Origin of the sequence: Vibrio sp. (assembly GCF_050299255.1) — a bacterium.
GTDB lineage: Bacteria > Pseudomonadota > Gammaproteobacteria > Enterobacterales > Vibrionaceae > Vibrio.
The window spans coordinates 1-115,343 of record NZ_JBNKVP010000002.1; the positions used below are offsets into that span (position 1 = coordinate 1).

The following is a 115,343-nucleotide window of genomic DNA, read 5'->3' on the forward strand; positions in this document are numbered from 1 at the left end:
GAAACAACCCGCGCTGTTACTTTTGACCAACAGCCACCGGCCGTGCCGGAATATTCCTGTGACGGGTTCTACCAGCCTTTTGATGACAACATTACCATCAAGAAAAAGTCCAAAGGCACCATTCCTGTAAAAATGGAACTGACAGACGAATATGGCTACCCCATGACAGATGCTGACATTTCAGCCCCGCCTGTCATCAACGTCACATTCAACAGCACGGTTTACGGTAATGGCACCACAGATGATGCGGCTCTGGAATCTGTCGGTAGCTCCAATGACGGCAACCAGTTCTCTTACAATACTGATGCAGGTCAATGGGAATACCGAGTAGGAACCAAGCAATTCAGTAGCTCTGGGACTTATCATGTGACCGTTACGTCTGGCGATAGCAATGAATACACTATCAACAGTGGTGTGCAATGTTCGCAAAGCTTTACTCGTCAGGAATAACACAATGCCACCTGCATGCTGTGTGGGTGGCTTTCCTTATATAGCTCGACATAACTTTTGTGATTCAGGGCTCGAATCTGAATATAACGATCGATACACGACGGAATAGGCGTGTTTAGGTTGAGATTCTGAGGTGGATTATTAGAGGAAGACTGTGCTGAGGGGAGAAATGGCACGCCCTACAGGATTCGAACCTGTGACCACATGCTTAGAAGGCACGTGCTCTATCCAACTGAGCTAAGGGCGCGCTATGGGGACAGGATTATACGGTCTGAATGAGTTTAATCAACGGCTTTGTCTATGTTTCTGATTTAAGTGTTTAAAAAAGCCCCACAGCCGGACTAACTGCATAAAAACAGAACTAAGCAAACGTTTGCTTGTGGATGTTCGTCAAATTATTTGCGACAATGCGCGCGAAAATTTGGTCACCTCACGTTAAGGAATGTCATGACGGCTCAAAATATCGACGGAACTCTAATCTCTCAAACCGTTCGTTCTGAAGTGGCGGCAAGGGTGAAAGCCCGAGTAGATGCTGGTTTACGTGCACCTGGCCTGGCGGTCGTGCTGGTTGGTGAAGATCCAGCCTCTCAAGTGTACGTAGGCAGCAAGCGCCGCGCCTGTGAAGAAGTCGGTTTTGTCTCTAAATCCTTTGATCTGCCCGCCAGTGCGACTGAAGAAGAGCTGCTGGCCCTGGTCGACGAACTGAATCAGGATCCTGAGATCGATGGCATTCTGGTGCAGTTGCCACTGCCGGCTGGTATCGACAGCACCCATGTGCTGGAACAGATCCACCCGAATAAAGATGTCGATGGCTTCCACCCTTACAACGTCGGTCGCCTGGCGCAGCGAATTCCAAAACTGCGTTCTTGTACGCCGAAAGGTATCATCACCCTGCTGGAGCGCTACAACATTGAACTGCGTGGTAAGCACGCGGTGATCGTCGGAGCATCCAACATTGTCGGCCGTCCTATGACGCTGGAACTGTTGCTGTCTGGCTGCACAACAACTACCTGCCACCGCTTTACCAAAGATCTGGAAAGCCATGTCCGTCAGGCTGATATCGTCGTTGTTGCGGTCGGCAAACCTAACTTTATCCCTGGCCACTGGATTAAAGAAGGTGCTGTAGTGGTCGATGTCGGTATCAACCGTCTTGAGAGCGGCAAACTGGCCGGTGACGTGGATTACGAAGGCGCCAAAGAGCGTGCGAGTTTTATCACCCCGGTACCGGGGGGCGTTGGCCCGATGACCGTCGCCAGTCTGATTGAAAACACCATGCTGGCCTGTGAGCAGTTCCACACCAAAAAGGCCAAATAACGGTCGGTTTTAACCAAAGTGAAAAGGCTCCCAATAGGAGCCTTTTTCATTTCACAAACTTAATCTATTAGTAGACGATTCTGTCTGCCAGATGGCTGACCGCCAGGGCGAAGTAGTAAGAGCGATTCCACTTCATCAGCACGTTATAGTTGTTATACACCAGGTAAACGCGGCCATTTTCATCGTCTGGCATGATCAGCCAGGCTTTAATGTCCTGTTTCAGCTTAGGCAGCGGTTTGCCGTCGTAACGGGTCACGCCCAGCTTGCTCCACTCCTGCAGCAGCTTACCCTGCCCATCCTCGCGCCCTTGCAACGTTTTGTCGAACCCTTTTGGCAGGTGTACCTGACGCCCCCAGGTGTAGCTGTCGTTCCAGCCAGACTGGCTGAGGTAATTCGCCGTCGAGGCAAACACATCCTGGCGAGAGTTCCAGATGTCTTTTTTGCCATCGCCGCTGCCATCGGTGGAATAAGCCAGAAACGAGCTCGGCATAAACTGACACTGGCCCATCGCCCCGGCCCAGGAGCCTTTCATCTCTGCTGGCGAAATATGGCCCTGCTCCAGTATTTGCAGTGCGGCCATCATTTCACCGCGGAAAAAAGCTTCCCGGCGGCCTTCATAAGCCATGGTTGCCAACGCATCCACTACCCGGTAACCACCGGTAAATTTGCCGAAATTACTCTCCACTCCCCACAGAGCAACGATAAATCTCGGCTGTACGCCGAACTGCTCACCGATGCGTTTCAGATCCTGGTAATGTTCTTTGTACAGCCGCCTGGCCTGATTGACTTTCCAGTCCGGTACCGCTCTTGGAATGTACTCATCCAGCGTCAGGCGTTTTTCCGGTTGATTGCGGTCGGCTTTGACCGCTCTCGGTTTGTACTCCACCTGGTCGAACGCCTGCTGAAGTATCGTCTCGGAAATCCCCTGCTCTCTGGCTTGCTGTTTGATTCCTTCAACGTATTCATTAAATTCGACTTCATTAGCCATGACACTGGTAGTCATGGCCAAGCCGATCACCACTGACATCAATTTTTTCACAGGCCCCCCTTGAGAGCGTTGGCTATTCGTTGTCACCCGTCTGGGTCTGCTGCTTTTTTCTTTCTTTGTACTGTTCCAGTAGATTTTCTGGTGGTGGTGGCAGCTGTAGGAAAAAGCCGTCACTCTCGAGTGAAGCTGTCACTTTTTCAATGTCGACCTGAGCCAGCTTACGGCCATCAAGCTTGATAACCATGACAAATTGCGGCTTGCCGAACATCTGCATCAGGCTATCGGGAACCTGAGAGAAATCGTCTTTTTTCGGCACGTAGAGATAGGTACCTTCCTTTTTCGAGCTTTTATAAATTGAACAAAGCATGAGTTGCCTTTTAATTGAATTTGTCTGACTAATACTGACTATTTCGTCCGCGATTGGTTGAAATGTTAGCGTTTTGCTAAAAATTGCAGCAGTTGCCTGTTCTGACGGCAAGTTTGCTTGCTGTGCATAGGGAGGAAATATAACATGACCTTCCAGGTTTTAGGCAATGCGTTAATTGGAGATACGGACTACCTATGTCGCAAGCACCTGACTTAAAAGGGAGTAGTTTTACCTTGTCAGTACTACACCTCTCCGACAATGACATTTCAGCCACCCAACAATTTCTGCAAAGCAAGGTTGATCAGGCGCCGGCATTTTTTGCTGCTGCACCTATCGTAATCAATATTGCCAATGTAGCACAGGATATTGACTTCGTTTCTTTGAAACAGAGTATTACTGACGCGGGCATGATTCCGGTTGGCATTACCGGCAGTCGCGATAAGCGGACTCAATCACTGGCGGCAGAGGCCGGATTTGCGGTGATGTCGGCCAGTAAATCCCCGGCCCAGGCGCCAGCTGAAATGGCGCCGACCAAAATTATTCATACCCCGATTCGCTCCGGGCAGCAGGTGTATGCCAAAAATGGCGATCTGGTGATTCTTAATCACGTCAGCGCCGGTGCAGAGGTAATAGCCGACGGGTCGATTCATATTCACGGTACATTGCGTGGCCGGGCCATAGCCGGTGCCAGTGGTCAGAAACAGGCTTCGATAATTTGTCATGACTTACAGGCTGAGTTGGTTTCAATCGCAGGCAGCTACTGGTTGAGTGACCAGATCCCGGCCGAATATTGGCAGCAAACAGTGCTGATCAACCAGCAGCAAGACTCTCTGCATTTAGAACGGCTTACCATTCAAGAAAAAAGGAAAAAATAATGGCGCGCATAATTGTAATAACGTCAGGTAAAGGCGGCGTGGGTAAAACCACTTCCAGTGCCGCCATCGCCTCAGGGCTGGCTTTAAAAGGCCACAAAACGGTAGTGATCGATTTTGATATTGGTTTGCGTAATCTGGATTTGATTATGGGTTGCGAACGCCGGGTAGTGTATGACTTCGTTAACGTGATCAACGGTGAGGCCAGCCTTAATCAGGCCCTGATCAAAGACAAACGAACCGATAATCTGTTTATCCTGCCGGCATCACAAACGCGCGACAAAGACGCCCTGACTACAGATGGCGTCAAACGTGTGCTGGACGATCTGGCCGAGATGGAGTTCGAATTCATTATTTGTGACTCTCCGGCAGGCATCGAACAAGGTGCCCTGATGGCGCTCTATTTTGCCGATGAAGCGATCGTTACTACTAACCCTGAAGTCTCGTCCGTACGTGACTCCGACCGTATTCTTGGCATCCTTGACTCCAAATCGCGCCGCGCTGAGTTGGGACTGGAGCCGGTTAAACAGCACCTGCTACTGACTCGCTACAATCCGACCCGGGTGAAAAACGGTGACATGCTCAGCGTCGAAGACGTGGAAGAGATCCTGCACATTTCGCTGCTCGGCGTTATTCCGGAAAGCCAGGCGGTTCTGAATGCCTCCAATCGCGGCGTACCAGTGATTTTCGATCAAGAATCCGACGCAGGCTTGGCCTATGATGATACCGTGTCACGTTTGTTGGGTAGCGAGTTAGATTTCCGTTTCCTTAGCGAGCAGAAAAAAGGCATTTTCAAACGACTATTCGGAGGCTAATGCAGGCATGTCACTATTAGAGTTTTTTCGACCGCAGAAGAAGTCGTCGGCCAATCTCGCCAAAGAGAGGCTGCAAATTATCGTCGCCGAGCGCCGCAGTCATGATGACCCGGCCCCAAGCTACTTACCGCAGTTAAAGGAAGATATCCTCAAAGTGATCGGTAAGTATGTTAATGTTGATCCGTCCATGGTCGATCTCAGCTTCGAGCATAAGGATGACGACATTTCAGTACTGGAACTGAACGTTAAGTTGCCGGACGAAGAGAAATAATCCGCGCAAATTCCATAGGCACCTCAGGGTGCCTTTTGTTTGGTTCGGCCAATCGAACATACCTGGCTCATCATCTGACATCGACATATATCGTCTACTCACACTCCTCGCGCCATTTCCTAGGCGGTCGCGATGATTTGTGTTAGTTATTTGGCTAACCATATTCCTCTTACACCCGGCAGTAAGGATGACAGGTAGTGATGTTAGCTAGTTCTCACGCTCGCCAAGTGCCGCACGGCTATTTCTTCAGCTCCCTGCTATCCGTAGCTAAACCTTTCAGGGCGTTGTCACCCTTATCTTTTCGCCGCCTGCGGCAGTTGCTGTTCCATCTCTTGCTACTGATGGTGGCTGGTAGCCCCTTGCCTGTTCATTCAGCCAGCGATGATCTGGTGCAGCGGGTTGGTGTGCTGGCATTCAGAGGCGAACAGAAAGCCATTGCCCGCTGGTTGCCCACCGTGGATTATCTGTCTGAAAAAATTGAAGGCCATCAATTCATCCTGCAGCCACTGAGTCTTGAACAGCTCAATCAGGCGGTGATTGATGGTGAGATAGATTTCATCATTACCAACCCAGGCCAGTTCGTCCGGCTCGGGTCAAAATACGGCATGAGCTGGCTGGCTACACTCAAATCCACCCAGCGCAATGGCAGGCAGCCGGTGATTGGCTCGGCCCTGATCGTGCGGTCAGACTCCACCTTTACAAGCTTATCCGATTTAACCAATGCCAAACTGGGAGCGGTCAGTTCACAGGCATTTGGCGGCTATCAGATTTATTGGGGGGAAATGGCGAGTCAGGGCATCAAACCAACACGGCACTTTTCCTCCATCGAATACTCCGGGTTCCCGGTCGACCAACTGCTTTACTGGGTAGAAAGCCGGCGTGTGGATGCGGCGGTTGCTCCTGCATGTTTGCTGGAAACCATGAATATTGAGGGGCAGATTGAACTTGAAGATTTTCGCGTTATCCAGCCCAAGATGATTGAAGGTTACGATTGCCAGACCAGTACTGACCTTTATCCAAACTGGTCATTCGCTAAACTGAGCCATACTTCTCTTGAGTTATCGGAACGAGTCGCACAAATGCTGCTCGCCCTGCCAGAATCCTCACTGCCTGCACAAGCAGCCAATTCACTCGGCTGGACGGTCCCGGTAAGCAGTTACGATATCCATAAGCTGTATGACAAGCTGGAAATTCACCCCTGGCAGCTACCCTGGTGGCAGTCACTGAAAAACTGGATGATTAATAACTGGCGATGGGGCCTCGGCATTATTCTGGTGATCGTATTAGGCGGTTTCCACCATATCTGGGTTCAGTACCTGGTCAAGAAACGAACCCAGCAGCTTCAGCAGAAAAAGGCTGAATTGCTCAGTCAGCAGCAGTTGCTGGAGCACGCTCAGCGTGTTGCTATCCTGGGTGAATTGTCGACCGAGCTGGCCCATGAACTCAACCAACCACTTACCGCGATTAACAGCTTTGCGGAAGGCGGACAAATTCGGTTCGGTGAATCCGCCAATCACGAAATAGGCCGATTGCTAAAACGCATCAGCGGCGAAGCACAGCGTGGCGCTAAGATCATTAATCGTGTGCGCCATTTTGCCCGGCAGCAGCCCCAGGTGCGCGACAACATCAATATTAATGATTTGATCAAAGAAACCTTAGCGCTGGTCGATTACGATCTGAATAAATACGGAATAACAGTTGAGTTTACCACTTCCGATTTGCCGGTATTCGCCAATATCGATCCGCTGGAAATTCAACAGTTGCTGATCAACCTGATTCGAAACGCCTTAGACGCCATGCGTGAACAGAGTGACTCACGCGTGCTGTCGATTAATGTGGCAAGCACTCAGGATAACGGCACTGTAAACTTAACCATCAAAGATACCGGTGTCGGCATGACAGCGGAGCAACTGGCAAAACTGTTTAAACCGTTTTATACCACCAAAACCGACGGGCTGGGGTTAGGGATGTCGATCTGTAAACGTATTATCGATAGCCATCAGGGCGAAATCACTATTTCCGCCAATGTGCCACAAGGAACCAAAATCGAATGCTTATTACCGGGAGAAATACATGACTGAGCCAGATCTGGTACCTGTGTTTATTGTCGATGACGACAACTCTGTTCGCGATGCTCTCAGCTATGTTCTGGAAGGTTATGGTTTGCCGGTAGAAAGTTTCGCCAGCGGAGAAGCATTTCTTGCGGGCACTGATGCCACCCTGCCCGCCTGTATCATCTTAGATAGCCGGATGCCTGGCCTGTCCGGTCAGGATGTGCATCAACAACTGCTTAGCGAAGCATCGTGTATGCAGGTGATTTTTCTCACCGGGCACGGTGATATGCCAATGGCAATCGAAGCATTTAGGAAAGGAGCGTGTGACTTCCACCAGAAACCGGTCAAAGTCGACGAGTTGCTGCCCTGTATTAAAAAAGCCCAACAACAGAGCTTACACTGCTATCGCAGGCAACAATGCCAGCGCCAGTATGATTCCCTGACGACCAGAGAGCGCGAGCTTTTTAGTCTGGTGGTGCAGGGATTCATCAACAAGCAGATTAGTGAACAATTGTGTATATCGGTAAGAACCGTGGAAGTACACCGAGCCAAGATGATGGAAAAACTTGCCCTGAATTCGATAACGGATTTAGTGAAGTTTTCAGAGATACTCACCTCAACTCATTAACATAATTGATAATAATGTGGTTAACCACAATATACTTAAGGGTTATTTTGGCGCAACAATCACTCTGTCTCAGCCCAATCAGGAGTCTTATCATGACGAGATTCAGTTTTGTTGCCCTACCCATATCACTGTTACTCATTGCCACTTCCAGCTACGCCTCTTCACCAGATCCGGAAGAATTCCAGCAGATCTATCAGGGGACCTGGATACAGCCCGCCGAATCGACAATCCCCAATAACCAGCAGGGGGATATGATTCGATACGGCAGAACTCTGCTGAACGAAACGTACAAATACCTGGGTGGCGGCAGTCAAACCCAGGTGAAATTTACCGGTAATAAACTCGCTTGTACCAATTGCCACATTGAAAATGGTACCAAGCCCAACTCGGGGCCTTGGGTCACCTCTTATCAAAAATACGCCGGAGCCGGTAAGTATAGTTCCAGAACCAACGAGTACCGTACACTGCCAATCCGTATTAACGGTTGTATGCAACGTTCAATGGCGGGCTCGCCGCTACCGGAAGACAGTTACGAAATGTTGTCTATCGTTGAGTACTTTAAGTGGTTAGATACCGGTATTCAGGTCGCAGACTGGCAAGATGTAAATGGTCAGGGTATGCCTGGGATCCCAGATTTAGCACGAGCAGCCGATCCGGTTAGAGGGGCTGAAATTTACCGGGACGAATGTCGCACGTGTCATGGAGACAATGGTCAGGGACGCTGGGAAGAAGATGAAGAAAAATTCCGTTATCCTGCGTTATGGGGCCCAAATAGTTATAACAATGGTGCCGGCATGTATCGCTTGCGCACCGCGGTAGGCTTTGTCAAAAACAACATGCCTTACGGGAAAGAGGATTTGACCGATCAAGAAGCGTGGGATGTCACCGCATTTATCAATTCGCAAGCTCGACCTGAATTTGCCAATCACCTCAATGATTGGACAGGCTACGGCCCAGATGGTATGCCGCTTTGGATGAAAAAACGCGTCGATGCCGCTTATCCTAACTACTGGCCCCGCAGTGACGGCAGTGACAATCTCAGTCTGCCAGCCATGTTTACTCCTGAACAACACAAATATGGCCCGTTCCAACCGCTGCTTGATATGCAGCAACAACTCCAATCTGAATGGCAAGCGTTAAATCAGTAACGCTCCAGCACTTTTCGTAACTGTCCTGGACTGGCGCCCCAATTGGGGCGCCGTTTTCATTCTAATCAGCCCAGAAGATTGGCTGATTAACTGCGCCGTACCTTTGCACCTGATGGCATTGTAAATAAAACAAAAATTAATCCAGATCAATTCATTACCCATAATGTGGTAGACCACAATAGCTGGATCCGTTGTCGCTGCGCACAATCGTAAGCAGATATCAACTAACCACAGGCAGTGATATATGGATTCCAGTAGAAGACGGCTACTCAGCCAAATCAGCACAATTACTGCTGGTGCCGCCTTAATTCCCACCATTCAGGCGGAGCCGGTACGAAACAATCAACAACCCGAACGTAAAGGGATATCTGGCAAGCGTTACGCCATGCTGATCGATTTGCGCAAGTGTATTGGCTGTCAGGCGTGCACTGTCGGATGCAATATTGAGAACCAGACGCCTATCGGCCAGTTCCGTACCACAGTCAAACAGTATCAGGTCACTCTGAGTGATGGTTCAACCCAAACCCAATCTGCGACGACATTTACCCTGCCAAGGCTGTGCAACCATTGTGACAATCCACCATGCGTTAGAGTCTGCCCGGTACAGGCCACTTTCCAGCGTGAAGACGGCATCGTGATGGTAGATAACAAACGTTGCGTGGGCTGTGCTTATTGTGTTCAAGCATGTCCTTACGATGCTCGATTCATTAATGAAGAAACGCTGACCGCGGACAAATGCACCTTCTGCGCTCATCGTCTTGAGCAGGGGCTGCTACCGGCGTGTGTCGAAACCTGTGTCGGCGGCGCACGCGTTATCGGCGATATCAATGACCCTAATAGTCAAATCAGCCAACTGATCGCCGAACATCAACAAGACATTCGGGTGCTCAAACCGGAACAGAACACCCAGCCACATGTGTTCTACATCGGCTTAGCCAACGAATTTACATCGCAAATCAGTGGTCAGACGATGGTATTTGCAGCCAAAGGAGCCTAGTTATGGATATTACCGAAATCTTAATCCAGCCACAGCAGGTTGCCTGGCTCCCCTGGGCGCCGCAGTACTTTTTCTATATCGGCGCTGCCTATGCGAGTTCAATACTGTTTGCCGCTTACCAGTATGCCGACAAATCCTCTGGCTACACATTGCGATCTGCACTGGCTCTGGTGATGGCCATCTCAGCCATGGTTGGCCCGATAGCCCTCACCGGTGACTTACACCAGCCCGGCCGCGCCTGGCTGTTCTATCAACACATCACCCCATGGTCGTGGATGTCGCGTGGTGCATTGATGTTGCCGCTTTTTTCTGCCCTGTCACTGCTGACGGCCTGGCTTCACTTCCGCGCGGAACTACAACAACTGGCACACAGCAGTTCGCCGCTGTTGAAAGCAATCAGCCGGCTATCACTGGGACAGTGGCAGACTTCCGGCAGTATGCTGCAAAAAGCCGCGCTGTTAACGGCATTATTCGGCATCGGCATCGCTATCTATACCGGGGCCGAAGTCGCAGTAATGCAGAGCCGTGCGCTATGGCATCAGGCGGCACTGCCATTGCTTTGGACCAGCAGTTCGTTCTCTGTGGCTGTCGGCCTAGCGGTGTTGTTACTGCGTCTGTTGCCTGCATCCGCGCATAGCGTAGCTGGCGGTCAGGGGTTGCTTGGCGTGTTGAAAATCAGCACCGTGATTAACCTGCTGTTACTGGCCTGGTGGTTACTGAGCCCTTCCGCACAGCAAATACTTGCCCAGCCAGACTGGATTACCGGTCTCAGCACCTTTGTGACCGGCTCACTGGTCATACTGGTGGCCTGTTTTACGCTGTCAGCACAAAAAATCCTCTCATGGCAAGGCCTGTTGCTGGCTGGTTTCATGCCGCTGGCTTGTGGTTGGTATTTGCGCTGGCTCACCATGATCAAAGTGCAAACCGTCGCCAAATTCGACGCAGCCAGCTTCCCCTACTCACTGCCCATGGGTTCGGACGGCCTGCTCAGTATCGTAGGCATGGCCGGACTGTGGTTGGCCATTGCGTTACTGGCCAGCCAGTTCTTGTGCCAAACCGAACCTTCTCATCAACCCACTCAAGAGGCCTGAATCATGGACAAATCTCGTCGTAATTTACTGAAGTCTGGACTGGCTGTGGGAGGCACCGTCGCTTTTGCCGCCGGCTACGCTAAACCGGCCAAACATATGGTTGATGGCTTAACTCAGGGGTCATCCGGCACAGAAACCAAACATTTCCATCACGGTAACTCTCTGCCGCCGGAATACCGGGTCGATTCGGGCGAACAACGGCTGATCGCCAACCCTGACCAACGGGTCTGCCCTTCGCAATGCTTTGGCTGCTGGACCCAGTGTGGCGTCCGAGTGCGGGTCGATAATAATAGCGATGAAATACTTCGCATCGCCGGTAACCCGTTCCACCCTCTGGCGACCGAGAGCCAGATCCCGTTCGACACGCCGGTAAAACAAGCGCTGTATAGCCTCACTGGAGATAACGGCCATAATCACCGCGCGACGGCATGTGCCCGCGGCAACGCGATGCTGGAAGTACGCAACAGCCCGTACAGAATTACTCAACCGCTCAAACGGGTGGGCAAACGTGGTGAAGGAAAGTGGCAGCCTATCAGCTACGAGCAGCTCTTACAGGAAGTCACTGAAGGCGGCGACTTGTTCGGTGAAGGACATGTCGATGGTTTGCGTGCGATTCGAGATGTGAAAACCCCGCTGGATGCCGACAATCCCGAATATGGTCCAAAATCTAACCAGCTATTGGTGACCAATGCCGGTAATGAGGGCCGCGATGACATTCTGAAACGGTTTGCCTTCAACAGCTTTGGCACCCGAAACTTTGGCCACCATGGTTCGTATTGCGGCTATGCGTTTCGTGCCGGATCCGGGGCTCTGATGAGTGACCTGAATAAATTTGCCCATGTGAAGCCTGATTTTGCCCATACACGGTTTGTGCTGTTTATCGGTACCGCGCCGGCCCAGGCCGGTAATCCTTTCCAGCGTCAGGCCCGTCAACTGGCAACGGCTCGCAGCGGCGGTGACTTCGAGTACGTGGTCGTTTCACCAGGCTTACCGATGACCAATAATCTGACGGTGAAAGAATCCAATCAGTGGCTGCCGATCAAGCCCGGTGCCGACTCCGCACTGGTAATGGGTATGATCCAGTGGATATTAGCCAACCAACGTTACAACGCTGAGTTTCTGGCTCAGCCAAGTGCAGCAGCGATGAAATCTGCCGGAACCGCCCACTGGTGTAACGCCAGTCATCTGATTATTTCTGACCAGGATCATCCACGCAACGGCGCCGCTCTGCGCGGTTCCGATATCGGTCTGCCGTTCAAAGGCAAGCCTTACTCAGACCAAGACCCTTACGTGGTAGTCGATGCCGGCAACCGCTCATTGCATTCACATACTCAATCAACTCCGGCAGAGTTGTTTGTGGACATGACGGTCACCACATCCCGCGGTGAGGTTAAAGTGAAAAGTGCTTTGCAGCGACTGAAAGAGGAAGCCGACCGATTTTCACTACAGCAATACAGTGAACACTGTGGCATTACCGCAGAAAGCATTGTGGCGCTGGCGAAAAAATTCACCAGCTATGGTACCCAGGCCGTGGTCGATACCCATGGCGGTAACATGCACACTAACGGCTTCTACAGCTCTTACGCCATTTTGATGCTGAATGCGCTGATCGGCAACATCAACCAGAAAGGCGGTGCGATGGCCAAAGCTGGCGGCTACCCGACTGCAGCCAAAGGACCTCGCTACAACTTTACCCAGTTCCCGGGTAAAGTGGGGCCGAAAGGTGTCTTTCTATCGCGCAGTAAATTTCCTTACCAGAAAACCAGCGAATATAAGCGGCGAGTGGCGGCGGGCGAATCCCCATACCCAACCAGAGCGCCCTGGTACCCGATCTCTGCTCCGTTACTGACTGAGCACCTGTCTGCGGCGATAGACGGCTACCCATACCGACTGAAAGCCTGGATCAACCATATGGCTAATCCCATGTATGGGGTGCCCGGTCTGCAAAAGTTACTGGGTGAAAAACTCAAAGATCCGCAGCAACTGCCGCTGATCATTGCAGTCGATGCTTTCATTAACGAAACCAGTACCTTGGCCGACTACATCGTTCCGGATACGGTCTCTTATGAGAGTTGGGGTATGAGCAGCCCATGGCATGGCGTCTCCACCAAAGCAGTGACCGCTCGCTGGCCTGTCGTCGAGCCTCGCACAGAGAAAACCGCCGATGGTCGGCCGATTAATTTCGAGAACTTCGTCATCGATCTGGCCAAGAAAATGGATCTGGGTGGATTTGGCGACCATGCGATTCAGGATGCAGCTGGCAACTGGCATGGTATCCACAGCGCGGATGATTACTACCTGCGCTCAGCCGCCAACCTGGCCTACGTTGCCGGTGGCGTTGGCGTCGCGTCAGAGGAAGATATCCAGTGGTCCGGGCTAACACGGCTGCTGCCCGCGATGAAACAGGCACTCTCTGCGGAAGAAGTTGGCCGGGTTGCGTTTGTGCTGAGCCGTGGCGGACGGTTTGAAGATGCCACGCAAGCGTACAAAAAGGATCAGATGAAGTATCAGTGGAAACAGCCACTGTCTATCTGGAACGAGAAAGTCGGCACCTCGCGTAATACCATGACAGGTGAGTTCTACTCTGGGTGCCCGACCTGGCATCCACAGAAATTGGCCGATGGCACACCGTTACGCCAGCAGTATCCGCTAGCAAGCTGGCCGTTCACCTTATTTAACTTTAAATCGAACATTCACAGTGCCGTGTCCAGCCTGTCTGAACGACTCCACGCACTGAAAGGCTTTAATCCGGTGTATATAAATCCTGAAGATGCCGAAAAAGTTCAGCTTAAAAACGGCGATACCTTTACCCTTAGTACACCGGAAAGCTCAGTCAACGCGGTTGCATTGGTCGTTAGTGGCGTGCTACCCGGCACACTGGGTGTGGAGCACGGTTTCGGCCACCGCGAGCTTGGGGAACGCTCACACTGGATAGGCGACAAACAACAGCCCGTACGTCAACGCTCGCTCCACTGCGTTAACATCAACGATGTCGGCCTGATTGACCCGACTCGGGACAGTAACGGCGTGTTGCTCGATTGGGTGGTGGGCTCTGCTGCCAGAAATGCCCTTCCGGCTCGGATCGACAAAGCCTAGCAGACCGCTAAACCATAAACCGCCCTCTCTGAGGGCGGTTTTTTATTGCTCAATCCACTATCTGCATCTATGGCTTTGATTCACAGATAAAGCCTGCTAACAAACACGATTGGCCAGCCACTCGATAAGCTTCGTTCAACTAACCTCAGTTTGCTGCCGAGCAATATCTGGCTATCCGCAATCTAAGCTCTGTTATCTGTTAGTAGCAGCTCGACGGCAATGCCCCTCTTCACTGAGTCACTGAGTCGATTTGTAAGCCGCGATAGCATGAAGGAAATCCTGTTCACAAACTTCTCCCTGGTGCCGCTATAAGCCAGGCGAGGCCGCCATACCCGGTGCATAAAAAAGGCCCCAGTCAAATGACTGGGGCCTGGTCTTTTCCCGAAAGTTAAGTTTCGTGCTAGCGAAAACTCAACATGCTTACTTATGCTTCCGCTTTTTCTTTTTTCGCTTTAGGCGCTTTAGCGGCTTCCTGGTCTGCTTTTTTCTTGATTACAGTCGTACCTTCGAAAGTTTCACCTTCAACGAAAGGTTTACCGTAGTAAGAAGCCAGCAGTACTTCTTTCAGCTCGCTGATCAGTGGGTAACGAGGGTTAGCACCAGTACATTGGTCATCGAACGCTTCTACCGCTAACTCGTCAAGCTTCGCCAGGAAGTCAGACTCTGCAACACCTGCAGATTGGATAGATGTTGGGATGTCCAGGTCTTGCTTAAGCTCTTCCATCCATGCCAGCAGACGTTCAATCTTCTGCGCAGTACGGTCACCCGCCTGGCTCAGACCCAGGTGGTCAGCAACTTCTGCATAACGACGACGTGCTTGAGGACGGTCGTATTGAGAGAACGCAGTCTGTTTAGTTGGGTTGTCGTTCGCGTTGTAACGTACCACGTTAGAAATCAGCAGTGCGTTCGCCAGGCCGTGTGGCAGGTGGAACTCAGCACCGATTTTGTGCGCCATTGAGTGACATACACCCAGGAATGCGTTCGCAAATGCGATACCAGCGATAGTCGCCGCGTTGTGAACTTTTTCACGTGCGATTGGGTCACCTGCGCCGTTAGCGTAGCTAGAAGGCAGGTACTCTTTCAGCATCTTCAGAGCTTGCAGAGCCTGGCCGTCAGAGTATTCGTTCGCCAGAACAGATACGTAAGCTTCCAGAGCGTGAGTTACCGCATCGTAACCACCGAAGGCAGTCAGCGATTTAGGCATGTTCATTACCAGGTTCGCGTCTACGATAGCCATTTGAGGAGTCAGCTCGTAGTCTGCCAGTGGGTATTTAGCGCCAGTTTTGTCGTCAGTTACAACGGCAAATGGAGTCACTTCAGAACCGGTACCTGAAGTGGTAGTGATACATACCAGCTCAGCTTTTTGACCCATTTTAGGGAACTTGTAAATACGTTTACGGATGTCCATAAAGCGCATTGCCAGTTCTTCAAAGTGAGTTTCTGGGTGCTCGTACATAACCCACATGATCTTAGCAGCGTCCATTGGAGAACCACCACCCAGAGCCAGGATTACGTCAGGCTGGAAGCTCTTCATCGCTTCAGCACCTTTCTCAACCACAGACAGAGTTGGATCCGCTTCTACGTCGAAGAAAGTCTGTACTTCCATGCCTTGCGCTTTCAGCAGTTGTACTACGTCATCTGCGTAACCGTTGTTGAATAAGAAACGGTCGGTTACCAGGAATGCGCGTTTTTTGCCTTCCAGGTCACTAAGTGCGATAGGCAGGCTGCCACGACGGAAGTAGATAGACTTAGGTAGTTTGTGCCACAACATGTTTTCAGCTCGCTTCGCAACAGTTTTCTTGTTGATTAAGTGCTTAGGACCAACGTTCTCAGAGATAGAGTTACCACCCCAAGAACCACAACCCAGAGTCAGTGATGGTGCAACGTTGAAGTTGTACAGGTCACCGATACCACCGTGAGTGGTTGGGATGTTGATCAGGATACGAGCTGTTTTCATCTTGTCACCGAAGTAACGGATGCGGTCAGCGTTAACGTCTTGGTTAGTGTACAGGCCAGAAGTGTGGCCGATACCGCCAATCTCAACCATGGTCACAGCCTGAGCGACTGCGTCTTCAAAGTTGTCCGCACGGAACATACCCAGAGTTGGAGACAGTTTCTCGTGAGCGAATGCGTCATCGTAAGAAACTTTGCTCAGACCCTCACCGATCAGAACTTTAGTGTCTGCAGGCACTTTTACACCTGCCATTTCAGCGATGGCTGTTGCTGGCTGACCAACGATTTTCGCGTTCAGGGCGCCGTCAATCAACAGTACTTTACGTACTTTATCTGCATCTGTTTTGCTCAGAACATGCGCTTTGTGAGTCGCGAAACGCTCTTTCACTTCTTCGTATACGTCATTTACAACGATAACTGCCTGCTCAGAAGCACACACTACACCGTTGTCGAATGTTTTAGACATCAGGACAGAAGCAACTGCACGTTTGATGTCAGCCGTTTCGTCGATAACAACAGGAACGTTACCCGCGCCAACACCGATAGCTGGTTTACCTGAAGAGTATGCTGCTTTAACCATGCCTGGACCACCAGTGGCAAGGATAAGAGCGATGTCTTCGTGCTTCATCAGAGCGTTAGATAGCTCAACTGAAGGCTGGTCGATCCAACCGATGATGTCTTTTGGTGCGCCCGCTGCTACTGCAGCATCCAGAACCAGTTTAGCTGCATCGTTCGTAGAGTTTTTAGCACGTGGGTGTGGTGAGAAGATAATGCCGTTACGAGTTTTCAAAGAAATCAGAGATTTGAAAATCGCAGTTGAAGTTGGGTTAGTGGTTGGGACAATACCGCAGATGATGCCAACAGGCTCAGCGATAGTCATAGTACCCAGGTTGTCATCTTCTTCCAGGATACCGCAGGTTTGTTCATCTTTATATTTGTTGTAGATAAATTCAGAAGCGAAATGGTTCTTGATAACTTTATCTTCAACAATACCCATACCTGATTCTTCTACCGCTTGCTGCGCCAGAGGAATACGAGCTTGGTTAGCGGCCAGAGAAGCAGCACGGAAAATTTTGTCAACTTGCTCCTGAGAGTAAGTGGCAAACTCTTCCTGCGCTTTCTTAACGCGAGCAACCATTGCATCTAATTCAGCCAAATTAGTAACAGGCATAGTGAATCTCCTAATTCAATAATATTAAAAACTTTTTAGTAAGGCTGCTGGCGGTTTACCGGCTTAATTGTCCGCTTGCTACGGGCAACAATCTTAGTAAATTGCTTTCAGGACTGATTATAATATTTCATTGCATGAAAAAAATTGACTCAGATCAGTTCCGAAAAATTAATTACCCCCGAAGGGGTAACAGCCTTGCCAACTAAATCGTATCTTTTTGTTTTTCTTAAGAAATACATCATATTTCAATTAAAATAAAATGGCCATCAAAAAAACGACAACCTAAAAAAGCTACATCATTATGTAAAAAACTTTCAATATTGAGCAAATATCTACCAATAGCCAGCAAATTTCGCGTGCTACACCTGAGTATATCTCACAGATAGGATCTGACTAGTCCGGCTGGTGCAGTTTGTTGCCGTTATAAAAAATATAAGACACCGCCACCAAGCAGAGTTCTGCTGAGCAAAATCACGCGCACCAAATCCAGCTTAGTCGGCAGGCCTAACTGGGGTTATCGGCCCCCAAACGCCCCACTCTTCAACCACAAAACTCAGTGCTTAATTTGTCTTACGGACAGGATGAAAAAGCGTACTTATCGTGGTGATATTTTTCTCGTCAATTGTGACCAAGTGCACTAAAATGCGCGCTCTTAAATCCTGTCCCTTTTGAGTAAACAAGATGTCTAATTTCGACATTGCTATTTTCCTGCAGTTTTTTCTCGGTATGGTTGCTGCGGTTAACCCGGTAGGAATCATGCCGGTGTTTGTCTCTCTGACCGGCCATATGAGCCCGGAAGAAAAGAACAAGACCGCGCTTACGGCCAATGTTGCCGTCGCGGTGATTTTGGTGGTCTCCCTGCTGGCAGGTCAGCTACTGCTGGATATGTTCAGCATTTCACTGGATTCGTTTCGTATCGCAGGTGGCTTATTGCTGCTGAGCATCGCCTTTTCGATGATGAGCGGTAAGTTGGGTGAGGATAAGCAGAACAAGCAGGAGAAATCGGAATATGTCAGCCGGGAGCAGATCGGTGTTGTGCCACTGGCGATGCCGCTGATGGCCGGTCCGGGTGCGATCAGCTCCACCATAGTCTACGGCTCGCGTTACCCGAGCATGATGGACACCGTTGGCATTGTGGTCACGGTCGGGCTGTTTTGTGCCTGCTCCTGGGTGCTGTTTCGCTCGGCACCTTTGATCGTTCGATTCCTGGGTCAAACCGGCATCAACGTCATTACCCGTATTATGGGCCTGATCCTTGCGGCACTGGGGGTGGAATTTATCGCCAATGGTCTGCGTAACTTGTTCCCCGGGTTAGCCTGATACCGAATATCTGCGTATGATAGAAAGACGGATTCTTAGGTCTTTCTATCATGTCACGCGAATCGATTAAAAATCATCTCTATGTGGTTATATTTGGTACCCACACCAAAGCTGGCCGCACCTTTGATATTGCGCTCATTATTGCCATTATTTCTTCACTGATCGTGCTGGTGCTGGATTCAACCCCCACCATTGGCACGGAATGGGCGACCGAGCTGCGCTACCTTGAGTACACCTTCACCGCTCTGTTCACCGTGGAATATCTGTTGAGGCTCTACTGTTCACCGAAACCCGCCGCGTACGCAAAAAGTTTTTATGGCATCGTTGACCTGCTGGCCATCATGCCGACCTATCTAACCATTTTCTTCCCTTCCGCCTCCTTTATGGGGGTGATCCGGGCGCTGCGGGTGATGCGAATATTTCGGGTCCTCAAGCTGGTACGCTACTTACAAGAGTCCAATATATTGCTTCGCTCACTGCTGATGGCACGGCGAAAAATATTGGTCTTTTTCAGTACCGTTGCCATTCTGGTCACCATTTTCGGTGCGCTGATTTACATAATCGAAGGCCCGGAACACGGCTTTACCAGTATACCCAAGAGTATCTACTGGGCTATCGTCACCATTACCACGGTCGGGTATGGTGACCTGGTACCGCAAACCGCGCTCGGCAAAGGGATCGCAGCCCTGACCATGCTACTGGGTTACTCAATTATTGCCGTACCGACTGGGATCATCACCGCAGAACTGAGCCAGGAGATGAATTCCCACAAATCGCTGGTGAAATGCCCCAACTGCTCCCGGGCCGGCCATGAATCTGATGCACTGTATTGTAAGCACTGTGGCGGAGAACTTGCCGACCCTGACAAACGAGTTGTGGCAGTTGAACGTAATAAAGAAGCACAAAAAAAGCGCCCTGACTAGGGCGCTTTTAGCGTTTAGAAACGGTTGATTACTGCTTTTCTGCCAGGATGATTCGCAGCGTACGGCGTAACGGCTCAGCCGCACCCCACAGTAGCTGGTCACCCACGGTGAACGCATTCAGGAAATCATCCCCCATAGACATCTTGCGCAGACGGCCTACCGGTACAGACAGAGTGCCGGTGACTGTCGCCGGAGTCAGTTCCTGAGCGGTAATGTCGCGCTCGTTTGGAATCACTTTCACCCAATCATTGTGGGTCGCGATCATCTCTTCGATTTCGTCCAGAGGAACGTTCTGCTTCAGCTTTATGGTCAGCGCCTGAGCGTGGCAACGCATTGCACCGATGCGAACACAAGTACCGTCAATTGGTACCGGCGCATCCTGCAGGCCCAGAATCTTGTTGGCTTCAACGCCCGCTTTCCACTCTTCTTTACTCTGACCGTTATCACGCTTCACATCGATCCAAGGGATCAGAGAGCCTGCCAGCGGAACACCGAACTGGTCAGTTGGGAATGAGTTTGAACGAATGGTATCGGCAACTTTCTTATCGATATCCAGAATAGAGCTAGCTGGGTTGGCCAGTTCAGAGCTGACAGAGTCGTTAATCACACCCATCTGTGAAATCAGTTCGCGCATGTTCTGTGCGCCGGCGCCTGAAGCTGCCTGGTAAGTCATGGCACTCATCCACTCCACCAGACCTTTTTCATACAGACCGCCCAGCGCCATCAGCATCAGACTGACTGTGCAGTTGCCGCCAACGAAAGTATTAGTACCGCCGTGAATGCCTTGTTGAATTTGCGCAAGGTTAACCGGATCTAGGGTAATGATGGCATCTTTATCCATACGCAGGGTTGAAGCGGCATCTATCCAGTAACCTTTCCAACCTGCCTGACGCAAAGCCGGGTACACCTTTTCGGTGTAGCTGCCACCCTGACAGGTGATAACCGCGTCCAGTTGCTTCAAGGCTTCGATGTCAAAAGCATCTTGTAGCAAACCGGCTTCTTTACCAAAATTTGGTGCCGCAATTCCGACCTGCGAAGTGCTGAAAAATACCGGTTCAATGAGGTCGAAGTCTTTTTCTTCTACCATACGTTGCATAAGGACTGAACCGACCATGCCACGCCAACCTACTAAACCTACTCTCATCATTAACTCTCCGTGTATCCGTTATAAACTTGGGAATCCCCCATACTTCATTGTTCATCACAAAATCTCAAGCGAAATTTGCGATTACGGCACACTTTTTCATTCTGTTAACGTAATAACCCTCCAACCGCCGCAAAAGTTATGCATCCTGGTTGATTTGCTGGCCGGTCAGGCGACTTGGCGATTGAGGTAATGGCGGGCATCTTCAATGGTGGCATTCAAATGATTGTCCAGCTGATCCAACCACTGACCAGATACGGAATGATGATTTCGGAGCATCTTTTCAATCTGCACCACGGTGTCTTTTAGCTGGCGGGCGTCAAGGTTGGCGGCCACCCCTTTTAAGCTGTGGACCACCCGCTGGGCCTGGTCACAGTCCCCCTGTTTAAGCAGCAGACGCAAATGGTCACCATCGCAGAGGTGATCATCGATAAACACACGTAACATGGTTTCCACTGCCTGCTGATCATGCCCCAGAGCATCGAGAATAAAAGGTACGTTTATGGTGCCGTTGTCGCCGTTACTGGCGGCGAAATAAGATCGCTGCCGGCTGTGTTGGCCTGATTCGTTATCCGGCTGAGGTTCGACAACGGCCAATTGCGTACCTCGGGCAGCACCAGTGAAGGCGGTTAGTGTGGTGGATAAGTACAAGCCGAACAGAGCAAACAGGCATAAGGCGCTGACCACGGCTACAAACGTCAGGTAATCGGACATCATTTTATCCTGGTCGGTTTCCAGCTGTTCCAACGCAGCATAAATGGCATGTTGCTGCAGTTGCCTCACCAGGTATTTCCCCTGGGCAGCGGCACCTAACACCTGTGACGTTTCCGCCAGCAAGCGTTGCAAGTCAGACGCTTGCTCGTCGGGCAGTTGTTCCGAATAGCTAAACAACAGATCCAGTGAACGGTACGTGGTGGCAGATGTATTCACATCACCAAACATGGCTTCAAACACATAAGCGCTTAACTGATACAGCCGCTGGTAGAGAGGTTCATCGTCCGCATATTTAATGCGGGTGCGTTTGATCTGTTCAACTAACGACTGCAGTTGCAGTTCAGTGGCCACAAATCGCTTGAACAGCTCAGTGTAACGCTCGGTACTGTATAGCAATTGGTTAGTATCCTGCACCATCAGTCTGAAGCTGTTTTCAGCCATCAGTTGCCGGCGAATCAGATCAATCTGTTGCAGGTAGACCGTCATGTCCGATGTGGATACCCGCCGGTAAGGTGCTTCAATGTCGAGGGTACTTTTCAGTGCGTTGACCCGTTCATCTAATACTCTTATCAGATGGACAGTATGTTGATTATTGAGGTGGCTAACGTAAACCAGGCCGATAGCCACTGTCCAAACCACAGCGATCAGCCAGGCGACAATCACGCCCCGACGTGTTTGATTATGGAGTTCTGCCATCGAACGCCCTCTCGGATTACGATTGGATCCAACAACTCTGAACAATATGCATCAGAGAGAATAAACAGGTGTGCAGGTTTAAGTGTAGCTAAATAAAAAAAGAGAGCCGTCTGGCTCTCGTTTTTCATTGATTTCTGGTCAGCTGGTCACGTAAATTAGGTGGGGTACCTTTAATGGTCAGCGTATCGGTTTCCGGATCATAGAATACGCGCTCTCCCAGTAACAGGCTGTCAAAGCTGAGGTTTAAGCCGCCACCGGCACCAACATACTTAGTCAGTTTTCTGACTGTGGCTCGGTCTGCCGGGAAGCTCTCTTCCAGCTCGTAACCGTGTTCACGGGTGTAATCGAGGAAACTGGCCCCTTCCTGGCTGGCGGGAAGTTCGCCCGACAACTCCTGAATTTGCACCTCTTCGCCGGCTTTTAGCTGGCCGTTACAGTAGTCAAAAACCTGCCGCTTGTATTCTGTCGACTCTTGCTTTTCCAGTTTGGCATCGGTGCAGTAGTCTTCTACTGCCTGCATCAGTACCAGATTCTGCTGCTTGGTATCCAGGCCAACTTCAGCCTGAAGAAAATCAAGGAAAAAGTCGGAAACTTTGCGTCCTACCCGCCCTTTGATGTACGCCAGATAACGGTTGGAATCCGCGTCGGTTTCAAAGCTGGAGAGATCGATTCTTGCCGCGATGTCCATTTTGGACAAATCCAGGTAATCAGTGGCACTGATTTCCAGCCCTTCAGTGACTTTTAAGCTCTGATTGGACGGGATAATGGCGATAAACAGGTAGTCAGTAGCCAGTGACTGATACTCGGCAAAAACCAGAATACCTTCGTCCGCAAACGGGTACTTGGCCAATTCGGCTTTAAGGCGGTTCGCGCTCTGTTGGGAGAAATCATAAAAGTTTCGTTCACCTTTACGCAATTCTTTGAGCCAGGTTTGAAATTCACTGTCATCCGAGAAGGAACCAAATCCTTTTCCGGCTTTCGAATTAAATACCCGGTGCAGCTCGGCGACCAGGTTTTCACTTGATGCATCCAGGGCAAGCGCTTCAGAGCGGAAGTTTACCGTCAGTTGTTCAGAATCGTCTTTACGCAGCTGATGCAAAATGACGTTAGAAAGATGGAGACTCATGGGATATTTATTGTCAGCTAGGTTTCAGTTGTCACGCATTGTAGGTTATCATAAGCCGCTTTACTATCATCGTTAGAGTCTTTATGCCGATTACATCTAAATACAGCGACGAAACCGTTGAACTTATCCTGGCAGAAATTGCAGCTGTGCTTGAAAAACATAACGCCAATCCAGAGCTATCTCTGATGATCGCGGGAAACATTGCAACGAATGTCTTAAATCAAAATGTTGCTGCATCACAACGTAAAGTTATTGCTGAAAAATTTGCACAGGCCCTGCTCTCTTCTGTAGAAGAAAGTAAACACCATTAATCGAACCGGATAAAAAAATAATAATGGTAGATAACGGAAACACATACGGGGAACGCGTCTCGCGCCTGGTTGGCTGGGGGCACTGGTTCGCCTTTTTCAACATCATTGCCGCCATGCTGATAGGCACGCGTTATATCACTCAATCGCCATGGCCAGAAACCCTGTTGGGCCAGTTCTATCTGGCACTGTCCTGGGTTGGACACTTTGGCTTTCTGGTGTTTGCGCTCTACCTGTTAATTCTGTTTCCGTTAACTTTTCTGATCCCATCACGGAAACTGTTCCGTTTAGTCAGCGTCTGCTTTGCTACGGCGGGCCTAACCGTACTGCTGATTGATACCCAGGCTTATCAGTCGATCAGTCTGCACCTGTCTCCCGTAGTATGGGAGGTGCTGTTTAACGATAACACCGATGCCATATCAAACGACCTTCAACACCTGTTTGTGGTATTGCCGCTGATCTTCCTGCTGCAACTGGGTTTGTCGGAATGGGTGTGGCGCAAACAGCGCAGGCTTTCCCATAAGCATATCGGCAGACCGATTGCCGCAATCTTTTTCATCAGTTTTATCGCCAGCCACGTGATTTATGTCTGGGCGGACGCTTACCTGTACAATCCGGTAATCTCGCAAAAATCGAACTTCCCGCTCTCTTACCCGATGACCGCCAAGTCATTTATGGAAGAACATGGCCTGTTTGACCGACAAGAATACCTGAAGCGACGCGCTGAGAATGAAAACAAGCAGAATCTGGTGGCCTACCCGCTGGAACCGCTGGAGTTCAAACGCCGCGCTAACAACCTCAATATTCTGGTGGTAAGCGTCAATAACCTGCGTGCGGATGTACTGAACAATAACACCATGCCGAGCCTGTACCAGTTTGCTCAGCAAAACCTGAACTTCACCAACCACTACAGCTCCAGCAATGATATGTTTGGCCTGTTTGGTCTGTTCTATGGATTACCCAGCAGCTACGCCAGCAGCATCACAGCTCAGGCATCCCTGCCTATTATGGTCTCGACTCTGCAGCAGCAGAAATATCAATTTGGTCTGTTCAGCGGTAATAACTTTGAAGATGATATCTATTCGGAAACCATTTTCCGTGGCTTCAATTTCACTGGCGTCGCGTTTGATAACGCCCAGACGGCAGACAGCCAGGCAATTGAGAGCTGGGCGAACTGGGTCAAGACTGTCGAAGGTAAACCTTTCTTCAGCTATCTGGAGCTGACCACAGTTGCTAATTTCAACCAGCACAGCCAAGGGTTGGATAACCTGCTGGAGAGTTATAACCAGTCGGTTACCAAGGCGGACAGCGAACTGTCACAGCTGTTTATGGTCCTGAACCAGCAAAACATTCTCAAAGATACCGTCGTGATCATTACTTCCAATCACGGCGTTGAGTTCAATGAAACCGGCACCAACAGCTGGGGAGCCAACTCCAACTACAGCCGCTATCAGTTGCAGGTACCTATGGTGATCCATTGGCCAGGCCGGGTTTCTGGCGTATACGATCACAGAACCAGTCACCTGGATTTCTCGGTAACGATTTTGCAGGACTTGCTGGGCGTCTCGTCTAATCCGACTGATTACAGTAGCGGCCGTAACCTGTTCAACGAACAGAAACGTCACTGGATTATCGCCGGTGATGCACGGGAACTGGCCCTGATTACCCCGAAATCGACCACAGTGATCGATAAATTTGGCAACTTCAAACTGTATGACGAGCAGTATCAGCGTCTGCAAGATGAAAACCCAACTTTGCCAGTATTAATGCAAGGTTTGACCGAATTGCAGCGTTTTTATTCAAACAGCAAGTAAATCAGCCCGTTAGTCTGTGATAGCTATTGACGTTAGCGCAGATTTCTATAACATTACCGCCATCGGACTGTAGCGCAGCTTGGTAGCGCACCGTCATGGGGTGTCGGGGGTCGGAGGTTCAAATCCTCTCAGTCCGACCATACACCGCAAAGGGTTGGCTTAGGCCAGCCCTTTTTCTTTATCTCGACCAACGTCCAGGTCAAGTCGCCAAACTTGCCACCGAGTTGAAATCCGGTTGGCCTAATCCCCACATCCCGTGATGTAATTCCCTTTGTTTTTGCATAGTTATTGCTTACTGACCTCCCATATTCACCGGATATTTATTGTTGCCACCTCTGTAGGTTTGAAGTTGCTTACCGCCGCTTATATATTGGTTCGAATTGGATATTTATCCCTTGCAATCTAACTTAAAGACAAGGATGCAACTTTGCTAATTGATATTGGCTTCATCTTTACCGCCGGAATCATGTACTTTGCGACTTTGCATCTGTTAGTGCAATCGTACTCAAACCCGCAATCCAGACAATTCATGATTGTGGCCTTGCTGGCGGCGGTGGGAGGTAGCTACCAGCTTTGTAACTACTTTTACTTCAATAGTACCAGTATCGAGCAGTCGGTCATCTCACTTAAGCTACAGACGTTCTCACTGGCTATTTTCTTTCCTGTCCTGTACACCTTTGTCGTTGAATTAACCAATGTCCGTCCACCAAAACTGTTGGGCTGGGTTGTATTTGTCTCGGCAGTCCTGATCGCGGTCTTGAACACTATCGAGCCTTACACCATTCGATTCCAAACCCCGGTTTCACTCGTTCAGTTTGAACTACTTGGTGAGCAAAAATCTATCCTAAGGGGATCGCAATCCTTATCCGGGATATTAATGCACCTTTTGGTCATAGTTATTCTGGTATGGAGCAGCGCGAAACTCTATCGGCAAATCAAAACCCGCCGGGCTAAGTTTGTCAGGACGGTGGGGGCATTTTTACTCGCCTGCGTAATAGCGAGTGGCTACGGATACCTGATTGATAGTGGCACTGTCACTGGAATTTATGCCATGGGCTTTGTGATTTGCTTGTTTGTGATGTCGACTAGCATCATGGTGCTGTCAGCAAGTCACCAGCAGGCTCAAGAACTGCTGACTTATCAATCTATCCTGGAACGTATTGCAAAGGGGGTCTCCAGTCAAAACGGCCAACCGTTTTATCAGCAGCTCATTTTACAGCTTGCCACAATTTTCAACGTGAAATATTGCTTTATCGGCATTATCAGCCCGGACGGCAAACGGATAGACACTAAAGCTATCTGTATCGACCAGACGATATCCGAGAACTTTTCTTACGACCTGGCCGGTAGCCCGTGTGCTGAAGTGACACAAAACTCGACCTGTTTTTACCCGGACCAGGTACAACATCTGTTTCCCAAAGATGCGCTGCTGCAGGAAATGGATATTGCCGGTTACATAGGCACACCGATTTTCGAACGCGATGACCATTTAGTGGGTGTGCTGGTAATGCTGGATACCCAGCCGCTGACCATCACCTCCTATACCCAGAGTATCTTAAACATATTTGCCGCCAGGGCCGGTGCCGAACTGAAAAGAGACGCCGCGGTGGCAGCAGTCCGAAAAATGGCATTTGAGGATTACCTGACCCAACTGCCCAACCGCGCTTTAGCCTACGAAAGGCTGCATGAGCTGCTCAAACAAACCGATGGCCGCGAAGTCGGTAACCTCTACCTTATCGATCTTGACCATTTTAAAGTCATCAATGATGCCCTTGGACACGACTTTGGTGATGATGCGCTACGCAGAATCGCCACCAAACTGACGCAGACCCTACCTGAGGATGTGTTTATCGCCCGTATCGGCGGTGATGAATTCCTGCTTATTGACGCTCAACACAGCAATACCCGCCTGTCAGATCGGTTACTGCACCTGTTCAGACAGCCCCTCGCCATCGGCGACCATCTTATCGAGGTTAACGCCAGTATTGGTGTCGCGAAGATCCCAACCGGGGCCGAGACCGTACTGGACATGGTTCGCCATGCCGAGCTGGCCCTCTACCAGGCCAAGAAAAAAGGCCGCAATCAGATCTACTGCTATCGGTCGGAGCTGGATGAACAGGCCCGGGAACGTATGGCACTGCAGAGCGCATTGAAAAAAGCGCTGGATCAGCAACAGCTGGAAATTCATTTGCAGCCCCAGTTAACGGCCAACGGCGAGCTGTATGGCGCAGAAGTGTTAGTGCGTTGGCAGGACGAACAGTTTGGCCAGGTTTCACCTGCCAAATTTATTCCGATTGCCGAGGAGTCTGGCTTAATTCACACCATTGGTGACTGGGTTCTGTCGGAATCGTTGCACTGTTTACTGGCGCTGTGTCAGCAAGACCATTTCAACGGTCATCTGTCGATAAACATTTCCGCATGGCAGTTTGTCCTGCCAGATTTTGTCGACCAGCTCAGCAAGCAGATTATGCTGTCCGGGGTGGATGCAGAAAAAGTGATGTTAGAGCTGACGGAAACGGCAGTACTTCAAGACGTGGACGATGCTGCCCACAAGCTGGAACAGATTCGAAAACTTGGCGTACGAATCGCCCTGGATGACTTTGGCACCGGCTACTCTTCCCTGGCTTACCTGCGGGATCTACCGATAGATGTTCTTAAAATAGACAAATGCTTCATAGATGAACTGGCTGAATCTCACAAGTCCCCTCTTACTGAGACCATGATTTCGATGGGCCGCAATATGAATATCGATGTGATTGCGGAAGGTGTCGAAACGTATCAGCAAGTGAAGGCGCTGAGAGAGCTGGGTTGCAATTTATATCAAGGTTACTATTTCGCCAAGCCTATGGCAGTAGGCGATTTTCAGGCCTGGTTACAGCAACAAAAACTGGCTTAACCGCTGTTAGTGCAAAAAAACTTGCCAATTATGTGGAATAAATAACCAAACGGCACTGAGCACTCTTTACAAAGTTTAATTGGGCTTTTATTATGCCTGCCAACAACGGAGAGATGGCTGAGTGGTTGAAAGCACCGGTCTTGAAAACCGGCATACGTTAATAGCGTATCTAGGGTTCAAATCCCTATCTCTCCGCCACTTTTAGAAAAAAGCCTCTGATTTCAGAGGCCTTTTTCGTTTCTGACATTCACGAGATTTCTTCATACCTTATGGGTATCCCCTGTCAATAAAACCTCTCGCGCAGCCTAGCTTTTCCAACAAGATGTTGATGCCAATCCAGTTCGCTTAAAAACTCACTAGCCTAAAGCGCCACAACCTTCGTATTAGAGATCAGACGCTGACCATGGATGTGATTGAATGGCTGACAAAATAAAAGGCTTTAAACAGCATCTTCCAGTCAAAGTCTGTCCGGTGTGCAAGCGACCTTTTACCTGGCGCAAGAAATGGGCAGCAAGCTGGGAGGAGGTAGTGTATTGCTCAGCGCGCTGCCGCAGAAACAGGTCAACCCGATGCTGACGCTACCAGGGCAGAATTTCCCCGTCATAGGCCCAGAATGCTCCGCTATCGTCCGGGGTCGACTTGTCTATCAGACTAATCAAATCGGCGGCAACCCGCTTTGGCGTAAACAGCTTGCCTTCAGGGACGTTCGACTGAAATGGGGCTGACAAACGGGTGTTGGTGGTCCCCGGGTGAAGTGCCAACACAACCCCATGTTTTACGGTGCGGCGCCACTCTATCGACATGGTTTTGAGAAACATGTTCAAAGCCGCTTTTGAAACCCGATAGCTGTACCAGCCGCCCAGCTGATTATCGCTAATACTGCCGACTTTGGCCGAGAGACTGGCAAATTTAGGGGCCGGGCTCCGTTTCAGTGTCGCTGTGAAGTACTTGGCCAGCAGCACTGTCGGCAGCGTGTTAACGGCGAGGTTATGTTGAAAAAAATCCGCGTCGAGCGCGTTCAGGCTCTTTTCCGGGCTGTGGTGTCGGCTATGCAGAATGCCCGCGCAGTTGATAACCCAGTCTATCGATTTCAGCTCAAGGCTCAGGGCCTCTACCTCATTCTCTCTAGAGGCGTCCAATCGATACCAGGTTACCCAAGGATGGCTCCAGTCTGGCTGATTGCGGTGATAGGTGGCATATATCCGTACATTGTCAAACTGCGTTATTGCCTGCTGCACCATTGCCAGGCCAATGCCCCCATTCGCACCAACAATCAGTATTTGCATTACAGCGTCTCCAGGTTGGCGATGTAGTGTTCTGCCGTCGCCAAGATTTCATTGCGTTGTGACGGCTCTATATTGTCCCAGGCGCGGAAGATCATTCCCGTGCGGGGGTTGGTTGCCAGGCGCGTTTGATGCTTAGTCATAAACCGCCAGTACAGGCTGTTAAACGGACAGGCGCCTTCGCCACTGCGGGATTTAGGGTCATAGTGGCACGCTTTGCAGTAGTCACTCATTTTGTTGATGTAAGACCCGCTCGCCGCGTAAGGTTTGGTGCCGACAATGCCGCCATCGGCAAACAGCGCCATACCACGCGTGTTGGGCATTTCCACCCACTCGATTGCATCGACATAGATACCGAGATACCACTGTTCGACCTGGTCCGGGTCGATTTCCGTCAGCAGACAGAAATTTCCCGTCACCATCAAACGCTGGATATGGTGCGCATAGGCGTAATCCAACGACTGCCTGATCGCATGGTGCATGCAGGCCATTTTGGTATTACCGCTCCAGAAAAAATCCGGCAGTTGGCACGAAGCGCCCAGCGCATTTTTGTTTGAGTATTGCGGCATGTTGGCCCAGTACACCGCGCGAATGTACTCACGCCAGCCTAATATTTGCCGGATAAAACCTTCTACCTGACAAATATCGATATCCGGATTGGACTGAAAAGCGCCAATCGCTGCCGCTAGCACCTCTTGGGGATGCAGTAGTTTGCTGTTCAGTGAGAAAGCCAACCGGCTGTGGTAGAGACTCCACTGCGCCGGATGCTGCCCGGTCATCGCATCTTGAAAACGGCCAAAGTGCGGCAGACAGACCCGGCAAAAATGCGCCAGCAAAGACAGGCTTTGTGCCCGGTTTACCGGCCAAATCAGCTCGCCGGACAAGGTACCTATGGTGCGAATGTTATGACGATGCAAACGCTCAATGATCGGTTGCACATTGAGGCTGAACACTAAAGGCTGTGGCAGTTGTTCTATGTCTTTTGGCTTGAGTTTATTGCGGTTGCTGGCGTCATAGTTCCACTGCCCGCCCACCGGCTTACCATCCTGCATCAGGACATTAAAGCGCTTTCGCATCCGACGGTAGAAGTGCTCCATGGTGACGTGCTTGCCCGGCGGAAACTGGGAGTCAATCTCTTCAAACGGCAGCAAAAAATGCTCGCTGTCGACACAGCGAGCCGCCACTCCGGTAAGCGTTAGGTTGGCTAATTGTTCAAGCAGGCGATATTCGTCCGGGCGCTGATATTCAAATTTTGTCGCCCCCACTTCTCTAACGTAATGCGAAATCAGCTGTTCGAGAGTAGCAAAACGCTCGGTATCGTCGAGGGTTAAGTGCAGTACCTGGTGTCCTTCACTCTGCAACTGCCTGGCAAACTGGTCCATCGCCGCAAAAAAAGCGCACACTTTCTGGATATGGTGGCTGACGTAGCTGGCCTCCTGCCTGAGTTCCGCAATCAAATACAGCACCGAATCATCGGCCTGTGAAAACCAGGAGTGGCCGCTATTAAGCTGGTCACCGAGTAGCAGCCGGACTGTTGCAAATTGCATTCAGTTTCCTCTTATCGCTAGTGAGCCGATAGCGTCCGGTTTTTTTGTCCAACAGACACTCCTTTGCATTTTAGCCATCAATAGTAAATGGTCATTTCTACGTGGCGCAGCTTATCGGGATCATTTGCCGCAGCAGTGCCAACAGCAACGGTCAAACAGCTCTGTATCAACCGATACCGCTCCACAAATGTAAATGAGAATAAATTGCAATAGCGTTTAATTTTCACTAAGCTGAGGCCGGTTAATTCTCAGTAGGATCCGTACGCCAAAATGAGTGATATCCCATTCTTTGATGAACTTTTTCAACGCTCCAGACAGATAACCCCTTATCTTCACGGCCAGCTCAAACCCTTCCCCCCCGAAGAGACCGATACCAACTGGGTACAGATCAACGGCACCAGTGGCGAGACCATTCGCGCGCTGTATGAAAACCTGAAAACAGAGCACCCTGAAGCGGGTAGCGCCTATTGGCTGACCCGGACCTGGACGCTACTTTGCTGGCAACCTATTTATGTGGCGTTTGTCGCCATCTATGCTTGCCGTGGCCTGCCGCTATTGTCGCAAATGGCGCAAAATGTACAGCCCACGTTTGTGAGCGGCTACCAGTTCAATTCAGACCGTTATATTGAGGGTTCGGAGCAGCAGTTGATCGAGCAGGCTGGAAATCAACTTGCCACCCTGTTCGAATATTTTCGCTCGGAAATGAGCTTATGGACCCGCATCCGGCCCGGTTTTACTGCTCATCTGTTTGCCGATGGCGTGTTGGCTTGCCTGGTGAAACTACACAAACAGCAACCGCGGCTATCAGGGGATTATCTGCTAGAGCAGGCAAGACTGTGGTTAAGCGCCTGCGGATTGCCGGCTAAACTTAGCAATACGTTGACTTATGATCCCACCAGCCACCAGCTCAGTTTGGTCCGAACTAGCTGCTGCCTGGTATACAAATGTCAGGGACGTAAGCTATGCAATAACTGCCCCAGACACCCTGACAACAAAACTAAATCAGCTTAGCGGGCTGGACCTGCTCACTTTTTGCCAGCCAGACGGCGGTGGCCAAAATCAACCCAGCAAACAGCAAACACAAATAAACTGGATACCAGGCAGAGAGGGTGGCGCTAAACGCCAGCAGAGATGCCAATCCATAACCCAGAGTGTGCGACATTGAGATGTAGCCCGCTACTGCGCCCGGGGCTTCGCTTTGCTGCTCAGTTGCCGCAGAGGTATAAGCAGGAACCAGTAACGCGCCCCCAACGGCCGCCAGCGCCATTGCCAGGCCAAACAGCCAAATACTGCTGAACAAAAACAGACTAAAGCCCACTGTCAGTGCGAGCGCACCCAAGCGATACATGCTGATTGGAGTCAGCTTGCTCTTTCGGATAACCGCCAGTTGGGTGATGAATGTACATGCCGCACTGATCGTCAGCAGCACACCAATTGCATCGCTAACCTGACCGGTAGACCAGTCGGTAACCGATGTGATCAGCGGTGAAAAGCTGTACTGGAGAAGCGCGATCGCCGCACACAGTAGTAAGCCACTGGCCAGGTAGGGCCAAAGATTTTGCTTCGGAATCCAAGGTAGAGAGGCATGCCGGTGCCGGTTGGTGTCAATTAGTCGGGGGGCTGGTAACCAAAGCGCCCCCAACAGCGCAATACCGGGCAGTACCATCATTACTGTCAGCGGTGCATAGGGGGAAAACTTGAGCGCCAACAAAGCAAACAGCGGGCCGATTAGCCGACCTGCACTCAAGCCAATACTGACCGTGGTAATGGCCTGCAGCCGGTTCTGTCCACCACATAACAGGATTGCCCAATGCTGAGCTGCCGGCACCATTCCCGACACAGTACAGCCATAGATAATACGCGCCACCAGCAGACCTATTAGGGCAACGGACGGTAGTGACTCGGCACGATTGCTTAAGATGGCAAACAGCGCGAGTAGCAGAAAGCTGACTGCCATACCTGCCAGCGCCTGGAGTACCACCTTCTTTGGGCCATGACGGTCGCTGAACCTTCCCCAGAACGGCGCTGAAGGCAAAAACAAAAAGCTGCCGATGGCAATTAACATCGACCAGGTCGGCAGACCGAATGGCGATTGCTCGACAAGAAAAGGTAAGGCGACCAGCAGCCCATTCTGGCCAATGCCCATCAGGGAGGCGGTAAAACCGATGATTCCTAACTGGAATCGGCTGTTGTTTTTCAAGGACATAGTAAATGACATGAGCAGGTAATTGTTGTTCAGCAATAATATTATTTGTCACTATCAACAATCTTATTGATTATGAAAATAATTATCATTGCCATTATATTGTGCTAACATTACCGACTCGTAACCCATAACACAACTCTGAATTTATCTATGTTCCGACTTGTCGATGCTTCGTTTGAAATCGATGGTAAAGCGATTCTTTCTGCAACCAACCTTGCCTTTGAGCCAGGGAAAATCACCACCCTGCTCGGCCACAATGGCTGTGGAAAATCAACGATGATCAAGCTGTTAAGCAGGCAAAACCGCCCATCCAATGGCCAGGTGTTATTCGACGGAAAACCTGTCGATTCTCTCAGCAATCTAGAGTTTGCTCATCAAGTCGCTTACTTGCCACAACACCCGCCAGTCACCGACGGTATCACCGTCCATGAGCTGGTCTGTTTTGGCCGTTATCCATGGAGAGGCGCGTTTGGCCGATATACCCAGCAGGACTATGCCATTGTGGATCAAGCCATTGAGCAGGTCGGTCTGCGGGATTTCTCTGAACGCTTTGTTGCCACATTGTCAGGAGGTGAAAGACAACGGACATGGGTTGCGATGTTGCTGGCGCAGCAGACTCGCTGCATTTTGCTTGATGAACCCACTTCCGCACTGGATGTTGCCCATCAATACGAGTTACTGGCTTTGATCAAAGAGCTCAATCACACCATGGGGATCACTGTCATCATGGTTCTGCACGATGTGAATATGGCGGCCAAATTCAGCGATCACCTCGTTGCGCTGCACTCGGGAAAGCTCATTGCCTCCGGGTCACCGCAAAGCCTGATGACGCCAGATACATTGATGCAAATTTACGGAATGGAGCTGGCGCTGTTTCAACACCCGGAAACAGGTCAGCCGATCAGTTATATCCCTTAAACCCATCAGCAAAAGGACTCAGTTGTGAAAAAGCTCATACTGCTACTCGCATCGGTATTCACCGTTAGCGCACACGCGCTGGAGATCAAACATGAAATGGGCGTGGCCAGCTTTGCCGCCACGCCGAACAAAGTGGTGGCACTGGACTGGGTATTGGCCGAAACCGTGCTTAGTCTGGGTGTCGAGCTTCAAGGCGTCGCCGACGCTAAGGGCTATCAGCAGTGGGTTGTCGAACCGGCGCTAAATCCCGAGGTAACTGATGTCGGCTCCCGACGTGAACCTAATTTAGAGCTAATTACCGAACTCAGGCCAGATGTCATTCTTATCAGCCAGCACATGGCTGCAGCCTATCCGCAGCTGAGCAAAATTGCCCCGGTCCTGGTTTTCAGCGTGTACAGTGACAACAAACACCCGCTGAACGCCGCAAAATCGATCACCCTGTCGCTCGGAAAGCTGTTCGATCAGCAGTCGCTCGCGCAACAAGTTATTCTCCAAACCGAACAACGGCTCGTCGCCAACGGTGATAAGCTCCGTGCAGCAGGCAAAGCGGAAAAACCACTCATCTTCGCCCGGTTTATTAATGACAAAACCCTGCGTATCCACAGTCAGGGCTCGCTTGCCCACGCCACAATCGAGGCCATGGGATTGCGTAATGACTGGCGTGAGCCGACCAACCTGTGGGGATTTACTACCACCGGAACGGAGAAACTGGCCGAACATCAGCAAACTAGCGTGATGATGTTTGGACCACTAAAGCCGCAGCAACGTAGTCAGTTAACCCAATCGCCACTCTGGCAGGCGATGGCATTTACCCGCAACAATGCCGTTTATGAACTTCCTGCTATCTGGACATTTGGCGGATTGATTGCTGCTCAGCGATTTAGCGACCACATTGCCGAACAGCTTATCGCCCGCCAATGACGACCATCAACCCCGCGCACCCATCGCCACGCCATACGCCTGCCAATCAGCTGCTGATCGCGATAACTGTGCTGGGCCTGATAGGCATGTTACTCCAGGTTACTGCGCCGTATTCGCAAGGGATTGGCCTGATCTGGAATACGCTGGTTCATTTCGACGGCTCGAACTACCAGCACCTGATCACCTATCTGACTTATTTGCCCCGGTTAACGGTTGCCATGATTTGCGGTTTTGCCCTTGCGGTAGCCGGCGCTGTGATGCAGTTTGTGTTGCGTAACCCGATAGCCTCACCGACTACGCTGGGTGTTGCGGCCGGTGCGGAGCTTGGCATGGTCTTGGGCATCTTGCTATTGCCCGTTCAGCTCACGATGCCTGACTTTGTTCCCGCTTTTATTGGTGGCTGCCTGGCGACCGGGCTGGTATTCGTTCTCAGCGCTTCAAGAGGCTTTTCACCGTTGCATATGGTGCTTGCCGGTATGGTGGTCAGCCTGTTTTTGGGCTCGGTCAACACTATGCTGCTGATGCTGCATGAACAGCGGCTGACCACGATTTTTGTTTGGGGGTCTGGCGCGCTTAACCAAAACGACTGGTCTAGCGTACAACTGCTGCTGCCGCTCATCTCCGTACCGACCGTGCTGTTATTGCTGCTGCAAAGGCCATTGTCGACCTTGCAATTTGGTGACAATGTGGCGACATCGCTTGGCGTAAACAGTAAGCAAATCAAGCTGGTTTGCCTGTCTCTGGCCATATTCATTACCTCAGCGGTGGTCAGTGAAGTCGGTTTGATCGGCTTTGTCGGCATCGTCGCTCCGGCGCTGGCAAGAATGCTGGGCGTCAGGGGACTGAGCCGGCAAATCATCACCAGCGGCGTCATTGGTGGCCTGATGCTGCTGATAGCAGATTTGGTGATTCAACCGTTTTCCGGCGTGGGTGGCGAACTGCTGCCGACGGGAGCCATGACGGCCTTGATTGGCGCTCCCTTCCTGCTCTGGCTACTAAGGCGAACCCAGTTACAGTCCGACCTCAAGGCGCGACAAGGCCCCACCGAGCACTACCGTAAACGCGATATATACAAACTCTCTAGCGTATTGCTGTTCCTGCTGTTGGCAGTATCTGCGGCCGCCCTGCTGATAGGTAAGAATCAAGCTGGCTGGGCGATATCGACAAGCCTGGCGGTATTGGAACTGCGTGCGCCACGGGTAATGGTGGCCATGCTGGCCGGTATTGGGCTGGCATTGGCCGGCACCCTTATTCAGCGCATCTCAAATAACCCCATGGCCAGTCCGGAAGTGCTGGGGATCAATTCCGGCGCTGCGCTTGCCTTAGTGATGGGCACCTTGTTAGGTGCCGCCATTAGCAGGGAACAGCAAATGCTGCTGGGCACCCTGGGCGCCGTGTCCGTAACGGCCATTGTGTGGTTACTGGGCAGAAAACATAACTTTGCGCCAACGCATACCCTGTTGACAGGAATTGCGCTGAGCGCCGGTCTGGATGCGCTGCTCAGGATCGCAATGAGTTCAGGCAACGATAACGCTACCGCGCTGCTTACCTGGCTGTCTGGCTCCACTTACCTGGTGGCGACTCAAGATATCCTGTTGCTTTTGCTTGGCACCGGCTTGATCGGAACCCTGGCGCTGTCACTGCATCGCTGGGTGGCGTTAATCGGATTAGGCGAAATAACCGCGAGCAGTCTGGGGATTCAGGCGACATGGGTCCGGCTGGTGTTATTGCTGTTGGTCGCGGGCCTGACCACTCTGTGCACCATTGTCATCGGCCCGCTCAGTTTCATCGGCTTACTCGCCCCGCATATGGCGCGCTCGCTGCATCAGTACCGTGTTCGGCCGCAAATGGTCTCCGCAGCACTGCTGGGCGCGGTGGTAATGGTCAGTGCCGACTGGCTCGGCCGGACGTTATGGTTCCCGTGGCAATTTCCGGCGGGCTTGCTCGCCTCTATTCTTGGTGGTGGCTATTTCCTTTACCTGATCAGACGCTAGCCAGATTAACTACCGGATCTAGCGTTCATGCAGCAACACTTCAATTTGGTAGCCCAGAGTTCCGGTCACTCTGGCGCTACCCTGCAACAAAAGCGATTGATAGTAATAACAAATTACTCATTTCTGTCAGTTGAGATAAATTATCAAAAAATAGTTGATCATGCGAATGATAATAAATATCATTCATATTATTAACTCAATTGATAATGTCCAGATAACCATAATGAATTGCAAATACGAGCCGTTTGATCGCACCAGTTCAAGCCGCCCCCCCCAACAAAATGATCCGTCATTGGCATGTTTTCTCAACTCACTCGCCCGAGAAAGTTCCGCCATTCACATTCAACCGCTCGACAGCTGCTACGTTTACCAGATTCCGCTTTCCGATAATCGTGCTATCCATATCACGCTGAGCTATTTCTCTGAACTCGGTAGTCATGAATATCGTCTTCCTGCCCGGCTACACCGCGATGGAGAGATACGCAATATTTCCACTCAAGAACTGATTGAATTCGTTGTCCGCGAGCCTGCCCTGACAGGCAACGTTAATCCAGACCAACAAGCGATCTTCCTCACCCGCGTGCTGGAAAGTGTGCAAAATACTCGTTATGCGGTAACGCACTCGCCATACCAAACGCAGTTGTTCACCGACAAGCTGAACTTTCAAACGGCGGAACAGGGTTTATTGATTGGTCATTCATTCCATCCGGCACCCAAAAGTCGTGAGCAGTTCAGCTTAAACGACGCCAGAGAATACTCTCCGGAGCTTGGCGGACAGTTTAGTCTCTACTGGTTGACGGTGGAGCACAGCCTGTTGGCCACGGGTAGCTCAGCCAACGTCCCTTTGACCCAGCGATTGGGGGAACTGGTGGCCCAGGATCCGGTTTTGACCGATGCCCTCGCTGATGCGAGCACGCTAGGTCACGCTTTGTTGCCAGTACATCCCTGGCAGTGGAGCGTACTGAAACAGATGCCTTCAGTGCAGCTTTATCTGGAAACCGGCCAGATTCGTAACCTGGGACAAATTGGTGATCGCTGGTATCCGACCTCCTCCACCCGTTCACTGTATGCCCCGACACTGCCTTACATGTTGAAGTTTTCGTTGAGTGTCAAACTGACTAACTCAATTCGGAATCTGTCTCTGAAAGAAGTGATTCGCGGCACCCGCCTCAATGATCTGTTCCAGCATGACGACCTTGCTGCGCAACTTGGTAATGAACAAGGTTTCCAGCTGATGCATGAGCCTGCCTACATGGGATTAAAAGATCGCGACGGTACAATTATTGACGAGAGTCTTGTGGCATTCAGAGACAACCCGTTCGCAGACGATCCTCAGCAGGAAGCGGTGGTGCTGGCCACTTTAACGCAGCAGAATCCTTATGCGGCATCGAGCCTGGTCGCTGAACGGATTCGCCACTATGCCGGGGTTCAAAACCTTTCCGCTGCGGATGCTGCCAAGCACTGGTTTCGCGCCTATTGCACCCACGCTGTCGTGCCGCTTTTTCGCCTGCAGGCCAATTTTGGCATCGTTTTTCTGGCCCACCAGCAGAATATTGTCATGCAGCTGGATAATGGTTGCCCAATCGGCACCTATTACCGGGATTGCCAGGGGACTGGCTACACTGATCTGGCGTTTGAGTTGTTTGCCGATAGATTACACGCAGATAAAGACTCACTGGAAAATTACTGGGACGAAGACAAAGTCAGACGCTATTTCGCCTACTACCTAATCATCAATTCAACGTTCAATGTTATCGCCGCTATCTGCGCCACACTGGAAGTTTGCGAAGCAGAGCTAATCCACATTTTGCATCAACAGCTGACGTCACTACTGCAGGAAGGGGTCAGAGATGACCGCTGTCTGCGCTATGTGCTAACCAGTGATGCCTTGTGCTGTAAAGGTAACTTCTTCTGTTATCTGCAGAACCTTAATGAAAATTCAATTCCCGATCCGGCGGTGATCTACTTCGACCTGCCCAATCCGTTAGCCCGCGTTAAGGAGGTCACCCATGGCTGACTTCAAAACCTTCATCTATGCTGAATCACCATGTCCAACGATTCAGGTCTCCCTGCAAAACAGTGACCTGTCCCAGCCAGGGACTGCGGTTCAGCTACAGGACGATATCGACCAACTGCTGTGCCAATGTAAGAGCATTGAATCGGTCGCGGTTGTCTGCCACGACCAAACCGTGAACCGCCATATCCTTGAGCAGTTACCGGTCATCGAGGGCAAGATTAACCGGCATGATTTTTATCAGCTGCCATTGAGCTGGCACCGTCACAAGTTGTCATCCGATTTTCCAAAACGTCTGATTCAGTCGGATAACCGATATCGGCCTCACCCGGCCAGACCGCCCATGCCGCAGGGATGCGTTTACCGCCGCTATGATTTCGATGCCAACCTCGAAGTGAGCTTTCGAGTGGTCGATCTGGATAAAGATATCGAACGCTTCACCCGCTGGATGAATGATCCCAGAGTCGCCCATTTCTGGGAACAGGCCTGGCCAAAAGTGCAGTTGGCTGAATTTTTGCGCGAACGCCTGGCAGACCCGCACCTTATTCCGCTGATCGGTGAAATCAATGGTCAGCCTTTCGGCTATGTGGAAGTTTACTGGGTGGCGGAGGACAGGCTCAGCCCTTACTACGACGTGCAGGATTTTGACCGCGGTATTCACCTGCTGGTTGGGGAACAGGCATTTCGCGGGCCTGAGTTCTTTCACGCCTGGATGCGGGCAATCAGCCATTATCTGTTTATTGATGAGCTGCGCACTCAGCGCATTGTTCTGGAACCAAGGGCCGACAATGAACGCCTGTTTACGCGCATTTTGCCAGTCGGCTACCACAAGTGCTTTGAGTTTAATTTCCCACACAAACGTTCGGCGCTGTTAATGCTCAGTCGTGATCGTTTCTTTGCGGAGCAGTGGTGATGGAACAGATCGCACTACACCAGTACTGGCACCAGGCCAACCGGAAACTCGTCGCCAAGATTCTGAGCGAATTCGCCTATGAGCAGGCGTTTCAGTTCCAGGCGACCGAACACGGTTATGCTCTTCATCTGGACGATGGCACCCGATATACCTTTACCGGTTCAGCCAACATCTGGGGGCAGATGATGATAGACCCAGAGTCCCTTGCAAGGGTTTCTGTCAGAGAGCCCTCCGCTCTGCCTTCAGCGGCTTTGCTGATGCGAGATCTGCAGCCTTTATTGGCCATGTCTGATGACGCCCTGGCCGAACATCTGGAAGACCTGAACGCAACACTGTTGGCCGATTGCCAGTTAATGCTACGTAAGGAGCCAATGACGGCCCGCGATCTGGCTTTTTTGCCCGCTGAGCGGCAGCAGTGTTATTTCGACGGCCATCCTAAATTTGCCTTTAACAAGGGGCGCCGTGGTTGGGGCAGTGACGATCTGAATCGTTACGCCCCTGAATCACAACAGCCATTTCAGCTCGAATGGGTTGCGGTGCATAACTCTATACTCAAGCTCGCCACCAATGACAACGTGGACTGGCAACAATTGCTGCTCGCCTCGGTGTCGCAACATGAGCTGGATAAAATGGCTAGCCTTGTAGCAACATTTGACGTGGACACCGCGCACTATACCTATATTCCCGTCCACCCTTGGCAATGGCAGCAAAAACTGTCACTGCTGTTTGTGCGCGAAATCGCCGCTAAGCAGCTCATTTATCTGGGACGGTTTGGTGACCAGTTTTTGGCTCAGTTGTCTCTTCGCACTTTGAGCAATGTCACCAGGCCCGACAGTTTTGATATCAAGCTTCCGCTGACGATCATGAACACCTCCTGCTATCGAGGCATTCCGGGACGTTACATCTTAGCCGGCCCCACGGCGTCTGACTGGATTGACTCACTGTTTAAGACAGACGAATTGCTGCGTACCAAACAGGCCGAGGTACTTCAGGAACCCGCTGCCGCCTATGCCGCACAAGCAGATTACGCCCTGCTCGAACAAGCTCCCTATCGCTACCACGAATTACTGGGCGTGATCTGGCGTGAATCCACTTCATCCAAGCTCAGACAAGGCGAGAGCGCCATTCTGATGGCTGCGCTGATGGAGTGCGACAACCAGGGGCGGCCACTGATCGCGGAATACATCGAACGTTCTGGTATCGGCGTGGCGGCGTGGCTAGGCGAGATGTTCGATGCCGTCGTCATCCCCTACTACCACTTGCTGTGCAAGTATGGCGTTTCTCTGATTGCCCATGGCCAGAACGTCACACTGGTACTGGAAAACGCCCGGCCAAAGCGAATTCTGCTGAAAGACTTTCAGGGTGACATGCGCCTGGTCGAGCGTGACTACCCAGAGCAAGCCACGCTCGATGAAGAGGTAAAAAAAGTCACCGTGCGCCTGCCTGCACAGCTGATCATCCATGACTTACAGACAGGTCACTTTGTCACCACGCTGCGCTTTATCTCGCCGCTGGTCGCCAGACTGGGATTCTCTGAGCGGCAGTTCTATCAGTTGCTCGGCGAAAGACTGAACGCCTACATGGCCGCCCATCCGCAATACCGCTGCCGGTTCGCTGAGTTTGATCTGTTTAAACCGCGCATTCTGCGTATCGGGCTCAACCTGGCTAAATTCCGCCACAGTACCGATTCAAGTGCCGCAAGAATGCTGCCGGATATGGATGACATGATTGATAATCCGCTGGTTATTGCGCAGCAGAGCAGCGACCACTGCCGAACACAATAACCAGCAACTCAGATTCAAGCGTGTTTAAGCCGCAAAAAAACAAACCAGAAAAGGATTGTTCGAATGGAACATACTAATAACGTCAAACTAGATTTAGCCGGTATCGGGGTTGGCCCGTTCAACCTGAGTATTGCCGCCCTGCTTGCGGATCAGCCGCAGATTAATGCGCGTTTTTTCGAAGGCCGGGATAGTTTTGCCTGGCATCCGGGGCTGCTGCTGGACAATACCAATATGCAGACCATGTTCTTAAAAGACTTAGTCAGCGCCGTTAACCCTGAAAACCCTTACTCATTTTTGGCATACCTGGTCAAAAACAAAAAGTTCTACCGCTTTCTGTCGGCAGAACTGCAGTGCATCAGCCGCCATGAGTTTTCTGACTATTTAGCCTGGACGGCCCATCAGCTCAGCAACGTCCAGTTTTCAACTCGCGTCGAGCACATCGAGTATACCGGCCAGGCATTTCACCTCCACACCAATCAAGGGGAGTATCAAGCTAACAACCTCTGTATCGGGACTGGCAAAGTACCGTTTGTGCCAGATTGCGCCAAACCGTACCTAAGCGAGCAAGTTTTCCATGCGGCCGAAATCGGCCTACGCGAGCATGATTTTACCAACAAGCGGGTGATGATTATTGGTGGCGGGCAAAGTGGCGCAGATATTTTCATCAACGCCCTGCAACATAAATGGGGCAAACCTAAGTCGCTGGACTGGTTGTCGCGCCGCTCAAACTACCAGCCTCTGGATGAAGCTTCATTTACCAATGAGTTTTTCGCGCCGGATTATGTTGATGCTTTTGTTCACCTGGCCCCCGAAGTGAAAAACCATGAAATTGCCAGTCAAAAGCTTACCTCGGACGGGATCACTCAAAAGGCGCTGCTGACGATTTATCAGGCACTCTACCATCGCTTCGACGTACTGAAAGAGCCTAAGTGGGTAAGACTGCTCCCTCACCGCACCTTGACTCAGATAGCAAAGCAGCACAATGAGTTCAGGCTATCGGCCACAAATGCCCTCGGCCAATGTGTGGAAACCCACCAGGCAGACGTGATCATACTGGCAACCGGATTTGCCGCCCATTACCCGGACTGCATGAAAGCGATTTTTCCGCTGTTAGATCTGGATGAGCAGGATCGCTATCAGATGACGCCAGATTTCGAACTCCAATGGCAGGGACAGAGCAGTAACAAAATTTTTGCCGTCAATGCCGGTATGCACAGCCACGGGATCGCCGAACCCCAGCTCAGCCTGATGGCCTGGCGCAGCGCACGCATTATAAACCGCCTGGCGGGCAAGCGATTGTTTGATACCGACTCCGGACAAGGAATGATCGAATGGCTGACCCCGACCTCCGTGGCATCCGCCTCCGCCGCTTGAGAGATTAATTTCACCCCATATTGTGGCCTGCCTTTCGCCTTCACAATGAAGAAGCAGGCCGCTGATAAATACCGAAACTAAGGTCATTCGCAAGTCACCTGGCTTGTGAAGCCTTTTCAAACCAACATAGAGAAGATAATGAAAGTTAAAAAAGGAAGTTTCCCACTATCGACCGTTGCATTAGCGGTCGCCGCCACCGGCGCGTTTGCCGTACAAGCAAATGAAATCACCACCGAGGAGAAGATGGTGGTGGTCTCAAGCCGGATGCCAAAAGCCATCAGCGATATCCCGGGCACCGTTTGGTACATCGAGTCCGAGCAGATCGAGCAGCAGTATCGCGGAGGTAAAAGCCTGGGGGATATCTTAGCGGCCACCATTCCATCACTGGATGTCGGCAGCGGTGGTCGGACTAACTTTGGCCAGAATCTGCGCGGCCGTAAGATGCTGGTGATGATTGATGGTGTTTCACTGCAATCTTCGCGTCAAATCAGCCGTCATCTGGATTCGATCGACCCGTTCAATATCGAGCGCATCGAAGTGCTATCCGGTGCCACCTCGATCTATGGTGCGGGCGCTTCAGGTGGGGTGATCAATATCATCACCAAAAAAGCCGATGGAGAAGAACTGCAGTTCGAATCGTATGTTGGCGCGACTTCTGGTTTCAACTCCGGCGAAGATTATGATTACAAATTAGGCCAATCGGTCTCCGGCGGGAATGACAGAGTCCAGGCCCGCAGCGCCGTGGTCTACACTGAAAATCAGGGCTTCTTTGATGCCGATGGCAACATCATCACCCCTGACATTTCACAAGGTTCGCTGCAGTTTAACCAAACCGTCGATTTCCTCACCACGGTAGGCGTCGACATCTCCGAGACGCAGAAGCTTAACCTGCTGGCGCAATACTACGATAGCCAGCAAAATTCGCCGTATGGTCTGTATATCGTCAACAATAACTTCGTCGACGTGCGCAAGGGCTTCGATTCAGACCGCGAACACGGTACAGAACGCATTATGCTGAGCGCCTCATACGTCGATGCGCAACTGCTCGGCCACCAGCTGATTGCAGAAGCGGCTTACCGCAAGGAAGACCAGACTTACACTCCTTATTATCAGTCTTCTGGTCAGCAGATCACCGATGTAATTTCGGCGAAAATGGCGCTGGCAAAAGAATTTAGTAACCTAAACCTGGTTTACGGGATTGACGCCTATCAGGATAAACTAGAAAGCAACCAGGCGCTGTATGACCCAACCATTGCCAATAATTCGGGCAACCTGATCAACCGCACTTATGCGCAGGTTGGACGCTACCCTGGCGTGGAAGTCGGCTCTTTGGCCGGTTTTATCCAGGCCGATTACGCCATTAGCGACGACTGGAAAGTTCAGGGCGGCTATCGCTATCAGTATCTGGTCAATAACATTGATGATTTTGTCGGCTATAGACAACAAAAACAGATCGCAGCCGGTAACGGCACCAGCGCCGATGCGGTTCCGGGAGGTAAGACAGACTACACCGTTGGGCTGTTTAATCTGGGGACCATTTATCACCTCGACGATGCCTCGCAGATGTGGGCCAACTTCTCCCAGGGATTCGACCTCGCCGATCCGGCCAAGTATTACGGTCAGGGGAGCTACAGCTTAGTAGGTGATCACTGGCAGCTAAATGACAGCATCAACGTCGATAGTTCGAAAATGTCCGGTATTAAAACCAATAGCTTTGAACTGGGCTACCGCCTGGATTCTGGTGACCTGAACCTTCAGACCGCGGCCTACTACTCTCAGTCGGACAAAAGCATCAGCTACAACCGTTCCACCATGTTGATTGAAAAAGTGGATGACAAAAAACGCGTTTACGGCCTGGAAGCCCTGGCCTCGTATTGGATCAGCGATAACATTCAGTTAGGCGCGTCTGGCCACTATGTCGTCTCTGAAGTCGAGAGCGATAACGGCTGGGGAAAACTCAACGCAGGCGAAGCCAGTGTGTCAAAAGCAAATGCCTGGGCAGGCTGGTCTGACAGCGATTTAGCCGTCAAACTGCAGAGTCAAACCATGTTCGACTATTCAGACGACGCCAACAATAACTTGAATGGCTATACAGTGGTTGATCTGTTAGGTAGCTACCAACTGCCTGTGGGTAGTCTCGGTTTTGGCATCCAGAACCTGTTCAACCGTAACTACACCACTATCTGGGGCCAACGCGCGCAGGTCCTTTACGCAGCACACTATGCGCCGGCAGCGTACGACTACAAAGGCCGGGGCCGCACTTATACCCTGAACTACCAGGTTAAGTACTAACCTCCACACAGCCATGCCGCCCTTCCCGGGCGGCTTTTTGTTTGGTCTATGCGACCTCAGGTACCGGTTTAGGCGGCGCATCCGGTTGTGGCTCTTTCTGCACCTGAGGAATCTGACCTTCTTCCAGTGCGTGCTGGTAGCAGCCGGTCAGTTTGATCGCCAGATACATGTCCGCACGCAGCACCAGACCGCCTTCCCCGACAGGCACGCCACTGCGCTCACACCAATTGCGCAGGCTGCGCTTTCGTCCGGCCAGGACCAGCCGAATCCCCCGCTTTTGCATAATCTTCAGCACATCCGCCAGCATCGCCATCACGCTCAAATCGAGGTGAGTAAAACTGGCGACCGCATCAATAATCACGCAGTTCACGTCATCCGGACTTTTCTCCACCAGCTCCAGCAACCGGCGTTTGAAGTACGGTGCGTTAAAGTAAGTCAGGGGAGAGTTGAACCGGTACAACACCAGACCAGGAATTGGTGACGCTTTGCCGCTCTCATCGAGAGTGCGAATCGTACCTTCTTCATTGAGGCCAAGGCTCTGATCGCTCGGGCGCATCACCACGCGCAAAAACTGAAACAGACCCAGCAATACCGCTAAAGTAATGCCGGGGATCACCCCAACCACCAGCACCGCAATAAAGGTGACCGCGGCGAGGTAAAAGGCATCTTTATCTCTTAGTCTCAGCCCCCACAGACCTTTCAGGTCCAACAGCGAAGTGGAGGCGATGATCAGCACCACACCCAATGCTGCGGTGGGAATATACGCCAGCGGCTGATAGAGAAATATCGCCACCAGACCTATTAGCACCGCGGCGATTATCGACACCAACTGCGATTTGCCGCCGTTGGCATCGTTCACCGCCGTACGGGAATCCGCGCCGCTGATGGCAAAGCCCTGGGCAAACGCGCAAGCAACATTGGCAATACCGAGGGCACGGAATTCTTTGTCAGCATCAATTTCATAGCCGTTTTTGGCCGCAAAGCTGCGCGCCGTCAGCATCATGCTGACAAAGCTCACCATGGCTAAGTTGAGCGCCGGCATCACCAGCTCCCGGCTGATCCCGATGTCAAACTGCGGGGCCTGGAATGCAGGCAGCCCGCCTTCTATCACCCCAACCACGCTAACGCCCTGTCCCTCTATATGGGTTAGCCAGACAAACGCCGCGGAAAACACAATCGCCAGCATGGCGGCAGGCCAGGCCGGGCGAAACCGTTTGGAGGCAAAATAGACCACCACAGTGAGCAGACTGACGACCAGGGTTTGCCAGTGAATATCCAGCACCCGCTGTGGAGTTTCCAGCAGACGTTCCAGCAGGTAACGCTGCTCAAAATCGATGCCCAGAACTTTACTCAGTTGCCCCACTATGATGGTCAGTGCGACACCGTTCAGCAGCCCGAGCAAAATGGGCCGTGAAAGGAAATCCGCCAATATGCCTAAGCGAAAGCGACTGGCGATCAGGCACCAGATGCCCATCATCGCCGTCATGGTCATAACCAGTTGCCAGTGCTTGGTACTATCGCCACCAGCCAGAGGTGTTACTACCGCTGCGATAACCGCACAGGTGGCCGCATCCGGGCCGACTATCAGCTGGCGAGAAGTGCCAAACAGCGCATAGACCATCATAGGTACGACGCACGAGTAAAGGCCGACAATGGCCGACACCCCGGTCAGTTGCGCGTAGGCAATGGCAACCGGCAACGCCACCGCCACCACCGATAACGCCGCTCGGAGGTCTTCTTTTAACCATTCACGCTGATAGTGTTTAAATTGGTATAGCCCCGGCATCCAGTTCCGGATCAATGCTGAATTCAATTTTTGCCGCCTTAGACTGTCACAACCGTTCATTTGTCGCTGCTCTTAAAAGCATAACTTAAATTAAACCGGTTCAAGTGGCTAAATAATTAAGCGAAGTTAGAAAATATTTTTTAATCAGAGAGTTAGCAGCCGCATATGTAACCAGTGGTCATTCTGTGAAAGTAGCAACACTCTGTACAGGAAAGTCATGCTAAGCTACTGAATATTAATGCTATATCACTCGCCCATTACAGATTCACATACTGTAATATTAACAACTATAAAAATAATGAGCTTGTCTATGCTATTCAAATCAAAAACAAAATCTGAACTGCAATCCCTACAAGAATTACTGCAACAAGAACGCGCGGCCCACGAGCAGGAAACTGCCAGGCTGAAACAGGAAATTCAGTTTTTGGAAACTGAAATCGCCCAGATAAGTGGCAACAATTTGCTCGATGCCGCCACCATGAGCAGCCATTTGCGCGGCTGTGGCATGTTGGAATCCATTCGCAATGGTCTGGCGCAAAGTGCTGAGAATCTGATGGAAGAGAATCAGCAGTTACAACAACTGGATGAGATGTTCAGCCAAACCACCGACGCACTGACACAGCTCTCCGGTTGTGCCGGCGATATCGGTCACCACGCCGACGCCAGTATGGCTTCGGCACAGACACTGGCTGAAACTTCCGTCTCTATCGGCCAACTGGTCGGCACCATCCAGGAGATTTCCGCCCAGACTAACTTACTGGCACTTAATGCTGCAATTGAAGCGGCCCGAGCTGGCGAAGCCGGCCGCGGGTTCGCGGTGGTCGCCGATGAAGTACGTACCCTGGCCAGTAAAGCCAATGACGCCAGCGGCAAAATCGAGCACCTGGTAAATCAGATCCAGCAGCAAGCCGATGAAATAAAGTCCTCTATCCACCACACTCAGGGCTACGCGCAACAAGTGCATCAGTCGTCTGACGCCATTTCAGACATCGTTTCGACGGTACTGGATAAAACTCAGCATATGCACGGTGTCATCAGTATTGCGGCGGCGCGGTCATTCTTAGATACCGTCAAACTGGATCATGCGGTGTGGAAATGTAATGTCTATATGCAGATCAAACAGCGACAGTTTGAATCCCCGCTCAATTCTCACACCGAATGTCGCTTAGGCAAGTGGTACTTCGAAGGCGCGGGGTCGCAGCAGTATTCTCATCTGCCCAGTTTCTCCCGTCTCAATACGCCACATCAGAACGTGCATGATTCCGGCCGGGAGGCGTTAAAAGCCGGCCTTAAAGAGGATAACTCCACTCTGATCGATCATATGGAGCAGATGGAAAGCGCCAGTGACCAGGTGGTGAATGTGATTGACGCGCTGCTAAATGACATCATCAACAACCAACAGCAGGGATCGTAAAACCAGCCGAACGTCACAAGGATAAGTTCTGTGCCGGGTGCTGACTGCCCGGCACTCTGCCGCGTGACTGATTAAGGTGACTTGGCAGCGTAGCATCGCACGGCGGAACAGGGCATACTGTCTGGCTATGGAACAGCACCAAATCACCATCTCATTCCCCGCCTTAATCCACCGAATTGGTGGCGATCAGGTCAAACTCGCCAGACAACAGGCCGAGACCTGCGGCTGTAAACTCAAACGGGTAAGACGGTCACGCAACTGGCAGGCATCGGGCAACATTGAGCAATTCTCTCAGTGGCTTGAGCAGCTAAAGCAGCTTCAGGCTCTCGAACTCAGTTACCTGATCAACCGGATACAAAGCCAGCTTAACGACAAACGCGAGGCTATTCAGCCGCTGCCGGAACGGCTTCAGCAGATGGTAAAACAGAACCCTAACCTCACTCTGGCGGAAATGATGGCAGAGACGGGCTGCACCATGGCCCAGGCTCGCCAGGCCCGCTTTGATGCCGAGTCATAATCTGCTGCCCGTGCTCACCAGCATAGCCAATATCAGAGCAACACCAGGCTGGCAGTACCGAGGAAAGCAAAAAAGCCGACCACGTCGGTGACGGTCGTCAGTACCACCGAGCCTGCCAGTGCCGGGTCGAGGTCAAACTTATCCAGCACGACCGGTATCAATACGCCAAACAGCGCGGCGGTAATGATATTGACGATGATCGCCAGAGCAATGGTCGCTCCCAGCAGTGCAGACTGAAACCATATCCCGGCGATGGCACCAATAATCAGCGCCCAGAGCAGGCCGTTAATTGAGCCGATACCCAGCTCATTTTTCAGCAGCGCCATCCGGTTGCCGGCGGTGATCTGATTCAGCGCCATCGCCCTTACCATCAGAGTCAGGGTTTGACTGCCGGCGATACCGCCCATCGAGGCCACGATTGGCATCAGTACCGCCAATGCCACCACCTGCGCAATGACATCTTCAAACAGCCCGATGGTAATTGACGCCAATATCGCCGTTAACAGGTTAATCCCAAGCCATATGCCGCGCTTTTTCGAGCTTCGTACCACCGGAGCGAACAGATCGTCCCCTTCATCAATACCGGTACCAGCCATCAACCTGGCTTCATACTGTTCGCGCTGCGTACCCAGAGCAAACTGCCAGTTAATTTCGCCCACTAAGCTGTTGTCATCTTTCAGTACCGCCACAACCGGTAGGTCGGCGAACTCCATCGCTTCGACTACATCGGACAGATTCTGGCTGGCATTGACGGTAACCAGCTCTTCCTTAACCAGACTATTCAACTTCACCCCGTCGTCAGCCTGCAGCAGATCACTGAACCGAATCAGTCCCTGAAATTTTTTGTTTTTGTTGATCAGGTAGATATAGTCTGGTGACTCGTAGTGGTGTTTATCCACTAACTGCTTTGCCCGCCGGCAACTGACGCTAAACGGCAGTGTCAGCACTTTTCGGTTCGCCCAGCGGCCAATCTGATCATCTTCAAACTGGTTGGCCTGGTCGTATAGCTCCAGCTCATCACGGCTGATCAGGCTTAACGCTTCACTGACGATCTCATCCGGTAGCGAATCTTCCCATTCGAGCAGTGCCAGGTTATCCAGCTTCGCCAGCACGAATTTCAATTCGGTCTCGCTGAGTGCCTTGATGATAGAGACCCGCACATCGGCGCGCATTTCGGTCAGTACATCAATATGCAGTTCCAATGGCAGGCTGCGCCACATGCGCTCACGTTGTTCCAGTGGAAAGGCTTCTAAGATTAGCGCCAGTGAGCCTTCATCAATCCCCTGCTCCACCATCTCGGATAACTGATCCAGCTGTTGCTGGGGTTCGGCTTTGGCTAACTGGGCGATCTGCTGGGATAAATCGTGATATTCACTCAAAAAACATACTCCGGAAAAATCACATACAAGAACTCGGATAGCGGCACCTTTCGGCCACCGGTGAGCCTATAACGAAAGTTAATTTCTTCTGGCTAAAAATAGCTTAAATTCAGTTAATTACAACCATATTCACAACAAGGTTGTACGGTTATTTTGTCTATGTATGCCCGTTGTCATCAAACCATTTTTCTATAGCGAAGCCGCCGCAATCTAATTTTTCACTTCAGTTGTAGAGAGTTAGCAACGAGTAACATAAGCGTCATTCGTTTTATCAACTTTGAAGATTAGTCATTCCAGGAGGAACCATGAACAAAGTAATCGTTGCGGCAGTGTTGGCTGCGTGCACAGCGGGCACCGCTCAGGCAGAGGGATGGGGATATCATGGCGCGCATGGCCCAGAGCACTGGGGTGAGGTCGCCAAGACCTGTGCGACAGGACAAAACCAGAGTCCGGTGAATATTCAATCGGCTACTGAAGCGAATCTTGAGCCGCTTAAACTAAGCTACCCAGGCATGGTGACTCAGCTCAACAATAATGGCCACACGATTCAGGCCAGTGTTGCCGGCGACAATACACTGGAACTAGACGGGCAGAAATTTACCCTGAAACAGTTCCATTTTCATACCCCATCTGAAAACCGGTTGAATGACCAACAGTTTCCGCTTGAAGCACATTTCGTCCATGCTAATGCAGACGGGCAGCTGGCGGTTGTTTCTGTGATGTATAAAATTGGCAGCCAGGATCCCGCCCTGAGCAAACTGCTTAAAACCCTGCCTGCAAACGGCCAGCAAGTCAGTGTCGCGTCACTGCCGGTCGAACAGCTACTGCCGAACCTGGATCACTACTACCGCTTTAATGGTTCGCTGACGACTCCTCCGTGTAGCGAAGGCGTCCGTTGGATAGTGTTACCGGAAGCAAAATCGCTCACTTCAGCACAGCAAGCCGCGCTGGTTGATACAATGGGCCATAATAACCGCCCAATCCAGCCTCATAACGCCCGGTTGATTTTGCGAAATCAGTAATCCGCCAACTTGCAGCACCGGAGTTAAAAGGCTTAGCTCCGGTGCTCTCCTTTGTACAGGTACCAGCCAGAAGCTAGCTGGGTTACAGTCGATTCACGACCGCTAACGCCGCAGTTAACACATCCTGGCCAAACAGCATGCTGCGCTCTGGCGACCAGCCGTACAGCGGATCCGGGTAATTATTGTTATCCTTAAACGGCATTTCGATGGTGTAAGACAAGCAGTTAAACTGCTCCGCAACCCAGTTAGAGCCAATAGTCAGATTTGCTTTACCAGGCTGGTCTTTGTCGTAGCCCTTCTCATCCTGAAATTCCGGTGTAATGGTCAATAGCGCCTGCTTAAACGCGAACTCAAGATCGGCTAAACGTTCATCGTAGGACGGAATACCCTCTGAACCGGCAACAAAGTTATAGGGAATGGCTTCGTCTCCATGAATATCCAGAAACAGGTCAACGCCGGTAGCCAGCATACGTTCACGCACCAGATACACTTCCGGGCTGCGCTCCAGTGACGGAGTTTGCCATTCTCGGTTAAGGTTGGCGCCCACCGCATTGGTGCGTAAGTGTCCTCGTATGCTTCCATCCGGGTTCATATTGGGCACAACATACAGCACGGCCTGCTCCAGGAGCGCGCGGGCTCCAGTATCATTATCATCCAGCAGGCGCTGAATCATACCCTCAACAAACCATTCTGCCATGGTCTCGCCCGGGTGCTGGCGGGCGATCAGCCAGATTTTCTTTTTGCCTTCATCTGGCTGGCCAAAGGTCAGCAGGCTCATGTCGTTGCCATCCAGACTATGGCCCAGAGTTTCCAGAGTGCAGTGCTCTGCGCTCTGCGCCTGATGCAGCAAATCCAGGTGCCGTTCATAACCGTACGGCGCAAAATAGGCGAAATAGATTGAACTGCTTTGCGGCAGAACGGAAAAACTCAGAGTGTCACCGTCAAATTCACTCGGGATGCGAAACCACTCTTCCCGGTCGTAGGATGCCACCACGTCATAGCCCTGCCAGCCTTCTGGGTAAGCTGACTTGGCCAAATCCAGGATACGCAAGGTATGCAGCTGCTCAGATTGAGTCTCAAGTCGAAAATGAAACCACTGATAGAATTCAGACTGATTGTCGTTGCGGATACGTAGCTGGATATTGTCCTTGTCTTGCAGGTCAACAATTTCAATATTGCCACTGTCAAAGTTGCTGAAAATCTTCATTAAATTGCTTGCTCCATTGCGTGTTATAGCTGCCCATTGGCGGTGTGAACGGGAGTGACTTCACAGCTAACGGTTACCACAGCGGGGACTTGAATCCTTTAAGCCTACACGATCATTGAGTGCATAACCCATTAGAAATTTCTATCCGAATAGATAGAAATTATCGTGCTACTCGTAGTCAATAAATGACATTTGTAACGATTTATTAATATCCACTAATGATAAAATATTTAGTGTTAAATACTACACAATCACAATAAGTGAGATTCTTATGTGGAATAAACTCAATAAGTCCATGATGTTCTGCCAAGCGATGTTTGGCTTATCTTTCTACGGCGTAATGGTCATCCTGACCCGCTTCTTCCTGGAAGACCTCGGCTACAGTGAGGCAGATACCATGATGGTAGTAGGCGCGTTCTCGTCTATTGGGCCACTGTTTGCGATCGCTGGCGGTTTTATCGCGGACAAGTTCCTTGGCGCGTACCGTTCACTGACCATCGCATACGGTACATTTGCTACCGGATACACCCTGCTGGTGCTGGGCGCTTCCGCCAACAATGTGCCGATGAGCCTGGTGGGTATTGCCCTGGCGAGTTACGCTCGCGGCCTGATGTCTCCTTCTTACCCTAGTTTGTACAAGCGCACTTTTAAAACAGAAGAAGACTTTGAAAACGGCTATCCAGTGAACTATTCGGTGAATAATGTTGGCGCACTGCTTGGTCAGTACCTGTTCCCAATGTTTGTTCTGGCAATTGGTTTTAACGGCAGTTTCGCCCTATCCGCCATAATGGCCGCTTTAGCCTTTATCACCCTGATTGTCTTCAATAAATCTCTGGTCAATGTCGGTGCGGATATCGATCAATCGTCTGTAAGCGGCAAAAACTGGATGGCATTCCTGGCTTTGTCTGCCGCGATGGTTGGCTTAGTGTTTTTCATGTTTTCGAACATGGATATCGGTAAAAACATCGTTTATGGCATTGGCGCGGCGGCGATTCTGTATTTCATCTCACTGATGATGAAGTCACAGAAATCAGACGCCCTGAAAATGGGTACCATTCTGATCGTCACCGTTCTGACGACCTGCTTCTTCGTCTACTACGGCCAGATGATGACTTCAATGACCATGGTGACCATCAACACCATGCGTGGCGATTTGTTCGGCATCATTCCGATTGCTCCAGAAGCCTCAATGGCAATGAACCCGCTGTGGTGTATTGTCGCCGGTCCTGTGATTGCGGTGACTTTTTCCTCACTGGAAAAACGTGGCATCAACTTTTCTACTGCGACCAAAATCGGCTTTGCCTTTATCATGACTGCCATCGCGTTTGGTATTCTGACTCTGGCCGTCACTCAAGTGGGAGCTGATGCGGTGATTCGTCCGGAAGTGTTCCTGGCCATCCACTTCTTCCAGGCGTTTGCAGAAGTGATCGTTGGCAGTCTGGTGGTGGCATTTATCCTGTCAGTGGCACCTAAGCACATTGAGAACTTCTCAGTCAGCCTGTTTTCAGTTGCCATCGCACTTAGCGGCATTGTTGGTGCGGTGTTCTCTACCTCTATCGCGCTGGAAAAAGGCCAGGAGATCACCCAGGAAATTGTACAGACCGTATACGGCGATTACTTCCAGCTACTGACGGTACTGGCCGTGGTAATGGTTGCTATCGCGCTGGTGTGTTCTGTGATTATTCGTAAGATGCTGGACAAAGCCAACCAAGGCGAAGAGACGCTTACGCCTGAACCTAAACAAGCCTAAAACCCTCTTAGCCCCTGTATCCGCAGGGGCTAAACCCACCTAACTCTGCCTGATTGGCAATTCAGATACGGATTGATGACCTGGCGAGCTCACTGACCAAGCCGCTAGCGGTTACTTATTCGGATGATTCAGGATATGGTCTTCCCAGTCCACCACATCGATTTCATAGACGACTTTATTGCGCACGCTCTCATCTGCGGCATGCATGGCGGCTTTTGAGCCGGTGATCAGCGGGTGCCACTCAGGAAGGGGATTACCCTCGGCTAATAGCCGGTAGGCGCAGGTGTCTGGCAGCCAGTTGAATTCGGCGATTTTGTCGCGGGTCAGTTTCAGGCACTCTTCGCCGGAATTGAAACGATTCGGGTAATCTTTGCAGGAGCAGGTGTCGCTGTTCAGCCAACTACAGGCCACGTTAGTGTAGTAGACTTCGTCAGAATCTTCGTCCATTAGCTTGTGCAGGCAACATTTACCACAGCCATCGCACAGAGACTCCCATTCCTGTTCGGTCATCTGTTCCAGACTTTTGCTCTGCCAAAATGGTGTACTCATCAAACTCTACTCAACTGCTGTGTGGGTGGGTTTTATACCGCTATCACCTATAAAGTTCAAGGGTAAAATATGAGCTGTGTCACGCTTGGAATTTTGCTACTATCCGCCCGAATCAATCAAGAAGGTCGCTAAGATGGAGTGTCGTCTAGGTTGCGGGGCATGTTGTATCGCTCCCAGCATCTCATCCGCTATTCCGGGAATGCCTCATGGCAAGCCTGCCGGAGTGCGCTGCGTACAGCTAAATGAACAGAATCTGTGTAAGTTGTTCGGTAAGCCGGAGCGGCCGAAAGTGTGCCTGGCGTTTAAACCGTGCCCGAGTGTCTGCGGCAGCTCCAACCAGCAAGCGATGGACACCATAGCCGAGTTGGAACGGTTAACCTAGTATCCTGAACCTCGATTATAAAATGTTAAAAAAGCCGCGATTGCGGCTTTTTGCTTTTCTCTATTGCTTACTGGTAACTTAGCGTTGCGAGCCTTTCGCCATATCAAGCCAGCCAGACTACTCTTGATCCTCCGCAGTCGGCATCGGGTACGTAAATTTGGGAATTTTACTGACACACTCCGTTGGGTCGATAGACCCGTTTGTTCGCTCGTTGTAGTACTCATCAAGAAAATTCGTCACTATGCCATCGATACATTTACGGTGCGGGTTATCTGATAACAGTTGAACATGTCCACCCCAATTATTGGTCGCCCTAAAGCCAGCGAACTTATGTTTGAGCGCAAGATCCCCCCATTCCGGAGCAGTCTGTTCGTCATTTCGGCCATTAAGTACCAGTGTCGGAAGATGGTTACTGACCGGTTGAGTTTCAATATCGCCTGCCGGTTTTACATCCCAGACTTTACAGTTTTCTTTACTAAAACCCATATGATTCATCTTATCGACCACAATCTGAGTGCCCTGAGACCAAAGTTTTTTATCGGGCTCGGACAATGCTGTTTGACCTAAAAACGGGTATTCTTCAGAACAGACTATCGAGAAGGCCATCGGGGCGTAAAAGACCTCCTCGTCTTCCTCTTCATCTTGTTCAATCGCATAGCTGAGATCGCCATCCACCGCATTGATGTACTGGATCACCCCGCTATTGCCCATGTTTTCCGAAATAGTACTGATGTAGCGCGCCGCAGCTTCTGGCTTACCCATGTTCTGCAGATCACTGATTGCCTTTTCAATCATCACATGCACCTTGTGCCCTTCACACCAATCAGTGTTGGTACAGGCCTGCACGACGCGGTTTAAATTGTAATAGTAACCCCATGGCGCATCGGAAATACCATTAACCTCTATCGGGAACACCCCATCCATGACTACGCTGTGGATACCACTTGAATCTTCCCGAACTATAGTTTCGGCCAGGCGAGTACCATAGGAAATGCCATACAGATTCCAGCTGTCAATTTTCAGTGCCTTTCGAAGCATAATAATATCGTTGGCCAGCTGCACGCTCTGGAAGGCCGCAAAATCCACCCCTTTATCAGCCAGGCGCTTGCGACACGCCGCCAACTGCGCAGACGTAGGTACCATGCCATTAAACTCAGAGCACGTATAAGACGGCTGCGAATACCCGGTGCCACGCGGGTCCACCAGATAGAGGTCCCTGTCTTCAATCAAATAGTTCATTGGCTTCTGGGTTAACTCTCCCGCCATATTAATAGCCGAGGAACCAGGGCCACCCGTCAGAAAGACAATCGGGTCCGGCTTGGCATCTTTGTTTATTGCCGGAATTTTCATCACCGCGACCTTGAAGCGCTTGTTCGAGCCTTTATCCTCACCTACCGCATGTTTCTCAGGCGTATTCAAATAGCCACAAACGGCATTTGGCGGGTATTCGTTGCTACCCAACATGGTTTTACAGCTGACAGTCGAATAAGTGCCCAGTTTCGCTTCCGTTTTCACTGGTTTGCTGGTTGAGTTGTTACTATTGCAGGCCGCAATAGCCATACTACCCGCCAGCACGAATGCAAAGCGGGTAAACTGTTTCGGGGTCATAGTTCAGTTCCTTCACTAAAGAGTAATCAAACCGCAAAATCCGGTAGGTTCTGGAGCTTGATTAAGCCAATCAGGTAATAAATACGGCCTTTAGTGTAAGTAGTATGCCTGGTCGGAAAGTAGCCAGAGTGTGTATGCAATTGTATAGAAAGTGTATTGGCACGGGATATCGGACTGAGCTCCAAAGCGAAGAAGCTGAGTATGAATGACAGCGGGCGCTGGGATGAGCCCGAATTTCTGCCACAAAAAAAGCCGCGATTGCGGCTCTTGGATTAAAGCTTGTGACGCCCTAACAGCGAGTGGGATAAGGTGGTGCCGTCCACCAGCTCCAGCTCGCCACCAACCGGTACACCGTGGGCAATCCGGCTGGCCTCAACCTGGTGCGCCTTGCACAGCTCGGCGATGTATTGCGCGGTCGCCTCACCTTCTACGGTCGGGTTGGTGGCCAGAATCACCTCAGAGATATCACCCCGGTTCAAACGGTGATCAAGCACATCTAAACCGATGTCAGAAGGGCCGATTCCGTCCAGTGGCGACAAGTGCCCCATCAGCACGAAGTAACGACCGGAATACTGACCGGTAGCTTCTACCGCAGCGATATCCGCAGGACTTTCCACCACACACACCTGGCCATTCTGCTGCCGTTTTGGATTGCTGCAAATATGACAGGTTTCTTCTTCGGTAAAGGTTCGGCACTCGCTGCAATGGCCAATTTCGGTCATCGCCTGACTCAGTGCATCGGCCAGTTGAACGCCGCCTTTACGGTCTCGCTGCAATAGATGAAAGGCCATACGTTGTGCTGACTTGGGGCCAACCCCAGGTAAGCAGCGTAAGGCCTCCATCAAATGATCCAGCATATTACTGGTACGCATTTAATCTATCCTGAATGGATTAGAACGGCATTTTCATACCTGGCGGTAACTGCATACCACCAGTGACTGACGCCATTTTTTCTTTCTGGGTTTCTTCAACTCGGCGAGCCGCATCGTTGAACGCAGCGGCGATCAAGTCTTCCAGCATCTCTTTGTCGTCTTCCATCAGGCTTTCGTCAATTTCAACGCGACGAACGCTATGGCTACCGGTAATGGTGATTTTCACCAAGCCTGCGCCTGCTTCACCGGTGATTTCCATATTTGCGATTTCTTCTTGAAGCTTTTGCATACGCTCTTGCATTTGCTGGGCTTGCTTCATCAAGTTGCCCATACCGCCTTTACCAAACATGTTTATCTCTCTGGTTTGATTTGTTAGTGAGTGAAATGGGGGTGTAATCTCAATATTCAACCCCACTATCGTTATATTGGACGCACACTTTCCCGGTCGAGTTCCGCAGCAAAGCGTTGCTGAATAAATTTAACATTGGGATCCGCATCTAAACTGGTGTGCGCCTGCTGCAATTTTTGCTGGTAGAGACGCTCTCGCAGCTCCAGCGGCGTTTCACCCTGCTCTCCCAATTGAATATTTAGATGACACTGTTCACCCAGCGCCTGGTTAATGGCCTGATTAAGTGCCTGCTGAGCGTTGTCGCTATGCAAATGTGCGTGGGCTTCACGTAGTGTCAGGGTCACTGTGTCACCGCTGCGCTCATATACCGAGTTAAGGGCCAGTTGCTCGACCAGTTTTGGCGTTTCTAACCGTTGGATTAACGCTGACCACGGATCCTGAACCACTGACTCCTCCACCAGCTGCTGGGCCATTTCCGGCGTTTTGTCGTGCTCTATCGATTTTTTCAGTAATGCCGGCGCCAATTGTGGCTCGGCAGTCTGTTCAACCGGTTGGCTGGGCCGCCACTGATAAGGTTCCTGCTCAGCGGGTTTCTCTTCTGTGGCGGTAGCATTAGCAAAATGAGCGGAGCCCGGCGACAACGAAGTGGAACTGCCCTGCTTTTTGGCAATTCGATCTAAAACAGATTCCTGCTCTTTCGCTGTCGCGTTAGTCTTTTTTGTACTGTCGCCCCGTCCGCCCTGGTTATCGAGATTTTTACGCTGCGAGCGCAGTTGATGGCGCAGGCCGCTTAGTTTAGGTGCTGAACCTGGTTTTGAATCAGAACCAGCCTGTGGCTGCGGAGGTTGGTTGTTAACCTCTGGCTCGCGCTCGGCAGTTTGAGATTCCAGATACTGTTGGTAACTCGGGTCAATGGCATCGTCTTCAGCCAGCGGCTCAGGTTCCGCACTGGATTGCGGGTAGCTTTGGGCTGGCTGGCGCGGCTCCTGTGCAGCAGGTGCTGGCTGAGATGGCGTTGTTGCTGCTGGCTGTTCCGAAGATACGGCCTGAGGCGTTTGCCTGGCCGGCTGAGCGGAAAGCTGTTGCGGAGCGGATACTTGAGGCGCAGCAACTGGAGTTTTGGCGGTTTCAGTGCTGATGATATTCAGCTCCGGCGTGACCGGGCGAAATGCCATCATCCGCAGTACCGCCATTTCCAGGCCGGTTCGCTCATTCGGAGCCAACGACAGGTCCTGACGGCTTTTCAGAGCAATCTGATAGGTTAACTGCACATCTTGCGGAGTTAACACTCGCGCCAACTGCTCTATCTTTTCACTGTCCGGCAACGACTTATCCAGAGTGGAAGGCAGTGCCTGATATAGCGCAATCCGGTGTAACTGGCTGGCAAGTTGCTGCAATAAGCCATCCCAATCGACGCCATTGAGGGCAAACTGATTTACTGCATCCAGCGCGCGCTGACACTGTTTACTGCTGATCGCCTCGAGCAATTCTATTGCCTGGTCGGTATCCAGCGTGCCGAGCATATGCGCAACGGCTTCAGTCTCAATCTGACCATTGCCCAGAGCGATCGCCTGATCGGCAAGGCTCAGTGCATCACGCATACTGCCGTCAGCGGCATGTGCCAGCATGCCAAGAGCCCGCGGCTCTGACGTGACCTGCTCTTGCTGCAGGATATAATCCAGTTGCTGATGGATGGCATCGACCGTGATCGGCTTGAGGTGAAACTGCAGGCAACGGGATAATATCGTCACCGGCAACTTTTGCGGATCTGTCGTGGCCAGCAAAAATTTCACATACTCAGGCGGCTCTTCCAGTGTCTTCAGCAAGGCATTGAAACTGTGCCGCGACAACATATGGACTTCGTCTATCAGGTAGACTTTGAAGCGGCCGCGTGCCGGTTTGTATTGGACGTTATCAAGCAGATCGCGCGTATCTTCGACCTTAGTACGTGACGCGGCGTCGATTTCAAGCAGGTCGACAAAGCGCCCTTGGTCAATTTCCTGACAGGTAGAACACTGGCCACAAGGCGTGGCGGTGATCCCCGTTTCACAATTTAACCCTTTGGCAAACAGTCTGCCGATGGTGGTTTTCCCGACACCACGCGTGCCGCTGAACAGGTAAGCATGATGCAGCCGGTTCTGCGCCAGAGCATTTTCCAGCGCAGTCAGAACGTGTGACTGTCCAACTACCTGATCAAATTTGTTTGGTCGCCATTTACGTGCTAAGGCAAGATAAGTCATAACAATTCCTGATTAATGACCTTCGAACTCACAAATGCTGTAAACCTGTAATCCAAGGCCAGCCAGACGTTCGTTACCACCGATTTCCGGCAGGTTAATGACAAACGCAGCGTGTTCGACTTCACCACCCAGTTGGCGGATCAATTTGGTTGTGGCTTCGATGGTGCCGCCGGTTGCCAGCAAATCATCGACAACCAGTACTTTATCACCGGCTTTAATCGCATCAACGTGAATTTCCAGAGTGTCGATGCCGTACTCCAGTTCGTATGACTCACCGATGGTTTCTCGCGGTAATTTGCCCGGCTTACGCACAGGAACAAAACCTACGCCCAGCTCCAGTGCCAGTGGTGCACCAAACAGAAAACCGCGCGCTTCCGTTCCTACGACTTTGGTAAAGCCCTTGTCCTGGTATCGCTCAACCAGCAGGCGAATGGTGGCCTGATAGGCGGTGGCATCTTCCAGCAGGCTGGTCACGTCGCGGAACAAGATACCTGGTTTTGGATAGTCTGGGATGCTTTTGATGCTTGATTTAATGAGAGAAATTGTGTCAGTTGTCATAATACGTGTTACTTAGGTGGGCCGAACGCTAACAGGCAAAATAGCCCTTTACTTGTCGTCGGCGAATATCTACAGCCCTGCTTCGCCCTGGTTATCCAAGTGAGCAAGAGCCAGAAAAACAAACGCCCACTAAAAGAGCGGGCGCACTTCTCTGCAATCTTAGTGATTTTCTTGTTGGTCAGCAAGGTGCTCTATCACAGGTATTCGGTTAAACCACCACAGTAAGATGATCAAAAACAAAAACAGCGTCACTTTTAACCAGATGAACGGGACTATTAGGATAGAAAAGGTAAAACTGATGACGATCATCCATCTGGCATTGCGCTTCACTTTGGCATTCAGGGCGCGGTGTTGATGCCAGTTAGTTAAAATGGGACCAAAGGTAGGATGTTGGTGTAACCAGCGATGAAATCGTGGACTGCTGCGCATAAAGCAGCCACTGGCCAGTAACAAAAATGGCGTGGTTGGAAGCAGAGGGACAAGTATACCGAGCAGACCCAGACAAATACAGAGACCGCCTATCAAGTTGAGCAGTGTATTGGTTATATTGATAAGCGGCTCCGTTAAAACAGTGATTAGAACACTGAATAACCGTTTACCACGCGGATCCAAGTTAGGGTCGCAGGCAAAAGCGGGATTAACAATGCGGCGATAAAGCCGAAAAAGTAAAAGATATTATACGGTTCCTGGAAATCGTGATCTGCCATGATATTACTTCTCTTCTGTTTTTTAGGGACTGACTTGCCAGAGGAGCCGAAGCTTCCCCATATGGCTATTATAATTTTGCTGGCAGACTATAACGTAATCAGTGCCGGACAAACACTGACTAAAGGTAGGGGTTTTATATCCTTGAGGGTGTACCTGAATCAGGCACACCCTCCCTGGTAAAGGTCAAAACTAAAACTGGAGCTGCCAACCCGACTAAGGGTTATCTGGCAGGCGGCGTGAACCGGTAAGTCCTGGGTAATAAAATTGCGACTACAGTTATCACCCAATTTTTCCCCTGCGGCAATATGGCAGGAAGAGTAACCGTTGGACCATTGGCATTCCAGCCCTGCCGGCATTATCGACATGGTCCCGCCGGATAAATCTACTACGCCAAACAGCGCTTTAACCGGACCAGTGCACTCAGAACATTCGATGCCTCGCTCCAGCGTTGACGTCATCTCTTTGAGATCGGCGTGGTAACTTTTCAGGCTGCGCAGATAGTCATTGAATAATGCCCGGACCAATAACGTAGTCGCGGCGCCGTGCTCCCCCTTGGCGTTGGAATCAACCAGGTAGAAGGCCAGCTGGCCGTTCATCAGCCAGGCGTAATCAAACACCAGTGGCATGACATCTGCCGATTGCAGCAGGCGATAGCTACATTTCCAGCTACCCTGGGCAGAGTCTTTGTCCGGCAATAGCGCATGTAAAAGATCTTTTGCTGCACTGGGGTTTTCCTGCAGGTATTCAAGATGCCAGTGCAGTTCCTGCTCTTCCGGTACATCACCGCTATCCACCCGGAACCACTGACTGGCGAAATCTCGCTGGTCGGTCAAATGGTCAAAGGAGTCTTCCAGCGTGTTTTCAATTGCGCTGAGCAGATGCTGATCGTTACTGATGGGTTTAGACAAAAAGTCTTTAATCCCATAGCGCAGTGCTTTGGCAACATCAGACATTTCATCCGTCGCAGATACCACAATCAACGGAAGAGATGGGTACTCCAGGCTCACCTCTTCAACAAATTCAATACCATCCAGCACCGGCATCGATAAGTCACAAATGACTAAATCCGGTTCTGCAGTTCGTAAATGATGCAGACCTTCTAAGCCGTCTTCGGCTTCAACTACCCGGTATCCATGTGTTGTCAAAATGCCACATGTAATTCGACGAAAAATAGGGTCGTCATCAACTACCATGATCAACTTACGTTGTGCGGCCAAATCCGCAGGGTGCATCACAACATTGTTTTCGTGAGATTTATGCATAAAAACTGAGCCTCACTTTAGTTTCCTAAAAGTGCCTAGATGTTTATGTTTGTATTTTTGGCTAGGTTTAAATTACTCCTTAAAAAGTAGCTCTAAAACCGTGTTTATACAAATATTCCACTACCACCATAAATCGCACACAAGATGTATGGATTTAGTAAATATTCAAAAGTTCTTGATGTGTCTCAAACTTTGACGTTTGATATACATTTAAATTAACCGAACTCTTAAAAAATATTCCCCCCCAAATGAAACTTGATGATCTAAACCTATTTCGGCTTGTGGTTGAAAATGGGAGCTATACCGCAACTTCTCGCAAGACACTGATACCGGTCGCAACTATTACACGCCGAATTCAGGCTCTGGAAGATGCGTTAAACTTGCGCCTACTCAATCGGCACGCACGCAAATTGTCTTTGACAGAAGCCGGTGAACGGTTTTATCAAGAATGTTCACCGCTGCTGGCCAAGCTCACTCACACAGCAGAAGAAATTAGCGATGATTGCCGCGGTGCCGCTGGCAAAATAAAAATCTCTGCGCCATCCAATTTAACTAAGCGGATGATGATGCCGATGTTCAATGCATTTATGCAGCGTTATCAAGGCATTAATATTGAGCTGTGTACCACCAACCAGGCTAGCCAGCTTGATCCCACTGAGTGGGACGTCATTTTCCGCGTTGGACCCCAGCGTGATTCCAGCCTGATAGCCCGCAAGATTGGCGAAGTAAAAGATATTCTGGTCGCCAGCCCAGATTACCTGCGTCAACGCCCTGCTCCTAAGCATGCAGAAGAGTTAAGCCAACACGATCTGTTAAAAGGTGCGCCGCTCATTAAGTGGCAGTTAACCAATTCCAGTGGCGAGACCGTTATCAATACCGACAAAGGGCGCTTCCAGGCAAACACCCTGGACGTTGTGCGCTGTGCCTGTTCAGATGGCCTGGGAATCACCCTGATGCCAGATGTAATGCTGAATAACTATATCGAAGAGGGCAATCTGGTTCAGGTGTTGACTGACTGGAGTTCCAACCCGCGTGATATCTACATGCTGTACAATCACAAAGACAACATTCCGGAAAAAGTTCGGCTGTTTATCGACTTTGTTATCGCCTACTGCTTGCAATAAACATAGCGGCAGCTTTTCAAGGGCTCTCCATCCATAGAGCCCTTTCTGATAACACAGGCTTAAAGGCCTACAAGTATTCCACAAAACGACTCAGTTCACGCTCTGGCACTTTCACCGGCGTAGAATCTGGCGTACCCAGATAAAGAAAACCGACGATACAGTCATCACCTTGTAAGCCAAATGCCTCTTTTACCGCAGGGTGGAACATCCACTCCCCGGAACGCCAGAACCCCTGGAACCCTTGTGCAACCGCAGCCAGTTGCATCGCTTGTACCGCACAGCCGGCAGACAGGTATTGCTCCAAAGCAGGGACTTTGGCATGTTCGGTCACTTTAGCGATAACCGTGATTACCATAGGGGCACGGAACGGTGCATTTTTGAGCTTGCTAATTACCGCCTCTTCACTGTTGTTCAGTTCAGCGGCAGCAACCAGAATGTTGGCCAGTTTTTGCAGCCCCTCTCCCTGTGATATCACGAAACGCCACGGCGTCAGTCCGCCATGGTCTGGTGCGCGCAACCCGGCACGAATGATGTTTTCCAGCGCCTGACCTTCTGGTGCAGGCTGATTGAGTTTTGCAACGGAACGACGGTTGAGCAGCAGTTCAAGAGCTTCCATTTGGCATCCTTTATACACGTTTATAAACTATTTGCTTGATAATAACTCTCATTTATAAAAAAGGCGAACCTTGTTGGTTCGCCTCAACTGTTTGAGTTTACAGTCTAACTGATCAACTTCGCTTAAGGATAGAACCGTTCACCCAGTCCGGCCCGGGTTAGCAAGCCATCACAAGGTGCGAATCGATCACCATACTTCTGCGCATGCTGGTTCATCAGTTCCACCAACTCTTTGATGCCGACCTGGTCCATATAACGGAAAGGTCCCCCCAAAAATGGCGGGAAACCAATACCGAAGATCGCGCCGATGTCGCCATCTCTGGGGCTAAGAATAATGCCTTCATCCAGGCAACGTACCGCTTCGTTCAGCATAGGTAATACGCAGCGCAGGGCAATCTCTTTGGCGGCCATATTTGGTTCTGGCTTAAGTTTAAGCAGTTTGTACACCGACTTGTCCACCTGCTTTTTCTTACCTTTGTAGACATAGAAGCCTTTGCCGCTTTTTCTGCCTTTCCGGTTGTCATTCAGCAGTGTGTCAAACACATCTGGCCCCTGAAAACGCTCGCCCAGTTCGTTAACCAGGATTGGCATAATCTTGGCACCGATGTCGACACCCACTTCATCTAATAAGGTAATAGGGCCAACCGGGAAACCAAAGTCCAGTAGCGCGTTATCCAGGCTCTCGATCGGCTCTCCGGCCATCAGAATCTGCGCCGCTTCATTCATGTAAGGCGCCAGTATCCGGTTGACGTAAAAGCCAGCACAATCTTTCACCACTATCGGCGTTTTACCCTGCTTGCGCGCGATATCCATCACAGTTGCGATGGTTGTGTCAGAGGTATTCTGGTGAGGAATAACCTCCACCAGCGGCATTTTTTCAACCGGGCTGAAATAGTGCAGGCCGACGATATTCTCCGGACGCTGGGCGTTGGCGGCAATTTGCCCGATCGGCAAAGACGAGGTGTTAGTGGCAAAGATTGTGGTCGCTTTGGCGTTGGATTCGACATCTGCCACCATCTGCTGCTTAAGCGCCAGATCTTCAAATACCGCCTCGATCACCAAGTCTGTCGTGCTGAAGCTGGTAAAATCAGTGCCTCCGGACAACTGCAGCATTCTTTCCTGCAGCTGCGCTTTGCTCAAAATGCGGCGTTTACGCTGTTTTTCAAACAGTTGATAGTTATAACGTAACGCATTTAACACGCCATCATTGGAGACATCTTTAACCCGCACCGGCAACTTGGCTTTCGCCACGGTTACGTGACTGATCCCCGCGCCCATTAAACCGCCACCTAAAACAGCAACCTTGGCGACTTTTTCAGGCTCAGCGTCACTGCCGAGATCTTTTTTCATCTCAGTGGTGGCGAAGAAAATGGATCGCAGCGCCTTAGACTCCGAAGTCATCACCAATTCGCCAAAGCGTTTGGCTTCCAGCTCCTGACCAGCCTGAAAACCTTTTTCCAGCCCAAGCCGAATGACTTCCAGGATCGCGTCTGCGGCCGGATAATTACCTCGGGTTTTACTCAAGGTTTGTTTGCTGGCCTGATCAAACACCAACTTGCGCCCCATACTGGTGTTGGCGATCAGTTTTTCTTTGGTGGCAAGTTTGCGTTTCGCTCTGGCTTTGCCTGCATGCTTTTCAACCAGTTGCTTGGCGGCATCCAGTAAGATGGTTTCGGCGACCACCTCATCCACCACGCCCAGTTTCTTGGCTTTTTTAGCACGCAACTGTTTACCGGTCAGAATCAAATCCAGCGAAGGTAGCAGTCCAATTAATCGTGGCAATCGCTGGGTACCGCCTGAGCCGGGTAAAAGGCCGAGCTGAACTTCAGGCAAGCCCAGCCGGGTTTTATCTGAATCCGAGCAGACTCGATAGTCACAGGCTAATGCCAGCTCCAGGCCGCCACCCAGACAAGGGCCATGAATCGCTGCCACTACCGGGAAAGGCAATTCAGACAAGGTCTGGAACATTTGCTGGCCCTGTTTCGCCAGACTCTCAGCCTCCGAGGCATCTTTGCACGCTTCCAGCATGCGCACATCCGCGCCCGCAACAAAATTATCCGGTTTTAGCGAATAAACGATCATCCCTTTCAGAGCAGATTTCTGCTGCTCTAACTCGGCAAATATCGCCTGCATGTCCTCAGCAAATGCCGCCTGCAGGGTATTCATTTTTTCGCCAGGGACGTCGATGGCTAGCCAGGCGATCTGATTATCGTCTACCTTCAGGCTAAATGCTTTTGTCTCACTCATTATTCAACCTCCAGTATCATCGCCACACCAAGTCCACCAGCGGCACAGGCGGTGTTAAGAGCCAGCCCGCCACCACGACGTTTTAACTCACGCAGTGTCTGAGTCATCATACGGGCACCTGTCGCTGCAAACGGGTGGCCGTAAGCTAGCGAGCCACCCAACACATTGAATTTATCCATATCGATCTCGCCTATTGCTTTAGAACGCCCCAGTTGCTGCTGAGCAAACTGGTCACTGGCAAACATTTTCACATTGGCCAGAGTCTGGGCTGCAAACGCTTCATGCATTTCTATCAGAGTGAGATCCGCCAGCGAAACACCGGCGCGGTCAAGTGCTATCGGAGTGGCATAAGATGGCCCCATCAGCATGTCGGTTTGCACGCCAATAGCTGAGAAGGCGTAGGAACGGATATACCCCATGATTTCCAGTCCCAGCTCTCTGGCCCGGCCTTCACGCATCAGCATCACTGCCGCTGCGCCATCGGTCAGAGGAGTACTGTTAGCCGCCGTAACTGAACCGTGTTTACGGTCAAACGCCGGACGCAACTTAGCGTAACTCTCGATGCTGGAATCTTCGCGAATGTTGTTGTCTTTATCTATCCACGCTTTGTAGGGCTCTGGAAAAGCGGTCATCACTTCGTCGCGAATTTTACCTTCCCGCCAAGCCTGTGCGGCCAGAGTGTGTGAACGGTGCGCCAACGCATCCTGTGATTCCCGGCTAATACCGTGACTTTTGGCCATCTGCTCAGCGGTTTGTCCCATAGACAGCCCGGTCGAATATTCGGCTACCGCTGGCGGAACTGGTATCAGGTCTTTCAACGACAGAGTCTTCAGAATATTGAGCTTCTGGGCTAAGGTTTTGGTTTTGCTCAGTGCCAGTAGGTTTGCCGCCAGCTTTTTGGACACGCCAATAGGCAGAACAGAAGAAGAATCCGCGCCCCCGGCGATACCAATATCGATGGTACCCGCCATAATACTCTCAGCCACATTCACCGCTGACTGAAAACTGGTCGCGCAAGCTCGGGTAACACTGTAGGCGTCAGTATTGACCGGCATGCCCGTCCCCAGCACAATTTCCCGGGCGATATTGGGCGCTTCCGGCATCTGTACCACCTGGCCAAATACCACCTGCTCAATCAAAGCAGGATCGATATCAGTTCTTGCCAGCAATTCGCTCACCACCATTTTGCCCATATCTACCGCCGGCACCTGGCTAAAAGCGGTGCTTTGTCGCGCGAAAGGGGTTCGTAAGCCAGCGACAATAGCAACGCGCTCTCCTGTGCGCGTTTTGACTTCCTGTGTGCCCATTATTTCTCCTTAGAATAAGAGGTCTGACCTGTTCATTGTAATCAGGATGTTAACAGAATCAAACGAACGTTTAAATAAACGTGATTCAGAATTGAAAAGTAAGCAACCCATTGCGAGATAATCGTCACGGTCGCGTCGCTAAAGTCGCTAAAGTCGCTAAAAGAGAGGCAAAAAAAAACCACACATAACTGTGTGGTTGGAATGTATAAAACAATTAACTTGTTACGCCAATTGAAATAATCAGTTACCTGATTAGGAGAAAGTAAAGTCAGCCTTCAAAAGGAAGTGTCATCTTGCTCAACATGTTAGACCAACAGACTAACTAGATGACGAAAGTTAATATAACTACATTCTCGCCAGAGATTTTGAATCAGATCAATTTTATGTTGATTTATGCTGCTAACAGTTTTTAATAAGTGTGAATACATACACTACATCCCATTCATCGTGTATCGCCCCGCGGATTCAATCCGGAGGATGACGTGGCTATCAGTAACTTTTTCAGAAAGAAAAAACCTAAACGTCCGGTCAACTCAGACATGGACAAGCATAGAAAGTATGAAGCTCTGGTTAGAGCCTATCACAGAGACCTTTATCGCTACGCCTACTGGTTGTGCAAAGATCCAACCGTGGCAGAAGATTTAGTACAGGAGACCTGCTTAAGGGCCTGGAAATCTCTGGATAGTTTACAGGAAGAAAAAGCCGCCAAAGCATGGTTGATTACCATACTGCGGCGAGAGAACGCGCGCCGGTTTGAACGCAAGCAGTTAGACATTGTCGATATCGACAATCCGGGGAATGAAGGGAAAGTGAGTGACGATGCTTTCCATCAAACCGAGTGGATGCAGGCGCAAATCATGAAACTCGACCTCGATTACCGCGAGCCACTATTTTTACAGGTAGTCGGTGGCTTTAGCGGTGAAGAGATCGGTGAGATTTTAAACTTGAACAAAAACACTGTCATGACGCGACTCTTTCGTGCTCGCAATCAGTTGAAAGAGATGCTGGACTCAGATAATGCACCAAGGGGGCAACAGAATGGATGAACTCGAATTCCGTCGTCGCGTATTGTCGGATCCTAAGAAACGTGACAGCGATATACTCACCGCCATTCGCGCCAGCGACGCCAACAGTAAATTTGTCGATGACGCGATGGATCTGGACGTCAAAATCGCCAAAGCGATGAATGTAGAAGTCCCTGAGGGATTAGCGGACCGTATCCTGTTCAGTCACAACTCCAAACAGTCGGCTGATATTGTACGCCCTAGCTTTACCCGCAGAGCCATGTCGCTGGCCGCTTCAGTGGCATTTGCTTTCGGTCTGTTTGCCGGGCAAGTCAACTGGGGCAATGTCATCGTGCCACCGGTGCAGGCTAGTCTGGCCCAGACTGCTATCAAGCATGTGATCGACGAACAGGGCTTTATTGCGCCGATAGACGAGCAGGTAGGTTCGGTTCAAATCAATGCCAAAATGCTGCCCTTCGAATCCAAACTGGTCAATCAGTTTCCATATCACGTTTATTACCTGAATCACTGTGGTTTTGGCAAAGCAAACGCCGTACATATGGTTTTCCAGGGCGAAAAAGGTAAGGTAACGCTGTTTGTTGCCGGTATTGCCGCAGATCAGTCTCTGGATATTAGCGAGAAAGGCTTTAATGCAATCGTCGAACCCCTTGGCAGCAACAGCCTGATTCTGGTTGGTGAGAAGGGTGAAGATATGGCTAAAATAGCCGAATCGCTTATTCCCATTATTCAGCCGATGAGCTAATTCACACTGGCCAGACTCTTTCTGGCCTTTTCTCCACTTTCTTTATCTTTCGCCCAAAATAGAGCTAATGCTCTATTTAATGCATTTTCACCACATTTTCCTGCCAGTTAGCCTTCAATTATTGAATTTTGTAACATTTATTACTAGTGGTCGGATTTGTTTCCGGTATGCTAAATGACAGGATTGGCCACAACTGAGCAATTGCTCAATTTTATCGCCCAATTAGAGGCGAAATATCAAATAGGAAATAAGAATGAATAAGACGCGTCTGTATAAACAGTCACTATTAGCAGTGTCTATCGCCATCGCTTCTCAGCAGGCAATCGCAGCAGGTTTCCAGCTTAACGCTCAATCAGCGACCGGTGTTGGCCGCGCATTTGCCGGTGATGCCGTTATCGCCGACAACGCCGCAGTAATGGCTCGTAACCCAGCCGCTATGGCTCTGTTTGACAAAACCTCCTTCTCAATGGGTTTTGAAAGCATTACTTCCCTGATTGAAGCCAAAAATGTGAAGTATCTTGGTGGTGCATTACCAGTAAATGATCGTGATGACATCGGTACCACTTCTATTGCGCCTAATATTCACTTGATCGTACCAGTAGATGAAAAATTGGCATTCGGTATCAATGCCTACTCCAACTTTGGTACTAAAACTGAATTTCCCGATGACTATCCAGCGTCTGAATACGGTGGCCTGACCGACGTAAAAAGCTTTAACTTTGGTATGGCCGGTTCTTACCGAGTAAATGACCAGTTGAGCTTAGGTGCTGGCTTGGATATTATTTATGGCCAAGGCACTATGAAGCGCTATTCTGGCCAAGGTATGCAAATTGGTGCGTCAATTCCACTTGGAACGCCTTTAATAAATGTCGACAAAGCCGATGGCTGGGCAGTTGGTTTTAACGTTGGCAGCGTCTATGAACTGGATGAAAATAACCGTTTCGGTCTGGCTTACCGTTATAGCCCTGAATTTAAAGCTAAAGATGACAAAGGTCAGGAAATTACTCTGCCGCTGCCGGATATCGCTGAATTCTCCGGTTACCACAAAATTGAAGATACTAAGTTCGCAGTTCACTACAGCGTGCAGTGGATCGGCTGGAGTAAGTTCGATCAAATCGAATTCCGCAACCTACAAGGTTCAATACTGGGCTCAAGCTACGATAAACAGTACCAGTGGCAAGATGGCTGGCACTACTCTATCGGCGGTACTTACTACCTGAATCAGGACTGGACGCTACGCACCGGCTACATGTACGACACCAGTGCTCAGGATCAGCTAACCTCGATCTCTGTACCTGACTCTGACCGCCAATGGTTCTCAGCGGGTGTAAGCTACCATCTTGATCAGGCCTCTGCGATCGACTTTGGCTTTACTTACCTGATTGGTAAAGACGTAAACGTTAAAGAAGAGACGCCAGCAACGTCACTTACTGCAATCACTCGTGCTAACGCAATTCTGATGGGCTTGCAGTACAGCCGCAGCTTCTAAGCGCTAACCGCTAAACTAAAGGCCGCATTTGCGGCCTTTTTTGTATCTGCGTTTCCTCGTTCAACTGAAAGTTTGCTAAAACTCTTCCATATAGCTGTCGAGATACGCTTCTTCATCCGGATTGTAATCATCCTTCTCCACTTCGGCTTTAAAATCCCGGTGCTGGATATAGATATCGCGGGAAAGAATATAAGGATCAGGTGAATTTTCCAGTGTGCTTTCCTGTGACACTACCGCAGCACGTTTTTCCATCCCTTCCAGCGCCCATTTCCCCAGGCTGGCCCAGAAATTCAGGTAAGAGAGTGGCAGATAGGTACCGTCGACGAAGTTTGTCGCCTCACGTACAGTCCAGGGACCATAACCAGGCAGCATAACAAACGGGCCATTCCCTACCCCATAGTGGCCTACCGCGTCGCCAAACTCTTTATCTCCGTGGTCGGTAATACCAGCCGCCGAGGCAATATCGATAAAGCCCAGCAAACCAAAGGTACTGTTAATCCAAAAACGATTGAAGTGATCCAGCGCTTTTCCGCCATTGCCCATAACCAGGTTGTTCACCATACTAGAGGGTTGATCCAGGTTGGCGAGAAAATTCGCGATACCCTTACGCACCGGAACTGGTGTGTAGTTCACATAGGCCAGAGAGACAGGACGAACCAGATAAGGATCGAGGTAGTCGTAGTTGAGCGTCCACATGGTACGGTTAAACCCTTCTATGGGGTCGTACACATCGGTTCCCGACGTTACAGGAGGCGTCTGCTCTTCTTGTGGCTTTGTGGAGCACCCTGTCATAGCCACTGACAGTGAAAGTGTGAGCCACAAAGCGCGAGAGGTGTTATTCATTGTTATTGTTATCCCTATAACAAAGGCCGATCAAAGACCGGCCTTTCACGCATCCATTGATAGTACTTTTAATTAATACTGGCTATCAATCAATATTTCAACTGGTTCCCCTAGTTTAACTACTTCGCTTTCACCAAACCAGTCCCCTGTTTTGGTCATCACGTTACCATCGCTGTCCAGACGAACCTTGACGATTAGCTGTTCCAGGTCAGAAATTTTTCGTCCCTGAACCATACTGTTGGAATCATCCAGTTCGACATTGAGAGGAAAATCACCCATCTGATATCGCGCTGCAGCTACCGGCATTGGCGCGCCATCTGCGGTGTGAACCGACACGATAACAATCGCACTCGGGTCTGGCTGGGCATTGGCACCAAGGTTGATGGTGACGGGTACCGCTTTACCATTGGCCGACTGCACTTCTTTATTCAGATTGCGTTCTGCGCTGGCGATGCTTTGCGTCAACATATCGAAACGAGGATCGTCTTCACCGATCATCTGCTGCATGCTGCTCCAGTAGCGAATTGCCAGTTTGAAGTCCTGGCGTTCAAATGCATCAAACGCCAACAGCGACATCACACGAATATCCGGAGTTTCTTTCATAGCCAAACGCTGCAATAGCTGACGTGCCAGTGTCTGATCGGCTTCGTCCCGTGAACTCATCAATGCTTGAGCGTAACCCAGCTGGATATCCTCATTGCCGCCATCCAGTTTGTATGCCCGAGCCATGGAATCTATCGCGGTATTCAAATCGCGTGTTGCCATCGACAAACGACCTAATAACAACCAGCCAGCGGCATCATCAGGTTTTTTATGTAGCTGGGTCCGCAGAGCAAGGCTTAAATCCGTCAGTTCCTGCTCTGTCATGTTACGCGCTTCCGGAGACATGAGCTTTTTAGACAGTGCAGGCAACTCAGCGCTGATTTTCTGCCAGTCTTGTACTTCTTGATATGCCCCAAACTGGAAATACATCGCGTAAGACAATCCCGTAACCAGCAGCGCTGAAGGAATAAATATCTTCAGTGCCGAGACCCGCCCCGCCTGCACCTGTTTATGGGCAGGAATATCATCGAGCAGAGACTGCTTCAAGTCATCAATCAGTTCCTGCTGATTCTCTACCAAGCCTTCATCAACTTCTTCTTCCAACTCTTTAAGGCGATTTTTAAAGAAAGCCTTATTCAGTTCGTCACGCAAGACTTCGTCATTGTGTCTGTGTTTGCTGATCAGCGGCAATGCAACTATCACCAAGCCAGCGATGACAAGTAGGGCAGTTAACAGCCAAAATACAGTCATTACTTTTTGTCTCCCTGTTGGTCATCATTCAGTAAGGCCTGCAGTTTCGCCTCCTTGTCCTGATCCCACTTCTCTACCGTCTGCACCGCCTGCTTAGCTTTTCTGCTGCGACGCACAATAAAACCAAAGCCGATAAGCAATACCACCAACGGACCAAACCACAAAATAGAGGTCGCCGCCGTAAAAGGAGGTTTATACGTCACGAAGTTACCGTAACGGGCAATCATATAATCGACGATTTCGCTTTTCGATTTACCTTCTACAGTCATTTCATACACTTTTTGGCGCAGGTCTTTGGCCAGCTCAGCGTTTGAATCCGCGATGGTGTTGTTCTGACATTTCGGGCATCGCAGCGTTGCATTCAGCTCATGAAACTGCTGCTCTTGCTCGGGCGTTTTGAAGTCATACACATCGATCGCAGCAAAACTGGCACTGGTAAACAGCAGCACCAGTGCTATTAGCCAATGTTTCATTGTGAAGCCTCCATGACCATTTGTTCATAAAGTGGTTTCAATGTTTTTTCCCAGTTCACTGGATTTACATCTCCCACATGGCGGTAACGAACAATCCCTTTGCTATCGATCAGGAAGGTTTCAGGAGCTCCATAAACCCCGAGGTCAAGCCCTAACATACCATCGCCGTCAAACAGGCTGATAAGGTATGGATTGCCAAGGTCGTTCAACCAAGTCACTGCTTTATCGCGCTGATCCTTGTAGTTGAGACCAATAATTTTTACGCCATCACCCGAAAGTTGGTTTAAGTACTGGTGTTCGGCATAACAGGTCGGACACCAGGTAGCCCAAACGTTAAGCAGCAGTGGCTCACCTTTAAAAATGGCCTGATCATACAATTTACCCGGTTCGGCCAGGTCTTCCAGCCGGAAATTCGGGACAGATTTGCCAATTAAAACAGACTCCAGTTTGGTCGGATCATCACCGCCAGAGTTCTTCACCAACTGGGTGGCAAACACACCGACCAAGACCAGAAATGCCAGCAGCGGAATAAACAGTATCTTCTTGTTCATTTATGCCTCCTGCTCTTTGAGAGTACGACGGAAACGGTAGCGTTTATCACTGATGGCAATCGCACCGCCTAAGGCCATAAGCAAGGCGCCGGCCCAGATCCAACGGACAAACGGTTTATAGTACAACCGGACAGCCCAGGCATCGGTGTTGCCAAGCCGTTCGCCCATAGCAACATACAGATCGCGCATAACGCCTGCATCAATCGCGGCTTCAGTCATCATTGATTTGGCCGTGGTATAGAAACGTTTTTCAGCATGTAGCGTATTGATTAGCTTACCTTGGTGGCGAATTTCGAAATCAGCGATATAGCCGTCATAGTTCGGACCGTCTTTATCTCTCAGACCAGTGAAATGGAAATCGTAGTTCTGGATCTGGAACTGTTCGCCCGGTGCCAGGCGCACATCACGTTCAACACTGAAATTCTGTACCATAGTGATACCGATAACCGTCACTGCCAGGCCAATATGGGCCAGGGTCATTGACCAGTGGCTGCGTGGCAATTTCTTAATCCCGGTCAGCAAATCATGACGGTGGGTCGCACGTTGGTACATCTCCAGACCATGCAGCAAGATAATCCACCAGGCCATCAGCCAGCCGACAAAGGCCATTGCGGTAAACTCATCAGCAAGCAGAGCAACCATTAACGCTGCCAGGACGACCGATGCAACACCGGATACCAACATTGGCTTTAACAGGCTAGACAGGTGGTCGCGCTTCCAGCGGATCAGCGGGCCAATGCCCAGCAGGAACGCGAACGGCATCATCAGCCAGGCAAACAACATGTTAAAGAACGGAGCCCCTACCGATACTGAACCCAGACCAATCTGTTTGTGTACCAGCGGCAACAGTGTTCCAACCAGTACCACGACCAGAGCCGTCAACAGTAGAATATTATTCGCCAGCAGTGCGTTTTCACGTGAGAACAGATCAAATTTACCCCGCACCCGAATTGCAGCCCCTTTCACCGCATACAGCAGCAGCGAACCGCCGATGACAAACACCAGGAAGGCCAGGATAAACATACCCCGAGCCGGGTCGGACGCAAACGCGTGTACAGAAACCAAGATACCGGAACGTACCAGGAATGTTCCCAACAGGCTCAATGAAAACGCCAGAATCGCCAGTAATACGGTCCAGGCTTTGAAAGTGCCGCGTTTTTCGGTGACCGCCAGTGAGTGCATTAACGCCGTACCAGCCAGCCAAGGCATGAATGAAGCATTTTCTACTGGATCCCAGAACCACCAGCCACCCCAGCCAAGCTCGTAGTATGCCCACCAGGAGCCCAGCGCGATGCCCAGGGTCAAAAATAGCCATGCTGCGGTTGTCCATGGACGAGACCAGCGTGCCCATGCCGTATCCAAACGGCCGGTCATCAGCGATGCAATAGCAAAAGCAAAGGCAACCGAGAAACCTACATAGCCCATGTAGAGCATAGGTGGGTGAACGATCAGGCCTGGATCCTGTAACAGAGGGTTCAGATCGCGGCCATCAACCGGGAAACTCGGCAGTGTACGCAGGAACGGGTTTGAGGTAACGATGATAAACAGCAGGAAACCCACTGAAATCATCCCCATGACCGCCAGAACACGCGCCACGGATTCTTGCGGCATACCGCGGGAAAAGCTGGCGACCGCCACGGTCCAACCTGCCTGGATCAGTACCCAAAGCAACAGGGAACCTTCGTGGGCACCCCATACCGCGGTGAGACGATAGTACCAAGGCAGTTGACTGTTAGAGTTCGTCGCGACGTACTGAACGGTAAAATCATTGGTGTAAAACGCCCATGACAAAATGCCGAAGGAGAGCAGCAACATCAAAAACATGCCCCACGACAGTGGTCGGGCTGAATTGAGCAACAGAGCGTTATTCTTGGACGCGCCAGCTAAAGGCAGAATACTCAGCAGTACCGCCATAGCCAGCGAGACGATTAAGGCAAAATGACCAAACTCAGCAATCATTGATCGCTTCCTTGTTGTTGTTGTTGAGTGTATTTAAGCGGCTGATGATTTTTTTCCATCGCTTCAGCGATTTCAGGCGGCATATACTCTTCGTCGTGTTTGGCTAACACTTCGTAAGCTTGTACCGTGGTTGCGTTGATCAACTCACCTTGAGCAACAATGCCCTGACCTTCTCGGAACAGATCCGGCAAAATACCTTCATAAACGACTTTGACCTTAGGGCCAACATCATGCAGGTCAAAAGTGACTTTCAGAGACTGAGGATCACGCTGTACTGAACCTTCCACTACCATACCACCGATTCGTAACCGTTGGCCGACCTCAGGTTTGGTTCCGTCTGGTTTACCATTGACCAGTTCGGTCGGTGTATAGAACAGATCCATATTTTGATTTAATGCATACAGAATCAAACCGATGGTGGCAGAGATACCAATCAGCACGGCCAGCACAATGCTGAGTCGTTTTTTACGTCTTGGGTTCATAGTGTGTTCTCCAGGTTTTTAGCCGCATCAATACGCTGTTGACGCGCAACTTTAGCTTGCACTTCATCCAGTAACTGATGTCCTCGCCGAACGCTAACTGCCAGCAAAATTAATAAAGATAAAAAAGTAATTCCGAAGGCACTCCACACATAGCTGGCGTAACCTCCCATATTAAAGAATTCTGACAACGTCTCAAAATGCATGGTGGGTTTCCTCCTTATCGACGTTCACTGGCGAGTTTAACCACCCACGGGCGGTGGCTTTCACGGCTGATGATTTCATTTCTGAGCCGAACCATAGTGACGGCACCAAAGAAAAACGCAAAGCCAAAGATATTCAGCAACAGTGGCCAGAGCATATCACTAGAAATGGACGGCTTAGCAAATTTTGTAATGGTGGCACCTTGGTGAAGCGTGTTCCACCACTCGACTGAGAAGTGAATAATCGGCAGGTTCACTACGCCAACAATGGCAAGAATGCCCGCCGCTTTTGCCGCCGTCTTTTGGTCATCAAACGCGCGCGACAGAGCAATAACGCCCAGGTAAAGGAACAGTAGAATCAGTTCTGACGTCAGACGGGCATCCCAGACCCACCATGTACCCCACATAGGTTTGCCCCAGATGGCACCGGTTAGCAGAGCGATGAAAGTGAATACCGCGCCGATCGGAGCCATCGCAGCGGCGGCCATATCGGAAAGCCTGACTTGCCAAACCAGCCCGATAAACGCCGCAATAGCCATTGACATGTAGGCCCCCATCGACCAGATCGCGGCAGGCACATGGATATAAATGATCCTGAAGCTATCACCTTGCTGATAATCAGCCGGTGCAAATGCTAACCCTAAAACTGTTCCGGACACCATCAACAACAGCGCTAACAATGCAAACCAGGGCAATAACTTACCGCACAGTTGGTAAGTGGTCTCGGGCTTAGCGTAAGGATGTAGCCATTTCCACATTGTTCTTTCTCACTCTTCACTTTCAGTTGACGATCGGCACGCTTTTCCGAGCGGCCAACCGATATTTTGACTTAATCTGTTTCGCAGTGCTTTGATATCAGTTAACACTGACGCGCAACGCTGCACTAATCGCAAATGGCGTTAACGTTAACGCGCCCATAAACATAGCACCCAATATCGCTAATTGTCCGTTATACGCCATCCCCAACGCAGCAGCATCAATCGCGGAGGTGGCAAAGATCAGAATTGGGATATAGAGCGGCAAAATCAGCAAACTGAGTAATACCCCACCCTTTTGCAAACCCACCGTCAGTGCGACCCCTATCGCGCCGATAAAACTTAATGTCGGCGTACCGACCAGTAAAGTCAGAACCACGGCTGCCCAGGTAGCAAAATCCAGTGACAACAACACTGCCAGTAACGGGCTGATCAGAATCAAGGGTAAACCGGTCAGCAACCAGTGCGCTATCACTTTACCGATCACCACTATCGGTAGTGGGACAGGCATAAGCATCATTTGTTCCAAAGCACCGTCTTGATAGTCATCACGGAAAAGACGCTCCAGTGACAACAGTGCCGACAGCAACGCCGCCACCCAGACGATACCCGCCGCAATCCTGGCCAGCAGTTGAGGCTCCGGACCGATACTGAGCGGAAAAAGGGTAATGACAATAATGAAAAACCACAGCGGATTAAGAATATCCGCTTTACGACGAAATGCTATAAGCAGCTCACGTCGAATAATACTGTTCATAATGGCCAGCATAATCAGTTGCCCAGTTTAATTTTTCTTAGTTTCGGGTTATCAGCAAACATATCCTGGTGCGTGGTCAGGATAACAATGCCACCATCATTTGCGTGTTCAAGGAACAGGGCTTCCAGCACCTTGACACCTTGTTTATCAATCGCGGTAAGAGGCTCATCCAGGATCCACAGTTGCTGCTTGCTCAGCCATAACCGTGCCAGGGCCACCCGGCGCTGTTGACCAGCCGATAACTGACCTACCGGAACGTCTTCCCGACCAGCCAGGCCAACCTTAACCAGCGCTTCGTAGATGACTTCCTTGCTTGGCGTCTGCCCTGAATAGACCGCCTGATAAAACCGTAAATTTTCATACGCGGTCAGTTCGCGTTTAACCCCGGTCTGATGACCAAGAAACAACAAATCACTGTGGTAGACATCGCGGTACGCTTCGATCGGTTGCTGCTGCCAAAAAATTTCACCGTCGTCTCGGTCGCCGAGTCCGGCAATAATACGCAATAGGGTGGTTTTACCTGTCCCGTTCCGGCCCTCTATCTGGACCAGTTCACCAGTCTGAATGGTGAACGAAAGGGATTCGAACAAGACTCTTTCGTCGCGGATTGCGGCAAGGTTTTTAACTTCTAGCATGAACTGTCTATAAGATGAAGGTGAGGTGTTATTTTATCACAGCAACAAACCGACAAAACCAAATTACTCGACTTCACATCACGAAACTAAGTAAGAAACTGTTAATAATTAATGGATTTGATTTCAAGACACTATTTATTACAGTGGCAATATAAAAGAGGATGCTATCGCATCCTCTTTTGGTTAAATCTGCTGGTACTATTTTCTCATCCTGCGTGGCGGCCGATTCTGAGCACGCTGTTCCGGGCTACTGGCCAGTGGCGGCACTTTCTCTTTGCCCGCCAGCTTCTTCTGCAGTGACATCATCAGCTCCGCTTCCGCTTTAGGCAACTCACACTCTTCAATCAACTCGTTGATATCCGCGCCCAGCTGAACCATTTTAGTCGCTCTGGAATAGAGTCGTCCATCGCTGTCGGCCTGTTCCAGCTCGACAATCCGTTCATTAAGATGCTGGATGATGTCCTGCTGTTCACTCAACTTTTGTCCGAGCCCGACCATAACCGATCGTACTTCAAGCAGCTGTTTAGTGTTTTTCTGCAGCTCTTTTTCCAAAGAGCGATTTTTCTGCCTGAGACTATCCGCCGTAACTCTTTGCGAGCGCTTAACCCGCAACAGCATGATCAGCAACAGCAGTAACAAAGCGGCCAGGCCTGCTGCAATTGCAGGCCCATGGCTTGCCAGAAAAGTATCCATTACAGGTGGGCCATCTCGTCCCATTCGTCTTCGGTCAACAGTTTGTTTAAGTCGACCAAGATCAGCAACTTACCATCACGGTTGCTGACACCCTGGATAAACTTGGCGCTTTCATCGGTACCCACGCTTGGCGTAGTATCGATTTCAGACGAACGCAGATATACCACTTCAGCCACGCTATCGACCAGAATACCAATCACCTGACGTTCTGATTCGATCACTATGATTCGGGTGTTATCGGTGATTTCACCTTCCATCAGACCGAAACGGGAGCGTGTATCAATAACCGTTACCACGTTACCACGCAAGTTGATAATGCCCAGAACGTAATCCGGAGCCCCCGGTACTGGAGCAATTTCGGTATAGCGCAACACTTCACGCACTTGCATGACGTTGATACCGTAAGTTTCTTCTTCAAGCTGGAACGTTACCCACTGAAGAACTTCATCGTTTGCCTGCTCTTTTCTCACTTCCAGTTCGTTCGTTTGAGACATACCTTATCCTCTTGAGTCGTTTCCGACATATTGAATTAATGTTCCAGTGCTTTAACGTCCAATCCGGCATTAAGCATCGCGATCAATGCCTCAACATGGATTAGAGCGCACATTTTTTCTTTTACCATTCCCGCCAGCCACGGTCGCTTACCGACCTGTTCACGCCAGCGGATTTTATCTGTAGTGAGTAGCTCAGTACCCAGCAGCTGCACACATGCCAGGCCCCACATACTTTCACCAAGCATCACAATGTACTGATAATCGGCCTGATGGCTGTCGTCCTGAAGTTTTTCTGCCATGACCCATTTCGCGGTATCGACCACATCTAACTGATTGTCACGGCTGGTCTGCAGGCCAAGATACCAGGCAGGGCGACCTATCAAATGATTTAGTTCAGTCAGGCGATGAATACCACCCAGCTCGTCCAAAGGTACCGCAAAGGTCACGCTATTAACTTCAAAGTAGAGAACCTGAAAGTCTTCGTTACGGATTCGGTTTTGCCAGTCGCTAAAATCGGCGCCAGAAGATTGCGTCTCTGGCTGAGTCAACGATTCAGTTTCAGTATTAACCTCTTCGGTTAGCGACTCTGCAGGCTCAACCACTTCCGCCACGGCAACCTCAGCCTCGGGCTCTATGATATCCCACTCCTGGATTTCGTCCGGTTGCGCGAGCGGAGTTGAGTCCGCTTCCACACTCTTTTCCGCGCCGGCATTACTGCTTAACTGTTCAGTATTCTGCTGCATGACCTGTTCAAGCTGCAGCTCTGCCACCGGATTAGCCGATTCAAGTTGTTTCAGCAGACGTTCCACATCTTCCAGGTTAGGAACTTCCACTTCGGCGTCCTTCGGATCAATGAAACTACGCGGTTCAACCTCAGTTTCTGCAGCAGCCAGTACTGGTTGGGGCTCCAGCTCAACAGGTTCAGGGGCTGGCTGCCATTGGTTGTCGTCTGGCAGCGATTCAGCCGCTGGCTCTTCCAATAGCGAGTTAAAATAGTCGTCCAGCGCCTGCTCACTGGAAAGCAAATGACCGTTACTCATTCAGCATTAACCTCTCGAGATAGAGTAACAACTGTTTGTAAGCGAACACGCCCCGGCTTCCGGCGGCAAAATGCGAGGCAGGCAGATGTTTCAGGCTGGCATCGCGGAATTTGGTGTCAATCGGTACTGCCGAGCCCCAAACCTGACTGGGGTAATCTTGCTTTAACTGATTCAGGGTCTGTAACGATGCTCGGGTTCGCTTGTCGTACATCGTGGGAACGATCGTGACTTTGAACGACTCTTTACGGGATTTCTGCATAATCGCTAAGGTACGGACCATACGCTCCAGACCTTTCATCGCCAGAAATTCCGTCTGTACCGGGATCAGAATCCGGTCACTGGCCGCCAGTGCGTTGACCATCATAACCCCCAGGATCGGCGGACAGTCGATCAACACATAGTCATACTGTTCTCGCAATGCCAACAGGGCCCGCTTAAGGATAAGCCCCATGCCGTTACGGTTGCCCATTACCCTATCCAGCGTCGCCAGCGACATATGGGCAGGGATAATATCAATGCCGTCAATATTGCTGCTCAGTACCAGAGGCGTGACGCTCGCCGGGTTAAATTCTGTCAGCTGAAAAAGGTCAAACAAGCTGTGCTTAACCGCATCCGAATCATAGCCGAGGTAGGTGGTCAACGACGCGTGAGGGTCAGTATCGACAAGCAACACCCGCTTGCCCTGCTGACTCAATAATCCGGCTAACGTCACCGTTGTGGTGGTTTTACCTACGCCACCTTTCTGGTTTGCGATACTCCAAACGACCATCCCAATTCCTTATCCTAGGCCTACTTCTACTAACATCCGCTCTGCAATGCGTTCCAGCGGAAGATCTTCGCTGGAAATGCCCGCTTTAGCGACTGCTTGTGGCATGCCATACACGACGCAGGTTTCTTCGTCCTGAGCCCAGATAGTAGCGCCGGCACTTTTCAGCATGCGGGCCCCTTCTCGACCATCTGCGCCCATGCCCGTCAGGACCATAGACAAGACCTTATCCTGATAAATTTTGGCCGCACTGCCGAAGGTCACATCCACACACGGCTTGTAATTCATTTTTTCGCCACCATCGATAATGCGCAGCCTGGCGCTACCCGGACGGCCATCGATCATCATTTGCTTACCCCCCGGAGCCAGGTACGCCGTACCCGGACGCAGAACGTCACCGTCTTGCGCTTCTTTCACCTGAACTTTACACAGGCCGTTAAGACGACTGGCAAATGCCGCAGTGAAGGTCGCCGGCATATGTTGGATCAACACAATTGGATGCGGGTAATTGGCCGGCAGTTTGGTTAGTATTTTCTGCAGCGCTACCGGGCCTCCGGTAGACGTGCCGATGGCGGTCAACTGATACTTTTTCCCGCTGGCACGATACCGTGGCGATACCACAGGCGCACTGCCAGGCGCGGCAGCCGCTGTGCTACGCGTTAACGGCGCTGGCTTGACAGCAGGCCTGGCCGCAACCGGTCGCCGCAGCATAGCCCTTCTGGAGGCAATTTGCAGAATCCGCTGCTGCAACAAGCTGACAGCCTCATCACGATTACGGGCGATGTCTTCAAATTTTTTCGGCAGAAAATCCAGCGCGCCGGCGTCCAGCGCATCTAAAGTTGCTTTGGCGCCATCATGAGTCAGTGATGAAAACATCAGGATTGGCGTAGGCTGCTTGGCCATGATCTCGCGTACAGCGGTGATCCCATCCATCACCGGCATTTCGATATCCATCGTAATGACATCCGGTTTGATACTGAGCGCTTTTTCTACTGCTTCTTTGCCATTACTGGCGACATCCACCACTTCCAGTCTGGGGTTGGCGTTGACAATTTCACTCACCCTGCGACGGAAAAAACTCGAATCATCAACTACTAATACTTTAATCGCCATAGTTTTCCTTATAAGCCTGACGAAAATTAAATTCGAGAAGCAGCGGCATACTGCTTAAGCAAATCCGGCACATCCAGAATCAGCGCGATATGGCCGTCACTGGTAATAGTGGCACCCGCCATTCCTGGCGTACCTTGCAGTAATTTATCCAGAGGTTTAATGACCACTTCTTCCTGGCCGATCAGGGTATCGACGACAAACCCGACCCGTTGACTGCCAAGCTGCACAATCACCACATGACCATGGCCTTTACGCAGTTCCACTTTGCCGCCGTTAGGCGCCAGCCAGTTCTGCAGATAGAACAATGGGATAGACTTGTCACGAACGATGATGGTCAGTTGGCCATCGACGATATTGGTCCGGCTCAAATCGAGATGGAATATTTCATTCACACTGGCAAGTGGCAGAGCGAACGGATGACCGGCCACACCGACCATCAAGGTTGGCAGGATCGCCAGAGTCAGCGGCACTTTGATAGTGATCTTGGTGCCTTTACCCAGTTCTGAGTCAATATCGATAGAACCGTTCAGGGTGTTGATGGCGGTTTTGACCACGTCCATACCCACACCGCGTCCGGAGATATCTGAAATCTGCTCTTTGCTGGAGAAGCCAGGCATAAAGATAAGGTTAAAACACTCTTTGTCCGTCAGGCGGGACGCAGCATCTTCATCCATCACTCCGCGTTTGACCGCAATCGAGCGCAGTTTATCCGGATCCATACCGCCACCGTCATCGATGATGGCCAGCTCAATATGGTCACCTTCCTGAGAGGCAGAAAGAATAACTTTACCGGTTCTCGGTTTGCCTGCAGCTACCCTGGCTTCAGGCATTTCTATACCGTGGTCGACAGAATTTCGTACCAAGTGGATCAGTGGATCAGCCAGCGCTTCCACCAGGTTTTTGTCTAAATCGGTATCTTCACCACGCATTTCCAGCGTGATGTCTTTGTTCAGGTTGCGGGCAAGGTCCCGTACCACGCGCGGAAAACGGCCAAACACCTTTTTAATCGGCTGCATGCGGGTTTTCATCACTGCGCCTTGCAGATCCGCGGTAACGACATCCAGATTCGATACCGCTTTTGACATCTCTTCGTCGTTGCTATTGAGTCCCAGGCTTAGTAGGCGGTTACGCACTAACACCAGCTCACCCACCATATTCATAATGGTATCCAGGGTTGAGGTGTCGACACGTACGGTGGCTTCAGACTGACTTTTCTTCGCCGGAGCAACTGCGGTGGTATCTTTAGTTGCAGGTGGATTCGCTTGTGCTGCCGCGGCCGGCTTAGGCGTGGCAACAGGCATTGCCGCTTCGGCCGGCGCACTTGGCTCTGGGCGATTTACCGGCGCCGCAGGTTGTGTGGCGAGCTCCAACTCTTCAGCTGACGGCCCTTTGCCTGTGCCATGCAGCTCGTCGAGTAACTTTTCAAACTCGTCGTCGGTCATCAAGTCATCCCCTTCGGATGGACTGGATGAAGCAGCAGCTCCCGTCGGTGGATTAGTGGCCGGAGGATTGCTCACCGCTGCTGAGCCCGATGCCGACGGGCCTTTACCCGAACCATGCAATTCGTCTAACAATTTCTCGAATTCATCGTCGGTAATATCGCCACTGCTATCACTTGCGGGCTCAGCAACAGAATTGGATCCAGAAGCCGCGGCTGGAGCTGAAGCGCCCGGCGCGGTTCCTTTACCATGCAGTTCGTCGAGCAGTTTTTCAAACTCATCCTGCGTAATTTCATCGATGGAGCCAGCTGAGGATAACTCGGTATTTTCCGGTTGCGGTGGCGGCGTTTCCACTTGCGGTGGCTCTGGCGCCACTTCGACAGTTTCAACACTATCAGCTTCTGGGTGACATAGACGATGAAGCTCATCCAGCAGAGCTTGTTCTGCTCGCGGCAGTGGATCCCGGTCCTGTACTGCCTGGAACTGCACGTTGATGGTATCCAGCGCCTGAAGCATGGTATCCATCAGACCGGCAGTCACCTGGCGCTGACCGTTCCTCAGCACATCAAACACGTTTTCCGCGCCGTGGCAGGTATCAACCAGCTCGGTTAACGACAAAAATCCTGCGCCACCTTTTACCGTGTGGAAACCACGGAAAATAGCGTTCAGCAGATCTTTATCTTCCGGATTGTTTTCCAGTTCTACCAACTGTTCAGAAAGCAGATCGAGAATTTCGCCTGCTTCAACCAAAAAGTCCTGAAGAATTTCTTCGTCTAATTCATAGCTCATATGTTACCCCTAAAACCCCAGACTAGAGAGCAGGTCATCGACTTCGTCCTGAGATGAAACGGCATCCGCTCTTTCATGAGGGTTCAATATCGGTCCCTCAGGGTCTGCTGAAACTTTGTTATTTTTATCTGCTGCCGGTTCGGGATTCGTGTTCCCGAACACAGTAAGTATTTCGACCAGGCGCGTTTCAACTTCATTCACCAGCGTAATGACGCGGCTGATGATCTGCCCGGTTAGGTCCTGAAAATCTTGCGCCATCAGTATCTCGGTTAACTGTCCGCGCAGTTCGCTGCTGTCACCTTCAACCACTTGCAGCAACTGGTCGACTCCGTGGCAGAGCGTTTTAAATTCAGACAGCTCAATTCGCCCGCGCATGAGTTCGTTCCACTGGGGACGGACTTGCAGCAACCCTTCGTGTAGGTTGTCCGCGATCGGCATACAGCGATCGACGGCATCCATGGTTTTGTTGGCGGCGATTTCAGTCTTATTGATGACGTACTGAAGACGATCCCTCGCATCGGGGATATCGTCATTGGCAATCTCTCTCATACGCTCATCGAGACTGAACTGTTTCAGTGAATCATGGAGGTCGCGAGTCAGCTCTCCAATTTCCTGCAACATCGGCTTTGAGATGCCTTCAGATATATTTTTGACAAGAAGGTTGGCTTCCTGCTGCTGGTCGGACTCAAGCAGTTCAACCAGTTGTTTTGCCTGTTCTAATGAAATCATCCTGGATTGGCCTTGCTACGCTCTATTAGTGACTAAAGCGGTAGGTGTGCTTATAAGCGCTCAAAAATTTTATCGAGCTTCTCTTTCAGGGTCGCCGCAGTAAACGGTTTAACGATATAACCATTGACGCCGGCTTGTGCCGCTTCAATGATCTGTTCACGTTTGGCTTCTGCGGTAATCATCAGAACCGGAAGATGCTTGAGACTATCGTCAGCACGGATGTTTCGCAGTAAGTCGATACCCTGCATACCAGGCATATTCCAATCCGTGACGACAAAATCAAATTCGCCTTTTTTCAGCATTGGGAGTGCTGTTAAGCCGTCATCTGCTTCTGACGTATTGTTGAAGCCAAGATCACGAAGTAGATTCTTAACGATACGGCGCATTGTTGAGAAGTCATCAACAATTAGGATCTTCATATTTTTGTTCAAAATTGCCTCCACTGAGTACGAAATCAGTGTCTTTAGTCTTGGTTTGTCCACGCACTCAATTTAGTGCGCAGTCGTTGCATGGATTGGCTCAGTATCTGGCTAACTCGCGACTCGCTGACGCCAATTACTTCACCAATTTCCTTCAAATTCAGTTCTTCATCATAATAAAGCGAAAGAATCAAAGCTTCACGCTCGGGAAGCGATTTTATTGATTCTATCAACGCTTTGCGGAAAAATTCGTCTGCTACACCATTAAAAGGTGTGTTGTCATCCTCATCATCGGGACTGGAAATCACATCATCGGATACGCCCAGGTCCTCAATACCAACCAACCGTGAGCAATTTATGTCCGTCAGGGCGGTGTGGTACTGATCCAAACTCAGCCCCATATGTTTTGCGACTTCTGCATCGGTCGGATCGCGGTTCAATTCTCCTTCCAGAGTGGCGATCGCCTGGCTGATTTCCCGGTTATTTTTATGTACCGAGCGAGGCACCCAGTCACCTCGTCGAATATCATCCAGCATGGCGCCGCGAATACGGATTCCCGCATAGGTTTCAAAGCTGGCGCCTTTGCTGCCATCATAATTTTTTTGCGCTTCAAGCAGGCCTATCATGCCTGCTTGAATCAGATCTTCGACTTGAACACTTGGTGGTAATCGACCCAACAGGTGATGAGCAATCCGTTTTACCAGGACAGAGTACTTTTCCAAAAAGGCTCGCTGGCTATTGTGATTAGCGTATTGATCGTAGGTCAGCGCCTTATTCACCAAATGGTTCCTCTATTCTTTCCGATCGATTTAGCAAACGTTCTACAAAAAACTCCAGGTGTCCACTTGGCGTCTTAGGAATTGGCCAGGTTAACGCCTTGTTAGCCAAAGAGCCCAACGCCAGGGAAGCGGGAGAGCGAGGAAAAGCATCGACGACGATTTTCTGTTTTTTCACCGCTTGTCGCACTTTATCATCTAATGGCACACATGCTACGAGCTCGAGACTCACATTTAAGAATCGCTCTGTGACCAAGGTCAATTTTGCAAACAATTCTCGCCCTTCCCGATAGCTTCTGACCATGTTGGCGACAATCTTAAACCGCTCCACCTGGTGTTCTTTGCTGAGCAGTTTGATCAGAGCGTAAGCATCTGTAATTGAAGTCGGTTCATCACACACGACGATCACCACATCCTGAGCCGCTCGAGAAAAACTGACCACCATATCGGAAATGCCTGCCGCGGTATCGATCAGCAGTACGTCCATTTCATCTTCCAGGCTGCCAAAAGCGCGGATCAAACCAGCGTGTTGTGCGTGACTCAGCTCGGTCATCGATTGGGTACCGGAAGTCGCGGGAATGATTTTAATTCCGTGCGGACCTTCAACAATGGCGTCCTGCAGATCGCATTCCCCGGCCAACACATGGCCAAGATTTTTTTTCGGTCGAATTCCCAACATGACATCTACGTTGGCGAGCCCCAGGTCGGCATCCAATACCATGACTTTTTTGCCCTGGCGGGCCATACAAATTGCCAGGCCAAGGGTCACGTTCGATTTACCAACACCACCTTTACCACCGGTAACCGAAATCACTTTAGTCAGCGAAGGTTGAGTTAAGCGGCGCAAGCCACTTGCTTGGTCATGTATCATATTCTCTGTCATAATCGTCCGCCGCCTAGAACCCTTCGGTCTCGTTAGTCCAGTAGTGTGGTTCATCATCCGTCGACTTCTCTAATAATTCGTTCGCTTTCGCCACCATGTATTTAGGCTGAGCGATAACGATATCTTCTGGCACCCGTTGACCATTGGCGATATACGCCACCGGTAACGCATTTTGAACAATAACACTGACGAATTCGCCCAGGCTCAATGACTCATCCAACTTAGTCAAAATACAACCCGATAAAGGAATCCGTTTAAAATGGTCGATAGTTTCCTGTAGCACTTTGCGCTGTGCGGTGGCAGGTAACACCAGATAGCTGTTGATGACCTCTCCGCTCTCCTGCATCAGGGTATCCAGCTGCTCGGAAAGCCTGACATCCCGCTGCCCCATCCCCGCTGTATCGACCAAAATCAGGCGGCGATTTCTTAGCTGATATATTACATCGGCTAACTCATTGGAATCTTTAGCAACTCTTACCGGACATCCCATAATTCGGCCGTAAATAGACAGCTGTTCATGGGCACCGATCCGATAGGTATCTGTGGTCACCAGAGCCACGTTGTCGGAGCCGTACTCCATCGCAGCACGGGCGGCGAGCTTGGCCACGGTAGTGGTCTTGCCGACGCCGGTCGGGCCGAGCAGTGCCACAACTCCGCCGCGTTTTAAGATGTCCCGGCTCGATACTGGGATCTGGTCGGCGACCAGGCCGAGTAACGCTTTCCAGGCTTTGGTCGGTGCGGTGTCTTCAGGAATGTAACAGGCTAACTGATCTGCCAGTTCGGAAGAGACGCCCATCCGCTCCAGTCGCTTGATCAACATGGCGCGCAACGGCTCGCGTCTTTCGACTTCCTGCCACATCAGACCGGACACCTGATGTTCCAGCAGACGACGTATCGAAGTCATCTCCTCTCGCATCTCTTCCAGTTCATGGTGGTCGATGGCCGGTTCCTGCGGACGGCGGCGCTCATAGCGAGTGGGATCTAACTTGGGCGGTGTGCGCGGTGCATTGGTGTCTTCCGCGATTAAGCGGGCAAGCGGTGAATCTTGTTTTAGTCTGATGTCGTTGTCTGTGGCACTGGCTCGCCGTTTTAACAGTGCAGACAGCGAATCTTCATTTTCTGCCGTGTGCTCCGCTTGCGGCTCGTGGCCACTACTCTGGCTGTACTGCTGCAACATGTTGGCGAAACGCTTGGTCATAGAGCGTCCGGAATCCGCGCTGCTGCGCAAACTGACTTTGTCGTCTTCTAACTCACGCACCGCGCCTCTGGCTTGTGACGCGGCCGGGTTATAGCCCCCTTGGGTTCTTAGTCCTGTCGATGCACTCTTTTGTGCAGCTTCACCATCAACGGCTGCCACTATTTCAACGCCACCAGCGACTTTTTTATTCGACATGATTACCGCTTCTGACCCTAGCTCCTCTTTAACCTGGAGTAATGCAGAACGCATGTCTTTGGCAAAAAATCGTTTAATTTTCAAAATCGATATCCATTTCTGAATGAGCTAAGGGTTAGTTACCGACCGCTTGTACAATTCGAATCTGTTTTTCGTCCGGAATTTCCTGATATGACAGCACCCGTAACGACGGAATGGTATTTTTCACAAATTTAGCCAAGGTTGAACGAAGTACGCCGGAAGTCAGTAACACCGCAGGTTCACCTTTCAGCTCCTGTTCTTGCGTCGCCTGACTCAAAGAAGACTGCAGGCGTTCTGCCAGGCCAGGTTCAATACCGGCGGATTCCCCACCTGCTGCCTGCATTGTCTGATGCAATAATTGTTCCAGCTCAGGGATCAGGGTGATCACCGGCAATTCTGGTTCTATCCCATTGATTTCTTGAACAATTAATCGTTTCAGCGAGATGCGACAAGCCGCGGTGAGGATGTCAGGTTCTTGACTCTTAGACGAGTATTCAGACAGGGTCTGAACGATAGTGCGAATATCGCGGATCGGAATTGCTTCGTTGAGCAAGTTTTGCAGTACTTTCACCACCACGCCCAGTGCCAGCTGGTCTGGCACAAAGCTTTCCACCAGTTTCGGTGTTGAGCGGCCAAGCATTTCCAGCAGATTCTGTACTTCTTCATGCCCCAGTAGCTGAGAAGCGTTATTGGTGAGCAGCTGACTCAAATGGGTCGCCAGCACAGTGGCCGAATCAACCACAGTATACCCGAGCGCCTGGGCGTGCTCGCGCTGCTCTTCGCGAATCCAGACCGCTTCCAGGCCAAATGCCGGATCTATGGTGGGTTCACCGTCGATCATGCCGTAAACCTGCCCAGGGTTAATCGCCAGTTCCTGGTCAGGGCGAATCTCGGCCTCCCCAACGGCCACGCCCATTAGCGTGATGCGGTAACTATTGGGCGTCAGTTCCAGATTATCGCGAATATGCACCGCCGGGATAAGAAAGCCAAAATCCTGGGACAATTTTTTGCGTACCCCTTTGACCCGCTCCAGCAGCTCGCCGCCCTGATCCCGGTCAACCAGAGGGATCAAGCGGTAACCCACTTCCAAACCTATTACGTCTACCGGCTGAACATCATCCCAGGACAGCTCACGCTGGGAGGGGGCATCCTGTTCGACTTTGTCCGGCAGTTGACTCTGTTCTTGCTGCTGTTTCTGTTTGCGCTGAATCCAATATGCTGCCCCTCCTGCAAGCAGGGCGAGAGATAAAAACGCCAGGTGCGGCATACCGGGGACAACCCCCATCACCGCCAAAATTGCCGAGGTAATCATCAGCGCCTTGGGGTTGTCGAACATCTGGAACACCACTTGCTGTCCCATATCTTCGTCGGTATTTTGCCTGGTCACCATAATGGCGGCACCGATAGAGAGCAACAGCGACGGGATCTGCGCCACCAGGCCGTCACCAATGGTCAGCAAGGTGTAGATCTGCAACGCCTCACTAAACGCTAAATCATATTGAGCCAGACCTATCGACAGGCCGCCGATGATGTTGATAAACAGGATCAGGATACCGGCAATGGCATCCCCTTTGACAAATTTTGACGCACCATCCATCGAACCGTAGAAGTCGGCTTCCTTGGTCACTTCAAAGCGGCGCAAGCGAGCCTGCTCCTGGTCGATCAACCCGGCGTTCAAATCCGCATCGATGGCCATCTGTTTACCCGGCAAGGCATCCAGGGTAAAGCGGGCACTCACTTCAGAAATCCGGCCGGCACCTTTGGTCACTACCATAAAGTTAATGATCATCAGGATCAAAAACACCACCAGACCGACGGCGTAGTTACCGCCGATTACCACATTACCAAATGCTTCAATCACACTACCAGCAGCACCGGAACCTTCATGACCATACAGCAGGACTACCCGGGTGGAAGCGACGTTGAGCGCCAGACGCAACAGGGTAGCGATCAGCAATACGGTTGGAAAAGCAGCAAAATCCAATGGCCTGCGGGTATACACGGTAACCAGCAACACCACCATCGCCAGGGCAATATTAAAGGTGAAGAACAGGTCAAGCAGGAAAGGCGGGATGGGCAGTACCACCATTGCTAAGGTGGCAAGTACCATCACCGGCGCCCCTACTGCAGGCATCGCTCGCTGAGGAATCGGTGGGATTTTGTCCGCAAATGGCAGAGTAAACTTCATAGATGAATTAATTATTTGGCCGTTAATTAAGCAGTTAGCTCAGTAGTGACCGTTCCATGCAATTTTTAGTCCACTGATAACTGTCAAAAATATGGCAAGCCACGGTGACAGCACCACCGTGGAAGATCGGGTCAATTAGTTACGGATTAATGTTCCAAAGATGCTCTCCACGGCGGGTGACCGGGTCATACTCAATGCACATCAAACCGGAAGTTGGAAACATTGGCGGCACAGTTTCAGGCACAAATTCCGCAGTCAAATATCCGACAAGGGGAAGGTGGGAGACCAATAATACCGAGTCTAACTTTTCCACTTCTATTAAGGCGGATACAAATTCAAACACTTGCTCTGAATGGCCATAGGGGGTGATATCGTCACACTCCACAACACTGTCTGCACTCATGCAACCTGCCAGCACCTGCCAGGTTTGTTGGGCGCGAGTATAAGGGCTGACCAGCACTTTGCTAAAGTGTCCGCAACCTTGTTCCTGACACGCTCTGGCAACGGCGATAGATTGTGACCGTCCCCGCTTGGTCAATTCCCGTTCAGCATCACTGTCCGCAAACGGCTCCGCTTCACCGTGACGCATAATAAAAATCTTCATACTGCATTCCTAACACAAGCGGTGTTACTTCTCTAACCCGCTGATATTTATATTCTCAACTAGCGATTTTTATCTTTAATTAAGCTATACGTATATTTTTAATAATTATATCAACTGCCTTGTCAAAGAACTCGACTTTGTTAACAATCTATTCGTTACAACTCAAAAATAGTTTCATTTTCAGACGATAAATAAATTAATTGCTAGCGTTGGCAGGCTGACTATTCAACGTCATACTTATAATTAGCCCAATTTCCGGAGACCTGAAGTGCACTTAAGCCCGAACGACCGTAACCAGTACCGATACCTGACGTTAGAGAACGGGCTGAGAGCGTTGCTGGTGCAAAACCAGGAAGCTCAGAAATCTGCAGCCGCACTGGCGGTAAACGTCGGTCATTTTGATGATCCACTCGATCGCCAGGGCATGGCCCACTATCTTGAACATATGCTGTTTTTGGGCACGGAAAAATACCCTAAAGTCGGCGAGTTTCAAAGTTTTATTAATCAACACGGCGGCAGTAATAATGCCTGGACAGGAACCGAGCATACCTGTTACTTCTTTGACGTCACTCCTGCGGCATTTGAAAAAGGACTGGATCGCTTCAGTCAGTTTTTCACCGCCCCCTTGTTCAATCCGGAAGCGTTAGACAAGGAACGCCAGGCGGTCGATTCCGAGTACAAACTTAAGCTCAACGACGACAGCCGCCGGCTGTATCAGGTGCACAAAGAAACCATTAACCCCGCCCACCCTTTCAGTAAATTTTCCGTGGGTAATATGGAGACGCTGGCCGACCGTCATCAGGTCTCGATACGCGACGAAATCGTCGCATTTCACCAGCAGCACTATTCGGCCGATCTAATGACCGTGACTCTGGTCGGCCCGCATTCACTGGATGAAATGCAGCTCTGGCTGGAAGGTAAATTTGCCGCGATTAGCAATCAGCAGCTGGCCGGGAAACACATTGAATCACCTTATGTACTGCCACAGCACACCGGCATCTGTATGACGGTGGAACCGCTGAAAGAGATTCGCAAACTGATCCTGGCGTTTCCTATGCCCTGCATGGACCAGCACTACCAGACCAAACCGCTGTCGTACTTTGCCCATCTATTGGGGTATGAAGGCCCGGGCAGCCTGATGCTGGCTTTGAAAGAGAAAGGCTGGATCACGTCGCTTTCCGCTGGCGGCGGTGCCAGTGGCAGCAATTATCGGGAATTTAATGTCAGTTGCACTTTGACGCCGGACGGCATCGAACACAAAGATCAGATTATTCAGGCGGTGTTCGACTATATCGATCTGATCCATCATCATGGCATGCAGGACTGGCGATACCAGGAAAAGCAAGCGGTATTAGAATCGGCCTTTCGCTATCAGGAGCCGACCCGCTCCATGGACATGGCCAGCCACTTAGTGGTCAACATGCAGCACTATTCTGCGCAAGATGTCATCTATGGTGATTACATGATGCTCGGTTACCAGGAAGCGCTGCTGAAAGACTTGTGCCGCTACCTGACAGTCGAGAACCTCAGAGTCACCCTGATTGCCAAGCAACAGCATTATGATCGGGAAGCAGACTGGTACGGTACCCATTATTCGGTGGCCCAACTATCCGATCATCAGCGGGATTTCTACCGCTCCATGGGTGAACTGAAGCTGACTCTGCCAGAGCCGAACCCCTATATCAGCTATCAGCTTGACCCGTCGGCAGTCGAAGAGCATCACGACAAGCCACAGGTCATAGAAGACCTGGCCGGCTTCCGGCTGTGGCATCTGCAGGATAACGAATTCAGGGTGCCAAAAGGGGTCATCTACATCGCGATCGACAGCCCGCATGCGGTTGCTACCACGAGCAATATTGTTAAAACCCGCTTGTGCGTCGAAATGTTCCTCGACTCACTGGCCAAAGAGACGTACCAGGCTGAAATTGCAGGCATGGGCTACAACATGTATGCGCATCAGGGCGGCGTGACCTTGACCTTGTCCGGCTTCAGCCACAAGCAGCCCGAATTGCTGAAAATGATCCTGACCCGGTTTGCCAAGCGTGAATTCAGTAGTAAGCGCTTTGAGAGCATCAAGCAGCAGTTATTAAGAAACTGGCGCAACGCGGCTCAGGACCGGCCTATTTCTCAACTTTTCAATGCCTTAACTGGGATTCTTCAGCCCAACAACCCTCCCTATAGCAAACTGCTGGAAGCGCTGGAGCAGATCACGGTAGAGGAACTTCCGGAGTTTGTTGAACAGATCCTGGCGCAGTTACACGTTGAAATGTTCGTCTATGGCGACTGGCAACGACACCAGGCACTGGAGATGGGTAACACGCTGAAAGATGCTCTACGAGTCAAAGATCAACGCTATTCGGAATCACTGCGCCCGCTGGTGATGCTGGGCGAAAATGGCACATACCGTAGCGAAGTCAACACTAATCAGGACGACTCGGCGGTGGTGGTCTATTACCAGTGTCCGGATATCTCGCCGCACAGTATCGCGTTATATTCGTTGGCCAACCACTTGATGTCGGCGACATTTTTCCATGAGATCCGTACCAAACAACAGCTCGGTTATATGGTTGGCACCGGCAATATGCCGCTCAACCGCCATCCCGGTATTGTGCTGTATGTCCAGTCGCCTACTGCGGCACCGGTCGATTTGATGAGCTCAATCGATGAGTTCCTCAACGCCTTCTATCTGGTCTTGCTCGGACTCAGTGATTATCAATGGCACACCAGTAAACGCGGGCTGTGGAACCAGATCGCCACACCTGACACGACCCTGCGTGGCCGTGCCCAACGACTGTGGGTCGCCATAGGGCATAAAGATGAGCAATTTAACCAGCGCGACCAGGTGCTGGAGCAGTTAAAATCGCTGACTCGCTCCGATATGCTGCGTTTTGTGGTCAATGTTCTGAAACCGCGCACGGCACATCGACTGATCCTGCATACTCAGGGTAACACCCACCAGCATGCCGATCCGCTTGAGGTAGGCCATGAAATCGGCTCGATTCACGAGTTCCAGCTCAGACCAAGAGACTGTGATTTGGGCTAACTGCTCTTTCGTACCGTGCATATGCTACCGTGTAGTTCACTCGTTGGAGGCGCTGGGCGTCTCCCAACCAACCACTTTATTGTTCAGAAGCGATAATGGTACTGAGCGCGTGCGGGTGCAGCTTGATACAGACGCCCTGGTATTTAAAGGCGATGGTGGGATTGGCCAGCCGTTCCCCCTCACCCTGAGGGCTGGATAATTTGCTCTTCACGCCGAGTTGAGTCAATTTTGGCCAGACCTCTTTCAGTCCGCTAAATCGCTGCTGCACATCCGCCAGGTATCCGTCAGCACTCTGGGCATCGGAAGGTATGACAAACTCCACGTGTTCCCAACCCTGCCGCGGATACGGTTTTCCCGCCGCCGGGTACGGCAACTCCAGACACTCTATCTGCCAGCTTGATGCCCGCAGAGGCTGGTCAAATTTTATTACTATGATAGGACGGCCATTGATCTGAGTGGCGGAGATCTGCTGCCCGTAGCTCAGCCAGGCTTGATGGGCCAATTGAGCCACTTCAACATCATTGATTCTGAGGGCGATATGATCGGCCTGAAAAGCCGACAAATCTAACCCTATCAGCTGGGTCAGTTCAGTGATTTTGCTGATAAATTCATTGACCGAGCCGAGCATTTCGGCAGGCGCTAAGCCGGTATTTTCCAGAGAAGTATGCATGGTAACTATCCTTTCTATCCAGCCGCCATACTAGCTCAATTTCAACCTCTGTTTGAGCATTAGGGCCCCTTTTTTAGCGCAATTAATTCAACTGAGCAATATTTCATCCAGCTGCGTTTCAGGTGGTGAATTTTTCATCAATTAATTGCGGTTCGCTCACCTTGCGCTGACATTACACGGACTTAGCAAGCAGAACAGGAAGGTAAATTTTGCCCGTTCCTAAAAATCGCTATCGAATCAAAAGGTAATCATGTTTAATTTCCGTAAAAGTCTCTCAGTCGCGGGTCTGGCAGCGCTGGCCTTCACTTCTTTATCAGTGGCGGCCAAGCCCGGTGATATGTTTGAAATCAAAGCCGGTTATGACTACTGGCTCAGCTCAACGAAAGCGGATGGCCAAACAGCCGGTGGGACACAAAATCAGTCCTCCTACTATGTCGGCTTTGAGCACTTTGTGCCGCTGCTGCCAAACGCTAAACTGCGTTATACCGATGTCAGCAGCAATCCTCTGGCAATGTCGTTCTCGCAAATGGATGTGATTGGCTATTACCGCCTGCTCGATTCCAACCTGATCGGTCTGGATATCGGCCTGAACATGCAGCAGTTCAGAAATGGTCAGCTGGATACCAGGCAGTTTGATTTTTGGCATCCTGCCCTCTATGGCGATCTGGAAGTGAATCTTCCGGTGCTGCCAATCGCGATTTACAGTACCGTCAGCGCAGGCAACTTTGGCGATAACAAAACCATGGATGCTGAAATCGGTGCCAAGTGGATTGTCGAAATGGGTCCGCTCGACCTGGGCCTCAAAGCGGGTTACCGCGCCATCGACCATAGCATTGAAACCTCACAGGCAGGTACGCCGGCCCAGCAACAAAGAATCAAGCTGGACGGTGCATACTTTGGGGCAGAACTGAAATTCTAAACTGACCTGAATCCGCAACGGTTTCTTCAAGCGGCCTTTATGGCCGCTTGTCTGTATTTGCCGGTTTGCCGGGCGCCATGGCAGAAATCGCAGTTCCAAAACCGGGCACCGACAAGCCGTGAATTGATCGGATTGCGGTCATTTGCCACTGAGTTAAACTGGTTGCGCTAAATAACTCCATCAAACTGAGATAAAAGTGACTTTGCCGACTACTCCAACCTGAACAAAATTGTTATGATTGCCTCATTTTTGTGATCCCAGATAGATATCGCCTTCTTGTGTGGCTGCAAGCGCCCCAGAAACTGAGCAATTCTAAGAGTTGAAGGAAACACGTGTGAATATCCAAGCATTAATTAACGATAAAGTCTCTCAGGCTTTAGAAGCCGCCGGTGCACCTGCAGGTAGCCCTGCCGCAGTTCGTCAGTCCGCTAAACCTCAGTTTGGTGATTACCAGGCCAACGGCGTAATGGGTGTGGCCAAAAAATTAGGCACTAACCCGCGTGAATTCGCGCAAAAAGTTCTCGATGTTCTTGAGCTAGACGGAATTGCCAGCAAGACCGAAATTGCCGGTCCGGGCTTTATCAACATCTTCCTCAGCGAAGAATTTCTGGCCAAACAAGCCGATGCAGCGTTGGCTGATGAGCGCCTGGGTGTTGCCAAAGAAGCACCACAAACCATCGTAGCTGACTACTCAGCACCGAACGTGGCAAAAGAAATGCACGTAGGCCACCTGCGCTCAACCATTATCGGTGACGCGGTCGTTCGCACCTTAGAATTCCTGGGACACAAAGTCATTCGCGCCAACCATATCGGCGACTGGGGTACTCAATTCGGCATGTTGATTGCCAACCTGGAGCGAGTACAGGCCAAATCCGGTGAGATCTCCATGGAGCTGTCTGACCTGGAAGCATTTTACCGGGAGTCGAAAAAACTCTATGACGAAGACGAAGCATTTGCCCAAAAAGCACGTGAATACGTAGTTAAGCTGCAGGGCGGTGACGCTTACTGCGCTGAAATGTGGAAGAAGCTGGTCGATGTAACCATGGAGCAAAACCAGCGTAACTACGATCGCCTCAACGTGTCACTGTCACGTGATGACGTGATGGGTGAAAGCATGTACAACGACATGCTGCCAGGTATCGTGGCTGACCTTAAGCAACAAGGACTGGCTCAGGAAGACGACGGCGCTCAGGTGGTTTTCCTCGACGAGTACAAAAATAAAGATGGCGAACCTATGGGGGTCATCATCCAGAAGCGTGACGGTGGCTTCCTGTACACCACCACCGATATCGCCTGTGCTAAATACCGCTATGAACAGCTGGGTGCCAACCGTGTGCTGTACTTCATCGACTCACGTCAGCATCAGCACCTGATGCAAGCCTGGACTATCGTTCGCAAAGCGGGCTATGTACCAGAGCAAGTAAGCCTGGAGCACCACGCATTCGGCATGATGCTGGGTAAAGATGGCCGTCCGTTCAAAACCCGTGCTGGCGGTACCGTGCGCCTGGCTGACCTGCTGGACGAAGCGCAAGAGCGTGCCGTGAAGCTGATCGAGTCGAAAAACCCGGAGCTGGCTGCGGACGAAAAAACCAATATCGCCACTACAGTGGCGATGGCTGCAGTCAAATATGCTGACCTTTCCAAGCACCGTACCACTGACTACGTGTTCGACTGGGACAACATGCTGGCCTTTGAAGGCAACACGGCACCATACATGCAGTACGCCTACACGCGTGTGGCTTCAATCTTTGCCAAAGCCGGGGTTTCAATGGACTCCCTGGACGGCGAGATCGTGATCAGTGAAGAGAAAGAAAAAGCGCTGATCGCCAAACTGCTTCAGTTCGAAGAAGCGGTGCAAAGCGTCGCCCGTGAAGGTCAGCCACACATCATGTGTAGCTACCTGTTCGAACTGGCTGGTCAGTTCTCCAGCTTCTACGAGGCGTGCCCAATCCTGTCTGCTGAAGACGACAGCGTAAAGCAGAGTCGCATGAAACTGGCAGCGCTGACAGCGAAGACCATCAAGCAGGGTCTGTCACTGTTGGGTATTGATACGCTGGAGCGTATGTAATCTCCGATTAGCGGTTCAATTGAAGCAAAAAGGTTGGCTCCAGGGCCAACCTTTTGTTTATCCAGCGACAATACTCTACACTGATCTCTCTCTATCAAACCGGATAACTGACCATGAGCTTTTCTCTCCATCCTCAGCTAGCAAAAGACACTGACCTGATCGGTGAGTATCCCCTCTGCCTGGTACTGCTGCATAAAGACGCGGCGGTACCTTGGGTGATCCTGGTGCCGAAACGGGAAAACGCCCGTGAGCTGTATCTGTTGCCGATGCAAGATCAGCAACAGTTCCTGTTAGAATCGCAGGCTGTCTGCTCAGTGCTGGAGGCTGAATTTCAGCCCGACAAGCTCAATACCGGCGCACTGGGTAATATGGTACCCCAACTGCATCTCCATCATATCGCCCGCTTCAGTGATGACCCGGCCTGGCCCGGCCCGGTCTGGGGCAATACGTCTGGGGAGCAGCGCTCCGAACAGCAGCAACAGAAGCTGCTGGCCAGATTACAGCAGGCGCTGTCAGCAAACGAGTCATTTACTGCCGCACAATAATCGTTGTTGTGCTGATGTTAGAATGCAGACACGCCACCCTTGGGTGGCGTGTTTTTTTGAGGTAATTGAGTTATACGGTGACGGAAAGGGACAACTGATCGGGCCGGTTGACCGCGTAACGCACCCGGATAACGTGACCGGTCTGGCTGATATCTTCGGTCCGGCTCACCACACCTTTCCGGATCCACACCGCCAGCATCGCCGCCACGCCATCCTGGCTCAGGCCGAACTGCTTGGCCAGTTCCGCTTCACTGGCAGAACCGTGGCTGTCCAGATACTGCTTTAATTCGGTCAATATCATACCAGCTGTAACTCCAGCGTTCGCTGTCTACGTCCCTGCCACTTAAGCCCCTGATAGACAATCACTGCCGCCAGTGCAATCCCGGTGATCCACGCCGCACTGCTGGCCGGATGCAGGGCAAACTGAGTCGCCTGGTGGTAGAGAGTCGCGCCTAAATAGGCCAGCCCAAAAGTCCACAGTGCAATAAAGCGGGCAAATTTGCTACCAAATTCACGTACATACGCCCCCATTGCCGCAACACAAGGTGTGTAGAGCAGAATAAATAACAGGTAGGCAAAGGCAGCGTGACCGCCGGCAAAATTATGCTGCAGATTGCTGAACACCGATGTATCGACTTCCTGATCCTGTGCGACTGCCTCGGTATCCGATAAGTCCCCGACTTCAATCCCAAGCGGGTCGGAGAAGTTCAACTCTGCTAAGTTAGCCGGAACGCTCAGCACCGCGTCCTGCAACGAGGCCAGCAGGTCATAGCCTTGCTCTTCCTGCTGAGGATCCGCGTATAAATTGTTCAGTGTTCCCACCACGGCTTCTTTGGCGAAAATACCGGTGATGATGCCCACGGTAGCCGGCCAGTTATCCTCTTCAATACCGATTGGAGTGAAAACCGGGGTGATCACCTGGGCGGCTTTCGCCAGTACCGAGTCTTCACTGTCCTGATGGCCAAAACTGCCGTCGGTTCCCACCGAGTCAAGAAAGCTGAGTAAAGTCACCACCAGTACAATGGTTTTCCCGGCACCCAACACAAAACGTTTAAGCTTCTGCCAGGTTTTGATCAGTACATTCTGCAGCGTTGGCAGCTCGTAATTAGGCATTTCCATCACCAGGCTGTCGCTCGATCCCGGATAGAGTGTGTGCTTTAAGATCAATCCGGTCGCCGCTGCCGCCAGAATACCGATAATATACAGCGCAAAAACGACGTTCTGACCGCTGGCCGGGAAAAAGGCCGCTGCGAACAAGGCATAAACCGGTAACCGGGCACCGCAGGACATAAATGGAGCCATGGATGCCGCCAGCTTTCGCTCGCGTTCCTGATCCAGCGTTCTGGTCGCCATGATCGCCGGTACATTGCAGCCAAATCCGAGCACCAAGGGGACAAACGCCTTACCCGGCAAACCAATGCGCTGCATCACCTTATCCAGCACGAACGCGGCACGCGCCATATAACCGGAGCTTTCCAGCAGCGCCATAAACAGATAGAGGCAGGCAATCACCGGAATAAACGTCGCGACTGTCTGTACGCCGCCGCCCAAACCGTCCGCAATCACCGTTACCAGCCAGCCGGGGAGCTGGTCATCAAACAGATGGTGACCACCATCCACCAACAACGCGCCGACACTGATATCAAAGAAATCGATAAATGCACTGCCGATGTTAATTGAAAACATAAACATCACGTACATCACACAGAAAAACAGTGGGATACCCAGCCATTTATTCAGTAGCAGGCTATCGAGGCGTTGGGTGAAATGATGGCTGAGTTTGCCCTGCTCTCTGCGCACGCGCTGACAAAGCTGGTGTAAGAACGTGTATTTGGTATCCGCAACGGTTAAGTCGATATCCAGCGATATTTCACTCTGGAGCTGTGCCAGTGCCTCACGCCCTGATTCACTCATTTCTGAGAGAACCAGATGATCCTGTTCCAGCGCGCGGATTGCCATAGCCCGCGGTGCCACCTGACCGTGGTTGAACTGTTTAGCCAGTTGGGTTAACGCCGATTCAAATTCCGCTTGATAGTGCAGTTGCAGTGGATCCAAGCTCACCCCTTCAGCCAATAAGTCGGCCAGTTGAGTTTTGAACTGACTGACCTGATCTTTCTGGGTTGCTGCGAGGCTGAATACCGGACAACCCAGCACTTTTTGCAACTGCTTGCTATCAATGGTCATCCTTGAGCGTTTAAGCGCATCCATTTTATTCAGCACCACCACCATAGGGCGGCCCAGCTCGCGCAGTTGCAGCGTCATATATAAGCTGCGCTCAAGGCAGGTTGCATCAACCACATTGAGAATGAGGTCCGCCGGTAAGCTCATCACTGCGTTTGAGGCAATGGATTCATCCAGACTGTTGTCATCATTACCGCTATCGAGGGCATAGATCCCCGGCAAGTCGGTCAGTTGATAGCTCGATTGCTGGTGCTGGTAACGGCCGGTTTTCTTTTCTACCGTAACACCAGCCCAGTTTCCCACTTGCTGTCGGGCACCGGTAAGGGCATTAAATAACGTGGTTTTGCCGCTGTTTGGATTACCAACTGTCAAGATTTGGTAGCTCATTCGATAACCTCCAGCGCAATCGACTTGGCGATACTGTTTCTAACGGCGAGAGTGACGCCGCGCGCCTCTATTTGCAACGGGTCTCCCATCGGAGCCCGACGGATCAAGGTAATCGGCGTGTCGGGTAACAAACCCATAATCATTAACTTCTTACGCGTCTCTTTCGCCATATTGCAAAACCCGGTGATCTTGGCACTCTGTCCGGGACTCAGCTCTGATAAGGTCATTGTCTTGCTTCGCCTCAAATTGTAATGAGAAGAATTATTATTTACCGTTGTGATAATACGCCGTCTGATTGCGGTAAATCTTGTTTGAAATCAAAAGTTGCCATTTTAGCCACGTTATTTTTGTCACGTTCGCTTCCGTCAAATTCGTCAATATCTGCCAAAACCAACTGCGATTAGTTTTTAGTCAGCATTTAACCCGTCGGTCATTCCATATATAAATTCATATAATTCAGTTAGTTAAAACCTAAAAGGGAAAATTGTCGGGTTTGTTATGTTAGGGTGGCGTTAATTTTATAAGGAAATTAAGTGGGTATGCTTATAGTGAATCTTGTCAGCGACACTGAGGTGTCAAAGGCAACAATTGAATTCCAGAGGTGGTGCTCAGTGCACCGCTCCGGCAGCAAGCGAAGGTGTCATTGGCACCCGTGGTATGGTCCCCCCGGCTATACCACGATCTTTTTTTTCTTCTTATCTCCTTTTTTATCTCATCCACAGCCGATGACAGCCAGATGCACATTTGCGCTCCGATGGCGAACCAACTCGACCCCAGCTAACCCGGTATAAGACAAAGCTCAGTAAAGTATCGATTCGTCGTGCCAACCGGCATCGAGAGTAAAGCGAGGGAAGCGATCAGGGTAAAGCCAGCCGCAATTAACAGGATTCACTGTTTGATTCAACAAACCGGGTTGGAGAGACTCCGAAATAGGTCTTAAACCTCTGGCTGAAATACGAGGCGTCGTTAAACCCACAAGCAAAAGCAACATCCACCACTTTTTCACCGTCAAGCAACCGTTGGCAGGCGTATTCGAGCCGGATCTGACTCAAGTGCTCTTTGAAGGTTTTGCCTGTCGCCGACTTAAAGCGGCGCTGAAAGCTGCGCTCAGACATATATAAAGACTGCGCCGCGGAAGCCGTGCCAAAGTTGGCATCGGTATAGTGTTGTCGAACCAGCTGCTCCAGTTTTTCCAGCCAGGGTTCGTGCTGCTGTGAGGCCGCGGTTTCCACCTCTGCTTGGTCAAGGTCTAACTCGGAATGGTTATCATCAAAGGGGTTTCCCTGAGGCCATCCAAGCTCGGTCAGGTTTCGAGCCGGTGAACTATGGATACGGATCCAGCCGCCACTTTTATCAACGGCTTGCTGGAGTTGCGTCCACTCAAAGCCGGCTGCCAGGCCCGACTCATGGCTGGCTTCTGTCTCTAACGCTCTGCCCTGGTCAATAAGTTGCAACACGACCTGGCCTTCTCTAAGCCCGAGTTCCAGCGTAACGGACTGGTTACGGTAACAGCGCTTGAGTAACCCGGAGAAGAGTGTGTTAAGGATCTCATCCAGATTGAAGTAGTCCAGTTCGATGGGTAACGCCCCCGCCTGGAGCTGACCATAGTGGATTTTTATCCCCAGCTGCTCAAAATCTTCCTGCCAACTGTCGAGTACTGACACCAATACCAGTGCTAAGTCGTGTACTGCCCGGCTTCCTGAGCCATCACTGCGCACATGTCGCAGAATATTCAGTTCGTTCAGCACCATAGTGTGCAGTTTGTTGGCAAACTGCTGCTCCGTGAGTGGGGACTGCTGCACCGCACGCTGTAACTTGAACTCGATAGTGCTGATCACCTGGTCAAACAATGTATGCCGGATGTGCAGCTGTTTTCTCAGTTGACGGTTATTGGCCATAAGCAGTCGGCTCTGGTGACGCATTTGGCTCTGTTGCAGCGCTACGTCAGCCTTCAGCTCACGATTGTCGGTCAGTAACCGGTGACGCTGCCACAATAGTAAACCGGAGATCAAGGCCGCTAACAAACCGAGCAAAATCACCCACACGGTGTCACTTTTGTACCAGGCCGTTTTTACCTGGAAACTGAGTGTCTTCTCGGGCCAATGTTCAACGGTCAGGCCGCTGCTGACCTGGCGTACCGTCAGTTGGTAGTCGCCAGACAACAAATGTATCAGGGTCAACTCACTGGCCATCAGCCGCTGCCATGGACCACTATTGAGCCGATACTCAAGCTGGGCGCCCGCCCGGAAAGGGAACAGGCCAAACTGGATGCTGAGGCTGTCTTCGCTTTCCATTTCAAACGGTTTCAGTTCACTGTTGGCCTGACTGATCACCTGTTGATTTCGCCGCACCTGACTGAGGACAATCGCAGGATGGGGAGTAGAATGTCGGCGCAAGCTGTCGCTGCTGACCTTGATAACACCTTGCCGGGAACCCAGAAGCAAACTGCGTCCCTGCTCGGAACTGTCACTGCACACGCCAGGTAACAACTCATTGTTGAGTAGCCCGAATGGCGCGCCAAAATGCTCTAAAAGCTGCCCCTCCCGGCTATACTGAGACAATCCCATTGACGAGGTCAGCCACACGTGATCATTGCTGACGATCAGACAATTGGGCGACAACTTGCTGTCTAACAGCGGGATGGCATTCACTTCATTGCGCAGTGGGTCAAAACGGTATACTCCGTACTCTGCAGCAACCCATACCGTGTTATCTGCCATTTCCAGCAGGTCAACAACCGGGCCAAACCTGGCACTGTCACGCCGGTAACGCACACTGTTCAATCTGACCTGGTATATGCCATGGTCAGTCGCGATATACTTGCTACCGGAGTCACCAGAAATGATCCCACGAAACGTATCTCGCCCTTCGCTCTGCGTCAGCCAATGTTGTCCCAACTGATGGACGTAGCCGGAACGAGTATCGTAAGACCACAGTTTGCCGGATGACAATCCCCACACCAGCCCTTTCGAATCGGCTTCTATAAACTGTACTGACAGCATGTTCAGCTCTGCCGGTAATGGCAGTGGCTCGGCACTGGCACTGTCCAACGCCACCACCCCCTGTTCCGTTGCCAGCCACAAAATGCCGGATCGTTCAGACAGATCGTTGACGGCTCCGGCATAAATCGAACGTCGAGATAATTTCCCGTCCAGTTCCAGATAGTCAACGCCCCACGAGCCCACGGCCCAATAGCCGTGGCTGTTTAGCCTGCGGCGGATAAATCTTACCCCGGTTTGCTCCCAGTCCTGGCCGAATAATGACGCAGGGAAGCGCTCAAATTGTTCGCTAAACTGTGAGTAATACAGAATGCCCTGGTCAGTCGCAATCCAAATCCCCTGTTGGTTGTCACTGACCAGTGCCCGCACCCCCAACGGCGTACCTGGCTGCATATTCCCGGAGCCCAATGGTTGAGGCTCAAACTGACGCAGACTGTGTCGGTATAACCACAGACCATCGGCGGTGCCGACCCAGACTCCACGGTCGGTGGCCGTCATACTGGTAACCCGGCTGCGGGTAGCGTGTTTGATAACTGACTGGGGCCGGCTGAAACTGGTCAGTTGTACCTGCTGCTCTCCGCCAATCAGCAACAAATCTTGCCCGGGCAGGTACAGAATCGAAGTGACGACCTGACGGCCCACAGCCCGCCAAAGGCTGAGTTGGCCATCCTGATAGTGAAACAGGCCATGGTTGGTTGCCAGTAACCACCCCCGGTCAGTCCACTCAGCAGACAGCACCTCTACCGCCTCACTATTACTGTATTGCCGCAGTGGCGTCAGTGAGAAACTGTCACGTTGACCGGTTACCGGATTCAGAAAATAGAAACTGTCGCGGCTGAGAAACCAGAGTTGCTTACCGGCCTGCCCTAGCCGGAGGATTTCGGCTCCTGGCGGCAGAGAAGTCGCGACTTTTCTTGTCTGACCTGGTCTGGCGCGAAACAGTTCATTGCCGGCAAAGCTCCAGATGTCGCCGGCAAAATAAATCGACTGACTCGTCGACTCGACCTGACTGGTACCGGTCTGCGGCCACAGTTGCTGACCATCAAAAAACTGCAGCTGATTATTCATATCCTGCAGCCACAAGCCTCCTTGCGGCGCAACATAGAGATTTTTAGCGATGAGATTTTGGCCTTTGGCCTGAAAGGGCAACGGATAAAAGACAGAGGTACCACTGCCCCACGCTAAGGTGGCAGGCAACAACGCCAGCATTAAAAACCATCTGAACAACTTGGCTATCCTCTCTGCCTTGATCAAACTGTAACTGCGTGCCGTTAGAGAGCACGAAGCTAAATAATCATTTTTTGCGACAATAATTATCTCAGTTTACACAATTCATGATTTGAAAGCAGAGTAGGAATAAGGAGTGGAGCTGTAATTTTACGCCTGGATCACATCCAGGCGCTTAATTGGGATATTAGCGAGGGGTGAGACACTGGCTGAAGCTATCGGCCATTGCCTGCAGAAACTGGAAGTAGCTATCCTTGCCGACAGGGATATCCGTGCCGATAGGGTCGAGTTGACCAACCTGCGCCTGGCTGCCACGCATCACAGAATCAATCACCGCCGGGGTAAACTGAGGTTCCGCGAATACGCACTGAACTTGGTGGCTTGTCAGCGCCTTTCGTATGGCAATCAGAGTCTTGGCACCAGGCTTGCGGTCCGGCGTCACAGTGAAATGACCCAGGTTGCGTAACTGGTACTGCTGCTCGAAATAGCCATAGGCATCATGAAATACATAGTAACCTTGCTGTTGCAGCGGCTGTAACTGCTTAGCCAGCGCCTGCTGTAACTGCTGCAGTCGCTGTTGGAAGTTCTCCAGGTTCAGTTGGTACTGCGCGGCATTATCCGGATCAATCTCAGCCAATCGGCGACTTAACGCGGTGGCAACCTGGATAGTCGGAGTCATTCCCAACCAGAAGTGGGGGTCGTAATGACCATGATGGTGCCCATCGTGGTCTTCATCAGATGAATCAAACTCACGTAGCGACAAGCCTGGCAGCGCGCTAATGGTCACTGTATTGGTGTTATCGCGTAGCACCTTGGTCAGGAATGGCTCCAGATCGTCACCATACCAGACCACCAAATCCGCATCGTGCAACCGTTTAACATCCGATGGGCGCAGTGCGTAATCATGCGGTGAGCTGTTGCCACTGAGCAGCACCTGTGGCTGAGTGACGCCAAGCGTCAATTCATAAGCGATCATCTGGATCGGCTTAATGCTGGTGATCAGAGTCAGGGCCTGCGCCATCGACGGTAACAGCAGGCACAGACATAAGGTAATAGAACGAACAAACATACAGGCAATCAATATCAGTAATGGCGTTAACAGGTCGCAAATGTTACATTATAACATTATAGATTTGCAAATGAGTTTCCTGCATGACGACACTAGCCGAGCTGGACAAAATCTCGGTGCGATTTGACGACCGGACAATTCTCGATAAAGTCTCACTCCAATTAAACCAAGGAAAAATCACCACCCTGATAGGGCCCAATGGTGCAGGTAAATCTACCCTGGTAAAAGTACTGCTGGGCCTGGAACGACGCTTTGAAGGTCAGCTCATCAAGCCGGCGACACTGACCATAGGTTATGTACCGCAAAAACTGAAGTTAAACGATACCCTGCCCCTGAGCGTACAGCGATTCCTGCAACTGGCTGGCAAGTACAGCCGTCAGGAGCTGTTGGATTCGATGAAACTGGTGGGTATAGAACACCTGTTGACCGCCAGCATGCATGCCTTATCTGGCGGGGAAACCCAACGGGTGCTGCTGGCTCGGGCGTTGTTACGCCGGCCGCAGCTGTTGGTGCTGGATGAACCGGCACAGGGCGTGGATGTTCAGGGTCAGATTGATCTCTATGATTTGATTGACGATATTCGTAACCGCTTCCATTGCGGTGTGTTTATGGTCTCCCACGATCTGCATTTAGTGATGGCCAAAACGGACGACGTTATTTGCCTGCATCATCATGTCTGCTGCTCAGGTACCCCGGCGGATATCTCCAGACACCCCAGTTATCTGAACCTGTTTGGCCATACGCCTAAGGAAACGCTGGCGTTTTATCAGCACCACCACGAGCACCATCACCACGATTTGGCCGGTCAGCCGGTCAGCGGGGATGCGGAATACTGCTCTCAGCACGACCACGGACACCACCATGATTGAATTTTTACTCCCGTCACTGTTCGCCGGACTCGGTATTGCCGCCATCGCCGGGCCGTTGGGCTCATTCGTGGTCTGGCGCAGAATGGCTTATTTTGGCGATACCCTGGCCCATGCTTCCTTGCTTGGTCTGGCACTGGGTCTATTGCTCAAGATCAACCTCTATCTGGCGCTGCTGTTGTGCTGTCTCTGTCTGGCGGTACTGTTGGTGACACTGCAGAAACAGAAGCTGGTCGCGACCGATACCCTGCTGGGCATTCTGGCCCACAGTGCGCTCTCGTTGGGTCTTATTGCGGTCAGCTTTCTTGATGACGTCAGGATTGATTTGATGAGTTACCTGTTCGGCGATCTACTGGCTGTTACCCCGGTTGATCTGATGTTTATCTATTCCGGGGTCGTGGTCGTCGGCCTGGTGCTGAGATATTTCTGGCACTCTTTGCTGTCGATTACCGTAAATGAAGAGCTGGCAGCAGTCGAAGGCCACAATGTCGACCTGATGCGGCTGTTGTTGATGTTATTGGTCGGTGTAGTGATAGCAGTCGGAATGAAGTTTGTCGGCGCGCTGATCATCACCTCGCTGTTGATCATTCCTGCTGCTACGGCCAGACGTCTGGCATCGACACCAGAGCAAATGGCGCTGACCGCTTCACTGCTCGGCACAATAGCCGTGGTGCTCGGTCTGGCAATGTCCTGGCACTGGGACACCCCCGCCGGTCCTTCCGTGGTAGTCAGTGCCACGCTGCTGTTTTTGTTCAGCCAGTTCACTCCGGCCAGGCAGTAAGCAAATCGACCTGGCAGATTTGTCAGGGCCGGCAGAGATAAAAAAGGCTTCCTTAGGGAAGCCTTTTTCGTATGAATATCAATCAGACTGAATTACGCGCCTTCGTTGTGCAGTTCCAGGTTGGCCAGATCCTGCTGGATTTCACGCTGCAGTTTGGCGTCGTCGCTGCGCAGTGACTCAAGGAAATCGAGGTATTTCTGATCGATGTCACCGGTCACGTACTCGCCGCTGAACACGGAAGTTTCAAATTTAGTCACATCCTGGTTGCCCAAGCCTACTGCGGTCACCAAGTCTTCCAGAGTCTGGAAGATCAGCTCATCGGCACCGATTTGGGCACAAATTTCGTCGTTGTCACGGCCATGGGCGATCAGCTCGTTGGCACTTGGCATATCGATACCGTACACGTTCGGGAAGCGAATTTCCGGTGCCGCTGACACCATAAAGACTTTGTTCGCCCCGGAGTCACGGGCCATCTCAATAATCTGCTCAGAAGTGGTACCGCGAACGATGGAATCATCAACCAGCAGAACGTTTTTGTCTTTGAATTCAGAGCGAATCGCATTCAGTTTACGACGCACCGACTTACGACGCTGCTGCTGACCCGGCATGATAAAGGTACGACCGACATAACGGTTTTTCACGAATCCCTGACGGTATGGCTTGTCGATCGCTTGAGCGATTTGCAGCGCGATATCACAGGAAGTCTCCGGAATCGGGATCACTACGTCGATATCCAGGTGGCTGAATTCGTCGCGAATACGTTCACCCAACTTCTTACCCATCTCTACGCGAGCACTGTAAACGGAAATTTTATCAATGAACGAGTCCGGACGAGCGAAATAGACAAACTCAAAAATACATGGGTTCAGTGCCGGATTGTCTGCGCACTGCTTGGTATGCAGTTCACCGTCAAATGTAGCGTAAATGGCTTCACCAGGCGCGACGTCGCGGACAAAATCAAAACCGACTGCATCCAGAGCAACTGACTCAGATGCCACCATATATTCTGTACCGCCTTTAGTTTCACGTTTGCCGAGGCAAAGCGGACGAATACCATTCGGGTCACGAAACGCAATCATACCGTGGCCGATGATCATCGCGACCACTGCGTATGCGCCGCGAATGGTGCGGTGAACATTGGTGATGGCACGGAAGACATCATCTGACGTGATATTGCCTTTTACGGTGTCAATCTCATGAGCCAGAACATTCAGCAACACTTCTGAATCAGAGGTGGTATTGATATGACGACGGTCTTTTTCAAACAGCTTGTCGCGAATGTCATTAGCATTGGTCAGGTTGCCGTTGTGCGCCAACGTGATACCAAATGGTGAGTTAACATAGAAAGGCTGGGCTTCAGACGCACTGGAGCTACCAGCCGTCGGGTAGCGAACATGGCCGATACCAACGTTGCCTTGCAGGCGCTGCATGTGTCTTGCTTCAAACACATCTTTTACCAGTCCGTTCGCCTTACGCAGACGAAAACGATTGCTTTCGATGGTACAAATACCCGCTGCATCCTGGCCACGATGCTGTAAAACTGTTAACGCGTCATAGATAGACTGGTTAACCAGCGATGTGCCCACGATTCCAACAATACCACACATGTCCTAACCCTCGATTTGCGACAATGGCTGGCGCTATTTCACGCCAGATAAAAAACTCGATGTTGCTTGTAAATGGTCGAAGAACGGCGCGATGATCCGGCTGAATTCCGGGACCAGTTGCGAGCCCTTCCACCATTCTGAATTTGGGAATGCCGTAAAAGCATCCATAAAAAATAACGCGGCTGAAACGATCAACACCCCGCGAGCGGCACCGAATACCACACCCAGTACCCGATCGGTTCCTGATAATCCGGTCTTTTGCACCAGTTGGGAAATTAGGTAATTCACTAAGGCGCCGACAATCAAAGTGGCGACAAACAGCGCGGCAATCGCAGCGCCGTTGCGGAATAGTTCATCCTCAATACGGGTGAAATAAACCGCTAACTTAGCGTAGTAATGGCTGGCGATAAAAAAAGCGCCAAACCAAATCACCAGTGACAGTGCTTCCTTAGCAAAGCCACGAACCAAACTGATCAAAGCCGACAGCCCGATCACACTTAAAATGACAATATCTAACCAGTTCATATCTTCTTTACATTCTAAGTTGGCGCGCATTTTAACAGAAAAAATGCTGACGCAAACGTTTTCTTATGGATTTAGTGGTTTAAATTTCAGCAGTTGACCTTTTGAGCCGGTAATCTTTTCCAGCTCAATGAGTTGCTGCTCCAGCTTCGACTTAGAGACATCAGGGCCAATAATCACACGAGTAAAGCCATTTTCCCGCTTGGTATGGGCCTGATAACCCCTCTTTTGCAAATCTTTTACGACGTTTTTTGCGTTCTCGGCATTTTTCAATGCCATCAGTTGAATAATCCAACCGCTATCCTGGTAGGCGTTAGGTTCTACCACAGGCTCGATCTTAATCGCTACCTGTTGTTCTGCCGCCACTGCCGATGAGACAGCCGGTGCTGGCTCCGCCTCATCTAACGTTTGCGCGGAAACCGGCGACTCGGGCAACACCATCTCCTGCTCTACCGGTTCGGCGATGGCGTAGGTTTCAATATCCCTTTCCAGTTCCGGCTTGATCGGGATACTGGCAATTTCTTCACGGTAGTGGGTTTTCTGACCATCTAAAACGTCTGGCAATACAATGACACCAATCGCAACCAGAACGATAGTACCGACTAGACGGCTTTGAAACTTGCTGGCCATTTATGCTCCTTTACTCTGCCAATGCTCCAGTACCTCACCCACAGTGTGGAATGACCCAGCCACTATTATGATCGCTTCCGCGTCCGCTTGTGTCATTGCCGCTTCAAAAGCGTTAACCGGATTGGCAAATTGCTGGCAATCTTGCGGCAGGTAGCGTGCTAATTCATCAGCGCCAGCGGCTCGAGGACCGGACAACGAAGCGGGATACCAATAGTGGCTGATACGCGCCAGTTCTTTGAGCGTGGCCTGAATATCTTTGTCGTGCAACATACCAACCACCATGTGCACCGTTTTATCCGGGTAATGCCTTGACACCTGTTCGACCAGGTATTGGGCTGAATGGGGGTTATGCGCGACATCCAGCAGGATGACTGGCTTTTCGTGGATCTGCTGCATGCGGCCGGCGAGACGAGCTTGTTGCAAACCGTTCACCACATTGACATCGGATATCTGCAACTCACTACAGCCCAGCGCCATCAAGGCCGTTGCCGCATTTGGCAAAGGCAGCCCTGGCACAGGCAGTTCGTCCAGTACAAAGGCACCACTTTGCCAGCGCCAGCGGTTCTCTGAGGTCAATTGATAGTCGAACTGGATACCAACCTGGAAAAACTCAGCACCGATATCGTCGGCATGGGCAGCAACCGTAGCCGGCGGCTTAGGCTGGCCACAAATGGCAGCGCGGCCGGAGCGGAAGATCCCCGCTTTTTCAAAGCCGATCACATTGATGTCATCACCCAGCCAGTCGGTATGGTCGACAGCCAGGCTGGTGATCACCGAGACATCATGATCTACCACGTTGGTGGCATCCAGACGCCCACCAAGCCCCACTTCAAGCAGCACCACATCTACCTGGTGAGTCATAAACAGCTTGAGTGCGGCCAGTGTTCCAAATTCGAACAGGCTCAGTGAGATGGTGCCACGCTGTTGTTCGACAAAATCAAATGCCGCGGCATGTTCGCTGTCTGCCAGTTCCTGGCCATTAATGCGGACTCGCTCATTGTATCGGATTAAATGCGGCGAACTGTAGACACCTACCGTATAACCGGCATCCAATAAAATCGCTTCCATCAGCGCACAGGTCGAACCTTTACCGTTAGTTCCGGCAACCGTGATGACGGTAGGGGCTGGTTTGGTGAGTTGGGCTTTTTCGGCTACTGCCTGAACGCGTTCCAGTCCAAGATCGATAGCTGAGGTATGGATATGGGATAAATAATCAAGCCACACCGCTAAGGAGGATGTGGCTTGAGGAATTGGCTGTTGAGTCATCTAACGTGAACCACTTTAGTCAGGGTTTTCTGTTAGAGCCTACTTTACCCTTTTTCGTCCGCTTCTGGTACAGAATAAGGTTCTTCATTTGGTGAATCGTTCACAGAAACCACCAATGGCGAGGTATGGTTTGTCATTTTCGCCACCAAACCGGCCACGCGTTGACGCATCTCGCGACGGTCGACAATCATGTCGATAGCACCATGGTCGAGCAGGAACTCACTGCGCTGGAAACCTTCCGGCAGATCTTCGCGAACGGTCTGTTCAATGACACGACGGCCAGCAAAGCCGATCAGTGCTTTAGGTTCGCCGATATTGATATCACCCAGCATCGCCAGACTGGCGGAAACGCCACCCATAGTCGGATCTGTCATAACAGAGATAAACGGTAAACCTTTCTGAGACAGGCGTTCCAGCGCTGCACTGGTTTTTGCCATCTGCATCAGAGACATCAGCGCCTCTTGCATACGGGCACCGCCACTGGCCGAGAAACAGACCAGGCCGCAGTTGTTGTCGATCGCCGCGTCAACCGCACGAACAAAGCGGGCACCAACCACAGAACCCATTGAGCCGCCCATAAAGGAGAACTCAAACGCACAGGCTACCAACGGCATACCAAGCAGCTCGCCTTTCATGACGATAAGCGCATCTTTCTCACCGCTGCTCTTCTGAGCGGCAGAAATACGCTCTTTATAGCGCTTGGAGTCTTTAAATTTAAGCTTATCTTGTGGCTCCAGCTCATTGCCCAGTTCGACCCGGTTGTTATCGTCGAGGAAAGTTTCCAGGCGACGACGGGCTTTCATGCGCATGTGGTGATTACACTTAGGGCACACTTCTAAGTTACGCTCTAATTCAGCGTGATACAGTACCTGCTCACAGGAGGTACATTTAGTCCACACACCCTCTGGGATGTTTGCTTTACGTGAACTTACGATGTTGCTTTTTTCTAAAATCTTTTCAAGCCAACTCATGGAAGACCTTTTTCTCTTTACTCTCCCGCCTGATTGCGAAAGATGACAATTCTGAATAAATGCGACACGGATTAAAGCATATTAAATGCCAACTGTAGACAAAAAACTGGTTGTACCTATTTCCTGTACAGACATCTCACGTGTCAGCGTATGACATATTTGAGCCAGATGAATGATATTAGTTCAAATCATCCGGCAAAAATAGCGGACCGATCGGCACTTGTGGCAATTCAAACTGTAACGGGTAATCCACATCGACCAGATACAGCCCTTCAGCCTTCGCCGTCGCCCCGGCCAGGGTGCGATCTTTAGCCTCCAGCAACCATTTGATCCATTCAACTGGCTGTTCACCGCGACCGACAACGATCAGGCTGCCGACAATATTGCGCACCATATGGTGCACAAAGGCATTGGCTTTGATGTCCACCACCACATACTGACCATGGCGGCTGACATTCAGATGCATGACATTTCGCCATGGACTGCGCGACTGGCACTGTACGGCGCGAAATGAGGTGAAATCATTTTCCCCCAGCAGACACTGACCGGCCAGATGCATTTTCTCCACATCCAGATCGCCGTGATAGTGGCTGACCCCATTATTGAGAATCCCTGGCCGTAACGGGCTGTTGAAGATGATGTAACGATAACGCCGCGCCGTGGCGGAAAAACGGGCATGAAAGTCGTCAGAGACGGGTTTGGCCCAACGAACCGCGATATCCAGCGGTAAGTTAGCGTTCACT

Annotated in this window: 99 protein-coding genes and 3 tRNA genes (1 of these 102 running past the window's edge); 43 read left to right on the forward strand and 59 right to left on the reverse strand. The window is 50.9% G+C overall.

Translation table 11 applies throughout. From position 1 onward, the window contains the following. Positions 1-450 (forward strand): PxKF domain-containing protein (locus ACQY6F_RS00900; RefSeq protein ID WP_428771527.1); only part of this gene is annotated, 450 nt, incomplete at its 5' end. Between the two features lie 170 nt (positions 451-620). Here the strand turns inward: ACQY6F_RS00900 and ACQY6F_RS00905 are convergent. Beyond that, positions 621-697 (reverse strand) — tRNA-Arg (locus ACQY6F_RS00905). A gap of 200 nt (positions 698-897) precedes the next feature. Here ACQY6F_RS00905 and folD point away from each other — a divergent pair. Continuing rightward, positions 898-1,764, forward strand: coding sequence for a bifunctional methylenetetrahydrofolate dehydrogenase/methenyltetrahydrofolate cyclohydrolase FolD (folD, locus tag ACQY6F_RS00910; RefSeq protein ID WP_428771529.1), 867 nt, complete (start codon positions 898-900; stop codon positions 1,762-1,764). A gap of 67 nt (positions 1,765-1,831) precedes the next feature. Here folD and ACQY6F_RS00915 read toward each other — a convergent pair whose 3' ends face one another. Both ACQY6F_RS00915 and ACQY6F_RS00920 read right to left on the reverse strand, forming a co-directional pair. Further along, the gene (locus ACQY6F_RS00915) at positions 1,832-2,803 is read right to left on the reverse strand and encodes a lytic murein transglycosylase (protein WP_428771530.1); all 972 of its coding nucleotides are present in this window, start codon (positions 2,801-2,803) and stop codon (positions 1,832-1,834) included. Between the two features lie 22 nt (positions 2,804-2,825). Beyond that, positions 2,826-3,119 (reverse strand): YcgL domain-containing protein, encoded by a 294-nt coding sequence (locus ACQY6F_RS00920; RefSeq protein WP_428771532.1) that lies wholly within the window; start codon positions 3,117-3,119, stop codon positions 2,826-2,828. Between the two features lie 194 nt (positions 3,120-3,313). Here ACQY6F_RS00920 and minC point away from each other — a divergent pair, with 194 nt between their 5' ends. The 9 genes from minC to ACQY6F_RS00965 all read left to right on the forward strand — a co-directional run bounded on the left by minC (position 3,314) and on the right by ACQY6F_RS00965 (position 14,091). Then, a complete protein-coding gene (gene minC, locus ACQY6F_RS00925; protein ID WP_428771534.1) occupies positions 3,314-3,994 on the forward strand; it encodes a septum site-determining protein MinC in 681 nt (226 codons plus the stop codon). After that, complete coding sequence (minD, locus tag ACQY6F_RS00930) at positions 3,994-4,806, forward strand: septum site-determining protein MinD (RefSeq protein WP_428771536.1); 813 nt, start codon at positions 3,994-3,996, stop codon at positions 4,804-4,806. The genes minC and minD overlap by 1 nt, the downstream gene beginning before the upstream one ends. A gap of 7 nt (positions 4,807-4,813) precedes the next feature. Continuing rightward, the gene (gene minE, locus ACQY6F_RS00935) at positions 4,814-5,077 is read left to right on the forward strand and encodes a cell division topological specificity factor MinE (protein WP_428771538.1); all 264 of its coding nucleotides are present in this window, start codon (positions 4,814-4,816) and stop codon (positions 5,075-5,077) included. A 200-nt stretch (positions 5,078-5,277) separates the two neighbouring features. Further along, a complete protein-coding gene (locus tag ACQY6F_RS00940; RefSeq protein ID WP_428771540.1) occupies positions 5,278-7,158 on the forward strand; it encodes a sensor histidine kinase in 1,881 nt (626 codons plus the stop codon). Next, complete coding sequence (locus tag ACQY6F_RS00945) at positions 7,151-7,759, forward strand: response regulator transcription factor (RefSeq protein WP_428771542.1); 609 nt, start codon at positions 7,151-7,153, stop codon at positions 7,757-7,759. Before ACQY6F_RS00940 ends, ACQY6F_RS00945 begins: the two co-directional genes overlap by 8 nt. A gap of 92 nt (positions 7,760-7,851) precedes the next feature. Then, entirely contained in the window at positions 7,852-8,907 is a 1,056-nt protein-coding gene (locus ACQY6F_RS00950; RefSeq protein WP_428771544.1) for a c-type cytochrome, read from the forward strand. 244 nt (positions 8,908-9,151) lie between these two features. Beyond that, complete coding sequence (dsrO, locus tag ACQY6F_RS00955; protein ID WP_428771546.1) at positions 9,152-9,904, forward strand: sulfate reduction electron transfer complex DsrMKJOP subunit DsrO; 753 nt, start codon at positions 9,152-9,154, stop codon at positions 9,902-9,904. 2 nt (positions 9,905-9,906) lie between these two features. After that, a complete protein-coding gene (nrfD, locus tag ACQY6F_RS00960; RefSeq protein WP_428771548.1) occupies positions 9,907-10,995 on the forward strand; it encodes an NrfD/PsrC family molybdoenzyme membrane anchor subunit in 1,089 nt (362 codons plus the stop codon). A gap of 3 nt (positions 10,996-10,998) precedes the next feature. Beyond that, positions 10,999-14,091 carry a tetrathionate reductase subunit A gene (locus tag ACQY6F_RS00965; protein WP_428771550.1) on the forward strand — a complete coding sequence of 1,031 codons (3,093 nt, stop codon included), beginning with the start codon at positions 10,999-11,001 and terminating at the stop codon, positions 14,089-14,091. A 424-nt stretch (positions 14,092-14,515) separates the two neighbouring features. Here ACQY6F_RS00965 and adhE read toward each other — a convergent pair whose 3' ends face one another. Next, positions 14,516-17,215 carry a bifunctional acetaldehyde-CoA/alcohol dehydrogenase gene (gene adhE, locus ACQY6F_RS00970; protein WP_428771552.1) on the reverse strand — a complete coding sequence of 900 codons (2,700 nt, stop codon included), beginning with the start codon at positions 17,213-17,215 and terminating at the stop codon, positions 14,516-14,518. Between the two features lie 681 nt (positions 17,216-17,896). On the opposite strand from adhE, the gene ACQY6F_RS00975 reads away from it, so the two are divergent. Both ACQY6F_RS00975 and ACQY6F_RS00980 read left to right on the forward strand, forming a co-directional pair. Then, positions 17,897-18,535, forward strand: coding sequence for a YchE family NAAT transporter (locus ACQY6F_RS00975; protein ID WP_428771554.1), 639 nt, complete (start codon positions 17,897-17,899; stop codon positions 18,533-18,535). 50 nt (positions 18,536-18,585) lie between these two features. Further along, complete coding sequence (locus ACQY6F_RS00980; protein WP_428771556.1) at positions 18,586-19,458, forward strand: ion transporter; 873 nt, start codon at positions 18,586-18,588, stop codon at positions 19,456-19,458. A 28-nt stretch (positions 19,459-19,486) separates the two neighbouring features. Here the strand turns inward: ACQY6F_RS00980 and asd are convergent, their stop codons facing one another. The 3 genes from asd to yejK all read right to left on the reverse strand — a co-directional run bounded on the left by asd (position 19,487) and on the right by yejK (position 23,138). Beyond that, positions 19,487-20,602: an aspartate-semialdehyde dehydrogenase gene (gene asd, locus ACQY6F_RS00985; RefSeq protein ID WP_428771847.1), complete on the reverse strand. Its 1,116-nt coding sequence runs from the start codon at positions 20,600-20,602 to the stop codon at positions 19,487-19,489. 168 nt (positions 20,603-20,770) lie between these two features. Continuing rightward, positions 20,771-22,012, reverse strand: coding sequence for an Hpt domain-containing protein (locus tag ACQY6F_RS00990; protein ID WP_428771558.1), 1,242 nt, complete (start codon positions 22,010-22,012; stop codon positions 20,771-20,773). Positions 22,013-22,136: 124 nt separating this feature from the next. Beyond that, on the reverse strand, positions 22,137-23,138 hold the full coding sequence (yejK, locus tag ACQY6F_RS00995) for a nucleoid-associated protein YejK (RefSeq protein ID WP_428771560.1): 1,002 nt from the start codon (positions 23,136-23,138) through the stop codon (positions 22,137-22,139). Positions 23,139-23,221: 83 nt separating this feature from the next. Here yejK and ACQY6F_RS01000 point away from each other — a divergent pair, with 83 nt between their 5' ends. The 6 genes from ACQY6F_RS01000 (at position 23,222) to ACQY6F_RS01025 (ending at position 28,732) form a co-directional block, all read left to right on the forward strand. Beyond that, positions 23,222-23,449, forward strand: a complete 228-nt coding sequence (locus ACQY6F_RS01000; protein WP_428771562.1) for a YejL family protein — start codon at positions 23,222-23,224, stop codon at positions 23,447-23,449. A 23-nt stretch (positions 23,450-23,472) separates the two neighbouring features. Beyond that, complete coding sequence (locus tag ACQY6F_RS01005; RefSeq protein WP_428771564.1) at positions 23,473-25,260, forward strand: DUF3413 domain-containing protein; 1,788 nt, start codon at positions 23,473-23,475, stop codon at positions 25,258-25,260. Positions 25,261-25,323: 63 nt separating this feature from the next. After that, a tRNA-Pro gene (locus ACQY6F_RS01010) sits at positions 25,324-25,400 on the forward strand. Between the two features lie 287 nt (positions 25,401-25,687). Further along, on the forward strand, positions 25,688-28,156 hold the full coding sequence (locus tag ACQY6F_RS01015) for a putative bifunctional diguanylate cyclase/phosphodiesterase (protein ID WP_428771566.1): 2,469 nt from the start codon (positions 25,688-25,690) through the stop codon (positions 28,154-28,156). 107 nt (positions 28,157-28,263) lie between these two features. After that, positions 28,264-28,354: transfer RNA gene (locus ACQY6F_RS01020), tRNA-Ser, on the forward strand. Positions 28,355-28,585: 231 nt separating this feature from the next. Continuing rightward, complete coding sequence (locus tag ACQY6F_RS01025; RefSeq protein WP_428771849.1) at positions 28,586-28,732, forward strand: DUF2256 domain-containing protein; 147 nt, start codon at positions 28,586-28,588, stop codon at positions 28,730-28,732. Positions 28,733-28,734: 2 nt separating this feature from the next. On the opposite strand, the gene ACQY6F_RS01030 is transcribed toward ACQY6F_RS01025, so the two are convergent. Next, the gene (locus ACQY6F_RS01030) at positions 28,735-29,442 is read right to left on the reverse strand and encodes an SDR family oxidoreductase (RefSeq protein ID WP_428771568.1); all 708 of its coding nucleotides are present in this window, start codon (positions 29,440-29,442) and stop codon (positions 28,735-28,737) included. Further along, positions 29,442-30,986 carry a cryptochrome/photolyase family protein gene (locus tag ACQY6F_RS01035; RefSeq protein WP_428771570.1) on the reverse strand — a complete coding sequence of 515 codons (1,545 nt, stop codon included), beginning with the start codon at positions 30,984-30,986 and terminating at the stop codon, positions 29,442-29,444. Before ACQY6F_RS01035 ends, ACQY6F_RS01030 begins: the two co-directional genes overlap by 1 nt. Before the next feature lie 270 nt (positions 30,987-31,256). Here ACQY6F_RS01035 and ACQY6F_RS01040 point away from each other — a divergent pair, with 270 nt between their 5' ends. Then, positions 31,257-31,997, forward strand: coding sequence for a siderophore ferric iron reductase (locus ACQY6F_RS01040; RefSeq protein ID WP_428771572.1), 741 nt, complete (start codon positions 31,257-31,259; stop codon positions 31,995-31,997). Here the strand turns inward: ACQY6F_RS01040 and ACQY6F_RS01045 are convergent. Beyond that, entirely contained in the window at positions 31,984-33,192 is a 1,209-nt protein-coding gene (locus tag ACQY6F_RS01045; protein WP_428771575.1) for an MFS transporter, read from the reverse strand. The genes ACQY6F_RS01040 and ACQY6F_RS01045 overlap by 14 nt on opposite strands. Before the next feature lie 150 nt (positions 33,193-33,342). Between ACQY6F_RS01045 and ACQY6F_RS01050 the strand changes: the two genes are divergently transcribed. The 8 genes from ACQY6F_RS01050 to ACQY6F_RS01085 all read left to right on the forward strand — a co-directional run bounded on the left by ACQY6F_RS01050 (position 33,343) and on the right by ACQY6F_RS01085 (position 45,402). Then, positions 33,343-34,110: an ABC transporter ATP-binding protein gene (locus ACQY6F_RS01050; protein WP_428771577.1), complete on the forward strand. Its 768-nt coding sequence runs from the start codon at positions 33,343-33,345 to the stop codon at positions 34,108-34,110. A 24-nt stretch (positions 34,111-34,134) separates the two neighbouring features. Continuing rightward, positions 34,135-35,031 (forward strand): iron-siderophore ABC transporter substrate-binding protein, encoded by an 897-nt coding sequence (locus ACQY6F_RS01055; protein WP_428771579.1) that lies wholly within the window; start codon positions 34,135-34,137, stop codon positions 35,029-35,031. Then, entirely contained in the window at positions 35,028-37,025 is a 1,998-nt protein-coding gene (gene fhuB, locus ACQY6F_RS01060; RefSeq protein ID WP_428771581.1) for a Fe(3+)-hydroxamate ABC transporter permease FhuB, read from the forward strand. The genes ACQY6F_RS01055 and fhuB overlap by 4 nt, the downstream gene beginning before the upstream one ends. A 223-nt stretch (positions 37,026-37,248) precedes the next feature. Beyond that, a complete protein-coding gene (locus ACQY6F_RS01065) occupies positions 37,249-39,042 on the forward strand; it encodes an IucA/IucC family protein (protein WP_428771583.1) in 1,794 nt (597 codons plus the stop codon). After that, positions 39,035-39,952: a GNAT family N-acetyltransferase gene (locus tag ACQY6F_RS01070; protein ID WP_428771585.1), complete on the forward strand. Its 918-nt coding sequence runs from the start codon at positions 39,035-39,037 to the stop codon at positions 39,950-39,952. Before ACQY6F_RS01065 ends, ACQY6F_RS01070 begins: the two co-directional genes overlap by 8 nt. Continuing rightward, positions 39,952-41,736 carry an IucA/IucC family protein gene (locus ACQY6F_RS01075; protein WP_428771587.1) on the forward strand — a complete coding sequence of 595 codons (1,785 nt, stop codon included), beginning with the start codon at positions 39,952-39,954 and terminating at the stop codon, positions 41,734-41,736. Before ACQY6F_RS01070 ends, ACQY6F_RS01075 begins: the two co-directional genes overlap by 1 nt. Positions 41,737-41,799: 63 nt before the next feature. After that, complete coding sequence (locus ACQY6F_RS01080) at positions 41,800-43,110, forward strand: lysine N(6)-hydroxylase/L-ornithine N(5)-oxygenase family protein (protein WP_428771589.1); 1,311 nt, start codon at positions 41,800-41,802, stop codon at positions 43,108-43,110. Between the two features lie 138 nt (positions 43,111-43,248). After that, the gene (locus tag ACQY6F_RS01085) at positions 43,249-45,402 is read left to right on the forward strand and encodes a TonB-dependent receptor (RefSeq protein ID WP_428771591.1); all 2,154 of its coding nucleotides are present in this window, start codon (positions 43,249-43,251) and stop codon (positions 45,400-45,402) included. Between the two features lie 46 nt (positions 45,403-45,448). Here the strand turns inward: ACQY6F_RS01085 and ACQY6F_RS01090 are convergent, their stop codons facing one another. Next, positions 45,449-47,188 carry a SulP family inorganic anion transporter gene (locus tag ACQY6F_RS01090; protein WP_428771851.1) on the reverse strand — a complete coding sequence of 580 codons (1,740 nt, stop codon included), beginning with the start codon at positions 47,186-47,188 and terminating at the stop codon, positions 45,449-45,451. Between the two features lie 310 nt (positions 47,189-47,498). Here ACQY6F_RS01090 and ACQY6F_RS01095 point away from each other — a divergent pair, with 310 nt between their 5' ends. Both ACQY6F_RS01095 and ACQY6F_RS01100 read left to right on the forward strand, forming a co-directional pair. Continuing rightward, the gene (locus tag ACQY6F_RS01095; protein WP_428771593.1) at positions 47,499-48,602 is read left to right on the forward strand and encodes a methyl-accepting chemotaxis protein; all 1,104 of its coding nucleotides are present in this window, start codon (positions 47,499-47,501) and stop codon (positions 48,600-48,602) included. A 127-nt stretch (positions 48,603-48,729) separates the two neighbouring features. Continuing rightward, positions 48,730-49,119 carry a ribosome recycling factor family protein gene (locus ACQY6F_RS01100; protein WP_428771595.1) on the forward strand — a complete coding sequence of 130 codons (390 nt, stop codon included), beginning with the start codon at positions 48,730-48,732 and terminating at the stop codon, positions 49,117-49,119. A 32-nt stretch (positions 49,120-49,151) separates the two neighbouring features. On the opposite strand, the gene ACQY6F_RS01105 is transcribed toward ACQY6F_RS01100, so the two are convergent. After that, positions 49,152-50,498 (reverse strand): magnesium transporter, encoded by a 1,347-nt coding sequence (locus ACQY6F_RS01105; RefSeq protein ID WP_428771597.1) that lies wholly within the window; start codon positions 50,496-50,498, stop codon positions 49,152-49,154. A 305-nt stretch (positions 50,499-50,803) separates the two neighbouring features. On the opposite strand from ACQY6F_RS01105, the gene ACQY6F_RS01110 reads away from it, so the two are divergent. After that, a complete protein-coding gene (locus tag ACQY6F_RS01110) occupies positions 50,804-51,520 on the forward strand; it encodes a carbonic anhydrase (RefSeq protein ID WP_428771599.1) in 717 nt (238 codons plus the stop codon). An 82-nt stretch (positions 51,521-51,602) separates the two neighbouring features. Here the strand turns inward: ACQY6F_RS01110 and ACQY6F_RS01115 are convergent, their stop codons facing one another. Then, complete coding sequence (locus tag ACQY6F_RS01115; protein WP_428771601.1) at positions 51,603-52,727, reverse strand: M14 family metallopeptidase; 1,125 nt, start codon at positions 52,725-52,727, stop codon at positions 51,603-51,605. A 271-nt stretch (positions 52,728-52,998) separates the two neighbouring features. Between ACQY6F_RS01115 and ACQY6F_RS01120 the strand changes: the two genes are divergently transcribed. Continuing rightward, positions 52,999-54,477, forward strand: a complete 1,479-nt coding sequence (locus ACQY6F_RS01120; RefSeq protein WP_428771603.1) for a peptide MFS transporter — start codon at positions 52,999-53,001, stop codon at positions 54,475-54,477. Positions 54,478-54,588: 111 nt separating this feature from the next. Here ACQY6F_RS01120 and ACQY6F_RS01125 read toward each other — a convergent pair whose 3' ends face one another. Continuing rightward, a complete protein-coding gene (locus ACQY6F_RS01125) occupies positions 54,589-55,026 on the reverse strand; it encodes a YcgN family cysteine cluster protein (RefSeq protein ID WP_428771605.1) in 438 nt (145 codons plus the stop codon). 133 nt (positions 55,027-55,159) lie between these two features. On the opposite strand from ACQY6F_RS01125, the gene ACQY6F_RS01130 reads away from it, so the two are divergent. Beyond that, on the forward strand, positions 55,160-55,408 hold the full coding sequence (locus ACQY6F_RS01130) for a YkgJ family cysteine cluster protein (protein ID WP_428771607.1): 249 nt from the start codon (positions 55,160-55,162) through the stop codon (positions 55,406-55,408). A 117-nt stretch (positions 55,409-55,525) separates the two neighbouring features. On the opposite strand, the gene ACQY6F_RS01135 is transcribed toward ACQY6F_RS01130, so the two are convergent. The 7 genes from ACQY6F_RS01135 to ACQY6F_RS01165 all read right to left on the reverse strand — a co-directional run bounded on the left by ACQY6F_RS01135 (position 55,526) and on the right by ACQY6F_RS01165 (position 63,005). Further along, entirely contained in the window at positions 55,526-57,016 is a 1,491-nt protein-coding gene (locus tag ACQY6F_RS01135; protein WP_428771609.1) for an alpha/beta fold hydrolase, read from the reverse strand. Positions 57,017-57,288: 272 nt separating this feature from the next. Continuing rightward, entirely contained in the window at positions 57,289-57,888 is a 600-nt protein-coding gene (gene recR, locus ACQY6F_RS01140) for a recombination mediator RecR (RefSeq protein WP_428771611.1), read from the reverse strand. Positions 57,889-57,907: 19 nt separating this feature from the next. Next, positions 57,908-58,237, reverse strand: coding sequence for a YbaB/EbfC family nucleoid-associated protein (locus ACQY6F_RS01145; RefSeq protein WP_428771613.1), 330 nt, complete (start codon positions 58,235-58,237; stop codon positions 57,908-57,910). Positions 58,238-58,308: 71 nt separating this feature from the next. Then, positions 58,309-60,477, reverse strand: a complete 2,169-nt coding sequence (dnaX, locus tag ACQY6F_RS01150; RefSeq protein WP_428771615.1) for a DNA polymerase III subunit gamma/tau — start codon at positions 60,475-60,477, stop codon at positions 58,309-58,311. Between the two features lie 12 nt (positions 60,478-60,489). After that, positions 60,490-61,035, reverse strand: coding sequence for an adenine phosphoribosyltransferase (gene apt / locus ACQY6F_RS01155; protein ID WP_428771617.1), 546 nt, complete (start codon positions 61,033-61,035; stop codon positions 60,490-60,492). A 159-nt stretch (positions 61,036-61,194) separates the two neighbouring features. Further along, the gene (locus tag ACQY6F_RS01160) at positions 61,195-61,560 is read right to left on the reverse strand and encodes a YbaN family protein (protein ID WP_428771619.1); all 366 of its coding nucleotides are present in this window, start codon (positions 61,558-61,560) and stop codon (positions 61,195-61,197) included. A gap of 341 nt (positions 61,561-61,901) precedes the next feature. Beyond that, entirely contained in the window at positions 61,902-63,005 is a 1,104-nt protein-coding gene (locus ACQY6F_RS01165) for a response regulator (RefSeq protein ID WP_428771621.1), read from the reverse strand. Between the two features lie 248 nt (positions 63,006-63,253). Here ACQY6F_RS01165 and ACQY6F_RS01170 point away from each other — a divergent pair, with 248 nt between their 5' ends. Next, complete coding sequence (locus tag ACQY6F_RS01170) at positions 63,254-64,129, forward strand: LysR family transcriptional regulator (protein WP_428771623.1); 876 nt, start codon at positions 63,254-63,256, stop codon at positions 64,127-64,129. 67 nt (positions 64,130-64,196) lie between these two features. On the opposite strand, the gene ACQY6F_RS01175 is transcribed toward ACQY6F_RS01170, so the two are convergent. The 3 genes from ACQY6F_RS01175 to fadI form a co-directional block, all read right to left on the reverse strand. Beyond that, on the reverse strand, positions 64,197-64,745 hold the full coding sequence (locus ACQY6F_RS01175) for an NAD(P)H nitroreductase (protein WP_428771625.1): 549 nt from the start codon (positions 64,743-64,745) through the stop codon (positions 64,197-64,199). A 122-nt stretch (positions 64,746-64,867) separates the two neighbouring features. Next, entirely contained in the window at positions 64,868-66,991 is a 2,124-nt protein-coding gene (gene fadJ / locus ACQY6F_RS01180; RefSeq protein WP_428771627.1) for a fatty acid oxidation complex subunit alpha FadJ, read from the reverse strand. After that, entirely contained in the window at positions 66,991-68,298 is a 1,308-nt protein-coding gene (gene fadI / locus ACQY6F_RS01185; RefSeq protein WP_428771629.1) for an acetyl-CoA C-acyltransferase FadI, read from the reverse strand. The genes fadJ and fadI overlap by 1 nt, the downstream gene beginning before the upstream one ends. Positions 68,299-68,780: 482 nt before the next feature. On the opposite strand from fadI, the gene ACQY6F_RS01190 reads away from it, so the two are divergent. The 3 genes from ACQY6F_RS01190 to ACQY6F_RS01200 all read left to right on the forward strand — a co-directional run bounded on the left by ACQY6F_RS01190 (position 68,781) and on the right by ACQY6F_RS01200 (position 71,554). Then, positions 68,781-69,344 (forward strand): sigma-70 family RNA polymerase sigma factor, encoded by a 564-nt coding sequence (locus ACQY6F_RS01190; RefSeq protein WP_428771631.1) that lies wholly within the window; start codon positions 68,781-68,783, stop codon positions 69,342-69,344. Then, the gene (locus ACQY6F_RS01195) at positions 69,337-70,065 is read left to right on the forward strand and encodes a DUF3379 domain-containing protein (protein ID WP_428771633.1); all 729 of its coding nucleotides are present in this window, start codon (positions 69,337-69,339) and stop codon (positions 70,063-70,065) included. Before ACQY6F_RS01190 ends, ACQY6F_RS01195 begins: the two co-directional genes overlap by 8 nt. Positions 70,066-70,318: 253 nt before the next feature. Beyond that, on the forward strand, positions 70,319-71,554 hold the full coding sequence (locus ACQY6F_RS01200) for an outer membrane protein transport protein (protein WP_428771635.1): 1,236 nt from the start codon (positions 70,319-70,321) through the stop codon (positions 71,552-71,554). Positions 71,555-71,629: 75 nt separating this feature from the next. On the opposite strand, the gene ACQY6F_RS01205 is transcribed toward ACQY6F_RS01200, so the two are convergent. From ACQY6F_RS01205 to sixA, 23 genes are all read right to left on the reverse strand, one after another. Then, positions 71,630-72,397, reverse strand: coding sequence for an MlaA family lipoprotein (locus ACQY6F_RS01205; protein WP_428771637.1), 768 nt, complete (start codon positions 72,395-72,397; stop codon positions 71,630-71,632). A gap of 72 nt (positions 72,398-72,469) precedes the next feature. After that, a complete protein-coding gene (ccmI, locus tag ACQY6F_RS01210; protein ID WP_428771639.1) occupies positions 72,470-73,690 on the reverse strand; it encodes a c-type cytochrome biogenesis protein CcmI in 1,221 nt (406 codons plus the stop codon). Continuing rightward, complete coding sequence (locus ACQY6F_RS01215; protein WP_428771641.1) at positions 73,690-74,163, reverse strand: cytochrome c-type biogenesis protein; 474 nt, start codon at positions 74,161-74,163, stop codon at positions 73,690-73,692. Before ACQY6F_RS01215 ends, ccmI begins: the two co-directional genes overlap by 1 nt. Further along, positions 74,160-74,714, reverse strand: a complete 555-nt coding sequence (locus ACQY6F_RS01220; RefSeq protein WP_428771643.1) for a DsbE family thiol:disulfide interchange protein — start codon at positions 74,712-74,714, stop codon at positions 74,160-74,162. Before ACQY6F_RS01220 ends, ACQY6F_RS01215 begins: the two co-directional genes overlap by 4 nt. After that, positions 74,715-76,673 (reverse strand): heme lyase CcmF/NrfE family subunit, encoded by a 1,959-nt coding sequence (locus ACQY6F_RS01225; RefSeq protein WP_428771645.1) that lies wholly within the window; start codon positions 76,671-76,673, stop codon positions 74,715-74,717. Beyond that, positions 76,670-77,155, reverse strand: a complete 486-nt coding sequence (ccmE, locus tag ACQY6F_RS01230; RefSeq protein ID WP_428771647.1) for a cytochrome c maturation protein CcmE — start codon at positions 77,153-77,155, stop codon at positions 76,670-76,672. The genes ACQY6F_RS01225 and ccmE overlap by 4 nt, the downstream gene beginning before the upstream one ends. Continuing rightward, a complete protein-coding gene (gene ccmD / locus ACQY6F_RS01235; protein WP_428771649.1) occupies positions 77,152-77,358 on the reverse strand; it encodes a heme exporter protein CcmD in 207 nt (68 codons plus the stop codon). Before ccmD ends, ccmE begins: the two co-directional genes overlap by 4 nt. A 14-nt stretch (positions 77,359-77,372) precedes the next feature. Beyond that, positions 77,373-78,113: a heme ABC transporter permease gene (locus tag ACQY6F_RS01240; protein WP_428771651.1), complete on the reverse strand. Its 741-nt coding sequence runs from the start codon at positions 78,111-78,113 to the stop codon at positions 77,373-77,375. Between the two features lie 97 nt (positions 78,114-78,210). Then, entirely contained in the window at positions 78,211-78,879 is a 669-nt protein-coding gene (gene ccmB, locus ACQY6F_RS01245) for a heme exporter protein CcmB (RefSeq protein WP_428771653.1), read from the reverse strand. 2 nt (positions 78,880-78,881) lie between these two features. Beyond that, on the reverse strand, positions 78,882-79,502 hold the full coding sequence (gene ccmA, locus ACQY6F_RS01250) for a cytochrome c biogenesis heme-transporting ATPase CcmA (RefSeq protein WP_428771655.1): 621 nt from the start codon (positions 79,500-79,502) through the stop codon (positions 78,882-78,884). Between the two features lie 198 nt (positions 79,503-79,700). Beyond that, positions 79,701-80,219: a DUF2802 domain-containing protein gene (locus tag ACQY6F_RS01255; RefSeq protein ID WP_428771657.1), complete on the reverse strand. Its 519-nt coding sequence runs from the start codon at positions 80,217-80,219 to the stop codon at positions 79,701-79,703. Beyond that, positions 80,195-80,689, reverse strand: coding sequence for a chemotaxis protein CheW (locus ACQY6F_RS01260; RefSeq protein WP_428771659.1), 495 nt, complete (start codon positions 80,687-80,689; stop codon positions 80,195-80,197). Before ACQY6F_RS01260 ends, ACQY6F_RS01255 begins: the two co-directional genes overlap by 25 nt. Positions 80,690-80,724: 35 nt before the next feature. Next, the gene (locus ACQY6F_RS01265; RefSeq protein ID WP_428771661.1) at positions 80,725-81,729 is read right to left on the reverse strand and encodes a chemotaxis protein CheW; all 1,005 of its coding nucleotides are present in this window, start codon (positions 81,727-81,729) and stop codon (positions 80,725-80,727) included. Further along, complete coding sequence (locus tag ACQY6F_RS01270; RefSeq protein ID WP_428771663.1) at positions 81,722-82,498, reverse strand: ParA family protein; 777 nt, start codon at positions 82,496-82,498, stop codon at positions 81,722-81,724. Before ACQY6F_RS01270 ends, ACQY6F_RS01265 begins: the two co-directional genes overlap by 8 nt. Positions 82,499-82,507: 9 nt before the next feature. After that, positions 82,508-83,608, reverse strand: coding sequence for a protein-glutamate methylesterase/protein-glutamine glutaminase (locus tag ACQY6F_RS01275; RefSeq protein ID WP_428771665.1), 1,101 nt, complete (start codon positions 83,606-83,608; stop codon positions 82,508-82,510). A 26-nt stretch (positions 83,609-83,634) separates the two neighbouring features. Next, a complete protein-coding gene (locus tag ACQY6F_RS01280) occupies positions 83,635-85,836 on the reverse strand; it encodes a chemotaxis protein CheA (protein WP_428771667.1) in 2,202 nt (733 codons plus the stop codon). Between the two features lie 9 nt (positions 85,837-85,845). After that, positions 85,846-86,565 (reverse strand): protein phosphatase CheZ, encoded by a 720-nt coding sequence (locus tag ACQY6F_RS01285; RefSeq protein ID WP_428771669.1) that lies wholly within the window; start codon positions 86,563-86,565, stop codon positions 85,846-85,848. A 50-nt stretch (positions 86,566-86,615) separates the two neighbouring features. Beyond that, positions 86,616-86,984 carry a chemotaxis response regulator CheY gene (gene cheY / locus ACQY6F_RS01290; protein WP_428771671.1) on the reverse strand — a complete coding sequence of 123 codons (369 nt, stop codon included), beginning with the start codon at positions 86,982-86,984 and terminating at the stop codon, positions 86,616-86,618. Positions 86,985-87,028: 44 nt separating this feature from the next. Then, entirely contained in the window at positions 87,029-87,763 is a 735-nt protein-coding gene (locus ACQY6F_RS01295; RefSeq protein WP_428771673.1) for an RNA polymerase sigma factor FliA, read from the reverse strand. Then, on the reverse strand, positions 87,756-88,643 hold the full coding sequence (locus tag ACQY6F_RS01300; protein WP_428771675.1) for a MinD/ParA family protein: 888 nt from the start codon (positions 88,641-88,643) through the stop codon (positions 87,756-87,758). The genes ACQY6F_RS01295 and ACQY6F_RS01300 overlap by 8 nt, the downstream gene beginning before the upstream one ends. Positions 88,644-88,656: 13 nt before the next feature. Further along, positions 88,657-90,090 carry a flagellar biosynthesis protein FlhF gene (gene flhF / locus ACQY6F_RS01305; RefSeq protein ID WP_428771853.1) on the reverse strand — a complete coding sequence of 478 codons (1,434 nt, stop codon included), beginning with the start codon at positions 90,088-90,090 and terminating at the stop codon, positions 88,657-88,659. Between the two features lie 61 nt (positions 90,091-90,151). Next, complete coding sequence (gene flhA, locus ACQY6F_RS01310; RefSeq protein ID WP_428771677.1) at positions 90,152-92,245, reverse strand: flagellar biosynthesis protein FlhA; 2,094 nt, start codon at positions 92,243-92,245, stop codon at positions 90,152-90,154. A 139-nt stretch (positions 92,246-92,384) separates the two neighbouring features. After that, a complete protein-coding gene (sixA, locus tag ACQY6F_RS01315; protein ID WP_428771679.1) occupies positions 92,385-92,849 on the reverse strand; it encodes a phosphohistidine phosphatase SixA in 465 nt (154 codons plus the stop codon). Positions 92,850-93,117: 268 nt separating this feature from the next. Between sixA and ACQY6F_RS01320 the strand changes: the two genes are divergently transcribed. Next, complete coding sequence (locus ACQY6F_RS01320) at positions 93,118-95,892, forward strand: insulinase family protein (RefSeq protein WP_428771681.1); 2,775 nt, start codon at positions 93,118-93,120, stop codon at positions 95,890-95,892. A gap of 76 nt (positions 95,893-95,968) precedes the next feature. Here the strand turns inward: ACQY6F_RS01320 and ACQY6F_RS01325 are convergent, their stop codons facing one another. Next, entirely contained in the window at positions 95,969-96,562 is a 594-nt protein-coding gene (locus ACQY6F_RS01325) for a VOC family protein (RefSeq protein ID WP_428771683.1), read from the reverse strand. Positions 96,563-96,812: 250 nt separating this feature from the next. On the opposite strand from ACQY6F_RS01325, the gene ACQY6F_RS01330 reads away from it, so the two are divergent. From ACQY6F_RS01330 to ACQY6F_RS01340, 3 genes are all read left to right on the forward strand, one after another. Continuing rightward, a complete protein-coding gene (locus ACQY6F_RS01330; protein ID WP_428771685.1) occupies positions 96,813-97,481 on the forward strand; it encodes a TIGR04219 family outer membrane beta-barrel protein in 669 nt (222 codons plus the stop codon). 334 nt (positions 97,482-97,815) lie between these two features. Continuing rightward, positions 97,816-99,549 (forward strand): arginine--tRNA ligase, encoded by a 1,734-nt coding sequence (gene argS, locus ACQY6F_RS01335; RefSeq protein ID WP_428771687.1) that lies wholly within the window; start codon positions 97,816-97,818, stop codon positions 99,547-99,549. 113 nt (positions 99,550-99,662) lie between these two features. After that, complete coding sequence (locus tag ACQY6F_RS01340) at positions 99,663-100,094, forward strand: HIT domain-containing protein (protein ID WP_428771689.1); 432 nt, start codon at positions 99,663-99,665, stop codon at positions 100,092-100,094. 70 nt (positions 100,095-100,164) lie between these two features. Here the strand turns inward: ACQY6F_RS01340 and ACQY6F_RS01345 are convergent, their stop codons facing one another. The 5 genes from ACQY6F_RS01345 to znuA all read right to left on the reverse strand — a co-directional run bounded on the left by ACQY6F_RS01345 (position 100,165) and on the right by znuA (position 107,957). Then, a complete protein-coding gene (locus ACQY6F_RS01345; RefSeq protein ID WP_428771691.1) occupies positions 100,165-100,395 on the reverse strand; it encodes a FeoC-like transcriptional regulator in 231 nt (76 codons plus the stop codon). Further along, positions 100,392-102,662: a Fe(2+) transporter permease subunit FeoB gene (gene feoB, locus ACQY6F_RS01350; protein WP_428771693.1), complete on the reverse strand. Its 2,271-nt coding sequence runs from the start codon at positions 102,660-102,662 to the stop codon at positions 100,392-100,394. The genes ACQY6F_RS01345 and feoB overlap by 4 nt, the downstream gene beginning before the upstream one ends. Continuing rightward, entirely contained in the window at positions 102,659-102,889 is a 231-nt protein-coding gene (locus ACQY6F_RS01355; RefSeq protein WP_428771695.1) for a FeoA family protein, read from the reverse strand. The genes feoB and ACQY6F_RS01355 overlap by 4 nt, the downstream gene beginning before the upstream one ends. Before the next feature lie 651 nt (positions 102,890-103,540). Then, positions 103,541-106,888 carry an AraC family transcriptional regulator gene (locus ACQY6F_RS01360; protein ID WP_428771697.1) on the reverse strand — a complete coding sequence of 1,116 codons (3,348 nt, stop codon included), beginning with the start codon at positions 106,886-106,888 and terminating at the stop codon, positions 103,541-103,543. Between the two features lie 187 nt (positions 106,889-107,075). After that, the gene (gene znuA / locus ACQY6F_RS01365) at positions 107,076-107,957 is read right to left on the reverse strand and encodes a zinc ABC transporter substrate-binding protein ZnuA (protein ID WP_428771699.1); all 882 of its coding nucleotides are present in this window, start codon (positions 107,955-107,957) and stop codon (positions 107,076-107,078) included. 83 nt (positions 107,958-108,040) lie between these two features. Here znuA and znuC point away from each other — a divergent pair, with 83 nt between their 5' ends. Further along, the gene (gene znuC / locus ACQY6F_RS01370) at positions 108,041-108,826 is read left to right on the forward strand and encodes a zinc ABC transporter ATP-binding protein ZnuC (protein WP_428771701.1); all 786 of its coding nucleotides are present in this window, start codon (positions 108,041-108,043) and stop codon (positions 108,824-108,826) included. Beyond that, positions 108,819-109,604, forward strand: coding sequence for a zinc ABC transporter permease subunit ZnuB (znuB, locus tag ACQY6F_RS01375; RefSeq protein ID WP_428771703.1), 786 nt, complete (start codon positions 108,819-108,821; stop codon positions 109,602-109,604). Before znuC ends, znuB begins: the two co-directional genes overlap by 8 nt. A gap of 92 nt (positions 109,605-109,696) precedes the next feature. On the opposite strand, the gene purF is transcribed toward znuB, so the two are convergent. From purF to truA, 6 genes are all read right to left on the reverse strand, one after another. Beyond that, positions 109,697-111,211, reverse strand: coding sequence for an amidophosphoribosyltransferase (gene purF, locus ACQY6F_RS01380; RefSeq protein WP_428771705.1), 1,515 nt, complete (start codon positions 111,209-111,211; stop codon positions 109,697-109,699). A 33-nt stretch (positions 111,212-111,244) separates the two neighbouring features. Then, positions 111,245-111,736, reverse strand: coding sequence for a CvpA family protein (locus tag ACQY6F_RS01385; RefSeq protein WP_428771707.1), 492 nt, complete (start codon positions 111,734-111,736; stop codon positions 111,245-111,247). Positions 111,737-111,799: 63 nt separating this feature from the next. After that, on the reverse strand, positions 111,800-112,363 hold the full coding sequence (locus ACQY6F_RS01390) for an SPOR domain-containing protein (protein WP_428771709.1): 564 nt from the start codon (positions 112,361-112,363) through the stop codon (positions 111,800-111,802). Beyond that, positions 112,364-113,629 (reverse strand): bifunctional tetrahydrofolate synthase/dihydrofolate synthase, encoded by a 1,266-nt coding sequence (gene folC / locus ACQY6F_RS01395; protein ID WP_428771711.1) that lies wholly within the window; start codon positions 113,627-113,629, stop codon positions 112,364-112,366. It abuts the gene before it with no gap. 44 nt (positions 113,630-113,673) lie between these two features. Further along, positions 113,674-114,600 carry an acetyl-CoA carboxylase, carboxyltransferase subunit beta gene (accD, locus tag ACQY6F_RS01400; protein WP_428771713.1) on the reverse strand — a complete coding sequence of 309 codons (927 nt, stop codon included), beginning with the start codon at positions 114,598-114,600 and terminating at the stop codon, positions 113,674-113,676. Between the two features lie 178 nt (positions 114,601-114,778). After that, on the reverse strand, positions 114,779-115,343 hold the 3' portion of the coding sequence (gene truA, locus ACQY6F_RS01405) for a tRNA pseudouridine(38-40) synthase TruA (RefSeq protein ID WP_428771855.1). 230 nt of this gene lie beyond the right edge of the window; the window shows 565 of its 795 coding nt (coding positions 231-795); its start codon lies off the right edge, out of view; it ends in the stop codon at positions 114,779-114,781.

What these genes read in the sequence shown, in the direction of transcription:
- ACQY6F_RS01170 (WP_428771623.1), top strand. Translation starts at nt 63,254, where the DNA reads ATGAAACTTGATGATCTAAACCTATTTCGGCTTGTGGTTGAAAATGGG.
- ACQY6F_RS01045 (WP_428771575.1), bottom strand. Translation starts at nt 33,192, where the DNA reads ATGTCCTTGAAAAACAACAGCCGATTCCAGTTAGGAATCATCGGTTTT.
- ACQY6F_RS01285 (WP_428771669.1), bottom strand. Translation starts at nt 86,565, where the DNA reads ATGATTTCATTAGAACAGGCAAAACAACTGGTTGAACTGCTTGAGTCC.
- ACQY6F_RS01115 (WP_428771601.1), bottom strand. Translation starts at nt 52,727, where the DNA reads ATGAAGATTTTCAGCAACTTTGACAGTGGCAATATTGAAATTGTTGAC.
- ACQY6F_RS01125 (WP_428771605.1), bottom strand. Translation starts at nt 55,026, where the DNA reads ATGAGTACACCATTTTGGCAGAGCAAAAGTCTGGAACAGATGACCGAA.
- ACQY6F_RS01135 (WP_428771609.1), bottom strand. Translation starts at nt 57,016, where the DNA reads ATGACCCCGAAACAGTTTACCCGCTTTGCATTCGTGCTGGCGGGTAGT.
- ACQY6F_RS00940 (WP_428771540.1), top strand. Translation starts at nt 5,278, where the DNA reads ATGTTAGCTAGTTCTCACGCTCGCCAAGTGCCGCACGGCTATTTCTTC.
- ACQY6F_RS01070 (WP_428771585.1), top strand. Translation starts at nt 39,035, where the DNA reads ATGGCTGACTTCAAAACCTTCATCTATGCTGAATCACCATGTCCAACG.
- asd (WP_428771847.1), bottom strand. Translation starts at nt 20,602, where the DNA reads ATGAGAGTAGGTTTAGTAGGTTGGCGTGGCATGGTCGGTTCAGTCCTT.
- ACQY6F_RS01120 (WP_428771603.1), top strand. Translation starts at nt 52,999, where the DNA reads ATGTGGAATAAACTCAATAAGTCCATGATGTTCTGCCAAGCGATGTTT.
- ACQY6F_RS01090 (WP_428771851.1), bottom strand. Translation starts at nt 47,188, where the DNA reads ATGCCGGGGCTATACCAATTTAAACACTATCAGCGTGAATGGTTAAAA.
- ccmD (WP_428771649.1), bottom strand. Translation starts at nt 77,358, where the DNA reads ATGCATTTTGAGACGTTGTCAGAATTCTTTAATATGGGAGGTTACGCC.
- minD (WP_428771536.1), top strand. Translation starts at nt 3,994, where the DNA reads ATGGCGCGCATAATTGTAATAACGTCAGGTAAAGGCGGCGTGGGTAAA.
- cheY (WP_428771671.1), bottom strand. Translation starts at nt 86,984, where the DNA reads ATGAAGATCCTAATTGTTGATGACTTCTCAACAATGCGCCGTATCGTT.
- ACQY6F_RS01385 (WP_428771707.1), bottom strand. Translation starts at nt 111,736, where the DNA reads ATGAACTGGTTAGATATTGTCATTTTAAGTGTGATCGGGCTGTCGGCT.
- ACQY6F_RS00965 (WP_428771550.1), top strand. Translation starts at nt 10,999, where the DNA reads ATGGACAAATCTCGTCGTAATTTACTGAAGTCTGGACTGGCTGTGGGA.
- ACQY6F_RS01040 (WP_428771572.1), top strand. Translation starts at nt 31,257, where the DNA reads ATGAGTGATATCCCATTCTTTGATGAACTTTTTCAACGCTCCAGACAG.
- fhuB (WP_428771581.1), top strand. Translation starts at nt 35,028, where the DNA reads ATGACGACCATCAACCCCGCGCACCCATCGCCACGCCATACGCCTGCC.
- flhF (WP_428771853.1), bottom strand. Translation starts at nt 90,090, where the DNA reads ATGCGTTCTGCATTACTCCAGGTTAAAGAGGAGCTAGGGTCAGAAGCG.
- ACQY6F_RS01080 (WP_428771589.1), top strand. Translation starts at nt 41,800, where the DNA reads ATGGAACATACTAATAACGTCAAACTAGATTTAGCCGGTATCGGGGTT.
- ACQY6F_RS01325 (WP_428771683.1), bottom strand. Translation starts at nt 96,562, where the DNA reads ATGCATACTTCTCTGGAAAATACCGGCTTAGCGCCTGCCGAAATGCTC.
- minE (WP_428771538.1), top strand. Translation starts at nt 4,814, where the DNA reads ATGTCACTATTAGAGTTTTTTCGACCGCAGAAGAAGTCGTCGGCCAAT.
- ACQY6F_RS00920 (WP_428771532.1), bottom strand. Translation starts at nt 3,119, where the DNA reads ATGCTTTGTTCAATTTATAAAAGCTCGAAAAAGGAAGGTACCTATCTC.
- feoB (WP_428771693.1), bottom strand. Translation starts at nt 102,662, where the DNA reads ATGAGCTACCAAATCTTGACAGTTGGTAATCCAAACAGCGGCAAAACC.
- ACQY6F_RS01145 (WP_428771613.1), bottom strand. Translation starts at nt 58,237, where the DNA reads ATGTTTGGTAAAGGCGGTATGGGCAACTTGATGAAGCAAGCCCAGCAA.
- fadJ (WP_428771627.1), bottom strand. Translation starts at nt 66,991, where the DNA reads ATGAGTGAGACAAAAGCATTTAGCCTGAAGGTAGACGATAATCAGATC.
- ccmA (WP_428771655.1), bottom strand. Translation starts at nt 79,502, where the DNA reads ATGCTAGAAGTTAAAAACCTTGCCGCAATCCGCGACGAAAGAGTCTTG.
- ACQY6F_RS01345 (WP_428771691.1), bottom strand. Translation starts at nt 100,395, where the DNA reads ATGATATTGACCGAATTAAAGCAGTATCTGGACAGCCACGGTTCTGCC.
- ACQY6F_RS01035 (WP_428771570.1), bottom strand. Translation starts at nt 30,986, where the DNA reads ATGCAATTTGCAACAGTCCGGCTGCTACTCGGTGACCAGCTTAATAGC.
- ACQY6F_RS01095 (WP_428771593.1), top strand. Translation starts at nt 47,499, where the DNA reads ATGCTATTCAAATCAAAAACAAAATCTGAACTGCAATCCCTACAAGAA.
- recR (WP_428771611.1), bottom strand. Translation starts at nt 57,888, where the DNA reads ATGCGTACCAGTAATATGCTGGATCATTTGATGGAGGCCTTACGCTGC.
- ACQY6F_RS01200 (WP_428771635.1), top strand. Translation starts at nt 70,319, where the DNA reads ATGAATAAGACGCGTCTGTATAAACAGTCACTATTAGCAGTGTCTATC.
- ACQY6F_RS00945 (WP_428771542.1), top strand. Translation starts at nt 7,151, where the DNA reads ATGACTGAGCCAGATCTGGTACCTGTGTTTATTGTCGATGACGACAAC.
- purF (WP_428771705.1), bottom strand. Translation starts at nt 111,211, where the DNA reads ATGTGTGGTATTGTTGGAATCGTGGGCACATCGCTGGTTAACCAGTCT.
- ACQY6F_RS01110 (WP_428771599.1), top strand. Translation starts at nt 50,804, where the DNA reads ATGAACAAAGTAATCGTTGCGGCAGTGTTGGCTGCGTGCACAGCGGGC.
- ACQY6F_RS01300 (WP_428771675.1), bottom strand. Translation starts at nt 88,643, where the DNA reads ATGACAGAGAATATGATACATGACCAAGCAAGTGGCTTGCGCCGCTTA.
- yejK (WP_428771560.1), bottom strand. Translation starts at nt 23,138, where the DNA reads ATGAGTCTCCATCTTTCTAACGTCATTTTGCATCAGCTGCGTAAAGAC.
- znuA (WP_428771699.1), bottom strand. Translation starts at nt 107,957, where the DNA reads ATGTTTGTTCGTTCTATTACCTTATGTCTGTGCCTGCTGTTACCGTCG.
- ACQY6F_RS00950 (WP_428771544.1), top strand. Translation starts at nt 7,852, where the DNA reads ATGACGAGATTCAGTTTTGTTGCCCTACCCATATCACTGTTACTCATT.
- ACQY6F_RS01280 (WP_428771667.1), bottom strand. Translation starts at nt 85,836, where the DNA reads ATGAGCTATGAATTAGACGAAGAAATTCTTCAGGACTTTTTGGTTGAA.
- ACQY6F_RS01205 (WP_428771637.1), bottom strand. Translation starts at nt 72,397, where the DNA reads ATGAATAACACCTCTCGCGCTTTGTGGCTCACACTTTCACTGTCAGTG.
- ACQY6F_RS01000 (WP_428771562.1), top strand. Translation starts at nt 23,222, where the DNA reads ATGCCGATTACATCTAAATACAGCGACGAAACCGTTGAACTTATCCTG.
- ACQY6F_RS01100 (WP_428771595.1), top strand. Translation starts at nt 48,730, where the DNA reads ATGGAACAGCACCAAATCACCATCTCATTCCCCGCCTTAATCCACCGA.
- ccmE (WP_428771647.1), bottom strand. Translation starts at nt 77,155, where the DNA reads ATGAACCCAAGACGTAAAAAACGACTCAGCATTGTGCTGGCCGTGCTG.
- accD (WP_428771713.1), bottom strand. Translation starts at nt 114,600, where the DNA reads ATGAGTTGGCTTGAAAAGATTTTAGAAAAAAGCAACATCGTAAGTTCA.
- ccmB (WP_428771653.1), bottom strand. Translation starts at nt 78,879, where the DNA reads ATGCTGGCCATTATGAACAGTATTATTCGACGTGAGCTGCTTATAGCA.
- ACQY6F_RS01270 (WP_428771663.1), bottom strand. Translation starts at nt 82,498, where the DNA reads ATGGTCGTTTGGAGTATCGCAAACCAGAAAGGTGGCGTAGGTAAAACC.
- minC (WP_428771534.1), top strand. Translation starts at nt 3,314, where the DNA reads ATGTCGCAAGCACCTGACTTAAAAGGGAGTAGTTTTACCTTGTCAGTA.
- ccmI (WP_428771639.1), bottom strand. Translation starts at nt 73,690, where the DNA reads ATGACTGTATTTTGGCTGTTAACTGCCCTACTTGTCATCGCTGGCTTG.
- ACQY6F_RS01215 (WP_428771641.1), bottom strand. Translation starts at nt 74,163, where the DNA reads ATGAAACATTGGCTAATAGCACTGGTGCTGCTGTTTACCAGTGCCAGT.
- folD (WP_428771529.1), top strand. Translation starts at nt 898, where the DNA reads ATGACGGCTCAAAATATCGACGGAACTCTAATCTCTCAAACCGTTCGT.
- ACQY6F_RS01030 (WP_428771568.1), bottom strand. Translation starts at nt 29,442, where the DNA reads ATGCAAATACTGATTGTTGGTGCGAATGGGGGCATTGGCCTGGCAATG.
- sixA (WP_428771679.1), bottom strand. Translation starts at nt 92,849, where the DNA reads ATGAAGATTTTTATTATGCGTCACGGTGAAGCGGAGCCGTTTGCGGAC.
- ACQY6F_RS01260 (WP_428771659.1), bottom strand. Translation starts at nt 80,689, where the DNA reads ATGTCTCAAACGAACGAACTGGAAGTGAGAAAAGAGCAGGCAAACGAT.
- flhA (WP_428771677.1), bottom strand. Translation starts at nt 92,245, where the DNA reads ATGAAGTTTACTCTGCCATTTGCGGACAAAATCCCACCGATTCCTCAG.
- ACQY6F_RS01085 (WP_428771591.1), top strand. Translation starts at nt 43,249, where the DNA reads ATGAAAGTTAAAAAAGGAAGTTTCCCACTATCGACCGTTGCATTAGCG.
- znuC (WP_428771701.1), top strand. Translation starts at nt 108,041, where the DNA reads ATGACGACACTAGCCGAGCTGGACAAAATCTCGGTGCGATTTGACGAC.
- ACQY6F_RS01175 (WP_428771625.1), bottom strand. Translation starts at nt 64,745, where the DNA reads ATGGAAGCTCTTGAACTGCTGCTCAACCGTCGTTCCGTTGCAAAACTC.
- ACQY6F_RS01390 (WP_428771709.1), bottom strand. Translation starts at nt 112,363, where the DNA reads ATGGCCAGCAAGTTTCAAAGCCGTCTAGTCGGTACTATCGTTCTGGTT.
- ACQY6F_RS01265 (WP_428771661.1), bottom strand. Translation starts at nt 81,729, where the DNA reads ATGAGTAACGGTCATTTGCTTTCCAGTGAGCAGGCGCTGGACGACTAT.
- ACQY6F_RS01330 (WP_428771685.1), top strand. Translation starts at nt 96,813, where the DNA reads ATGTTTAATTTCCGTAAAAGTCTCTCAGTCGCGGGTCTGGCAGCGCTG.
- ACQY6F_RS00990 (WP_428771558.1), bottom strand. Translation starts at nt 22,012, where the DNA reads ATGGCAGAACTCCATAATCAAACACGTCGGGGCGTGATTGTCGCCTGG.
- ACQY6F_RS00980 (WP_428771556.1), top strand. Translation starts at nt 18,586, where the DNA reads ATGTCACGCGAATCGATTAAAAATCATCTCTATGTGGTTATATTTGGT.
- ACQY6F_RS01050 (WP_428771577.1), top strand. Translation starts at nt 33,343, where the DNA reads ATGTTCCGACTTGTCGATGCTTCGTTTGAAATCGATGGTAAAGCGATT.
- ACQY6F_RS00975 (WP_428771554.1), top strand. Translation starts at nt 17,897, where the DNA reads ATGTCTAATTTCGACATTGCTATTTTCCTGCAGTTTTTTCTCGGTATG.
- folC (WP_428771711.1), bottom strand. Translation starts at nt 113,629, where the DNA reads ATGACTCAACAGCCAATTCCTCAAGCCACATCCTCCTTAGCGGTGTGG.
- adhE (WP_428771552.1), bottom strand. Translation starts at nt 17,215, where the DNA reads ATGCCTGTTACTAATTTGGCTGAATTAGATGCAATGGTTGCTCGCGTT.
- fadI (WP_428771629.1), bottom strand. Translation starts at nt 68,298, where the DNA reads ATGGGCACACAGGAAGTCAAAACGCGCACAGGAGAGCGCGTTGCTATT.
- ACQY6F_RS01130 (WP_428771607.1), top strand. Translation starts at nt 55,160, where the DNA reads ATGGAGTGTCGTCTAGGTTGCGGGGCATGTTGTATCGCTCCCAGCATC.
- apt (WP_428771617.1), bottom strand. Translation starts at nt 61,035, where the DNA reads ATGACAACTGACACAATTTCTCTCATTAAATCAAGCATCAAAAGCATC.
- ACQY6F_RS01240 (WP_428771651.1), bottom strand. Translation starts at nt 78,113, where the DNA reads ATGTGGAAATGGCTACATCCTTACGCTAAGCCCGAGACCACTTACCAA.
- ACQY6F_RS01255 (WP_428771657.1), bottom strand. Translation starts at nt 80,219, where the DNA reads ATGGGACGAGATGGCCCACCTGTAATGGATACTTTTCTGGCAAGCCAT.
- ACQY6F_RS01165 (WP_428771621.1), bottom strand. Translation starts at nt 63,005, where the DNA reads ATGCATAAATCTCACGAAAACAATGTTGTGATGCACCCTGCGGATTTG.
- ACQY6F_RS01355 (WP_428771695.1), bottom strand. Translation starts at nt 102,889, where the DNA reads ATGACCTTATCAGAGCTGAGTCCCGGACAGAGTGCCAAGATCACCGGG.
- ACQY6F_RS01065 (WP_428771583.1), top strand. Translation starts at nt 37,249, where the DNA reads ATGAATTGCAAATACGAGCCGTTTGATCGCACCAGTTCAAGCCGCCCC.
- ACQY6F_RS01225 (WP_428771645.1), bottom strand. Translation starts at nt 76,673, where the DNA reads ATGATTGCTGAGTTTGGTCATTTTGCCTTAATCGTCTCGCTGGCTATG.
- ACQY6F_RS01340 (WP_428771689.1), top strand. Translation starts at nt 99,663, where the DNA reads ATGAGCTTTTCTCTCCATCCTCAGCTAGCAAAAGACACTGACCTGATC.
- ACQY6F_RS01195 (WP_428771633.1), top strand. Translation starts at nt 69,337, where the DNA reads ATGGATGAACTCGAATTCCGTCGTCGCGTATTGTCGGATCCTAAGAAA.
- dnaX (WP_428771615.1), bottom strand. Translation starts at nt 60,477, where the DNA reads ATGACTTATCTTGCCTTAGCACGTAAATGGCGACCAAACAAATTTGAT.
- ACQY6F_RS01275 (WP_428771665.1), bottom strand. Translation starts at nt 83,608, where the DNA reads ATGGCGATTAAAGTATTAGTAGTTGATGATTCGAGTTTTTTCCGTCGC.
- ACQY6F_RS01220 (WP_428771643.1), bottom strand. Translation starts at nt 74,714, where the DNA reads ATGAACAAGAAGATACTGTTTATTCCGCTGCTGGCATTTCTGGTCTTG.
- znuB (WP_428771703.1), top strand. Translation starts at nt 108,819, where the DNA reads ATGATTGAATTTTTACTCCCGTCACTGTTCGCCGGACTCGGTATTGCC.
- ACQY6F_RS01075 (WP_428771587.1), top strand. Translation starts at nt 39,952, where the DNA reads ATGGAACAGATCGCACTACACCAGTACTGGCACCAGGCCAACCGGAAA.
- nrfD (WP_428771548.1), top strand. Translation starts at nt 9,907, where the DNA reads ATGGATATTACCGAAATCTTAATCCAGCCACAGCAGGTTGCCTGGCTC.
- ACQY6F_RS01005 (WP_428771564.1), top strand. Translation starts at nt 23,473, where the DNA reads ATGGTAGATAACGGAAACACATACGGGGAACGCGTCTCGCGCCTGGTT.
- dsrO (WP_428771546.1), top strand. Translation starts at nt 9,152, where the DNA reads ATGGATTCCAGTAGAAGACGGCTACTCAGCCAAATCAGCACAATTACT.